We start from the raw sequence: 80,782 nt of genomic DNA on the forward strand, positions 1-80,782 counted from the left end.
ACTGGCGCCCGACGGTATGCCCCTCCCCCGGCCCCTCCCAGTTCGTTCCTCACGGAGAGGGGAGAAGTCGATCCCGCTTCGACACCTTCCGAAGCGCGCCACCCTCGCCGCCCACCCACCCCCTCCCCCGAAGTTGGGGGAGGGGTCGACCGCCGTTGCGAGGAACGAGCAAAAGGCCGGTCGGGGGACAGGGCCCATCGGAGCGGGCGGTGCTTCGACGTACATCGAACTGGCGCCCGACGGTATGCCCCTCCCCCGGCCCCTCCCAGTTCGTTCCTCACGGAGAGGGGAGAAGTCGATCCCGCTTCGACACCTTCCGAAGCGCGCCACCCTCGCCGCCCACCCAACCCCTCCCCCGAAGTTGGGGGAGGGGTCGACCGCCGTTGCGAGGAACGAGCTAAAGGCCGGTCGGGGGAGAGGGCCCGCGGGTCGCGCTGCCGCCCGACGCCCGATTCATCCGCTCCGCTGCGCCGCCGCCTGCGTGATCGACGCACCCCCCGCGCTCCCCCGGCAGGCCGGACACCCAGTGGAGGAACGCCTCCAGCGTCTCGTTGCCGGGGAGCGGAAGGCGCGGACGAAAGCGCATCCCCTGCATCACCCCCACGTCCTTTTCGATGAAGCGGGTAAAGAGAAAGCGCGCCACGGCCAGCCGCATCCGGTCCACCCCCGGCACGCCGCCGCGCCGCGAAGTGAACACCGGCGTCACCTCCACCTCGTCGCCCACGGGGATCATGGCCAGCAGCAGGGCGCTGCGGGTGCGGCCCGTATCGCTCTCCACCGTCACCGTGGTGCCGCCCCAGCAGTTGATCTGCACGCGGATGTGGTCCTTCGACAGCCACTTCATGATGCGGTCGGCCAGGCCGGTGCCCGTCACGCGCGACAGGTAGCGCATGCGGAAGCGGTGCGGGTCGGGCACGTCCACCTGCGGCCGCTCACGCAAGGCCCGGCCGTGCACGGTGTTCAGGTGCTGCTCGTCAAAGCCGTTGGCGGCGGGCGCGTACCACGCGCAACGCAGCCGCACCGGGCGACCGTGCGCGTAGAGCAGGTCCGCATCCGCAAAGGTCTCGAAGCCGGGCACCGGGCCCGGCACTCCGCCGCCGATCCACACCCAGATGCCGCCCAGCCGCTCCGCCACCGGATACCCAGGCTGCCGCGCGAGCGATGGCGGACGCCCGCCGGGGATGCCGGCGCAGGCACCGTCGCGATCCCACTCCCAGTGGTGCAGCGGGCACTGCAGCCGCTCGCCCACCACGCAGCCGCCGCCCAGGTGCGCCCCCATGTGCCAGCAGTGCGCCGCAAGCGCGCCCACGGCGCCGCTTTCGGTGCGAAAGAGCACCACCTCCTCCGCCCCCGCGCGCCGCGGCAGCACGCGCCCGGGCGGAACGGCGGACGAGGGGGCCAGCAGGTACCAGGCGGCAGGGCGCGACGGCGGATCGAAGGTGAAAGACGCTTCGGCGGGCTGGCTCATCGACACGAAAGCGGATCTGTACGGGAGCGGGCGAGACGATGACGGTGCGGGGTGCGCGCCGGCCTCATCGGATGTGGCCAAACCTTCCATGCGATCAGTCATCCTGAGGCTGAGCCTCAGGGCTCAGCCTCAGAGGGGGTTGAGAAACCTCAGTTGTTCCGCCTGAAGCACACTGTCATCCTGAGGGAGCGTGCGCCCAAACTGTCACAACCACAGAAGGTTGCGCGCGACCGAAGGATCTTTGTCGGGTCGCGCGAGGCCCAGCCATCGGGAGCCGTTCAAACCGCGATCGGGCAGACACGGTCTTTCGGTCGGCACCAAGCGTTTGCGTGAAAGGCTCAGGATGACACCACTTTGCTTCGTGCTTCGAAGTTCAGCAACACCCTTTCAAGGACGCCGCAGCGTCAGCCGCACGGTGTCAACCCGGGAGCGGTTGAAGTCGACAAGGTACAGCGCGCTGTCGGCGGCGAACACCGGCAGCCGCTCGCCGATCGGCCGCGGGTCCGAATCATCGTAGATCGATGCCTGGATCCACACGGTGGCCGTGTCGCCGGTGCCGCGGTACGGTGGATCGTGTCGCGCCAGGTGCAGCCGGTTTTCCCCCGTGTTCGGGCTGGCGGCAATGTCCTGGTTCAGGCCCGTGCCCTCGCGCACAGGCGCCGCCCGCAGGTCGAAGATGGTGCGCTGGGGCCACGGCTCCGGCGGTGCATCGATCACCACGATCAGGCGCACGCAGCCGTACCTGCTGCCCATGGTTCCGGGACAGTTCCCGTTGCCCATGCCCAGCAGATCGCACCCCGCGCAGGCAAGCAGGGCCAGGCAAAGCAGGCCGGGCGAAAGCAGCTTCGTCATGAATTGCGGTGGGTGGTGGGATGGAGATGCATGGCGTGGTGCCGGCGGCAGCCGACGGCGAAGCCGGCATAGCTCAGGAAGACGTATCGACGTTCGAGCGGGCCGGAATGTGACCGGTGGCGGCCAGGTGCAGGAGGATGCGGCGGATGAGGACGGGGGCATCGGGGGTGCGAAAGTAGTGGTCCGCGCCCCACACGGGGTAGACCACGCCGCCGTCGACGATCGCGTCGATGAGGAGCGTGCTGCCGTCGTTGGGGCCCAGCGCGGCCAGCCGGCGGTGGCGTTGGGTGATGGCGCCCGCGGTGTGGATGGTGAGCGGGCACGCCACCACGTTCACCACGAACACGCCCGCGGGCACCGTGGCGCGGGGGACGGGCGCGTGCCGCAACTCGCGGATCAGCCCGAAGTCCGCACGCCAGCGCGCCAGGAACGCGCGCACGGCCAGCCGCCGCCACCACGCGCCGTCCAGCATCGCGTCCACCAGCGGCGACCCGTGGATGATGCCGCAGACGTTGATCCACGCCCGCACCTTTCGCGCGAGGGTGGGATCCTGGTCCAGCGCCGCCCGCACGTCCGCCCCGCCCTTGCTGAGCGACGCCAGGATGACGGACCCGTCCGCCTCCTTCGCCAGCGCCTCGCGGATGACACGCGCGTTCTCGCTGACGCTCCCGGTGCTAGGCGTGCGGATCATCTCCGCGTCCATCCCTAGCCCCCGCGCCACCGCCAGCACCGCCGCGCCGTCCGCCCCGAACTGCGGGTACTCACGCCAGAACGCCGCCGGCGCCAGCAGCAGCCGTGCGGAGGTGGCCGGCAACGCCGCATCCGCATCCAGCGCCTCCACCGCCTCGATAAATGCCTGGTGCGGCTCCGCGCTCCGCACGCGGTCGTACCACAGTGCGGTCGCGAAATCCACCCCGTGCTCGCGGGTCAGCTGCGTGAGCACGGCGGGGGTGAGGGTGGCGTAGTCGCAGTCCGGGGAGTTGCTCAACGTGTGATAGGAGATGCTGACGTCAGGCTGATGAGTGCTCACTATACCTCATCTCGCCAAACTTGCAGCCAGCGCTAGCTCTACGCCCTGGATGCGCGGCTCGGCGGGGGCACACTAACGTGGAATCAATCGATGATATCAAATCCCAGCACACGAATTTCAATCTTTGTGACTGGCGTTAGAGAGTATGCTGTCCCCGATTTTATCGAATTGCTGGTGAGTCTCTTGACACTCATATCGACAGCGCCTTGTACCCGCCGGGCTAATCCAGGCGGGATGACGCCATTCAGTGTGACGACATCCGTTTCAAGCGGATTGCCTTTTCGATCATAGAACACCACTAAAGCGTGAACGTTTTGCACGGGTCGATTCAGCTTGTTGCGGAAGGTTAGTGAGTATCCTCCTCCCTGGAAGTCGTACTCATGGTCCCACTGCAAGTTCTCGCCAGTCACACCCGTTGTGAGGCGATCCCCAATATTCGGGAATGGCCTACGGGCTGATCTCAGAGTAGCGCGACCAAGTTCCACGGGAGCGTGCCTGTTTGCGTTCAAATCACGAATATTCGCTGCAGGGACTGCGAAGTTTAGATTCTGACCACCCCTATACGTAGCCGTTGCAACACCAATTACCTCACCTTTGTCGTCTAGCACAGGTCCACCGCTGCTGCCGGGTGAAATTGGTGCGGTGATCTGTAGAAGGCGTGCATCGCCTACGGCCCGTATACCGCTGACTATTCCCTGTGAAAACGTACCTTCAAACCCTTGGGGATTTCCAATCGCGAAGACAGTTGCCCCAATGATAGGGTCGCCGGAAGTGCTAAGCCGAAGCGGTGTTCCCGATCCCTCGATTTCAACAAGAGCAAGGTCGTGCTGGGCATCAACCCCAATCGTCCCAGTAATCTGGAAGCTCGTCTCGGTGCCAACCGGTTTAGCGAATCCGAAAGATGCACCCTCGATGACATGCGCATTGGTTAGGATAACGTTGTCGTCAATGAAGAAGCCGCTGCCAATGGAAATCGGCTGACTGTTCTCATCGGACATACTCAACAAGACAACAGAAGGAAATGTATTCAGTGCAATCTGTTGGGGGGTGTAGCGATCTGAGAAATCGGCTTCGTTCGCTTGGGCGAGGGATTCAGAAGCTTTAGTGTGCGCAACGCCCCTGCCCCGCCCAACATCGCATGCCGCGGAAGCAAAGAGGAGTGCCACCAAACAAGCATATCGGACGTCATGCATCTTCATCGCCGCTGTGTGCTCAATGTTGCCGGAGGACGTGATAGCCGTTCCGCGCCAAGCGCTGCTCCGTCGTCGCGCCGCCGCACCAGCGGATGCGGACAGTCACTTGCTCCGGCGCGGCGGCGCCGAGGCCGAAGTGGAGGCGGGTGTCGTGCTGCGACGAGAAGCCGTTGGCGGCCTGCACCTCGCGCGTCTGCGGGCGCTGGCCGGGGAGCGTGACGGTGGCGACGGAGCCGAAGGCCTCGCGGCTGCACGTCTTTCCATCACCCTCCAGGCGCAGGCCGATCCAGTGCGCGGGGGCAGCGGCGGCTGACGGCGCGTTGCGCAGCAGCGTAGGGCCGGCGTGCTGGTTGGCGATTACCACGTCCAGGCGGCCGTCGCCGTCCAGGTCCGCCATCGCCACGCCACGCGAGTTGTCGCCCTCGGTCAGCCCCACCAGCGCGGCGGCGTCCACGAATTGCGGGCGGGCGTCGGCGCCGCGGTTCAGCAGGACGCGGCGCTGCTCGTTGGGGTAGATGCAGCGCCCGCGGATGTCGCCCCACATGTCGGCGTAGGTGTGCACCTCGCGCGGGGACTGCATCAGCTTGTGGTTCACGTACCAATAGTCGGGGCAACCGCCGTACAGGTTGTCCAGCCGGTCGTCCACCATCCCGTTCCCCTGAACGATCTCCGGCCAGCCGTCGTTGTTCAGGTCGCCCACACCGGCGCCCCAGGCAAAGCGGTCCTCATTCAGCGCGCCCCGGCCGGTGGCCTCGTCGCGCAGGCGCGGGGTGCCGCGGGCGTCGGGGCCGCGGTTCATCCACAGGATCGATCCCTCCGCCTGCAGCTCCTGGTGCACGTTGGACACGTAGATATCCGGCCAGCCGTTGCGGTCCAGGTCGGTGATGGACGAGTTCATCCCCTTGTACGTGTCCATCCCGATCTGCCCGAACAGCCGGCCGTGGACGCGGCGAAATCCCTTGCCCTGCTGGTTTAGATAAAGGTCGTCGCGGCCAAAGTCGCTGGCCAGGTACAGGTCCGTCCATCCATCGCCGTTCAGGTCGCCGGTGCCGATGGAGATGGTCCAGTGCGTCTCCGGCATCCCCATCGCCTCCACGTCCTGCGCCGCAAACCGCCCGCCTACGTTGCGCAGCAGCACGTTGCGCCCGCCGTTCCGCGCGTCGTGCCAGCCGTCGTGCATAAAGCGGAACATCCGCCGGTCCCCGTCGAACGCCGGCTGGGGGAGCTGGAAGATGTTGAGCCGCGTGGGCGTGTCGTATCCCGCCAGCCACGGATTGAGCACGTTGCCGATCAGCAGGTCTGGCCGGCCGTCGCGGTCATAATCCAGCACGTTGGCCGCCACGGAGATAGTGTACTCCGGCATCCCCACCGCCGCGCTGACGTCTTCGAACTCCACCCGCCCCGTTTGCGCCCGCAGCGAGCGCAGCAGCCGCGTCCGTCCGAAGGAGACGGGCACCAGCAGGTCCAGCGCGCCGTCCTGGTCGTAATCGAAAAACAGCCCGGAGGATGCAAAGCCGTGGCGCTGCGGGGCCAGCCGCAGCGAGTCCAGCGCGGGGATGGCCACGCGTTCGAAGCGGAAGCCGCCGCGATTCAGGTACAGCGCCGCGCGGTCTTCCGCGCGAGCCAGCGGATGGGTGAGGAACAGGTCCTGGCGCCCGTCACCGTCCACGTCCCCCGCGGCCACCGAGGCGCCCACCGACAGCAGCCACTTGGACAGATGCCGCAGCCGTGGGTCCAGCATGTCGTACGTCCCCGGATCCATCGTCACGCCCAGCCCGCTCTGCGCCGCCGGCACCTCGCGCAGCACGAACCCGGCGTCCGTCAGCGCCACGCGTGGATGGATGGCAGTGGCGTAGGCCGTCCCTCCGGCGAGCGCCATCCCGCCTAACACGCCGATGGTGCGCAGCGTCCGCCCGTCCCCCAGCGCCTCCCGCAGCCGCGGCACCGGCCCCATCCTCCACATCTCCCGCACGTGCAGAAAGATGAAGCGCCCGCTGGCGATGGCGAACGCGGCGTAGAAGAAGGTAAAGACGCTCTCCATCGTATGCAGATACAGGTCTACGATGGTGATCCCGAACGCCAGCAGCACCTGCGCTCGCGGCGTGTTGGGCGACGTCTTTGGGTCCGTCAGCATGAAGAAGGTGAAGAGGAAAAACGGGGGCGTGGTGAGCGTCCCCAGGAACAGCATCTCCGGCGGCAGATGGGCGCGCATGATGTACGCGCGCAGCCCCGTCTGCAGGGCGTAGAACAGGAGGAACGAGACGATCAGCCAGCCGCGGCCCACGCGAAAGACGAAGAGCGAGAGCGCCGCCATCACCATGAACGCCGACATGGCCACGTGGCCGCCCCACTGGTACGCCGGCGCCGTGGTGATCAGCGATCCGAAAGCCAGCAGCGAGATGGCCACCCCCGCCAGCGAGGGGTTGATGGTGTGCTGGCCCTTGAACGTGAGCAGGTACTTGCTGCCGATGGTGATGCCGACCGGCAGCAGGAGCAGAAAGTAGTCGTGCGAATAGTTGAGCAGCAGCGCCAGCGACAGGCCGCTGATGAACGCGCTGAGCGGAAAGACCCACTCGCGTTTGCGCAGCAGGCGGTGCAGCAGCACGTCCAGCGCGCCCGCGGCGCCCACGATCAGCAGGATCTGCGTGGGCGAGCGGTTGAAACCCAGCCACACCACGCCCATCACCGCGTACAGCGTCAGGATGGCGGCGAACGGCCAGCGCGGATCGCGCCGCGACGGGATGCTGTCGCGCCAGCTACGCGGCTTCGGCTGCGGCGGCGCGGGGATCTGCGTCGGTGGATGCGGCGGCGCGGCGACGGCGGAGGGAGGCGGCGGCGTCATACGCGGTGCCCCTCCCCCCGGCCCCCTCCCCGCTCGTTCCTCGCGGAGAGGGGGAGAACGGAACGCGAGGGCGAGGGCGAGGTCCCTGCGCTGCGGCCAACTCCGAGGAGCGCCCCCTCCGGGCTCGTAAACCTCGCCCACCTCCCCCCAAACTGCTGGGGGAGGTTGACGCGCCGAGACTTTGGGACGCTTGGCTGGGAGCAACAGATCCGCGGGTTTCGCATCATCATACCAGCGCCATCTCGAAGCCGGGACGGCCGGGCGCCAGGCACTCCGGCGGCGGCTCGATGCCCGGCGGCGTCACCACGAAGAGGCGCGCGTGGAGGTCCGTGCATTGAAAACCGTGGAAGGCTGACTCCGTAGGATCGCCCTCGGGGACGAAGAAGGAGAGGAGCACGTAGCCGCTCTTGCGATGATCGGCGTAGACGCGCCGCAGCAGCGCGTTCAGCACCGCCGGATCGTCAGACGGCACGGCCTGGTGCGTGGCACACAGGTAGCGCAGCTCCTCCCCCGGATCCGGCAGACGGGGAAAGCGCAGCAGCCGCGCAAATCGATCGTACCACGTCTTGATCGATCGCATCTTCCCGCGATAGGCGGATACGACGGTGCGCTTGACGGGCGCGGCGTCCCACATCGCCACGCATCCCACCAGCGCGCCCGCCCCGTCTTCCGCGAGATAGAAGGATTCGATCCGCAGCCCCGGCCACTCCGCCAGCCGGCGCCGCAGCTCGGATTCGGGCATCGGCTGGCCGAAGGGGCGACGGCGCGCATCGGCGTCCAGGAATGCGGCCACCGCGGGGAGGTCCGCCTCGGTCGCGCGGCGGACGCGGAAGGCGCTCCGCTTCGGAAAACGCGGCAGCGTGAGGTGGACGTTGCGGATGCGGAAGTCGCGAAGCGGCGTGTAGCGCGGCATCCCCTGCTGCCGCCGGTTCTGCGCGGTGAGCGCCCGCAGCGCCCGCTCGTTCGACGCGATCACCGCCGTCAGTGACGCGACGCAGCCGCGCGACGTAGCCGATTGCGTCAGCGTGGGGCCGTAGACGCGGTTCAGCAGATGGCGGCCCTGCACGGCGGGCGACAGGCGCAGGTCGCCCAGGTAGCCCACGCGGCGGACCTCGCCGCCCAGGTAGCCATCGCGAAAGACGAGCGACGCCATCGCCTCCACCCGCCCCTCTTCTTCCGCCACCCAGCACTCCCAATCGTCCGACTGCAGACAGAGGAGCGCACTGAAATCCGGGTCGCGGCGGATGGAAAGCGCTAGCTCCGCTTCCATCGGCACCCGCGCGAACAGCTCGCACATCGCCGCGCCGTCGGCGGGGGTGGCGCGGCGGAGGGTCAGGGCACCGGCGTCCACCGTCGACATCGTCACATCCAGAACTCGATGCGGGTGGCGCGCGGCTCGGGCGGCGGATCCACCTCGCCGGCGGCGGCGTGGTCGCGCAGGGCCTCGATGGCGCGATGGATCTCGTCCGCCGCCGTGCCGCTGAACCGCCGCGCGCCAAAGCGGCGCAGGTTGCCGGTCTGCACCTCCATGATCCGCACGTCCTGCTGGATCACGGTGCGCGTGTAGGGCGGAAGCAGCCACCGCGCGATCGGGTTGAACACGCCGAAGCGGAAGGTGATGGCGGTGTACACCATCGCCCGCTCCGGCGTGATCGGCGTGATCTGCGAGGTGATGACGAAGCCGCGCCGCTCGCCCCACATGTAGTCCACGCGGGTCACGTTGGGCATGAAGAAGCGGTCCGTGTGCACCATCGGCTTGCCGTCCGGGTTCAGCAGCCACTTGCTGAAGCCGATGGAATCGTCCGGCTGAAAGTACTCCACGTTCACCGCGTCCGCCGTGCGCTCCACGGTGGCCTCGGCGCGCTTTACGTTGGCCGCCTTCCGGAACCAGCCACTGTGCACGAACGCCGTGTGCGGCACGTCCATGAAGTTCTCCACCAGGTCCGTCACGTCGCCATCGAATGCCGTCAGCATCACGTACGTGCGCCAGCCCTCCTTGCCGTAATGGGGAAAGCGGAACGGCTCCTTTTCCCCCGCCCGCTCCGGCGTGCCCAGGTACACCCAGACGAATCCGTCCTGCTCGCGCACGGGAAAGCGCTCCAGCCGGCGCCCCTCGCGCGCCCGCTTCTCCGGCCCCTCCGACGGCACGATGACCAGCTCGCCCTCAGCGTTGTACGTCCAGCCGTGGTAGGGGCAGCCGATGCAGCCATCGAACAGGTCGCCCTTGCTGAGCGCGGCGTTGCGGTGCAGGCAGCGGTCGATGAGCGCCGTGGCCTTGCCGTCCCCGCCGCGAAACAGGACGATCGGCTCTTCCATGATGGTGGATGCGTACGGCTTTTTTGCCGTCACCTGCTTCGACAACGCCGCGACGTACCAGTTCTCGTTCAGCGTCCCGCAGCGAAAGCGCATGATGGGGCGCGCCTCGGCGGCGTCGGTCGGGCGCCCGGAGGGGCACCCGGCGATGGCGGGGACGGCGATGGAGGTCTGGGGCGAGGTCTGGGACTGCATGGAAGTGCCTGCGGAATGTGAACTTGCAGCGGACCGCTTGAACGGGCGGTCCGAGGCGGCTACCTTACCTGTACATGTACCTGTACAGGTGAGCTGATGGTCAAGAAACAGGACGGAGACGTACTTCCGGTTACGGCTGCGCGCGGTCGACTCTTCGATCTGATCGAGGAGATTCTCACCGGCCAGCGGTCATGCGTAGAGCTTTCGCATCGCAGCTTCGACGAGCACGTGGTGATGGTCCCCAAAGGTCACCTCGAAGCGCTGTATGCCGACATCGCCGCGTTGCGCGCGCAGGTTGGCATCGCGCCACGTCCGCTCCGCGGCCTGGGCATCCTGCACGAGGACCTGGACCAGGTTCTCGTCGACTCGCGCGCACGGCAGGCGGAGCTGGCCCGGCTGAAGCGCGCCTCGTTCAGCAGCGATGAGGACGCCGAGGCATGACGCGCCCACCCGAGATTGCGGTGACCGACACCCACGCGCTGATCTGGTGGATCACCAACCAGTCCCGCCGCCTGGGACGTGAGGCGAACGCCTTTTTCGACCGGGTGGACGATGGCCAGGCGGTGGTCTGCATCCCCGCCATGGTCCTCGTGGAGCTGGATGAGGCGATGGCCGCGGGAACCGTTACGCTCGGCGAATCGTTTCCCGAGTTTGTGCGCCGCCTGGAAACCACTCCATCCCGCTATCTGATCGTGGACCTCACACCCCAGGTCGTTCTCCTTGCGCATGAGCTGCTCCAGATTCCCGAGCGGGGCGATCGGCTGATCGCGGCCACGGCAGCCGTGCTGGGCTACCCCCTGATCACCCGCGACCCCGAAATCACGGCAGTGATCGGCGTCGACCACATCTGGTGAAGACGCCTTCCACTAGCGCTTCACGTTTGTCTCGTCGCCTGGCCTACCCCCACCAGAACCCGCGCGAACCTGTCGCAGCACCCCGCCCCCTGCCCCACCTCAACCTCCCCCGGCAGTTTCGGGGGAGGTGGGCCGGTGGTGCCGGCGCGGAGGGGGCCTGCGCGGGGCATCCGAAGCACCCCGCACCCTGCCCCACAACGAGCTTCTACGCCGTGGCCGTCACCGCGTCCCCGCCTGCATCCAGCCGCACAAGGTCCCGCATCACCATCGCAAGCCGTGCGTAGGCGACCACGTCCACGACCGCCGTCAGGTTGTTGATCGCGCGAAAGTGCGGCTCGTCGCTGGCGAAGTAGATGCCATCCTGGCCCTGCGTCTGGCCGGCGACCGTGCTGTTGAACAGCGAGGCGAAGATCATCTCCGCCACCAGCGTCCCCCGGATGGAATCCAGGTGCCGCCGCGCCACGCCGTTCACGCCTTCCCTGCTCTCCGCGCGGCTGGGGTGCATCATCACCGAGAGCATCACAAGATCAACGGCGTCGTGGCCCACGCCGTACGCGCACCTCCATGAGTGCGTGCGGTACAGCATCCACATCTCCGCCGCCCCGCGCGCCGTAAAGCTCAGCAGGTGCGCCTGCAGCGCCGCGCGGTTCGCCGGCGACAGCCCCTGCCGCCGCAACAGCGTCGCGGGGATCACAAACCACGACAGCAGCGTGTAGTTGAGCCACAGCGACTTGGGAAGCGAGATGGGGCCCCCCACGCGCTCGCCGCGGTTCTGCTTGCGCGCGAACCGGTACACCAGCGCCGACACGCCCGCGGCGGCCAGCAGCCACACCGGAACCTTGCGCGGCGCCTTCATCCGACCTCCGCCGACAGGGGCGCACCGAACGCCTGCGCCCACTCCGTTCCCGCATCCAGCGCGGGGGGTTTGATGGATCCCGCCCGCTGCCCGCGCGCCGTGCAGACGCGCTCGTACACGCGCTCGCCGTCCGTCACCGCCACTCCCTCGATCGGGTTCAATTGCCCCAGCGCCCGGCAGAGCGCGTAATGGTGCGCGCCCAGCAGCGTGCGCTCCACGGCCGCGGCCAGGGCACGCGCGTCGTCCGGCGCGGCCTGGGCGTACAGGCGGTAGCGCGGCGGCTGGCCCCAGGTGGGGGCCAGCAGGGCGAACGGAGGATGGATGCCGGTCTCCGCCGCGGCGCTGGCAAGCACGTGCTCCACCAGCTCCGGCGTAAGCTTTTCCCCCGCCAGGTCGCTCGCCCGGTCCGCGCGGCCCACGAAGCGCAACGTGGGCGTGTGCTCCAGCCGGCCTTCCACGCGGACGCGGTCCTTCAGCCGGTAACGGTAGAGGCCGCCGCCCGTGGTCAGCACCACCTCGTACGTGGCGCCCGGCTCCAGCTCGTGCACGCCGAGGGCAGCTCCGTCGGGTCCGTCCGGCAGGAACTCCAGGTAGTGCGAAGTGACCGCCGCCACCGGCGCCTCCGCGCGAAAGAGGGGGATGGATACCACGCCCTCCGTCGCCAGCAGCCCCTTTCCCTGCACCTCCACCCGCGGAAAGCGCCGCCGCATCCCCTCTAGCGCCCGCGCCGCGTGGCCGTCGGCCCAGCAGGAGATCAGCGCCAGTCGCGGCCATACCGCACCCAGGTCCTCCGGCGGCCGCCGTCCGAAGCGGCGGCGCAGACGGCTGGCCGCGTCCGGACGCGCGGGCAGCGCTCGCTCCAGTTCCGCGCGAAGGTCGGGCGCGAGGGCGGCGGAGAGGCGGCCGCTCTCCATCTCGCCCAGCAGCGCATCCCATTCCTCGTCCAGCGCGGCGGCCAGCAGGGTCAGGAAGGAGGGACTCCAGACGGAGATCATCGCCAGCTCCGGCATGGCCAGGAGCGCGCGGAGGGTCACGCGGCGGCAGGCGGCCAGGTCGGGGATGCGGGAGACGGCGCGCGGCACGCCCAGCGAGCGGTCCAGCAGCGCGCGCACCAGCGGCGGAAAGTAGTCGCTGTCGTGCTCCATCCCAACCGGCACGCCGCCAGCCGTACGCGCCCGCCGCCGCGACGGGGGAGACACCGCCCAGTACGCCTGCCCGCCCCGCAGCGCCGGCCGGCTCCGCAGCAGGTCGGCGATCCAGGGCATGGTCGCGGCGGAAAACTCCGCCAGCAGCGCCGCCGTGTACGGCACCTCCTTGGACAGCCCCGACGTCCCGCCGCTCGGCTCCACGAAGCGCACGGGCTCAGCCGTCAGCGCGTTGGGCCGGCCGTCGCAGGCGGGGCGGATCCACCCCTCCATCTCCGCGAAGTCGCGCACCTGGACGCGCGAGCGAAAGTCCGCCGCGCCGCGGATCTCCGCGAACCCATGCGCCCGGCCGAAGTCCGTGTCGCGGTTCTGCTGGATGATGCGCCGCAGAATGGCTGCCTGCGCCGCGGCGGGATCGCGCAGCGCCCGCGCAAAACGGGCGGAGGCGGGCGCCGCGGCCGCGCGGTAGAGTGTGCTGGCGATCCAGGCGCTCGCGCTCACCGCCCGCCCGCGATGCGCTTCCAGGCGATCCCCGCCGCCGTCCGCGCCAGGTCGCGCATGCGGATCTGCGCCAGGCAGGCCAGCTCCTCGCCGTCCGCGTGGCCGGGGTTGCGCTCCACGAAGAAGCGGATGTGCGGGTTGGCCAGCAGGTCACCCTCCACCGGCGCCACGCCGTCGCGGACGCGCTCGTGCGGCGTGGCGTAGCGGACGATCCCGGCCGCCGCGTCGTACTCCGCGCCGAAGCGCTCCGTCGCGAACAGGTCCAGCGCGGCGCGCAGCTCGGGTGGCTCGGCGAGGTCCCAACGGGGGACGGCGCGGGGAAAGTGGTTGGCCATCAGCAGGTAGGTGCGCCACCCCTTGGAGATCAGGAACCAGTACAGGGGCCGGTCCGGGTGGCGCAGCTTGAGGCGGAACAGGAGGCCGGCGAACGCGCTCTGCAGCCGCTTTTGTCCCCAGCACGAGCGGTCGATCACCGTGTCGCCGCTGAACACCATCGTCGCGTTGCGCGCGCCCACGCGCACGTCGCGGTACAGCACGGTGCTGAATCCGCGCAGCGCGCCGCCATGGTCGCGCAGCAGGATCACGCGCTGCTTTTCGCCCAGATCGCGCTCGAACCGCGCCTGGTCGGCGCCCTCGTAATGCGCGCGGAACAGCGCGAACGCCGCGTTGCGCGTCCTAGCGTCGATCATCGGCGGCGCGACGACGAACGCGCGGAGCCGTGGGGGCGGTGCGGGGCGCAGAGGTGCGGCGGAGCGCTCCGCGACGGGAGGGGCGAGCGGCATGCGATTACTGCGCGGTAGGAGGCCGGCGGCAGGGCTGAGACGTGTACCGTCGGCGGGAGCCGTCCGTTCCGGGAATATGCGTGCGGAACGACGGCGGGGCCAGAGTGGACGAGGCGTGAAAGCAGGTAACGGACTGCGCCCGCGGGGTGCCCCTCCCCCGGCCCCTCCCCGTTCGTTCCTCACGGAGAGGGGAGAACGTAGCCGATCGATCAGGGCTCGACGACGTATCTTGAACTGGCGCCCGAGAGGCCCCCTCTCCCCCGGCCCCTCTCCCCCACTGTCGCGGGAGAAAGGGGAGAATTCGATCCCGCTTCAACACACCCCGAAATGTTATCCGAGGGAGCGCCACCCGAACCTTCTTCTCCTCTGCACCGGGCGCGCGACAAGGAACCTACCGTATGCTGCTCGTGGCGCGCCCGGCGCGCTGAACTTGCGGCCACTATCCGCGCAGGCGGATCTCGTGACGTTCCGCCGCGATTTCAATCGCTGAGGCGGAGCCGGCCGCAGCGCCGGAATCCATCACCAACGTCCGGCTGCCCTACTCTTCGTCCCCCGCCTCCGTCACTCCCAGCCCCGGCGCGGTGTTGAACCGCAGCGTCCCGTCCGCCTCCACACCGGGACCCTGGAAGGGGTCGCGGGCGAGGAGGGCGGCGCCATCGAGATCGACGTAATCCACCAGCGGCGCCACCTGCACGGCCGCGGCGATGCCGAGGGACGACTCGATCATGCATCCCAGCATCACGCTCATGCCGTGGGCGCGGGCGGCGTGGGCGATGCGCATCGCCTCGCGCAGGCTGCCGCACTTGCTGAGCTTGATGTTCACGCCATCCACCACCCCCGCCAGCTTTGCCACGTCCGATGCCCGCTCGCACGACTCGTCGGCGATGATGGGGAGGGGCGAGTTTTCGCGCACCAGCTTGAGGCCGGCCAGGTCGTGCGTGGGCAGCGGCTGCTCCACGAACTCCACGCCAAAGTCCGCCAGGATGGGCATCGCCGCGATCGCCTGCTTGGCCGTCCAGCCGGTGTTGGCGTCCACGCGGATCGTCTTGCCGGGCGCCTCTTCGCGGATCATGGTGAGGATCTCGAAGTCGTTGGGCGTCCCCACCTTGATCTTGAGGATGGGATACGCCGCCGCCTCGCGCACCTTCTCCCGCATCACGTCGATGCTGTCGATGCCGATGGTGAACGACGACGTGGCGGCGACGGGATCCAGCCCCCACATCTTCCACACCGGCAGGCCCAGCTTTTTGCCCACCAGGTCGTGCAGCGCGGCGCTGACCGCCACCCGCGCCGAGCCGTTGTGCGCCAGCGCGTGGTGCAGCGCGGTGTCGATGCGCTCCAGCGCGAACGGATCGCCCTCCGCCGCGGCCTCCAGCGCGCCCGCCAGCCGCGGCAGCACGGCGACGACGGTATCCGCCGTCTCCCCGTAGAACGGCTGCGGCGACGCCTCGCCCCACCCCTCCACGCCGTCCTCGTCGCGGATGCGCACCCACACCAGCCGGCGCGCCGGCGGCCCCGCCTCGCGCGCGCTGTTGAAAGCGTGCTTCGGGTTCAGCTCAAAGATATCGAAGGTCAGCTTCATCGCGTCCTATCCGGTGCGCCTCGAAATCGGCGTTGTTGTTCGACGAGGCCCCGTCCTCGGTCGTCTCTCGCGGAGGCGGAGAAGATCACGGATCGTCGAAAAGCATCGAACTGCGTCCGCCGGTATGCCCCTCCCCCGACCCCTCCCCGTTCGTTCCTCACGGAGAGGGGAGAACCCCGTCCCGCTTCGACACCTTCCGAAGCGCGCCACCCTCGCCGCCCACCCCACCCCTCCCCCGAAGTTGGGGGAGGGGTCGACCGCCGTTGCGAGGAACGAGCAAAAGGCCGGTCGGGGGAGAGGGCCCCGCGGGTCGCACCCATCCCACCCGTTCACCCGTTCACCTCATCCCGCCATCGTCACGAAGTCATACGGCGGCCACGGGCCGGTCAAATCCAGACCCAGTGCGCTGTTCAGCCGGGCCAGCACCTCAAGCCGGTCCTGGAACGCGGCCGTGGCGCCGCGGTCCACCAGAAAGGCGGCGCTCAGCACGCGCTGGTGCGTCACCGGCAGCGTCACCGCCGCGGCGGAGATGCGGCGCAGCTCGGCGTAGATGTGCGTCGACAGGTCCAGCGCCAGGCCGCGGCTGAACGTGCTGTCTACCACGTCCACGTGCAAGCGGAACTCCCACCGCCGCGCCACACGCTCCAGCGCCCCGGTGAGCCCCGCGTGCGACTCCGTGAGGAAGGCGCGCACCCCTTCCGGGTCGGAAAACACCACGCCAACGGGCGCGGGGACCACGTCGTCGCGCAGCAGGGCGCGGTGCACCTCCCAGTGGCGCGCGGCCAGGTGATCGGCGTCCGCGTCCGTCCCCGGCGGCGGCGCGGGGGCCACGAGCGCCGCCAGGTCCCCCTCGCGCACCAGCACCACGCCCATCGCCGGGTCCGCCGGGTCCCACGCCAGGTCCGGGTCCGGCGCGCGCACTACGCCGAGCAGCGCCCAGCCGTGCGCGGGCCCCGAGCGCGGCAGGGGGATCGGCTCGGCCGACATCAGGCGAAACGCGGGTCGGAAAGGAGGGCGTACACCGCCGTCTGCGGCTCCGGCGTGGTCACCTCCGGGCCGTCCGGGCCCATGTACACGTCCACTTCAGAGCGGAATCCCACGTCGCCGGACAGGTAGATGCCGGGCTCGATGGAGAAGCCGACGCCCTGGATCAGCCGCCGCGTGTCCTTCGACTCCACGTTGTCGATGTTGGGTCCGGACCCGTGCAGCTCGCGGTCGATGGAGTGCCCGGTGCGGTGGAAGATCTGCTCGCCCCACCCGGCATCCACGAGCACGCCGCGCGAAACGTCGTCCGCCTCCCATCCGGCCACGTCCTGCCCCGCGTCCCAGCGGCGGCGGATGAGGTCGATGGCGGCCAGCCGCGCGTCCCGCACCGCGGCGAAGATGTCCTCCAGCCGCTGGGGCACGGACTCGCCCACGTAGCCCATCCACGTCTGGTCGGCGTAGATCGCGCCCTCGTCCTCCTTGCCCCACAGGTCGATCAGCACCAGGTCGTCCCGGCGGATCGGCGAGTGGTGGTCGGCGGAGGGCGCGTAGTGCGGATTGGCGGCGTTCGCGTTTACCGCCACGATGGCGTCACCGCCCACGGTGATGCCGCGGCGCGCGAACTCGCCCATGATCCACTGCCGCACCTCCCACTCGCCCGTCTCGCGCCCCTCGCGAATGGCGGCGGCGATGCGGCGAAAGGCCTCGTGCGCCACCTCGTACACGTGCTTTGCGGCACGGCGGTGGCCGGCGAGCCCCTCATCCGACCAGCGCGCGTAAAAGGCGCTCACCAGGTCGCCGGAGGTCACGGGCTCGGCGCCGGTGGCGCGGACCATCTCGACCACGCCGGCGGGGACCTTGTCCACGTACGGCACCGCGTCGGCCGGCGCGTACTCCATCGCCACGCGCGGATTGCCGGAGAGCAGCTGCGCCAGCCGCGAGTCCAGCTCCTGCCACGACGAGTACGGCCAGTTGTCGCCGATCCACCCCGTCCACGGCTGCTGCTCGATGCGGTGGGTGATGGCGACGGGCCTGCCCTGCGCGGGGATCCACGCGAAGTAGCGCCGCGTAAGCGCCGGCAGGCCAAGCAGATCGCCGGCGATGGGATTGTTGCCCCTGAAGTTGTACATCAGCCACCCGTCTACCCCCTGGGTGCGCAGCTCTTCCTGGATGCGCGCGACGGTTTCGGGCGAAAGCTGAACGGTCTGCTCGGTGACGGCCATCCGGTACGTTCCGTGGTTCAGGGCCGCGTCACGGCTGCGTGACGGGCCACTTGGTTCCCTTGATCATCGAAAGCCCCAGCACCCGCTCGCGGGTAAGGAGGCGGTGAATTTCCCGCTCGCGCAGCACGGCGCCCTTGACCCCGCCCCACCCCCAGCGCCGCCACGCGCGAAACAGGATGGCGATTCGCTCGCGCAGCGAAAAGATCTCGGAAAAGTCCGGGAACGGCGCCCCGCCGCCCGCCGTGGGGCGAAACGGCGACGGCGCGTCGGACCAGTCCTCGACGGTAAGGTCCACCACCCCCGCGTCGCGCAGCAGCTGCTTCCACTCCACCAGAATCATGGGCCGCGCGCCCAGGTGCTGCACCAGGATCTCGCGGCGGCTGGGGTCCACGTGCCCGGTCCAGATGAGCTGGATGAGGACGACGCATCCGTGCGGCCGCGTGACCCGCGCCAGCTCCGCCACCGCGCGAGCGGGATCGGCGGACGCGGCCAGGCCGATCTCGCCGATGGCCACGTCGAAGGTGCCGTCCTTGAACGGCAGGTCGTCCAGCGCCGCGGTCTCGAAGCTGATGCGCCCTTCCATCTCGACGTCGCGGGCGCGCGAATACGCCTCCTGCACCAGCACGCGGTCGGAATCGATCCCCACGCCCGACACGCCAAAGGTGCGCGCCAAGTACAGGGTGCTCACGCCGCGCCCGCACGCCGCGTCCAGCACCTCGTTTTCCGGCGCCAGGTCGGTAAGCTGGGCGATGCGGCGGTACAGGTCCTCGCCGCCGGGGGGAAACACGGTTTCCGTGCTGAGGCGGACCAGGTCCAGCATCGACGGCCCGCCTTCCCGCGGCGGCGGAGGGATCGGCAGGGTTTCGTCGCGGCGCTGAGGCATGGGGAAAGTATAGAGGCGGGCTGGTGGGGCCGCCAGAAGTGCGGAGTGCGGAGACTGGCTACACGCATCGAACTGCGTCCGCGGTGTGCCCTCCCCCGGCCCCTCCCCGTTCGTTCCTCACGGAGAGGGGAGAAGTCGATCCCGCTTCGACCAGCTTCGAAGCACTCCGAACTCGCGGCACACGCCACCCCTCCCCCGAAGTTGGGGGAGGGGTCGACGGCCGTTGCGAGGAACGAGCAAAAGGTCCGTCGGGGGAGAGGGCCCGTCGGCCGCAGTTCTATGCCCGTAGACCCGCCCCTTCCCTGCTCCTACGCCGGCGGCAGCCCCGCCAGCGCGCGCAGGTGCTGGATCACGGCACGGGCCGTCTCGCTCGCCGCGTAGCCGCCCTCGAGGACGGAGACCAGTCGTCCGCCTGCGCGCGCATCCACCCAGTCGCGCAGCAGGAGGGTGATGGCGTGCACCTCGTCGGGCTCCACGGCGAGGGAGCCGTGGGCGTCGGCGGCCAGGATGCAGAACCCGGCGGAGAGGAGCACGAAGTCGATGGATTCATCCGCCGGGACCGCGTCCAGCACCTGGCGGAGCGCCGCGGCGAACGCCTCGCCGTCGCTGCCGGGCGGGAGGGCGACGCCGTCGATGGGGGGATGCTCCGCCGTTTCCTCGGGCTCGGGAAACGACTGCGGATGCTGGTGGATGGAGATCAGCCGGACTCCGTCGTCCTCCTGCAGCACCTGCGCGAGCGCGGCGGGCTGGCGCGCGCCCCACGCCACCACCAGCACCCGCTCCACGCCCCGCCGCACGCGCAGGTGCCGCGCGGCGATGGCGACATTGTTGAACAGCGAGCACTCGCCCGCCGCGTCCGCCGCAGCGCCGCGTCCCGGCGGACGGACCAGCGCGAAGCCGTTGCGCACCTCGCCGGCCAGCACCGCCTCCACCGCCGTAAGCGCGGACCCGGCGCCCGCCAGCGCCGCATCCCACGACGCGCCCGAGACGGGGACGCCGTCCAGCTGCAGCGTCCGCTCCGCGCGCGCCGCATCCGTCGCCATCTCCCGCACACGGTCCACGTACGCGGGCGTATGGACCAGCAGCAAATCGTCTTCGGTGGCGGGAACGCCCTCGGTCTGCCGCAGCGGCTCCCACAGCGCCACCATATCGCGCTGCACCGCGCGCACGATGGCCGGCAGCCGCCCCTGGTGGTCCGGGTGATCCCACCCCGTGTCGTGGCGGGATGAATCCTCGTGGCTTACAAAGGCGGTTATGTCGTGCATTCCGGGCGTGGGTGCAATGAGGCGCCTGCTGCCGATTCCATCCGCGTGTGACGTACGCCCGGCAACCTAGCTGCCTGAACCGTTCCCGGCGAACGACTTGCATACCCACGGCCGCCTTACGACCACCAGCGAGGGGAGGAACACGATGGGACAGGACGGAAATCCGATCGGCGGCGAGCCGGGTGGGGGGATGGGGAGCAGCGCGGCGCGCCACGGTGGCGGCGACCTGGGCGGAAGCGCCAGCGGGGCCGGCGGAGGTGACCTGGGCGGATCCGGCGGCGGGTCAGGCGTCCCGCCCGCGAACGACGGCTCGGACGGCTCGCGCGGCGACCAGACGGCCAGCGAGGGCGGCGAAGGCACCGGCGGGATGGACGCCCCCGCGGACGACGGTGCTCCGGACACCATGGGCGCACCGGGGCCGGACACGGAGCGCAGCGGCGGCACAGCTCCACGGTGATCGGCTGCGCCGCGGGTGAAGCGGAGAGCGAGGATCGTATACCATTTCTCGCAGTTCGTTGTGCAATCAGAGGAACGACGGAAAGCATCACGCGGAGGCGCGGAGGAACTGATGAGGTGCGGAGGCGTTTTTGGCGTTCCCTCCGCGCCTCTTCTCTTTTCTCCGCGCCTCCGCGTGAAAATCGTTCCCCTCACTGCACATCGAAATCCGGGAGAGGGTAGTAGATGTGGAGCGAGGCCGCACGCGAACCCGTGCAGCCCCGCCCTGCGTACCGCCGGCGATACGCGATCAGAAGCGGTAGCCCAGCCCCACGTCGAACTGCCTGAAATCCTCACCGTAGGCGCCGCGCGCGAACACGACGTACGTGCTGGCGGGGCCAACCGCTGCGTCGAGCTGAGCGACCCCATAGGGAGCCATGTCGCGCCTGAAGCGCACACCCGGGCCGAACGAGAGCCCCAGCGGAGCTCTGACCAGCAGTTCGCCGCGCCCGGCGAACACCATGTCCCCGATGCAGTTGGACGCGTCCGCGATTTCTCCGTTGTCCAGGTCGTGGCACAGGCCCGTGCCCGCGGCGTCCAGGTAGTGCTCCCCGGCCGCGTCACCCGGGGTGATGGCATCCACCGCGACCACGCCGCGAAGGAACGCGATGTCACGCCCATACAGGCCCGTGACGGCGAAGCCCCCCACCGGGGCGGGGTTGTACCCCATGCTTACCGCGAACACATTCTTTCCGTCACCGGCTAGTTCCTGCGTTACGGCGGAATGGGGGCGGGCGACGAGTGCCAGCCCGAGCGCGGCTGCTGCGAGTATGGTTCGCATGGTCGTCAGATGATCGAGGTGAATGAGAGCGGCCCGTTCAAGAATATGTGCGCAAGGGAGTGGTTACTCAAGAATCTTCTGCGCCGGTTGCTCACGCGCTGGCCGTACACACGTCCGCGGCTTCAGCCGCCGGAGCGGGCGGCGAGACGGCGGAGTCGGGCTCGGCGGCAGCAGGCGGCGGCACGGGAGAGCCGAGCAGCCGCGGGCCGGACGTGCGGCCGGTGGACGGCGGACGCGGCCTCGCGCGGCGTGCGGTGGAGGTGCGGCGCGACATTTCGTCCGCGTAGCCGGGACCCATGTAGCGGATCTCCGCCCCAGGCGCGCCGTCGCCGACGGAACGGCGCAGGCGAACTTCGATGCGCATGCTGTCCAGCGTCCACACGGCCAGGCCCGATCTGCGGCAGAACGGCGGCCCGTGCGTCTGCTCCGTGCGCGCCGACGCCTGCGTGAACAGGTCGGCGGCGTTCAGCGACGCGTTCTCGGGATGGAAGTAGACCAGGCCCACCAGGCTGTCGCTCTTGAGGATGGCGATGGCCTGCAGGTGCCGGTTGGCCGACGCCGCGTGCACGTCGCGCCCGGCCCGGATGGTGATGACGCGTATCTCCTTCGCCTCCAGCGCCGCCGCCACCTGCGCGCCGTTGATGCCCCATGGCAGCGGCGCGGGCAGCGGATCCTGGGCACGCGCAGGCGCATGCAGCGCGAACAAAGCCGCGCCGGCCACGGCGAAGCGCAGCAGGTGTTTCGTCATCCGGACGTGTGGATCAGGGGTGGGTTGATGATGATGCGGACGAATGTCAGCCGGCGCCGCGAAATCCGCAACGGCCCTCACCCGCTCGCTCAGGCTCGCACCCTTTCCCGCAGCGGGAGAGGGTATAAACGTCGCACCGGCTTGCGCAGCGTTTCCGTTGTTGTGGGGCGAGATGGTGGGCCGCCCCCCTCCCCGGCCCTCCCCCACAAACTGCGTGGGGGAGGGAGGTGCGACGCACCTCGTCGATGCGGTCCATCACGCCAGGCGCGCAGGCCCTTGCCGACACGAGCAGGTGAAGCCCCGCCGGGCGAGTTCCGCGAGCCCGGGGCGGGGCTTGTCGCTTTCCCAGCAGCGGGTTTACTCGCTCATCCCACGCCGGCGGATCCGTCACGCCTGTCCCTACGCCTGCGATCCCCCACCCCGGGTGAGCCGAATCCCACTCTACGCCTGCCCACGCAACCTGCGGATCGCCCATTCCGCGCCGGCCGCGAGCAGCAGCGCCCAGAACAGCATCCAACCGAGCGGGAGCGGCGCGCCACCGCCGGCACCTTCCGGCGTAAGGCGGCGCATAGCCGGACGCAGGGAATCGGCGGGGAGCATGCGGCCGCCGGAGCTGCTCGCTAGCATCGCCAGCCGCGCCCACGCGTCGTCCGCCGGGCCGGCGGCCGCAGTGGCGCGGTAGGCCGCGGAGGGCGCGCGGCCGGCGAACGCAAAGGTGTACATGCCGCTGTCCGCGGGGAGAAACGCGCCGCGAAGCACGCCCGGCCGCGCCGGATCCGCCACCAGCGACACCGTGTCCGCGCGCCTGTCCGGCCGTGTGACCACCAGCGGCGGCGCGGAGGCGGCGGTGCCGCCGGCGTCGTAGACCACGATCTCGCGCCGCGTGCCGGCGGGGCCGACGGGCTCCGGGACCTGCACCGTCAGCGGGTCACGCGGGGCGGAGGCGAGCCAGTCCACCAGTGCGCGCCAGAACTCGCGGTGCTCGCGCACGCGGCCGGCCTCCATCCGCCACCGCCACGTCTCCGTCAGCCCCAGCGACGCCGCGCGCCCGCGCCCCAGCGGCCGCATCGCCAGCACGCCGGCATCGCCGCTCATCACCGCCATCGCCGCGCCCGCGCGCGCCGCTCCAAAGACGACCGCGCCGGAACGCACCCGGTCCGCCGGGAGCGGCGCCAGCTCGGGCGGCAGCATCCACGTCAGGGAGGGGCCATCCACCGACCGCGCCCGCAGCCCGTCCGTCAATCCAAAGGCGCCGCCGCGCGCCTGTCCGCCGACCAGCAGCACGCCCCCGCCCCGCGCCGCGGCCCAGTCCTGCAGCATCCGCCGCTCGCCGTCGCCCACTGGCGCGCCGTTCAGCAGGATGACGGCGTCCGCGCGCGCCAGCCGGTCCGCCGAAACCCCGGAGCCGCCCTGGACCACGAACTGGCCGCGCCCCAGGTCGTACGCCGTCTCCACCGTGGCGCCAGACTCTTCCAGCGCGCGGACCAGGAACTTGGATTCCCAGTGCGGAAAGCCCGCGCGCACCAGCACCCGCGGTGCGCCGGCGCTATCCACCCACGCGCCCGTCCGTGCGCTGGCATCCCCCGCCTGCACGTTCCACTCGCGCCACCCCGGGCGCGGCGGACGCACGCGAAAGGCGCCCGCGTAGCGCCCGTCGGCGCCGGTGCGTACACGCAGGCTGTCCAGCACCCCCGTCTCGTCCGAGAGGCGCACCAGCACGCTGTCGTTCGCCCCGGCGGACACGCGGAAGCCGACAGCGGCGGCACGGCCGGAGAGGGCCCGCGCGGGCGCGTCAACCTGCACCGAGACCGTCCGCGCGGGGAGCGAGGCGTACAGCGGCGCACGGCGCGCCGCCGCCGCCAGCAACTCCAGCTCCGCCGCGGTCGGCGGTTCCGTGGAGGCGCGGGCGATGGCCGGCGGTGCGCGGCCCACCAGGAGCGAGTCCGCCTGGCGGTCCAGCGCACGTGCGTCCGCGATCCAGGCAGGCGCCGCGGGACCGCCCTTTCTGCGCCAGACGGAGGGGAGCGCGAGCGCCAGACCCAGCAGCAGCAGGACCAGCGCGCGTAGAATGAGGGGCGTCCTCATCGCGTCAGCGCGTAGACGGCCACGTTCACCCCGAAGCGCGTGTTGTCGACCGAGTTGAAGCGCTTGTTGCGGGCGTGGTAGTTCCACTCCGACGCGTAGTCCTTGTTGCTGTACAGCACCCCGATACGCCCGTTCACCTCCACGCCGAACAGGTTCTCGTGGATCAGGTTGTCGCCCCAGCCGTTCAGCTCGTGGCTGGTGGTGGGCGGTCCGTCCTCGAACACGAAGAACGCGCGGTAGATCTCGTGGTTGTTGGGGATGGGCTTGAGCGACGCCGCGCCAAAGATGCGGCGGATCTCCGCCTGTGCCGTCTTGTGAAAGCCGCCGTCGATGTCGTGGTTGTGGTCGTCGATGAAGATGAAACCGCCGCGGTCCACGTACGCCTTGAGGTTGGCGCTCTCCTGCTGGTTGAAGCGCAGCGGAAGGTGGCCGGTCAGAAAGACGAAGGGAAAGCGGAACAGCTCCGGACTGGCCAGGTCCACCACGGCCCCCGTAGACGCCACCGGCAGCGCCGTGTACTGGGCGATGGAGTGCAGGATGTTGGTAGGCACCAGTGGCGCGCTGTTCCAGTCGCCGCTCTCGTAGCGCGCCGTCGCGAACACGAACGCCTCCGGCGCCGCGGGCGATGCGTCCACCTGCGCAGCGGGCTCCTGTTGGGGTGCCCGGGAGGAGGAGAGCACGGCGGCGGAGGAAAGCAGGGCGACCATCACGGCGATGCCCCAGGCAGCGGCGCGCGTCCCCGGCGCCCCCTCCGCTCGCTTAGGCTCGCACCTCCCCCAAAAAACCCTGGGGGAGGTTGATGTTTCCGCCGGCATCCGCGCGTTGTTTTGTCCGCGAAGGCGGACAGCGTGAAGTTGTTGCCGCGATTTCAATCGCTCTTCCACGGACCCGGCGATCCACCCTATCACGCCGCGCTTCATGGCGTCCTCCCCAGACGGCGGAAGTACTCCGCGGCGGCGGGGTCCATCGTCGACGGCAGCGGGCGGGCGGCGGCGCCGGCGGCGGGCGCAAGGCGCTCGCGGGCGCGGCGCAGCAGGTCCCTGGCGCGATCGGGGCGCCCGTTCCCCGCCTCGCTCGCGGCGCGGGAGATGAAGCCGGCCGCCTCGCGGTCCGCCGATGGCTCGCCCAGCACGCGCGCGGCCAGGTTGCTGATCTCCAGCGACGAAGCGCGCCCCGGCTTTCGTCCCACGCCCGCGGAGACGCGGTCCAGCTCCGCCAGCAGCGGAAGGAGCGACGCCAGCGCCGGTCCCGTGGTGCGGGCCGCGGGTCCCACGTCCTCCATCTTCCCCTGCCCCCGCGCTTCGGCCGCGTTGATGGGATCCACCCGCACGTCGCCCCGCGGATAGGTGCGCTCCGCCTGGTTCATCTGCTGGATGATCTTCAGCGCGTCGTACTGGTACGGCAGCGCGGTGTCGGGTTTGGCAAGGTTCAGCTCCTGCTGGCTGTTCCACATCAGGTTGTGCAGCCGCATCAGGTCGCGGTTCACGTCCAGAATGGCGCTCTCGTCGTGCCGGTGCGCAAACTCGTCGATCGATCCAGTTCCCGTCGCCTCGTCGGCCTCACGCAGCACGTCTTCCGGCGTGCGCGCCTCGTGCTGCTCGCCGCCGGCCTCCTGGTGGCCGCCGCCGGTGCCGCCCTGCTCCAGGTAGCTGAAGTCCTGCTCCCCGCTCTGGATGGCCTGGTCGGCCTCGCGGATGTACACCTGCTCGCCCACGATCTCGCGCAGACGGGCCTGGTGCTGGGCGATGTCGCTGCTGCGCGACTGCAGCTCCTGGCGCGACAGCCGCGGGCGCTCGCGGATCAGGCGCTCCGTCATCAGGATGATCATCCGCTGGCTCATCACCGGGTCCTTCGGCAGCTCCGGCGGCATGCCGATGTCGGTGGTGATCTGGTCCATCTCTTCCGGCCGCGCCACGCGGATGATGCGCGTCCGCGACACGCTTTCGCCCGGGCCCGTGACGTTGTTGCGGTCGCGGGCCACGGCGCGGATGTGCATGATGTCGCCGGGCTGCAGCTTGAGCGTCGCCAGGTCCACGACCAGCTCTCCGGTGGACGCCTTTCCGTTTCGCGACACGCGCGAGAAGGCCCAGTCGCCCTCCACGAACTCGTACGATTCGCCGCTGCCGCGCGAGTGCGTCCAGTGCAGGTCAAAGGCGCCGACGCCGTAGTCGTCCGCCGCGGTGGCGCGAAGGGTGATGCGGCCGGCGCCGGAGGCCAGCACCATGTCCTCCCGCGGCTCCAGCAGCTGCACGTCGGGCGGCTGGTCTGGCAGCGGCGCCAGGGGGATGATGCGGCGATCCACCACGCCGCCGTCCGCCATGGCCTCCAGCGACAGCCCGCGCGCGTCCGCCGGCATCAGGTACTCCACGATCCACTCCTCACCCGCGCGGCGCACGGGGAGCGCGGCGCCGCCGATGGCACCCGCGCGAACGCCGTCCCAGCGGTCCGGAAAGCGGCTGCGGATGCGGATGCGGCTCCCCGGGAGCGCGCTGATCGGGTCGTCTCCGCGCCCGTCCTGGGCGGCGATCCCGGCGTACGCGGGAGGCTGCACCGTCCAGCGCAACTCGTCGAACAACGGGATCGGCGGTGCCTCCACGTTGGGGAGGGTTTCCGCGCGGACTTCCTGCCATTTGCTGGCGTAGGCGTCCGCCGGGTCCATCCACCGCGTCCACGCCTCCGCCGCGGCGGAGGGAAACGCCAGCGCGAACAACGCCATCAGCGCGACAGATCCGCCCAGGATCATCCCCGGACGCCGCATGTGCGCCGGCGCCACGTCCCGCACGGGCACCTCGCGCATCCGCCGCTCCGCTTCGGCCACGAACGCCCGGCCCACCACGCCATCCGGCACCCCGTCCGCCAGGTCGAACGCGGTCAGCAGGCGGTTCTGCAGCGCGGGGATGCGCTCCTCCGCCAGCAACGCGAACCGGCGCGGCGCGGGCGGGCGGACGATCCGGTGGATCGAAAGCGCCAGGAATCCGCCCCCCAGCAGCACCGGAACCCACCGCAGCGTCTCGCGGAGAACGGCGCGCAGGGGGATGACGAGGTCGATGAGGACGAGGAGGATGGCGCTCGCGGCGAAGAGCGCGGGCGCCCAGACCAGCGCGCGCAGCAGCACGGAGCGGCGCCACGCGGCGCGCACGTCAGAAATCAGCCGCTCCGTTGGCGCCTGCAGCGGCCGTCCAGCGAGCGGCGGCGAATGTGCGATGGTGTTCATCCGGCGGTCCTGCGTCTGTATGCCAGCAACGTTTCGATCAAAGCGGCCAGGAGTGCGGCGGCGAGCATCCAGCGGCCCAGCGGCACGCCCGCCCCCGCCGCGCCCACGGCGCTCGCCGGTACGGCGGAGGGTCCCCGGCCGCGCAGGACGGCCAGCGCGCCGGGGTCCAGCGGACGTGGGGCCGCCGTGCCGCCGGTGGCGTCACATCCGCGCGCCAATCGCGCCAGCGCCGCGGGGTACGCCGCCTGAAACGGCAGCTCCCCGCCCTCCAGCTCCGTCCCCACGAAGACGACGCATCCGCGCTCGAGGCGCTTCGCCGTGGCGGCGGGGCGGCCGTCCTCCCACGCGGCGACGGTGCGCGCGCCCTCCGCCGGTCCGCCCGCCAGCACCCGCCCGGCCGCGCCCGCCAGTTCCGTCTCCGCGCCGAACCATAGGGCGCCGCCGCCGCGCACCAGGCCGTAGCCGCCGGTCCACGGCAGCGCCCCGCGAAGCGGTTCCGCCACGGCGCCCGGTGTGACGATCAGCGTCGCGCCGGCGCGGGCGCGCTCCAGCAGCTGGTTCGCCGTCGATGCGGAGGGCGCACCCATCACTACGTACACCGAAGCCGCCGCCGCGGGGAGCGCGCCCGACGGGCTGACGCGCGGCCCATCCATCCCCACCGCCGCCAGCGCCGTGGCCACGAACCCGCCACCCGGCGCGGCGAGGGTAACGGAGGTCAGCTCCGCCGTGGCGGGCGCGGCGGAATCCGTCGCCGGCCGCGCCATCGGCACGCGGGCCAGGTCCAGCCCGCCGGGCCAGGCCGCGCGGCGCAGGGGAGCCAGTCCCGCGGACCATCCCTCATCCGCCAGCGCGGAGATCATCCGCACCCGCACGGAATCCGCCCCGCGCAGCTCCCTCGCGGCGGGCGAGATGGCGCGCAGCGCGGCCGCGTAGTCCGCCGCCGCGCCGCCCGCATCCGCCGCCAGCAGCGAATCGAAGAGCGCGGGGGTGATGCGGGCACGGGGGACGCGGACGGCGGCCGTATCGAACATCACCAGCTCGCCGCGCGATTCGCCGTCCGCGTCCAGCAGCGAGCGCCGCGCCTCGCCCACGGCCGCGCGCCAGCCGTCGCCGCGCATGGCGGAGCCGCGGTCCAGCAGGACGACGGTGCTGGTCCCCTCCGGCGCCGGCAGCCACGCCGGTCGCGCCAGCCCCAAGCCGAGCAGGAGCAGGAGCAGCATGCGCAGGACGAGCAGCGGCAGGTCCGTGGGCCGGCTGACGCGGACGGCCTTGCGCGGGTCTTCCACCAGAAAGCGCGCGGTGGGAAGGGGCGCGCGGCCGGGCGGGCGGCGGCGGATAAGGTGCAGCCCCAGGGGCACCAGCATCGCCAGCGCGCCGGCGACCAGAAAGGCGGGGAACGCCAGGGTCAGCACGTCACGCCCCCCGGCGCAGGTTGGCCCAGGCCACCAGCGCCTCTTCCACCGGCTGCGCGGTGGAGAGCGGCACGTACTCCACGCCGCGCTCTCGCAGCCGGTCCGCGATGCTGTCGTAGTACGCGGTCACGCGGCGCACGTAGCCGGCATCCGTCTCCGGGGTGGCGGGAAGCTCCTCCTTCGGCTTCTCCGGATCGAAGAACAACCCCGCGCCGGGCGCCCGCTCCCCCGATTCGGCCGGTGTCAGCACGCGGAGGATGATCACCTCGTCGCCGCGGGCGCGCAGGCGGCCGGCGGAGGCGATCAGCGCGTCGCCGTTGTCGTCCGCCAGCAGGTCGCTGATGAGCACGACGCGCCCGCGCCGCTTCATCGCCCCGCCCACGCGGTCCAGCGCGTCCGCCGCGTTGCCGATGCCGCTCGGCTTGGTCCGTTCCAGGTGCAGCAGAAGGTCGTGCAGGTGGCCGCGGCGAGAGCGGGGCGGCAGCAGCAGCCGCGCCTCCGCCCCGGCGAGCGCCAGCCCGACGGCATCACCCGAGCGCAGCATGAGGTGCGCGAGCGCGGCGGCCAGAAAGGCGGCGTAGCGCGACTTGGTGACGCCGTCCGGCTCGGCGTAGTCCATGGACGCGGAGGTGTCGACGACAAGGTACGCCTGCAGGTTGCTGCGCTCCTCGAACTCGCGGACGTGCAGGCGGTCGGTGCGGGCGTAGAGCTTCCAGTCCAGGTAGCGGACGTCGTCGCCCTGCTGGTAGTCGCGGTGCTTGGCAAAGTCTTCGCCCGCGCCGCGGTGCGGGGACTTGTGGATGCCGGTTTGAAAGCCGCTGACCACCGTCCGCGCGATCAGGTCCAGCCCGCCCAGCCGCTCCAGCAGCCTGGGGGGGAGGAAGTCGGAGGCGGCGCTCATTGGGCCGCTCCGCGGCAGTGCGAGAGTGCGAAAGTGCGAAAGTGCGAAAGTGGGGCGCTGCGGCCGGTGTCGGCGCGATCCGTCACCGACGGATCGGCGCAGTCCACCTCCAGGAGCGAATGAATTCGCCGCTGGACAGGCGCAAAGTCCACCTGCGTGGACTGTTGCCGCGAGATCGCGCCGCCGCGACCGGCCACGAGCAGCGGAGAGCAGATTCCCCGGTCGCGCCCGGAAGGTTGTGTACGGGAAACGGCGGTCCGGCGCTCCCTGACAAGTCGAGGCGTGCGGCACACGAAGCCCCGTGTAGTTTGCCGGGCTTCTCGCTGTTCCAGCCGCGGGTTTACCCGCCCGAGACCACGGTTGGTCGCGGCGCGAGCGGTGCGGCGCTTCCTCGGAATGACACTCCGCGGCGTGCGGAAACGGGATCGGAGTTCAACCTCCCCCAGGGTTTGTTGGGGGAGGTGCGAGCCTGAGCGAGCGGAGGGGGCGCGCCGCGCCGTCCAAGCGCGACCGCATCCCCTACTCCCGCACTCGCGCACTTCCGCACTCACGCACTTCGCAGTCACAGCCCGGACCGCGGCGGCGCGACGGCGTTCATCAGCGCGCCGATCACGCGGTCGGGAGAAACGCCCTCGGCCTCGGCGTGAAAGTTCACCAGCACGCGGTGGCGCAGCACGGGGGCAGCCACGCGGCGTATGTCATCCACCGAAACGTGAAAGCGGCCGGAGAGCAGCGCGTTGGCCTTGGCGCCCAGGATGAGCGCCTGCCCCGCGCGCGGCCCGGCGCCCCAGCGCACCCAGCGCTTCACGTCCTCAGGCGCCGTGGGGTCGCCGGGGCGGGTGGCGCGGACCAGGGCGGCGGCGTAGGCGAACAGGTTGTCGGCCACGGGCACCTCGCGCACCCAGCGCTGCAGCATCATCACCCGCTCGGCGTCCAGCACCGGCTCGATGGCCGCGTCCTGCACGCCCGTCGTGGAGCGCAGGATGGTCACCTCCTCCTCCGCGGACGGATAATCCAGGCGGATGTCGAACATGAAGCGGTCCAGCTGCGCCTCGGGGAGCGGGTAGGTGCCCTCCTGCTCCACCGGGTTCTGCGTGGCAAGGACGAAGAACGGGCGCGGCAGCATCAGGTCCTCGCCGCCGGCGGTCACGCGGCCCTCCTGCATGGCCTCCAGCAGCGCGGCCTGCGTCTTGGGCGGGGTGCGGTTGATCTCGTCGGCCAGCAGGATCTGCGTAAAGATGGGGCCGCGAATGAAGCGCGCCGCCCGCCGCCCCGTGGTGCGGTCCTCCTCGATCACCTCGGTGCCGGTGATGTCGCCGGGCATGAGGTCGGGGGTAAACTGCACGCGGCGAAAGTCCAGCTCCAGCGCCTCGCTCAGCGTGCGCACCAGCAGCGTCTTCGCCAGGCCGGGAACGCCCACCAGCAACGCGTGCCCGCCGGCCAGCAGGCACATCATCACCTCTTCGAGCACCTGCTGCTGGCCCACGATGCGGCGCTGCACCTGCGCCCGAAGGCGGCCGGCATCGGCCAGCAGGGTCTCGACTTCGTTTTCGGCGGTGACCAACGGTTGATCCTCGGAGACTCGGGAGGGGACGGGATGGACCGGCTGCGAATACGCCGCACCGGGATGCTAAGTTCCTAGCACCTCCCGCGCAACGCGCCGCGGGACGAACGGATCGTACGAAGGTGCGAGGGTACGAACGTACGGGACCAGCGTGCTCCGCGTTTCGGGATAAGACGCATTGGTGTCCCGGAACGTTGTCGCGGGGTGGATGCGGACGATCGAACGGGATGAGTCAGATGATCAATCGGGATGGATCCGGATGATGGAGACGGCATTCCGGCTGTCCGAAGTGGGTCGAACCGCGCCGCGGGGTGCCCCTCCCCCGGCCCCGCCCCCGGCCCCTCCCCGCTCGTTTCTCGCGGCGAGGGGAGACGTCGATCCCGCTGCGACGGGGATCGGAGCGGCTCCCGGGATGCACTCGCGCACCGCCCCATCCACGTACCTTCGTGCCCGTCCCCGCACCTTCGTACCTCCCTCTCCCACGCCGCCGACATTGACGGAATCGCTCCGCGAGCGCAGGTTGTCGGCCTGCCGGAGAAACATGCCAGGCGTACGACCTCTCCGCCGCGCCGCCGGCCGTGGAACGTCCACCCCCAATCACACCCCCGGATGCACCAACTTTTCCGTAGAAAAGCCATCGGCCCCACGAGCGGTGAGCACGTGGACCCGCAGGTGGAGGTTGAGCACGGCCTTCGCCGCTCGCTGGGCGTGTGGCAGCTCACCTCGCTGGGCATCGGCGCCATCATCGGCGCGGGGATCTTCTCGGGCGCGGGATCGGCGGTGGCCGGCGGGCCCAACCACGTGGGCGCGGGGCCCGCGCTGGTGCTCTCGTACGTACTGGTGGCCATTGCCTGCGGCTTCGCGGCGCTGTGCTACGCCGAGTTCGCCTCGCTCATCCCCCAGGCCGGCAGCGCGTACACCTACGCGTACGCCACGCTTGGCGAGCTGGTGGCCTGGATCATCGGCTGGGACCTGATCATCGAGTACGCGGTGGGCAACATCGCGGTGGCGGTCAGCTGGGGCGCGTACTTCCAGACGCTGCTGCAGGGCTTTGGCCTGGGGCTGCCCGCATGGCTGGCCACGGACCCGCGCACCGCCAAACACGCCGCCCAGGCACTGGCCGCCGACCCGACCATCACCGGCAGCACGCTGGAGGCGGCGCACGCGTGGCAGACGGCGCCGCACGTGCTGGGAATGCCCATCATCTTCAACCTGCCGGCGGTGGCGATCGTCGCGCTGATCACGTGGATTCTGGTCAAGGGGATTCGCGAGAGCGCGTGGGCCAACACGCTGATGGTGATCCTCAAGCTGGTGATCCTGCTGTTCTTCATCGCCATCGGCGCCTTCTGGGTGCGGCCGGAGAACTGGGAGCCGTTCATGCCCAACGGGTGGAACGGCGTGTTCGTGGGCGCGTCGCTCATCTTCTTTGCCTACATCGGCTTCGACGCGGTGAGCACGGCGGCGGAAGAAGCCAAGAACCCGCAGCGCGACATGCCGCGGGCCATGATGTGGTCGCTGGCCGTAACCTCGCTCATCTACATCGTGGTGACGCTGGTGATGACGGGCCTGGTGCCGTGGGACCAGCACGGCACGGCCGACCCGCTGGCGAGCGCCTTTTCGGAGCGCGGCTTTGACTGGGCGGCGGGGATCATCTCGTTCGGCGCGGTGGTGGCCATGGCGTCGGTGCTGCTGGTGTTCCAGCTGGGCCAGCCGCGTATCTTCTTTTCCATGGCGCGCGACGGGCTGCTGCCGGCGTTCGCGGCCAAGCTGCACCCCAGGTACCGTACCCCGCACGTAACGACCATCCTGACGGGCGCGTTCGTGGCGTTTTTCGCGGCGTTCGCCAACATCAACGAGGTCATCGAGCTCACCAACATCGGCACGCTGTTCGCCTTTGTGCTGGTGGCCGCGGGCGTGATGGTGCTGCGCATCCGCGAGCCCGAACGGCACCGGCCCTTCCGCACGCCGTTCATCTGGTTCGTGGCGCCGGCGGCCATTCTGTCGTGCGGGTTCCTGATGTTCCAGCTGCCGCGCGTAACGTGGGAGCGGTTCGGGATCTGGCTGGCGGTGGGCCTGGTGTTCTACTTCATGTACGGCTACCGCCACAGCCGCCTGCGCAACGGCGGCGCGGCACCCGTGGGGAACGGCCCGTCGAACAGCTGACGGACCGGCGGATCGGACGATGACGAATGAGGCGGCGGCTCCCGGACGGGGGCCGCCGCTTCATCATTATTGTGTCCGATTTCGGGCAACGCTAGCTTGTGTACTGGACGTCCGCCTGTTTGACGGGCATCCGCCATCACCCCGTTTCTTTTCCCTCGCCAGGGCAGGTGGGCCATGAATCGATGGAGTATTCGCGCAGCATGGATCAGCCTCTTTTGCGTCCTGACGTTTGGTGCTACCGCGGCCATGGAACAGCCGACCGAGGCTCAGATCAGCGTGAGATGCTGGAAGGAATACTGCGCGTATGATCCCACCGCCAAGAAGTTGATGTGCGTACGTGAGGAGATTCCCTGCCCCTGAGGGCTGATGCGGACGGGACTGTGCATACGCCGGACACCCGGCGAATCCCTAAATACGAGAAGGATTACGAATGCGCGCGACAACCACTACGTGGACCCTGCCCGGCGCGGCGCGGGTTGCGGCCCTGATGGCGCTTGTGGCCGCCGGCGCCGGTGCATGTGAGCACACGGGCAGCCTTGAACCGCCTTCGCCGCGCCCCGTTCCGGCCGCCAGCATCGAGAGCGGCGAGATGGAGTCGCTGCTCTTGGCCTTCCAGCGCGAGACACGGGCTCAGGGTCCCGCCGATCCGGCGCGTGAGCAGCTGTTCGCGCGACTTCTGGCCGCGGCTCGCGCACCCGCTCCCGCCGGATCCGAAGTGGGCCGGCCAGCCGCCGCCGTCCCCACGTACGTGGAGCATGCGCTGTCGAGACTGCTCGCCGCAGACGGAGATTCAGCGGTGATGGTCAGCGTGCTCCAGGAACTCGCGGACCGGAGCAGAAGTACGCCGTGATCTCACCCGGGCTCGCACTTCTCCTCGCCGGCATGCTCGCGCTGCTGGCCGGGTGCGGTGGCGACGGTCCAGAGGCTGGATCCGCACCGGACCGCGACTCGCTGGAGACGGTGGAACACGGCGGCCTGGACACGTCTCGCACCTGGGTGTTCGGCGCGAACCCAGTGGCCGACGTGGGGGGTGACGAGGCGCTCGTGCAGGTGGCGGGCGCGGTGCGGCTCGGCGACCGGATAGTCGTCGCGGACGCAGGGGCGTATCAGCTTCGGTTCTACGACCTCACGGGGAAGCTCCTGCGCGCGACCGGTCGCGAGGGAAACGGTCCCGGCGAGTTTCGGCACCTTGCCTGGGCAGGGCCGCTCCCGGGCGATTCCGTGGGCGCATGGGACGCCCGCCTGCGGCGATTGTCCGTCTATTCGCGGGACGGCCAGCTGGGACGGACAGCCGAGTTCGGCATCAAGGGGTTCTTTCCAGCCGTTCAGGGTGTGTTCGCGGACGGCTCGCTCCTGATCGCAGCGCAGGTCGGCGCGGCGCGGGCGCCCGGCGCCGGTGCATGGCGCGACACGGCCGTGTTCGTGCGCATGTTGTCCACGGGCGAGGCGCACGACACGGTGGGGCGGTTCCGCGGACCCGAGCAGTATGCGGCGCCCGGCGGCGTGCGAACGGCGGGGCGTACATACGGGCTTCCGTTTGGCCGCGAGACGTTTGCCGCGGTTCACCACGACCGGGCGTTCGTCGCCACGGGCGATGGGTACGAGATTACGGCGTACGACACGAGCGGCCGGGGCCTGAGCAGGCTGCGAGTTCGCTTTGAGCCTCGCCCGGTTACCCCGTCGGAGATCAGCGCCTACCGGGCGGAACTGTTGGAGAACGTGGGAACGTCGGACGCGGCGGAGTGGACGCAAGCGCTGGAAGCGGCTCCCTATCCGCGCCAGATGCCCGCGCTGGCGGGGCTCGTGGCCAGTTCAGAGGGTCACGTGTGGGTTCGTGACTATCATCCGCCGGGCGCGCCGGAGCGAGAGTCCCGCTGGGCGGTGTTCGACGCGGAGTGGAAGCCGGCGGCGGTGGTGCGGGGTCCCACCCGTTTTCAGATCTTCCAGATCGGCGTGGACTGGGTGCTCGGCCGGGAGGTGGACGCGGACGGAGCGGAGCACGTGCGGATCTACCCCCTGGTCCGGCCGTAGCGGACGCACTTGAGTTGCAATTCTTCGCCCATCGACGTGTCGGTGGGCATTCGTCCTTTCGGCGGCGGTATGCGCCTTGCTCCCCACCGGCCCGGCGCGCGGCGGGGGGTGCCGCAGGGGGACTCGCGTAATTCTTGGGAGGGTGGGATGAAGGACTTGCACAGCACGCAGGACGTGGACGAGGCGCTGGGCCAGGACACGGCGATCCTGTTCAAGCACAGCACGCGCTGCCCCATCAGCGCGGCGGCGCGCGGCGAGATGGAGCGGTTCATGGAGATGAACCCCGACACCACCGTCTACACGGTGGACGTGAACGACGACGTGAGCGTCTCCCGATACCTGGCGGAGAAGACGGGCGTCGAGCACCACTCGCCGCAGGTGATCGTCGCGCGCGGCGGCCAGCCCGAATGGCACGCCAACCACTTCGACATCCGCGCGGACGAGGTGGGACGGCGCGTGGGGGGCGCGTAACGACCGACAAAGGCTTGATTTTCACGAAGGTAGACGGCGGTACCTGCTCCCCGTTCCGGGGGGGCACTTACGGTCCTGTAGTGCCGTGCATCGTATCCACGGTCGCGTTAAACCTTATGGAAATGGGCGTCCAGACGGCGACGCCGGTCACAGAGACGTCGCCGAAATCGTTTTCATGCTCAATCCCGCCCGATTTAAAATATAATTGTCGGCTTACCGCTACAGCGGAATCGGCAATCTCAGGGTCTACCTGCGAAAATACGATCACCGAGCGTGGATCTACCTCGCCGTTTTCCCGGACCCGTACGATCAGTTCTACGGTTACCGCAACTCCCGAATCGCGCAGCATGGGTGGAAGGTGCTGCTCCGCCAACTGCGCGATTAGCTCAGGGTTCAACAACTTTGGCTTCACGGATACCTCGTCGTACCGGTACGTGGTATCGCTAGCCACTGGAGCGGTCCCGAAAGCTGCCTGTGTATCTGGCAACACTGTGTGTCGGGTGTACTGCCCATCACGCCAGCGTTCCGCCTGCACCCAGAGTAACAACGCGGCAACCATCGTCCCGGAGAAGACCAGCAGTCGTCGGCGATCCCGAGATGTTGACGTTTCCCCTGATGGCGGTGGGGCAGTCACTACAGGGTCGCGAGAAATCGGGGGTGGCGTCGCCTGAACGAGAGCGGGGCTCGAGACGTCCCGGATGATTTGCGAATCACTCGCGTCAGGCAAGATCTCGGTCCGCGGTTGCTGCTCCTGTGCAGGCTGGGCTTGGGGCCGCGCACGCCGCGCGTCGAGCACACGCTGCACCACACTTGTAATGCGGTCCAAGTGCTGCTCGGGTGGAACTGGGAGCGCATCAAGCCACTGGTGCGTGCTGATGAAGAATTCCAATTCTTCCGAGGGTTTCGCGTCGCCGATGCGCACGGGGAGCACGGGCACCTCACGCGCTACCGCCCGCTCCACCTCGCGCAAGATTTGCGGCGACGTGTTGGCGCGCTCCGAAAACACGAGTAGCATGATCGCCGCTTCGGAGATCGCGCGAATGATGGCACCGCTATAGGTGTCGCCCGGCAGAATGTCGCGCGGCGCGATCCAGCACCGTACCCCCGCAGCCTCCAGCCGCTCGCAGATGGCGTCCGCGACCGGTCGATCGTGGGATGAATAGCTGATGAAGATGTCGTGGGGCATGCGATCCGTTGTTTTTCGGTCCGGGGTGGGAGCCCGCCCCACACGGTACACGCCCGCGCCGGAGAGTACAAGAACGTGCGCGTAAGGACGCACCTCCACCCCACGGCTGGATGCTAAGGCGTAACGCAACGCCCCTCTCCCACGCAGTTTGTGGGAGAGGGGCAGGCGAGGAACGAGCCGGGGTGAGGGAACGAGCCGGGGTGAGGCCTACCCGCCGCTTACCGCCGGGACGATCGTCACCGTGCTCCCCTGCCCCACCGGCGTCCCCAATCCGTCCAGATAGCGGATGTTGTCGCCGTCGACAAACACGTTGACGTGCTGGCGCACGCGGCCCTGCTCGTCCATCACGCGGTCCACCACGCCGGCGTAGCGGCCGGCCAGCGCGCCCAGCACGTCGCGCACGGTGCCGCCCGCGGCATCCACCGTCACCTCGGGTCTGCCGCCGGCGTACGGCCGCAACGCGCCCGGCAGCGCGACCGTGATCGTCATCGCCCCACCTCCTCCATCGCTCACGAGGTCGCCCCGTCGGCGCCGATGACGGCGGCCTTTACGCAGACGATGGGCGGCAGGGCGCCGCTGATCTCGCGCCACGTCTCGCCCTCGTCCGCCGAGCCGAACAGCTTGCCGCTGCGCGTTCCGAAGTATAGGCCGGCGGTGGTGTGTCCGTCCGTGGCCAGGCCGTCGCGCAGCACGCACTCGTACGCATCCCGCTGCGGCAGCCCACCTTCCAGCGCCTGCCACGAGGCGCCGGCGTCGCGGGTGCGGTACACGCGCAGCCGGGCGTCCGGCACGATGCGGAACTGGTCGGAATCCAGCGGCACGATGTACACCGTGTCGGGATCGTGCGGGTGCATCTCCATCGCGAAGCCAAAGTCCGAGGGAACGCCGTTGGCGATGTCGACCCAATCGTCGCCCCAGTCGTCGCTGCGGTACAGGCCCCAGTGGTTCTGCAGAAAGAGCCGCTCCGGGCGCGACGGGTGGTTCACCACCTTGTGCACGCACTGGCCAAACTCCGGGTGCTTGTCCGGAAGGAACTCCGCGCGCACACCCGCGTTGCGCGCCCGCCAGCTGCGGCCGCCATCCTCCGTGCGATAGAAGCCGCCGGTTGAGATGGCGATCCCCATCCGCTGACGGTCCGCCGGATCCAGCACGATGGTGTGCAGGCACAGTCCGCCGCCGCCGGGCTGCCACTGGGGCCGGTGCTCGTGGTTCAGCAGGCCCTCTACGGGGCTCCACGATTCGCCGGCGTCGCGCGATGCAAAGAGCGCGGCGGGCTCCACGCCGCAGTACACGGTGTCGGGCTCGTCCGCACGGCCGGGGCGCAGCTGCCAGATGTTGGCGAGCGCCAGGCCGCTATCCTCCGGAAAGCGCACGTTCTGCCGGTCCGGCGCGCTCCACGTGGCGCCAAAGTCGTCGCTGGCGCGGATCACGCTTCCCCAGTGCATGCTCTGCGTCCCCGCCATCACCCGCCGCCGTCCGCCCCGCTGGTCGAACGCCATGGCGTAGACGGCCTCGCCGCGAAAGTGCGGCCCATCCATCCGCCATTCCCCGCGCGCCCCGTCGGACGAAAAGAGGAACGCGCCCTTCATGGTTCCCACGAGCAGCACGACGTCACCTTCGGAGGGGGATGCGGAGCGTTCGGCGGGCATGGCGGTTCTCCGTGGATGCGGATCGGGGCCTGGGCTGCGGCGGTCGGTGCGAATGGCAGTGTAACCGGAAACGTAAACAGAATCAACAGGCACGATCCGCCGTGTCCGCCGCACCCGTTGTAGGAGGGATGCACGCCATCTGACGGAAGGCAGCCGGAGGTGTGGTGGACGGTGGGAAGGAGGGCGTGTAGTCCCACTCACGAGTTTGATACGCGAGCGGGTAAGGGTCGTCCCGTTCCTCGCGGTTCTTTGTGCACTCGTGGCGAATCTGGATGAACACCCGTTGCACCTCCAGAACCGACATCTCACACGGGGTCAACGGGGTTAACGGTAAAGATCAAAACCGTTGACTCCGTTGACCCCGTGTGAGACAAGTCTTTTCCATGATCAGCGATCGGGTACACCATGAACAGCGGATTCAGGTATCACCAGCGACAACATGGGAGGAGGGGGTGTACATCGCGCCCATTGTACCATAAATTTGTAGCAGTTCCCGCCCGTAGAGCATTCCCTCCGAAATTCCAGCGACTCCCGATGAACCGCAAATTCCGGCTTGCGTTTGTTTGCCTTTCTGTTTCCCTGGCTTCCTGCGGTGACGCCCCCACCAACGGCGGGGGCGGAGGAGGTGGTGGCGGCGGAGGCGGCAACACGCCCGGGCCGGCCGCCAACGTCGCCGCGGTAAGCGGCAGCGGCCAGCAGGTGCCGGCCGGGCAGGCGGCGCCGGCCCCGCTGGTCGTAAAGGTCACGGACGCGCAGGGCCGCGCCGTTCCCAACGCGACGGTCACGTTCAGCGCGGCGGCGGGCAGCGGCACCGTCTCGGCCGGCAGCGCGGCAACGGGCGCGGACGGACAGGCGCAGGTTAGCTGGACGGTGGGCGCCTCCGCCGGCACCCACTCGGTGGGCGCCGCGGTGGGCACGCTGCCCCCGGCGACCTTTACCGCGACGGTAACCCCCAATGCTACGCTGAACGCCACCGTGTCGTACACCGACGGACTGGTGGCCAGCCCGGCGCGGCTTCCCGGCGCGGTGCCGGCGCGTGTCCGCGCCACCCGCAAGGCGTCCAGCTTTCTGGGCCGGTCGATCGCGACCCGCACCGCCGGCCGCGTGGGCGCGCGGGCCAGCGTGGTGCCGGGCGCGCTGATCGTTACGCTGCGCCCGGGCGCCATCGGTGCCCCGGCCAACGCGGCGCGCGCGCGGATGACCCGCGGCCAGGCCGGCACCGTCGCGCAGAACATGGCGCGCGTGCTGGAAGGCAACGTGCGCGCCGGCCGTCGCCTGCGCGACGTGTCGCCGCAGCTGGCGGCCGCGCGCATGCAGGTGCAGCCGGGAACGGAGGAGCAGGTGGCCGCCGAACTGCGCGCCAACCCCGCCGTGCTGCGGGTGGAGCGCGACGCGTACGCGTACGCCACCGGCGGCATTCAGAGCGACGACCCGTTCCTGGCCACGCAGGCGTGGCACTACCAGATGGTGGACCTGCCGCGCGCCTGGAAGCGCACCACCGGGAACAACGGTGTGCTGGTGGCCGTGGTGGACGACGGCATCCGCTTTGACCACCCCGACGTGGCCCCCAACCTGACCAGCGACGGGTACGACTTCGTATCCAGCGTCAACGGCGACAACGGCTGCGCCGTGGTCAACAACGCGGGCGACGGCAACGGGTACGATCCCGATCCCACCATCCCGGTCGCCTACGAGGGCTGCGACCTTGCCGAGGCGGGCGGCCACGGGCTGCACGTGGCGGGCACCATCGGCGCGGTGGGCAACAACGGGATGGGGATGAGCGGCGTGGCGTGGACGGTGCGCATCCGCCCCGTGCGGGTGCTGGGCACCACCGGCTCGGGAAGCTTCTACGACATCGCGCAGGGGATCCTGTACGCGGCGGGGCTGCCGGCCAGCAACGGCGCGGGCGGCGTGGTGCAGGCGCCCACGGCGGCCCGCATCATCAACCTCAGCCTGGGCGGCCCCAGCAACCAGCAGGTGCTGCACGACGCGGTGAAGGCCGCCACCGCCGCCGGCTCGCTGCTGGTAGTGGCCGCGGGGAACGAGAACACCTCGGCCCCGTCGTATCCCGCCGCCTACCCCGAGGTGCTGACGGTTTCGGCCGTAGGCCCCACCTGGGCGCGGGCCAGCTACAGCAACTGGGGCCCCAACGTCGACATCGCGGCGCCGGGCGGCGACCAGGTTTCGGACTTCTGGTCCGGCATCGCCAGCACCCAGTGGGACTTCGCGGCCGGGCAGCCCACCTACAACCTGATCAGCGGCACCTCCATGGCCACGCCGCACGTGGCGGGCGCGGCGGCGCTGCTGCTGGCGCAGGAGCCGGGGCTCACGGCGGCGCAGCTGCGCGCGCGGCTGCTGGACTTTGCGGTGGACCAGGGCGCCGTGGGAGTGGACCCCGTCTACGGCGCCGGGGTGCTGAACGTGCGCAACAGCCTGGCGCAGTCCATGTTCATCCAGGGACGTCTCTTTGGCCGGGTGTACGACGCGGCCACGGGCGGCATCGTGCGCGAGGTGCTGGGGACGGGAAGCACCTTCTCCATCGGCCAGCTGGGCGACGGCGCCTTTCACGTGTTCGCGGGGATCGACGACGAGGGCGACGGCATCTTTGGCACCAACGGCTTTCGCTGGGGCGGCCTTACGGCGGGCGACGGCTCGCTGGGGGCCGTCACCATCCAGGGCGCGGCCACGTATCCAGCGGCGTTCACCATCGGCTTTGGCGCCGAGCGCGAGCCCGCCAACAACTCGGCGGCCACGCCCACGCGCATCATGCTGGGCGGCTCGCTGTACGCCCAGGTGAACAACGAGAACGACGTGGACGTGTACTCGGTCATGCTTCCCGCGGGGAACTACGTGTTCGAGACGGTGGGAACGCAGGGCACCTGCGGCCTGGCCACCAACGCCGACACGGAGCTCACCCTGCACTCGGCGGCCGGCGTTATGCTCGCGCTGAACGACGACGTGGACGCGGACCGCTTCAACTACTGCTCGCGCATCACCCAGTCGGTGCCCGCGGGCACGTACAGGCTCTCCGTGACGGGCTACACCGTGGGCGGCTACCGTATCATCGTGCGCCCCGCCGCGTAATACCAATCCGGCAAAACACCTCACCTCACGTCAGACGAGAGGAAACAGAGGTCAGGGTACAGAGGAACAGAGAACAGCCAGAGGAACAGAGGGAGGAATGCGGATCGCCTCTCTTCCTCTGGCTGTTCTCGGTCGCCTCTGTACCTTCCGATGTTGTTTTTCCGGATTCCGTATCGATCATACCGGATATCAGGACTTGATGTGCGCTGAAACAATGAAATCTCGCGCGGGGACGCGGAGAAAAACCAGAGCCGCGGAGGATGCACCGAAGCTCCTTCCGCGGCTCATCTGTTCCTCCGCGCCTCCGCGTGAACTCTCTTCCGGAGTGCACACACAAATGCCGCATCCGGTATCACACGGAGCCGACCGAGTGAAGCCCGGCGACCGATCGATCTTCCTTCGCCCTCATCTTCCTCAAGAAGGATGAACGGCGTACTCCGGCGCGCGGCACGAGAAAACTCCGTTGACTCCGTTAACTCCGTGTGAGACCCAATTCTTTACGGATCAAAGGCGCGGCAGGGTGACCGTGAACGTCGTTCCCTGCCCCAGCCCGCTTTCGGCGGACACTTCTCCGTCCAGCAGCTGGGCCAGCTGGCGGGTGACGCTCAGGCCCAGGCCGGTGCCGCCCGCCTGCCGCGTGCGGGAGTGGTCCGCCTGCCAGAAGGGCTCAAAGACGCGCTCCAGATGCTCCGGCGCCAGGCCGTAGCCCGTGTCGCGCACGGCGATGCGCACGCCGGCGCCGTCCACCTCCGCGCGCAGCCCCACGACGCCGGCATCCGTGAACTTGATGGCGTTGGAAAGCAGGTTCAGCAGGATCTGCCGCAGCTTGCCCGGATCGGTGCGCAGGGGGACAGGGCCGTCCGGCACCTGCAGGTCAAAATCCAGCCCCTTCTGCCCCGCCAGCGGCTGGATGAGCGCGGCCGTCTCGCGCACCAGCTCGCCCAGCTCCACGTCTTCCGGGTGCGCCTCTTCGCGCCCCGCCTCCAGCCGCGAAAAGGCCAGGATCTGCTCGATGATCTGCAGCAGGTGCCGCGCGCTGGTGCCAATGCGCTGTACCTGTTTCGTGGATCCGTCCTGCAGCGGGTGCGGCACGCCCATCAGCAGCAGGTCGGTGTAGCCCAGGATGGCGTTCAGCGGCGTGCGCAGCTCGTGCGACATCACCGCCAGAAACTCGCTCTTGGCCTGGTTGGCGTGGTTGGCGGCGTGGTACAGCCGCGCGTTGTCGACCGCCAGCGCGGCGCGCCGGGCCAGCTCCTCGGCCAGGTGCACGTCCGCCGTGTCGTACGCGCGGCCGGAGCCCGCCATGGAGAGCGTGATCACCCCCACGATGCGGCCGCGCGCCAGCATGGGCACCGCCAGCGCGCTGCACGGCCCCAGCCGCCGCAGGACGTCCAGGTGCGCCGGCCCGTTGGCCATCTGCGCGATGTACGCGTCGTCGATGTGCGCCACGTGCTGCGCCTGCCCGCTGGCCAGGGCGCGGACGGCGGGGTGGTCGGCCGCCAGGGGAGAGAACGCCCGCAGCTCGTCCGCCAGCGGCTGGCTCTCGGCGTCGGCGTGCACGGCGGCCACGCGGCGCAGCGCACCGCCTTCGTCCATCAGGTCCACCACGCAGTAGTCGGCAAGGCAGGTGGTGCACAGGCCGGCCACTTCCCCCAGCGTGGCGTCCACGTCCAGCGACGACGCCAGCACGCTGCCCGCCTCGGCCAGAAAGCGCTGCACCTGCTCCTCGCGGCGCCGCTCCTCCAGCTGCTGGCGCAGCGCCTGCTCGTCGGCCTTGCGGGCGATGGCCAGCGCCACCTGCCCGGCAAGGGTCTGCGCCAGCTGCACGTCCTCGGGGGTGAACGGGTGCGGCTGGTCGTAGTACAGCATGAACTTGCCCAGCAGCCGCCCCTGGCTTACCAGCGGAAAAAAGCCCAGCGCGCGGATCCCCTCGCCCAGCACGGTGTCGCGCAGGGCGCCGGCAAGGGCGGGGTCGTTCGCGGCGTCGGGGATCACGATGGGACGGGGGTCGGTGGTGTCGCGGCGCCACGGCGAGTGGCCGTCGACGGCGGCGCGGTACCCGTCGCTAATGCCACGCCACGCCTTGAAGCGCATCACCCCGTCCGCGTCAAACAGCAGCACCGACGCCCGCCGCGCCCCCAGCGCCCGCTCCAGCCCGCCCAGCGCCTCGTCGTAGATCTCGTCCATCCCCCCCGCGCGCCCCACGGCGTCGGTCACGCGATAGAGGATGCCCAGCTGCTCGTACCGCCGCTGCAGCTCGCCCTCGGCGCGGCGCTGCTCGGTAAGGTCGCGCTTGATGCCCACGTGGCACATGGGCTCGCCGTCCGTGCCGCGCACGGTAAAGGCGGAAAGATCCAGCGTGAGGACACGGCCGTCGCGGGTGGTGCTCTGCACCTCGCCCCGGTAGCGGTCGTGCCACCCCAGCTCGCGCACCACCTCGGCGAACGTTTCTTCGCCCAGGTGCAGCGCCGGCGTGCGGCCGTCCAGCTCCGGGTCGGTGTAACCGATCAGGGCGTGGTGGGCGGCGTTCTGCTCCACGTAGCGCCCCTGGGCGTCGATGATGGCGATGGCGTCGCTGGAGTTGCGCAGGATTTCCCGGTACACCTCGCCCGGATCGGGAGCGATCCGCGGAACGGAGATGGCGGCGGCGGGAGCGGACTCGGGCATGAGGGGCACGGGACGGGGAACCGGCGGCGAGAATGATCGCAATCTTCCTCCACGCCGCAAGTCGCGGACCGGCGAGGGATCAGGAATGGAAAGGCCGGCTGAGCCAGCAGGGCGTGAACTAGTTGGCCTCGGCGGCGACCCGTTCCGGTGCGTCCGGCGACTGGGCGATTCGCCTCGCCAGTTCGGCCGCGCGCGTGCTCTGGACGGCTGATGGAGGCGCCGGACGCCGCCTGGGAAGGCCGAGTTCCCGAAGCGCGGATTCCGCCCGCGATAGCGTGTCGCCTTCGCGCAATCGCCGGGCGCTGTCGCGTGCGATCGTCAGCGCGGTTTCCGCCTGGCCGCGGATGCCCAGGCTGAGCGCGCCCAGTCCAAGCTCCAGGGCCGCCGCGGGGCGAAGGTGATTCGCGGACCCGCTCTCGATGATGCTCCACGCCTGGATCCACGCGTCCTGGAACGAATCGGCCTTCCCCGCCGATGCGGCGGCGCGCGCGATGCTCGCGAGCACCCGGAGTTGCCGGTCCGGATCGGAAAATCGGTCACGGAGCGGCTCCAGCACCTGCAGGGCGCGCGTGAACTGCCCCTGCTGGGTGCACAGGTGGGAAACGTCGAAAGCGAGGTTGACGGCGTTCGGGTGATCGGGTCCGTAGGCGGCGAATGCCTGCTGCGCATGCGTGTCCGCCTCATCGAACCGCCCGGCATACACGGCTACGACGAACAGGTCGTGCAGAGCCATCGCGTACCGCTCGTGCAGCCGCTTGCGTTTCGCCAGCCGGGCGGCAGTCAGAAGCAGGTTCCGCGCGCCGGCCAGGTCACCGAGATGGACCTTGAGGTTGCCCAGGCCGTTGATGGCCTGCGCCTGCAGTTCCCAGTCTCCGCCCCGGACCGCTACGCGGCTGGCGTGCCGCAGCCAGCTCTCGGCGCGGGCGAAGTTGTCCCGATCACGATGGATCCGCCCGGCGATCCATGCGATGCGAGGATTGTTGGGCCACACCGCCGCGGCAGCTTCCACGAACAGGATGGCCGCCCCGTTCGCCTCCGCCCCGAGCGCCCAGTCCGTAACGGCGAGGCAGGCATGGGCAAGGTTCTCCGGATCGACCTCCGCGGGCCGGGACAGCTCGCTCGCGATGACCGAAATGGGCGCCCACAGCGCTTCGTCAATTCCCTCAGCGCGTAGGACGTCGGCCTCCCACTCTTCCAGCTCTTCCACATCGAACACGGCTGCCGAGGCCGCGGGACCGGCCGCCCACGCATGCGCAAGCCGCAGCGCTTGGGCGACGTGCAGCGCGAAATCCTCCGGGACCTCGTGCAGGATGATGGCACCGGCGACTGTCGCGTCGTACTCCGTCGGCGGGAACACGTCTCCACCGGACACCGGCGGCAGCCCGGCTGGGCGTGGATCCGTCACGATCGGCACGGTAAGGGGGAAAGGTCGAACTGGGAATCGCCGCCGCCACTACGACTCCGGCCGCACCCGCAAACGGGAGCGGCCGGACCCGCGAGCTTACGTCGCGCGGATGACGCGGTAGCGCGCTTTGACCAGCTGCGTGATGCCGTAGGCGATCAGACCCAGCGCCACCAAGCCCAGCAGGTACCGCCCGTACGCGGCGTCGCGCAGCGTGACCAGCGCGCCCTGCAGCCCCTGCGCCTCGGCCGGGTCGTACTGCATGGCCGCCTTGATCACCAGCCAGCCGATGATGCAGAACACCACCCCGCGCGCCGCCGTCCCCGCGCGCGCCACCGCCACCACGCGCCGGCGGGTGGCCACGGCGCTTCCCTCCAGGTTCAGCCGCTTGTCCAGGTCGTCGCCCTTGAAGGCCTTGATGAGCTGGTAGATGCCGTACGCCACGATCCCCAGCCCCGCCAGCCCCACCGCGACGCGTCCAAACGGCTTGTCCATCACCATCGCCGTCCAGTGCGCCGTGCCGCCGCCCTGCCCGCCACCGGAGCCGCGCAGCATCCGCACCGCCTCCAGCGTGAGCCCCGCGTACAGCACGCCACTCATCGCGTAGCCGATGCGGGCGAACGCCCGCTTGGCCCCGCCCTCCTTATGTTCCGGGTCCGTGGCCGCCTGCACCATGCGCCAGACCACGAAGCCGGCCAGTCCCAGCGCCATGATCCCCAGCAGTACCTTGCCGAATGGCTGCTGCAGCACGGTCTTCAGCGCGCCCTCGGACCCTTGCACCTGCTCCGCCCGGCTGAACGCCGCCTGCGCCGCGACGCCGCCGATGATCAGGTAAACGACGCCCTTGGCCGCGTACCCCAGCCGCGCCAGCTGCTGGATGGCGGGCGAGGCCTGGTTGGCGGCGCGGCGGGCGTGGTGCTGCACTTCTCGGACGGGTGTGTCGAACAGCGCCATCGTGTCTCCGGCGTCGCGGGATCAGGGGGGACTGCGCTCGGCACGATGCAGTTGCAAGGACCGGGCGCAACGCTGCGACGCCCCCCGTTCGATCCGGTCAGAGCCCGCGGAACAGGAGAAAGAGAAAGGAAGCCAGGCCGATGCCGACGATGGCGCGGCGCACCCGCTGCTGCCCCACGCGCTGGGCCATCCGCGACCCGCCGTAGCCGCCCAGCAGTCCGCCGGCGCCGATGGCCAGCGCCACCGGCCAGTTCACGATGCCGCTCAAGGCAAAGATGGCGGCCGCCACCACGTTCATGCACACGGCCCCCCAGTTTTTCAGGCCGTTCATCCGGTGGATGTTGGTAAAGCCCATCATCCCCAGCCCCGCCAGCATCAGGATGCCGATCCCCGCGCCAAAGTACCCGCCGTATACGCCGATGACGAACTGCCCCGCCACGAACACCCATGGCGCCACGTGCGGATCGTCCCCCGGCGATTCGGCGACGGGACCCGCGGGGGCGCCGCGGCGGCGGGCCAGGCGGCCCATGATGTGGCTCTGCGCCTGGAACAGCACGGTGGCGCCCAGCACCAGAAAGGGGACGATGCGCTCAAAGCGGTCGGGCGGGGTGCGCAGCAGCAGCCAGGCACCCAGCGCGCCGCCCAGCACGCTGGGCAGCGTAAGGCGCACCACCCAGGCGCGCGCGCCGCGCAGCTCGCCGCGGTACCCCCACATGCTGCTCAGCGCGCCGGGCCACAGCGCCACGGTGCTGGTGGCGTTGGCGGTAAGCGGGGGCACGCCCAGCCCCACCAGCGCGGGAAAGGTCAGCAGCGTTCCCCCGCCGGCGATGGCGTTCACCCCGCCCCCCAGCACCGAGGCAAGGAACACCGCCGCCAGCGCGAGCGCGGAAATCGGTTCGTTCGGCATGCGCGAAAACCTGCCGTCCCCCGCCGCCCGGGGCAAGCGGTGAGATCCGACGGTCACGCGTTCAAGTGGGCCAGCCGAACCGCGCCACCGTCGGCGCCGTGGACCCCGGCACGAACCCAAGGTGTTCATCACCGGTACTGGACAACGCCGGGGGACGTCACGCATTGTGGCGTACGCAGGCGTTTCTCTCCTCGCCCTACCGTCCAAGGCTCAACGATGACCATCCCCCGTCCATTGCACCGTTTTTCACTCCTCTGCCTCGCCGTCATCGCCGCGGCGACACCGTCGGTGGCGCAGGCGCAGCAGGCGGAGCGGCCGCTGGCGCAGCTGGCCTTCATGGCCGGGTGCTGGCGGGCCGACGCGGGGGTGAACCAGAGCATCGAGGAGCAGTGGACCGCGGCCGACTCGGACGTCATGCTGGCCGCCACGCGCTACCTGGACAAGAACACCGGCCGCACCCGCGCGTGGGAGTTCAGCCGCATCGTGGCGGACTCGGCCGGGATCGCGCTGATGCCGGCACCCGAAGGCACGCCGCAGGGCCGCTTTCGCCTGGCGCCCTCGCCCGCAGGCGAGGCGCGGTTCGAGGATCCCACGCACGATTTTCCCAAGCGCATCATCTACCGGCGCATCGACGCGGGCACCCTGGCCGTGCGCGTGGACGGCGGCGAGGGAAGCGCCCAGGGCGCGGAGTTCCGGATGCAGAGCGTGGCTTGCCCGGCATCCGCCGGACCGCAGGACTGACAGGGAACGTGTGGGGTGCGGCAACGGTAGCAGTGCGCGCACTCACTCGGGCGTGCTTCGAGTGCCAGTGCTTCGGCGTCGCCGGCGCCGGCCCTCACCTACGTCCCATCCCGAAAGACATGATCCGCACCAGCCTTCTGCTCGGCGTGCTGCTGGCAGGCACGGCCCTCCCGGCCGCCGCGCAGGGCACCATTCGCCCCGGACAGACCGTGCGCGGCGAGCTTTCGTCCAGCGATCCCGTGCTGGAGGACGGCACCCACTACGACCTGTGGCGCTTTCGCGGCCAGGCGGGCCACGTCTACGCCGTCACCCTGCGCTCGCAGGATTTCGACGCCTACCTGGCCGTGGGCTCGAGTGCAGGGGACCACTGCGAAGACTGCGAGTCGGACGATGACGAGGGCGGCGGCACCGATGCGCGGGTGGAGCTTCGCGCCGGCGAGAACGGCACGTACGAAATCCGCGCCAACTCGCTGATGGAGGGTGAAACCGGTGCGTACACGGTGGAGCTGGAGGATCTGGGTGAGCGCGAGCAGCGCCCGGAATCCGGTGCCGGCGCCACGCCGATCCGCCCGGGCATGGCGGTGCAAGGCGAGCTGACCGAGAACGATGCGCAGGCCGAGGATGAGTCGTACTTCGACCTGTACGTGTACGAGGGGCGCGCCGACGAGGCCGTCACCATCAGCCTGAGCTCCGAAGCGTTCGATACGTTCCTGGCGGTGGGCCGGCTGGTGGACGGCGAGTTCGAGCTGCTGGATAGCAACGACGACGGTCCGTCCGGCACCGACAGCGTTCTCCGCTTCACCTTTCCCGAAGACGGCGAGTACGTGATCCGCGCCAACTCGCTCATGGGCGGCGATACGGGCGCGTACACCCTGCAGCTGACGCGCGGCTGAACGCCAGGTGTCTCCCCCCGACGAGCCCCGGATTCCCGCAGCGGAAGCCGGGGACTGGTTATGCGAGAACGTGCATCGACAACCCCTGCGACGGGGACTGCAGCGTTCCGGATGCAGAGCGTGGCCTGCCCTGCGTCCGGCGCGCCGTAGCGGGAAACGGCTCGAACGAAATCGATCGATAATGCCCCCCCGGCCTGCCGCAAGGCCGGGGCTTCGTTCGTGCTGATCGATGACCCCAAACGCACTCCGCCGCCCCGGGAATGGGGCGGCGGAGCGGGGACCGCGGCGAGAGGTCAGGAACTCAGGGATCGCAGATGATCTGGCCGGGGGCCGAACAGTACTCGCAGCTGTAGCCCGCGCAGGTGTTGCAGGTAAAGCCGCAGGTGCCCTCGCACGTCCAGCCGGCGCAGGTGCCGTTGGCGGACGGCTCGGGACACCCGTTGCAGGTTCCGTTGCACGAGGCGTCGCACGTGCCGTTGCACGAGGCGCCACACGTCTGGCAGGTCTGCTCGAATCCTTGCGTGGTGCAGTCGCAGATGATCTGCTGGCACGTGGTGGCGCTCATCTGGTTCGCGGCCACGGTGCCCAGCCGCAACCGCGGCGACAGGGTGGAAAACGATTCGACGGTGATGTCGTCCAGGGACAGCCGGAGCTTCTTCATGGGGTCTCCTCGTGGATTGCCGGGGAAAGAATCGGTCCTGCCGCAGTCCATCACGATGATTGTCGCATAGTAATAGCCTTGCGCGAGCGCCACAATGGGGACTCCGCATTCCATTTCAACAGTTTGATGTTCACGCCGCAAAGGCCGCGGGACGTATGTCGCGCGGTGGTTGTACAATCGCTCCCGCGCGGGTAATGTTCCAGCACCTCCAGACGCTTCTGATCCCCGGCCGCCGCCATCCGGCCTCCGCGCCCGATCGTACGCCATCGTCGCCTCGCCATCCCAGACCCGGCGTGCCGCTCGTACACGGCGGCCCGTTCATCCCGCTCTCGCACATCACCATGGATACCCACCTCCTCCCCACACGCGTGCACGTACCCGCGCTGCACACCGCGCCCGAAGCCTGCGCAAACTGCGAGGCACCGCGGATGGGCGAATATTGCCACGCGTGCGGACAGCACTTTCTGGACGGCCGGCTGACCATCCGGCGGCTGGTGCGCGACTTTGTCGTCCGCAAGCTGGGGCTTGAAGGGGGGCTGCTCCGCACCATCGTGGACCTGACGATCCGCCCCGGGCGGATGATCCAGGATTACGTGAGCGGGCGCAGGCAGCGATACACCAATCCCGTGGCGTACCTGCTCCTCGCCGCCGGCGCGTACGTGGTCCTCTCAAAGGCGTGGCAGGACGCCATGGTGGCGGGGCTGCGGGCCGAGAACGTGGGATGGGAAGGCGATCAGGGCGAAGCGTTCGTACAGGTTCAGCTGTTCACGGACGCGCATCCGGCGCTCATGACGCTGGTTCTCTGCCTGTTCCTGGCACCCCCGCTACGCCTGTTGTTCAGGCGCTCGACGGTCGCCGAAGCAGCCGTGTTCTCGCTGTACGTGTCGGGACACCTGTTGCTGCTGCAGCTTGCGATCAGCGTAGGCGCGCTGCTGCTGGGGAAAGACGTGTATCAGGCAATCACCGGCCGGCTGATGGGCGTTTTGACGATCGGGATGCTGTTCGCGGCCGGACGTTTCTACGGCACTCGGTTCTCCAGCTTCCTCAAGTTCGGTTTGGCCCTTTCCTGTGCCATGATCGGGCTGTTCGTGCTGATGTTGTTCGCCGTGCTCGTGGTGAGCGCGGCCAACGCCCCGGCCGTTCCCGGAACGTAAAGCCGCGAAAGTCAATCCGTTCGGGGAAGCCCAGGATCCATGGTGCACGCACGTCATTCCCGAAAGCGGCGCAGGGCGCCTTTGCACGCTAAACATGCGTATCCTGTGGGTTGACATGGGGTTAGCTGTGCGCTAGATTGGTAGCACAACAACGACACGGCCGGGGCTCACGTTTGAGCCGACACCCTTGAAGCAGGGGGCTGATCCCGTAGCAGATGCGGAGCGCGCGAAAGCGTGCATCGCAGACAGCTATGGGGATGTCACCCACGGATACCTTGCGTATCGTGCTTCAAACCCGCTCCGGCCGTGTCACTCGAATGCGACAGAAAGCGCGCTCCCGTGCCGTTCATCGATGCGGGAGCGCGGTATTCCCCCTGATAAATCAGCCGTTCGTGCGTGGTCCCGTGGCCGCGCCGACGACGACAACGAGGTCAGCGATGCGTAACAACCACCTGCTGATGCTCGCCGCCGCCGCCGCGTTCGTGGGCGCCAGTGGCGCGCAGGCGAACGGAACGGACCGCGCCGAGAGCAAGACCGCCACGCCGCCGGCTGCCGTTGCCGTGCAGCCCGCCCCGGTGGCGGCCGCGCCGGCGCCCGCAGCCCCCGCGCTGCAGGCCGCGCGCGCCGTGCTGAGCGGTGTGGGCGTGGAGAGCGCCGTCGAAAAGACGCAGGTGCAGACCGCGCTGGAGACGCTGGGCAAGAGCGTGCGCCGCCAGAGCGACCCGTCGGCGCTGCGGATGGCCTTTCAGGCGTACTACAACTACAAGACGGCCAACCCCGGCAAGGTGAAGAAGCCGTACCTGTACTACGTGGACTACGGCCTGTCGAACACCACGCCGCGCGGCTACGTGTTCGACATGGACAAGCTGACGGTGGTGGACGGGCCCTTTACCGTGGCGCACGGCCGCGGCTCTGCGTCGCCCAGCGACAACAAGCCGGTGCGGTTCAGCAACCGCCAGGGGAGCAACGCCACCTCGCTGGGTCTGTACCTGGCGCAGGAGACGTACGGCTTCAGCGGCACGGCCAGCGGCCGGCGCTACACCTCGGTGGGTCTGCGCCTGCAGGGGCTGTCCGGCCGCTACAACAGCGCGGCCCGCGCCCGCGGCGTGGTGGCGCACGGTGCGCCGTACGTAACGGCCAGCCGCGCCGGCCGCAGCGAGGGGTGCCCGGCCATGGAGCAGGGCCGCGCCCGCCAGCTGCTGCCCAAGATCAGCCGCGGCGGCCTGGTGTTCCTGTTCTCGCCGCTGGACAAAACGTGGATGCGCTCGGACCCCTGGGCCAGCCGCTCCACCGGCGTGACCGGCCGCTCCAACGGCTGATCCACCCCAGTCGGCCATCGAATGAAGACCCGGCGAGGAGATCGATCCTCGCCGGGTCTTCGCGTTCACCTCGATCATGGTGCACACGGACGGTTCTCCGGATCGCGCATCAGGTGGTGCGATCAGCGCGGTCCCGTGCGCTTCGGAACCTCATCCGCCGATCTGCATCCCTCTCAAAAAACGCGGATGGCCCCCTGCCGCATTCCATCTACCTCCCGTTCCCGACACCTCTACAAAAGAGTGTGCCTCGTCGACATCCCCCACCTGCACCCGACACCCGGGAATCCAGCTTCACACCGTAAGCAGAGGAAACGGCACGAGAAAACTCTGCTAACTCTGGTAACTCTGCGTGAGGCCATTCTTTTGTTCGACTCGCCCGTGCGCCAGAGGAACCGGCACGAGAAAACTCCGTTAACTCCGTTGACTCCGTGTGAGACATGGTCTTTTGTCGATTCGGCGGACCATCGGAGAAACGGAGTACAGAAGTCGTTCTGTCTGAAAAGGGGCGTGCGGATCGCTGCGGGGCACGATAGGTTTGGCGGATTCAATGAAGCCTGGCCCGCCCGCCGGTTCCGGACCGAGGAAATGACGCCCGACCCAACGCCCCGTCCCACCCGACGCGGTCTCTCGCTGGAGCACCGCCTGCCGCTGATGATCACCGCGCTGCTGGTGGCAACCATGGCGGCGTGCGTCTTCTTCGCGTGGGCGGAGGTGCGGCAGGCCGCCACCAGTACCGCGCTGGAGCGCCTGCGCCGCGTCACGGAACAGCTGGCGCTCCTCTCCGGCCCAAGCGTCCCCGCGCGCCTGCAGGAGGTGCGCACGCGGGCTGCCCACCCGGCGCTCGCCGCGTACCTGCGGAACCCGGATGCAGCGGCGCGGCCGGCGGCCACGCAGGCGCTCCAGGGGCTGCGCACCGCCCAGGAGCCGGAGCTGCCCATCGTGCTGTGGGACCGCGCGCGGCGGCCTCTGCTGCACGTCGGCGCGTTTCCCGGCGGCCGGTCCCCCGCCGCGCCGACCGCGGAATCTCTTCCGGACAGCGCCGGCGTGGGGCGCTTCTTCGCCGCGGGGCCCATGACCTGCTTCTGGCTGGCCGTGCCCGTGGTGCGGGGCGCGGACACGCTGGGATGGGTCGCGGAGGCCCGGCGCGTGGGGGGCCAGGCCTCGGCGCCCATCCAGCAGCTCATCGGCGACGGGGTGGACGTGTACTTTGCCGACAACGCCGGGGGGCAGTGGGTCGCGATCGACGGCACCGCCGTCCCCGCGCCCGCGGAGTGGCCGTTCCGCGGCGCCGCGCGCTACACCCGCGCCGGCGGGCCGCACTTTGCACACGCCACACCCATCGCGGGCCGGCCCTGGAGCTTTGTCGGCGAGCAGAGCCGCCCGGAGGTGATGGCGCGGCCCGACACCTTTCTGCGCCACGCGGGGCTGGCGGCGCTGGGGCTGGTCCTGGCCGCCGCGGCGGGCGCATGGGTGCTCAGCCGCAGCATCACCCGCCCCGTGCTGCGCCTGCAGGCCGCCGCGCAGGCCGTGGCGCAGGGGGACTACGGCCCGCGCGTGGAGCTGCGCCGCACGGACGAACTGGGGATGCTGGCGCGCGGCTTCAACTGGATGGCGGCGCAGGTGCAGGCCAGCCACGACGAGCTTCGCGAGCAGATGGAGATGGCGCAGTCGCTGGCCGAAGAGCTGGAGCACAGCAACGAGCAGCTGGAGACCGCGCTGGCCGAGGCCGACGCCGCGCGCGACGAGGCCGAGGCGGCCAACCGCAGCAAGTCGGAGTTCCTGGCCACCATGTCGCACGAGATCCGCACCCCCATCAACGCCATCCTGGGATACACGGACCTGCTGCTGATGGGGCTGGAGGGGCCGGTCACGCCCGGGCAGGAAAACCAGCTTTCCCGCGTCCGCTTCAGCACCCAGCACCTTACGGGGCTGGTGGACCAGCTGCTGGATTTCGCGCGGATCGAGGCGGGGACGCTGCGGGTGGAACGGCGGGTGGCGGTGGCGGGCGACGCGGTGACCACCGCGCTCGCCGTGCTGGCGCCGCAGGCCGAGGCGCGCGGCATCACCCTCTCCGCCGAGTGTGACGCCCAGGCGCGCTACGCGGGCGATCCGCAGCGCGTCGACCAGATCGTGCTTAACCTGGTGTCCAACGCCATCAAGTTCACCGAGCCGGGCGGCCACGCGCGCCTCACCTGCTCGCTGAGCCACGACGGGCACGCGGGGGGCGCAAGCGCGGGGCCGTGGGTGTGCCTGCGGGTGCAGGATTCGGGGATCGGCATTGCGCCCGAGCAGCTGGAGCGCATCTTCGAGCCGTTTGTGCAGGTGGAAAGCGGATACACGCGGCGGCACGAAGGCGCGGGGCTGGGGCTGGCCATCAGCCGGCGGTTCGCGCGGTGGATGGGCGGCGACCTGACGGTGGAAAGCACCCCCGGCACCGGCTCCGTCTTTACCCTCTGGCTCCCCGCCGCCCCCGCCGCACATCTGGCCGAGGCTGCGCAACCGGCCTGAAAGGGTGTGCCGAACCCCGCTTGCGCTTGACGGATACGTGGTGTCATCCTGAGGGAGCGCACGCCCATAACTTTCCTAGCCACATAAGCTTGCGCGCGACCGAAGGATCTTTGTCGGGTTGCGCGAAGCCCAGCCCTCGGGAGCCGGCAAACACCTCACCGCAAGTCGGACTACAGCAAACAGAGATCAGGGTACGGAGGAACGGAGAACAGCCAGAGGAACAGAGGAGGGAATGCGATCACCCCTGTTCCTGGCGGGCAAAACGAAGAGGACGCGGAGACCCATGAGTTCTCCGCGTCCCTTTTTTGTTCTCCGCGGCTCCGCGTGAGACTTTTTTCTTCTGCTTCGCTCAGGACGCGATGGTCACGTAGCGCTCCAGGCGCGCGACCTCGGGCGGATCCACGTACTTGCCGATCTCGCGGCGAAACTGCTCGATGCCGCGGTAGGGGCGGTACTCCTCGAACTCGTGGCGCATCTTTCCGGCGACGCCGGGGATGAGTTCGATCTCCTCGGCCGTGGCGGTGTTCAGGTCCAGCGGCTTCCACAGGCGCGTGTAGACGGAATCGCGCTGCTGCTCGCTAAGGCCCGTGAGCTTGGCGTTTACGCCGCGCATGTCGGCGTACGGCCGGCCCGCGACCACCGCGTCCGCCATCTCGGGGGTAAAGCCCGGTACCGTCAGCAGCTCCTCGCGCGAAGCGGTGTTGGGGTCCAGGAACGCGCCGGCGGCCGTCGCGGGCGCGGCGGGCGTCGTGGCCGGAGCGGCCTCGGGGGCCACGGCGGAATCCGTCGCGGCGGGGCCCACGGTGGTGGCGGTGCTCTGGCTGGCCTCGTCGGCGTCGTTGCCGGCGTCGCCGCCTCCGCAGGCGGCGGTGGCGGCCAGGGCGCAGAGCGCAACGGCAAGGATCGGTCGGTTCATCAGATCTCCGTGTGGATAGGTGCGGCGCCCGTTGCGCCGCGTGGTGACGGCTCGCGGCGCAGCGCCGGATGCCGATACGTGCACGCCAGCCCCAGCAGGCCAAAGTGGGCCAGCGTCCCGGGTGCCAGCGAGGGGGTCGCGCCGCGCAGTACCTCCCACACCAGCGCCAGGCCGCGCATCCCCGGGTCCATCTCCAGTTCGAACTGGGCGTTCCCGCGAATGTGAAGATACATGCCTAACACGCCCGCCGCGACGAAGAGCGCCATCATCACCTGGAACGCGCGCACCGTCGCCGCCGACGGGCGCAGAAGCAGGGCCGCGCCCGCGACGGATCCCAGCGCCAGCGCGACCAGCGGCACCCACTGCCAGCCGGGCTCCACGTGGTCCAGCAGCACCAGCTCCGCCGCCAGCCCCACCATCCCAAACAGCAGCACCGCCAGGAGCAGCCTGCGCAGCCCTCCCCCGCCCTCTCCAATATCCGGCATTCGCATCACGCGTAAGATGTGGATTGGTTCGATTCCGTCGGGCCCCGTCCTCGGCGGTTGAAACCGCGGCTGGAACATCACGAAATCCGCCCTCGCGGATTGCGACCCGCCCGGTTCATCGCATTCGACGAGGGGACACGCGACGTCCGCCGTACGTTGTGTTCGAGACGAGACGATCGATGGGCCGGATGTGTTAAAGCGGCCCACCATCGATCACACCATCACACCATCACACCATCACACCATCACACCATCACACCATCACACCATCACACCTCCGCCGCCCCGATCTCGCGCAGCTTGTGCGCGCGGTGCTCGGCGGCGACGGTGCGCACGGTGCCGGAGCGGCCGCGCATCACCAGCGACTCGGTGGTGGCGCCGGCGGCGGTGTAGCGCACGCCGCGCAGAAGCGCGCCGTCGGTAATCCCCGTCGCGGCAAAGAACACGTCGTCGCTGGCCACCAGGTCGTCAGCGGTGAGCACGCGCGACACGTCGAGCCCGGCGGCGCGGATGGCCTCCGCCTCTTCCGGCGTTTGAGGAGCCAGGCGGCCCAGCATCGCCCCGCCCAGCGCCTGCACCGCGCACGCGGCGATGACGCCCTCCGGCGTGCCGCCGATCCCCATCAGCAGGTCGACCCCGCTCCCCTCGCGCGCGGCCATCAGCGCGCCCGCCACGTCACCGTCGGTGCGCAGCATCACCCGCGCGCCGGCCTCGCGGATGGCGGCGATGCGGCCCTGGTGACGCGGCTTGTCCAGCACGAACACCGTCAGCTCGCGCAGCGGCTTGCGCAGCGCGTCGGCGACGGCATCCAGCACCACGGCCACGCGCGCGTCCAGCAGCTCCGGGTGCAGCGCGTCGCGAGCGCCGGGGCCCACCACCAGCTTGTCCATGTAGAACGCGGGCCCGGGCGACCACATGCTGCCGCGCGGCGCCACGCCCAGCACCGCGATGGCGTCGGGCGCGCCGCGGGCCAGCAGGCTGGTGCCCTCCACCGGGTCCACCGCCACGTCCACGCGCCGCCCGCGCCCGCTGCCCACGGCCTCGCCGTCGTACAGCATGGGCGCCTGGTCCTTGGCCCCCTCGCCGATCACCACCACGCCGTCGAAGTCGGCCGTGGCCAGCATGCGGCGCATGGCGTGCACGGCGGCACCGTCGCCGGCCTCCTTGTCGCCGCGCCCGGCCCACCGCGCCGCCGCCAGCGCCGCGGCCTCCGTCACGCGCACCAGCTCCAGCGCCAGTGTGCGCCCCGACGGCTCCGCCCCGCCACCCTCCACGTCCCCGCTCGTATCCGTCATCTCACGCAATGCCGGTTGTCTCCCAGGTGCCGCCAGCCCACGGGCGGAATCTGCGCGGGCGACGAGAGCGGCGCCACCCGGCGCGCCGCGTCCGGCGATTGAAATCGCTGCTGGAAGGTCACGAAATCCGCCTTCGCGGATTGTAGCCGCGAATGCGGCGCGGTGCGAACGGTCACGAGAATGCCGATGCAGCGCGCTGCGAACGGTCACGAGAATGCCGACGCTAAATTTCTCGGTCGCGAGCCGGGTGCGAGGCATCCGCAGGTGTAGCGCGGCGCTCCTTCGAAATGACAGGGTTGGTTGTTGGAGGCAGGATACCCGGACACGCCTCCCCACCCCGCCGGGCCGCGGAGTCCGCACCAGGAGCGAATGAATCCGCCGCTGGGAAAGCGCGAAGTCCACCTTCGTGGACTGTAGCCGCGGCTGCGGCGCGCGTCGACATGCACAGGATCGGCCGAGCGCGCCTGGGTGCGGACGCGCAGGTGTTTGGGACGCCGCACACACCTGGGCCGCCGAGTCCGCTCCAGGAGCGAATGAATTCGCCGCTGGGAAAGCGCGAAGTCCACCTTCGTGGACTGTAGCCGCGGCTGCGGCGCGCTTCGACATACACAGGATCAGCCGAACGCGCCTGGGTGCGGACGCGCAGGTGTTTGGGACGCCGCACACACCTGGGCCGCCGAGTCCACGCAGGTGGACTTCGTGTAGTTGTTGCCGCGAATTTATTCACCCAGGCAAGGCGGACTTCGCGATCGTTCCAGCCGCGCATCGATCTGTCTGCCGATGCCGACTGCATCCAATTACCGAATCTCCACGAACACAAACCGTATCCAGCATCACCCGATCCGCACACATTTGTTTACACGCTGGATCAAAGGGGGGAGGCAGGGTTACATTCCTCCCGCAAACCGCATCCACATTCCAGTCGCAGCGCCGTCCGTGAATCGTCCGAGCAAGATCGTCTGCGTGGGCCGCAACTACCTGGAGCACGCCCGCGAGCTGGGCAACGAGGTGCCCGAGCGCCCGCTCCTGTTCTTCAAGCCCCCCTCCGCCCTCGTCGCCGACGGCCAGCCGATCGAGCTGCCGCCGGAGAGCAAGCGCGTGGAGCACGAGGGCGAGATCGCCGTCATCATCGGCCGCACGGCGCGCAGGGTAAAGGCGGCGGACGCGTGGCAGCACGTAGCCGGCATCGCCCCGCTGAACGACGTGACCGCGCGTGACCTGCAGAAGACCGACGGCCAGTGGACGCGCGCCAAGGGCTTCGACACCTTTTGCCCCATGGGCGCCATGGTCCCGATCGATCGGATCGGCAACCGCGACGCGCTGGAGGTGATCTGCCGCGTGAACGGCGAGGTGCGGCAGCACGGGCGGGTGTCGGAGATGGCCTTCGACATCCCCACGCTGATCGAATACATTTCCGGGGTGATGACGCTGGAGCCGGGCGACGTGATCGCCACCGGCACCCCGGCGGGCGTCGCCCCGCTCAAGCCCGGCGACGTCGTGGAGGTGGAGATCCCCGGCGTCGGCATTCTCAGCAACCCTGTGCAGGCCGCATGAAGCTTTCGAAGAACCGCTGGATGGCCCTGGTGATCGCCGCGATCGTCGCCGCGGACTGGGCCACCAAGGCGCTCGTACAGCAGCGTTTTCCCTCGCGGGGCGACCAGGTGACCCTGATCGACGGGCTGCTGACGTTTCAGCACAGCATCAACCACGGCATTTCGTGGGGGATGTTCAACGACAGCGCGCCCAACCCGTGGCGGCTGCCGCTGCTGATCCTGCTCACGCTCATCGGGATCGGCGCCACCATCAGCATCGTCCGGCAATCGCGCGACCGGTGGATTCACGTGGCGGGCGCGCTGGTGCTGGGCGGCGCGCTGGGCAACCTGGGCGACCGCGTGCTGAACGGCGGGGTGACGGACTTCATCCACGTCCACTTTTTTCCGTACATCTTCAACGTGGCCGACATTTTCATTTCCATCGGCGGGGTGCTGCTGGTCGCGCGGATGCTGCTGGACGCGCGCCGCGGCGACGGATCCGCCCCCACTCACGCCTGACCGGACAGGAACACCATCATGCCGCAGCTGGCCCGCCGCTTTACCACCCTGCCGCCGTACCCGCTCACCGACGTTCCCGCCATCAAGCGCGACCTCAAGGCGCGCGGCGTGGACGTGATCGACCTGGGCACCGGCGACGCCGACCTGCCGCCGCCCCCGGCCGCGGTGGAGGCGCTGCGCGCGGCGGCGCTGGACCCCGGCAACTCGCGCTACTCGTTCCAGATGGGCCTGGTCGAGTTTCGCGAAGAGATTGCCCGGTGGATGGGGACGCGCTTTGGCGTGACCGTCGATCCCATGACGGAGATCGCGCCGCTGATCGGGTCCAAGGAAGGGATCTTTCACCTGCCGTTCGCCTTTGTGGAGCCAGGGGACATGACCATCGTCCCCGATCCCGGCTACCAGGCGTACCTGGGCGGCACGGTGCTGGCCGGGGGCGAACCGTACATCGTCCCCCTGCGGCCGGAGAACGACTTTCTGATCCCGCTGGACTCCATTCCGGCGGAGGTGGTGAAGCGGGCGAAGATTCTCTACCTCAACTATCCCAACAACCCCACGGCCGCCATCGCCCCGCGCGAGTACCTGCAGGCGTGCGTGGAGTGGTGCCGCAGGCACGAGGTGATCCTGGCGTACGACAACGCGTACTCCGAGATCGCGTTCGACGGGTACAGCCCGCCCAGCATTCTGGAGATCCCCGGCGCGCGCGAGGTGGCCATCGAGTTCCACTCGCTCAGCAAGACGTACAACATGACGGGGTGGCGCATCGGCTGGGCGGTGGGCAACCCGGAGCTGGTGGCGGCGGTCACGCGGGTCAAGACGTTCGCGGACACGGGGCTGCCGTTCACCATTCAGCACGCGGGCGTGGCGGCGCTGCGGTCGCACGCCAGCTGGGTGCCGGGGAACGTGGCCGTGTTCCAGGCCCGCCGCGACGCCGCGGTGCAGGCGTTGCGCGAGGCCGGCTTTGATGTGCCCAGCCCCTGCGGCGCCATGTACCTGTGGGTGCCGCTCCCCGAAGGCACGGAAAGCGAGCCGTGGGCGCGGCGGCTGCTGCTGGAGCAGGGGGTGGCGCTGCTCCCCGGCAAGTCGCTGGGCGAGGGCGGTGAGGGCTTTGTCCGCATCGCCCTCACCTGCTCCGAAGACCGCCTGCGGCAGGCGGCGGCGCGCATGGCCCGGCTGCTGGAGACGAGCGCCACGGCGGTGTGAGGCGGGGCCCTCACCCCCAACCCCTCTCCCGCAAACTGCGCGGGGGAGGGGAGTTTGTTTCTACGTTCGCGGAGGTCTGGATGAGCCAATTCAGGTTACGTGGGGCAAGCGTAGAGCTGGTTGAGCAGGCGCGCAGGTTCCGCCACGACCAGACGGACGCGGAGGAAGTGCTCTGGCAGATGCTGCGCGACCGGCAACTGCGCGGCATCAAGTTCCGCCGGCAGACCCCGATGGGCCGCTTTATCCTCGATTTCTACTGCCCGGCAGCCAGGCTGGTGGTCGAGTTGGACGGCGCCGTCCACGATCAGCAGCAGGAACGCGACGCGGCGCGTACGGACGAGCTTGAAGCGCGCGGGTTCCGGGTGATCCGGTTCCGCAACGAGGAAGTGTTCCAGGCGCTGCCGTCGGTATTGGACCGTATCGCAGCCGCCGTCGAGCAGGTCCCCTGACGGCGCGGGGCCTCACCCCCGCCAGGCCTTTCGCTCGTTCCTCGCGACGGCTGGCGACCCCTCTCCCGCAAACTGCGCGGGAGAGGGGTGGTGGGGCCACAAGGATGGCGCGCTTCGGACGGGTTTGCCGACGACGCGCCCGCGCTTGTCGAGGCGCAGTTGAGGTCTCCCCCTCTCCCGCGCAGTTTGCGGGAGAGGGGGTCGGGGGGTGAGGGCCCCGGGGGCACGCGCCGATCGGTCCACGCAGCCGGAATCCATGTGGCCATCCCCCTCCCACCCCAAGTCCTTCCCCGAAGGTCATTAAGCGCGCGTGAACGTCTGGCGCGGTCCGGAACAGGGGCGGATGGGGGGAGTAGAAAGCTGCACATGACGCCCCCGGCCGCCACCGCCCCGCCGCCCGACGCGGCCACGCACGCCCCCGCTCCCGCGGCGGCCATCGTGCCGCGCGCCCGGGCGCCGTTCAGCCGCCCGCGCCACCAGCGCCCGCCGCTCGTCACGGGGCGGACTCTCGCCATCTCCGTCATCCTTCACCTTCTGCTGCTTCTGGCGGTGCTGTTTGCGCCCGCGCCGGAACGCCGGTTCGCCTCTGCCGGTCCGCAGGCGCCGCAGGGTCAGTCACAGGAGATGGTGGACTATATGGATGTGGGCGAGTGGGGCGGGATGGCGACGGATCCGTCCGCCAGCCTTCCCGAGCCCGCGGCCGCGGCGCCGACCGGGATCAGCGCGGCGTCGGTGGATTCCGTGCTGCGCGCCATTCCGGAGCCCGGCCCCTTTCCCAACCGTGCGCCGACCGGGATCCCCGCCGCACCCGCGGGCCAGGCTGGCCAGGCGGCGGCAGGACAGCCGGGCGCGGCGGCTCCGGGCGCGGCCGGCGGCGTTCCCAGCGGGCAGCCCGGCGCGACGGGTGCGCGCAGGACCGGGCCCGGCGGGCTGGGGCCGGAATTGGGCGACCCGCGGCTGGTGGTGCGGCCCACGGCCGTTCCCGAGGCGCCGGTGGAAGACACGGAGCGCTACCGCCGGCACTTCGAGGGGCGCATCCAGGCGCTCAACGACAGCCTGGCTGGCGAGGCGGAGCGGCGGCGGCGGGCGACGGACTGGACCATCACCGACCGCAACGGGCGCAAGTGGGGGATCAACGAGCGCGGACCGGTGGTCGCCGGGCGCAACGTGCCCATCCCCATTCCGTCCCCCCCGCGCGGCTCGCGCGAGCAGGAAGAGGCGGCCCGGCGCGAGCGTACGCAGCGCGGCGAGATCGATCGGCAGGAGGAGACGATCGAGCGCGAGCGCTACCTGCGGGAGCGCGGACGAGCCATCCGCGAACGAGAAGACCGCGAGCGCGAGGAGCGGGAGAAGCAGGGCAGCACACCGCCCTGAGGAGAGTCAAGGTTCAAGTGCCCGGGCTCATGTAGCCCCGCGCCACTGCACACGTGAACCTGGGCACCTGGCACGGGAGAACATCGGAGCCGTACGGAACGCAACTTGCGCTTCCCTACGGCTCCATTCTTTTGCCACGACGCGCTTTAGCGGAGCATGACGGAGAAGAGCCAGGACGGGCCCAAGCGACAGAACCGGCAGGCTGGAAGCGGGCCGGGGAAGAGCCAGGAGAAGCCGAAGCGGCAGAACCGGCAGGCCGCGGACGAGCAGCAGAAACCGAAGCGGCAGAACCGGCAGTTTGTGGTGGAACTGGAGGAAACCGGCGGCGGCCGCGGGCTGATGTACACGCTGGGCGCCATCGGCGGCCTGGCCATCGGTGCGCTGGTGATGCGTGGGCTGGGGCTGAAGGAGGCGGTGCAGGCGGAGGGCTACGACGAGGCGGAGCCCGCGCCGGAGCCGCGCCGGCAGCCGGCGCAGTTCCGCCCCGTGGGCGTGCGCCGCGCCCCGCGCGACCAGGAAGCGCTGCTGGCGCTGGAAGACGCGGTGCTGGATGCGTTCTTGGAAGACGACCGGCTGCGCGAGTGCGGCATCGACGTAGGCGCCATCAGCCACGGCATCGTGGAGCTGTCGGGCTCGGTGTGGACGCGTGAGGAGGCACAGCGCGCGATGTCGGTGGCGCACGCGGTGCAGGGGGTGGACACGGTGGTGAACCGGATGGAGATCGAGGACGAGCGGGGGCGCCTGCACCCGCGGGACGACTCTGACGATGAGGGATTCGAGATGAGCGGAGAGTGGACGGGGCATCAGTCGGGGATGGGAAGCCGCCGCCAGGGCGACCAGACGGATCCCAACCGGCGTGACGACTCGCACGTGATGCGCGAGGACTCGTTGGAGCAGGCGGACCGGTCGCAGTTCGCCGACGAGGGGCTGCACAGCCAGCCGCGCGTGGGCGATCCGCACGACGGCGCCGCGCCCAACCCCACGAACTTTCGTGAAGACGAGCTCGACAACCAGAGCCCGTTCGGCAAGCACGCCATCCCGCAGGGCAGCCCCGACGACGGCCCCCCGCAGGCGATGAACGCGCAGTCGCGGGTGGGTGAGGGCCTGAAGCCCGGCACCGAGCTGGCGCTGGAAGCCGCCGACGTGCCGGTGAAGCCCCACCAGCAGCCCGGCACCGAACGCCCTGAGTAACGGCGCCGGACGGGGTGGTGGGACGATGCACGACGCCGGGGCGGTCCGCCGCCCCGGCGTCGTCGTGTGTTGCCGGCGATCGGGGATGGACGATACGGGAATGAGCGGGTAAACCCGCTGCTGAGAAAGCGATAAGCCCCGTCTCGGCTCGTTACACTCGCCGAACGGGGCTTCACCTGCTCGGCTGCTCGAAGGCCGGCGCGCCGCGACGGATCAGGCTATGTCGGCGGTGTAGCCTTCTTCCGCGACGGCGGCGGTGAGTTGCGCGGGTGAAACGGCGGCGGGGTCGTATTCCACGCGCGCGGTGCCGCGCTCCAGATCCACGGTGGCGGCGGTCACGCCGTGCTGGCGGCTGAGTGCGTTCTGCACGGCCGACTTGCAGTGGCCGCACGACATTCCCGTAACGTTGAGCTGGATCGTTTCCATCTGCGTCAGCCTTTCTGTGTATCCGGAACCAGGTACCGACCCCAGGAGCAACGATGGTGCCCATCCCGCAGTCACCATCACACCATCACACCATCACACCATTACACCCGTTCACCCGTTCACCCCTTCCCCGCCCGCCGGGTTGCCGCGCTCGAACCCCGCGCATACCTTCCGCCCGCCAACGTCCATCCCCGGAGGAGCCCGTGCCTCACCAGTTTCCCAACCTCACCGTCATCGGCCACCCGCTGGTGCGCCACAAGCTGGCGGTACTGCGCGACAGCGAGACATCCAAGAAGAAGTTCAAGGAGCTGGTGGACGAGATCGCCATGCTGATGGCGTACGAAGTCACCAAGGACCTGCCGCTGCAGGCGGTGGAGATCGACACGCCGCTGGAGCGCACCACGGAGATGAAGCTGGCGGGAAAGAAGCTCACCGTGGTGCCCATCCTGCGCGCGGGGCTGGGGATGGTGGACGGGGTGGTGCGGCTGATCCCGTCTGCCCGGGTGGGGCACATCGGCCTGTTTCGCGACCACGACACGCTGCAGCCGGTGGACTACTACTTCAAGATCCCGCCGGAGCCCGAAGCACGCGACTTCATCCTCCTGGATCCCATGCTCGCCACCGGCGGCTCGGCGTCGGCGGCCACGGCGTCGCTCAAGCGCAGCGGCGCCACACGGGTGCGCTTCGTCTGCCTGGTCGCCGCGCCCGAAGGCGTGCAGCGCATGCTTGACGACCACCCCGACGTGCACGTGTACACCGCCGCGCTGGACCGCGAGCTCAACGATTTGGGCTACATCCTCCCCGGCCTGGGCGACGCCGGCGACCGGCTGTTCGGAACGAAGTAGGGACGGAAGGCAGCGTCGGCGCCGGCCTCAGTATCGGCGGTTGAAACCGCGGCTGGAAAATCACGAAATCCGCCTTCGCGGATTGTGGCGGACGCGCAGGTCAGCGCATGCGGATCAGCCGTTCGCCAAAACCGTAGAACTCGTATGGATGCAGGGGAGATCGCCGGCGTGCTGGAGTTCCTGCGCGCCGCGGAGAAGCTCAAGAGCACGCACCGCAGCGCCTGGACGTCCGCCGGCCAGCCGGAGAGCGTGGCCGAACACACGTGGCGGCTGTGCCTGATGGCGCTGGTGCTGAAAGACGGCTTTCCCGGCGTGGACTTCGCGCGGCTGGTGAAGATGTGCATCATCCACGACCTGGGCGAGGCCATCGGCGGCGACATCCCCGCCACCCACCAAATTCCGGGTCAGAGCAAAGCCGACCAGGAGCGCGCGGACCTGCTGGAGCTTCTGCAGCCGCTTCCCGCGCGTCTGCAGGACGAGATCACGGGCCTGTGGGATGAGTACGAGACGGCTGCATCGCCCGAGGCGAAGCTGGCGAAGGCGCTGGACAAGCTGGAGACCATCATGCAGCACAACCAGGGGATGAACCCGCCCGACTTCGACTACGAGTTCAACCTGGGCTACGGCAAGCGCTACACGAGCGGCGACCCGCTGATCGAGGAGATCCGCGCCCTTCTGGACCGCGACACCGCCGCCCGCGCCGCGGATTCCCGGGCAGAACCTTGAATCGCGCGAATCAGTCATCCTGAGGGAGCGCCGCGCGGATCCCGAAGCTACACAACCGCCTGCACGCGACCGAAGGACCTTCTCACGGCTTCCGCAGGGCTGGAGCCCGTGGCACGGGGAGGAGCCTTACAGTTTGGCCAGCAAGGTCCTTCGGCCGACGCGCCCGGTATCGCGGACAGGGAAGGACAGGAGCAGCGCCGCCCTCAGGATGACTGGCGCTGTGGCAATCAACTTCAAGGCAGGCCGAGTGATGGAGCCCACCTTCTTCCCCACCCCCGAAGATTTTCGCGCGTGGCTGCAGGCGCACCACGACCGGGAATCCGAGCTGCTGGTGGGGTTCTACAAGAAGGGCTCAGGCAAGCCCAGCATCACCTGGCCGGAGTCGGTGGACGAGGCGCTGTGCTACGGGTGGATCGACGGTATCCGGCGTAGCGCGGGCGAGGACGCGTACACCATCCGCTTTACGCCGCGCAAGAAGAAGAGCACCTGGAGCGCCGTCAACATCAACCGCGTGGCGGAGCTGACGGAGCTGGGGCGCATGCAGCCCGCCGGCCTCAAGGCGTTCGAGGCGCGCGAGGAAAGCAACTCCCGCATCTACGCCTACGAACGCGCGGATCAGGCGGCGCTGGATCCGGCGATGGAAGAGCGGCTGAGGGCAAATGGGACGGCCTGGACCTTCTTCCAGGCCCAGCCCCTGAGCTATCGCAAGACGATCGTGCACTGGGTGACGAGCGCCAAGCAGGAAGCCACCCGCCTGCGCCGCCTGGACCAGCTCATCGCCGACTCCGCCGCCGGCAACCGCGTGGGCCAGTTCGTCAGTCCCACGGGCAAGAAGGCGAAGGAGACGAAGGTGTAGGCGCGCTCCGGACGGGCCCTCTCCCCCGACCGGCCTTTTGCTCGTTCCTCGCAACGGCGGTCGACCCCTCCCCCAACTTCGGGGGAGGGGTTGGCGTGAGGGAAGGTGCGGTGCGCTCCGGAGGCAATCGAAGCGGGATCGACCTCTCCCCTCTCCGTGAGGACCGCACGGGGAGGGGCCGGGGGAGGGGCACACCGTCGGGCGCCAGTTCGATGCATGTCGAAGCGCCACCCGCTCCGACGGGCCCTCTCTCCCGACCGGCCTTTTGCTCGTTCCTCGCAACGGCGGTCGACCCCTCCCCCAACTTCGGGGGAGGGGTTCGTTGTGCGGGAAGGTCCCGCGCGCTTTGGCTGGTTGTACACGCCCGAGACTCCACGCGCGACGGGCGTCGACGATACGAGCAGGTGAAGCCCCGCCGGGCGAGTTCCGCGAGCCCGGCGGGGCTTATCGCTTTCCCAGCAGCGGGTTTACCCGCTCATCCGAAAGCCCGCGGCCACTCTCGCTCTACCGTACGAACGCCTCGCGCACACCTCCATCCACCGGGAGCATGGTTCCCGTGGTGCGCGAGGAGCGGTCGCTGGCGAGGAAGAGCACGGCTTCCGCCACGTCCTCTCCTCGGACTTCAACCCCGAGCAGGGTGCGGCCGCGGTAGACGGTCTCCAGCTTGTCGGGATCGACGCCGTAGGCGGCGGCGCGCTGGTCGCGGATGGCGTCCCACAGATGGCTGCCGCCAAAGATGGCGTCGGGGTTCACCATGTTCACGCGGACGCCCAGCGGCCCGCCCTCGATGGCCGCCACGCGCGCCAGCTGCGCCTCCGCCGCCTTGGACGCGCTGTACGCGGCGAAATCCTTGCCCGGCGCCGTCACGTTCTTGGTCGCCACGAAGACGATGGCGCCTCCCCTGCCCTGCCGCCGGAAGTGGCGCAGCGCCGCGCGCGTCACCAGAAAGTGCCCCGTGGCGTTCACCGCCATCGAACGCTCCCAGTCCGCCAGCTCCAGCTGCTCGATGGGCGCGCAGTGGGCGATGCCGGCGTTGCTGACGATCACGTCCACGCCGCCGTACTCCAGGGCCGCGCGCTCCAGCGCCGCGTCTACGTCGTCCGCGCGCGTCACGTTCAGCGGCACCGCCAGCGCGGAGCCCGCGCCCTCGGACTTCACGATGGCGGCGGCGACCTCCTCGATCCCATCCGCATCCACGTCCGTCGCGATCACCTGCGCGCCCGCGGCAGCCAGCCGCAGCGCGATGGCGCGGCCCAGCCCGTTCGCCGCGCCGGTGACCAGGGCTACGCGGCCGGCCAAGTCGCGGGCGGGCGGCGCGAGGGTCAGCTTGTACAGCTCCAGCGGCCAGTACTCCGCCCGGAATCCGTCACCCTCCGGCAGCGAGCGGTAGCCGCCCATCGCCTCCGCGCCGGCCATGATGCCGAGGGTGTGCAGGTAGATGTCGCGGGCCAGCACGGCCATCTTCGGCGTCCCGCCGATCGTCCACATCCCGATCCCGGGAACGAGGACGATGCGCGGCGCCGCCTCCGGCGTGGCCTCGTCCGTGCGCCAGCGCTGCACGTAGGCGTGGTAGTCCGCCCGCCAGCGGTCCAGCGCATCCGCGAAGCTCCGGGCAATGCCGTCCGCATCCGCCGGATCGTCCACGTCCACCCACAGCGGCAGGCGCTTGGTGGTGAGGATGTGGTCCGGTGTCGCCGCGCCCGCCGCGGAGGCCGCGCGCGCCCGTTCGGATCCCACGAACTCCAGCACCTCCGGCGTGTCCGTGTAGCGCGCCACCACGTGCTTCTCGCGGCTCAGCGCCCCGCGGATGACCGGCGCGATCGCCGCCGCCACGCGCCGCCGCACGTCGTCATCCAGCCGGTAACGAGGCTCGGCGGCGAAGACGGGCGCCGAAGTCCGCGCGTCCACGTGCGCCTTCGCCATCGCGACCAGCTCCAGGTGGCGCTGATACGCCTCTTCCGGCGTGGCGCCCCAGGTGACGGCGCCGTGGTTGAGGAGGATGAGGCCCAGCGCGTCCGGGTTGGCCCGCACCGCCTGGCCAACCTCCTTCGACAGCAGAAAGCCGGGGCGGCGGTAGGGGATGCGCAGCACGCGATCGCCAAACGCGTCCAGGCAGGCGCGCTCCGGATTGGGAGTGTTGACCAGCGCCAGCACCGCGTCCGCGTGCGAATGGAAGACACTGGCCGCGGGGATAAAGGCGTGCAGCAGCGTCTCGATGGACGGACGCGGCGACGTGGGCTCCGTCAGACAGCGGGCCAGGTACGCCACCATCTCCTCGTCCGTCATGTCGCCGCGGTCGATCAGCGGCAGCACGTCGTCCAGCCGCACGCCGGCGAAGTCCGCGCGGCGGATGGTGGCCAGGTCAGACCCGCTCCCCTTGACCCGCAGCACGCGCAGCGGCCGGTCCAGCACGTCTTCCTCATCCACCTTTACGGAGGTGTTGCCGCCGCCGCGCAGCACGAGCGACGTGTCCGCGCCCACCGCCCGCGACCAGCGCACGCAGGCGTCCAGCGCGTCCTCAGGCGCGACCGGGGCGTTCTGGGGGAGGGAGGCCGCGGGGGTGGCGGAAGTCATCAGGGCGTTTCGGTGGATGGATCAGGCGGCCGCGGGACGGGGCTCCGCGGTGGGAAACACCTCCACCGGCAGCGCGCCGGCGGGGTAGACGCCGGCCTCGGTGACGTACGCCGTCACCAGCCGCGCGGGCGTCACGTCGAAGGCTGGATTGCGCGCCGTACAGCCGGGCGAGGTCACGCGGATGCGGCGCATCGTTCCCTCGTCGTCCGGCCCGGTCTGGTAATGCACCTCGTCCGGCGAGCGCTCCTCGATGGTGACGGCGCGCCCTTCCGGCACCGACGCATCGAACGTCGACGGCGGCGCGGCGACGTAGAAGGGGACGCCGAACTCTCTCGCGCACACGGCTTTGGCCAGCGTACCCACCTTGTTGACCACGTCGCCGTTGGCGGCGATGCGGTCGGCGCCCACGATCACCAGGTCCACCTCGCCGCGGCTCATGAGGTACGCGGCGGCGTTGTCGGCGATCACGGCGTGCGCGATCCCCTCGCTTCCCAACTCCCACGCGGTCAGGCGGGCGCCCTGTGCGCGGGGGCGCGTCTCGTCCACCCACACCTGCACGCCGCGGCCGGCCGCCGCGGCCGCGTACACGGGCGCCAGCGCGGTGCCGTAGTCCACCGTGGCCAGCCAGCCCGCGTTGCAGTGCGTGAGCACGCGCGCACCCTCCGGCACCAGCGAGGCCCCATGCCCACCAATGCGCCGGCATCCTTCCACGCTCTCGTCCGCCAGCGCCCGCGCGGCTTCGAACGCCGCCTGGACAGCGTCAGCCGGATGCGCGGCCGCCTCCGCGGCGCGCCATACGTGCTCGGTGCCGTGGAACAGATCGCGCGCGGTGGGGCGCGTGCCCTCGATGAAGGCGCGTGCCGCCCGCGCGTACGGCCACGGATCGCGCGCGTCCGCCTCGCCGAACGCCTGCGCCAGCGCATACGCCGCCGTCGCACCGATCGCCGGGGCGCCTCGCACCGTCATGTCGCGGATGGCCTCCGCCGTGGCGCGGTGGTCCGCGCACGCGACGAGATTGAAGGCGAACGGCAGTCGGTTCTGGTCGATCAGGTGCACCGTGCCGCCCTCCATCCAGACGGTGCGGTACGGCGTGCCGTTGACGCGCATGGCGAGCGGTGTGGAAAGGGCCGAGCGGCGACGATCATCCCGTCGCGGATACGGCCAACGCTACCCGCGCGACGGGGGCAGGCGCAAGTGTCTGGCGGTACGCCGAGCACGCGCAATCGAAGTGGCGGAGCGAAGGAAAGGAGCGGACCGGCTCGGGTGCGTTCCCGCAGGGACCCTCTCCCCCGACCGGCCTTTTGCTCGTTCCTCGCAACGGCGGTCGACCCCTCCCCCAACTTCGGGGGAGGGGTGGTGTGAACGGACGGTTCCGGTGCGCTTCGGCCAGTTGTCGTGCGCCTGACACGCCGCGCGGTGGGCCTCGACGACATAAGCAGGTGAAGCCCCGCGGGCGAGCTCCGCGAGCCCAGAGCGGGGCTTATCGCTTTCCCAGCAGCGGGTTCACGCGCTCATCCCGCGCCGCTCATCCTGTCGTGCTCGTCCTTTATGTGCCCCGCGCAAAGGTCCGCACCGGCGCGCTGCCGGTGCGGACCGCGTCACGTACTTTCGTACTTCGTACCCCGTACCTTCGTACCCCGTACCGCCCTACCCCCGGGCGTGGACGGTATCCTTCCCCTGCTCCTTCAGCACGTCCGCCAGCGCCATGATGGCGCCGGTGGCGATGGCCCATCCCAGCATCATGCCCACGCCGCTCTGGCGCTTGGCCTTGCGCGGCAGCCGCGGCGCGCCGCCACGCGTGTGCAGCGCGCTGCGCGTGTAGTTGCGCGCCATCTTGCTCGCGGCCGTCCCCGCGATCATCCACAGAAGCTTCCCCGCCAGCTTGCCCATGCATCCTCCCGGGTGACGCGTTGATCCCTGTCGCGAGTGGCGCGGCGTTGCAGGAGGCGCGCCACAAAGGTTTTACGGCGTCCCCGTCGCCCGCGCGGCGCCAGGCGTATAGAATAGAGGGAGATCACCAGATGACGAGGAGCGGTGGATGAGCAAGCCCGAAGTGTGGCTGCGCGGGGAGCGGGTGGAGGGGATCGGCGCGGGGCTGCAGCCGGTGGCGCACGCACTGCTGCAGGCGATGGAAGACGTGGAGCACGCCGCGTCGTCGCTGTCGGTCGAGGAGCTGTGGACGAAGCCGGGCGGCGCGGCGTCGGCCGGCTTTCACCTGCGGCACCTGGCCGGCAGCCTGGACCGGCTGACGACGTACGCGCGCGGCGAGCAGCTGTCCGACGATCAGCTGGCCGCACTGCGGGCGGAGGGGGAGCCCGGCGCGTCGGCGACGGACGTCATCGCCCACGTCCGCGCGACCATCGAGCGCGCGCTGGACCAGCTGCGCGCGACGCCCGACGCATCGCTGGACGAGCCGCGCGAGGTGGGACGCGGGCGGCTGCCCAGCAGCGTGCGCGGCCTGCTGTACCACGCGGGCGAGCACACCTCCCGCCATGCGGGCCAGGTGATCACGACGGCAAAGATCGTCCGCGGCCTGGCCGGCGGCTGAGAAGGTGTCGCCCCTCCCCCCGGCGATCAGTCATCCTGAGGGAGGCGCCGCTCCGCAAACTGCTTGCACGCAAAGGGTTGGCGCCGAACGAAGGACCTTGTCTGCTTGACCGAGGGATCTGAACGGCTACCGAGGGCTGGGCCTGGCGCGACCCGACAAAGATCCTTCGGTCGCGCGCAAGCTTCTGTGGTTAGTAGATTTATGGGTTGTGCGCTCCCTCAGGATGACAGTGTGCTACTGTTGGGGGTCGCTAAACGCAGCAAACGTTGACTTCCTGAGAGGCGCCGCTCCGCAACTGCTTGCACGCAAAGGGTTGGCGCCGACCGAAGGAGCTTGTCTGCTTGACCGAGGGATCTGAACGGCTCCCGAGGGCTGGGCCTGGCGCGACCCGACAAAGATCCTTCGGTCGCGCGCAAGCTTCTGTGGTCAGGACAGTTACGGACGTGCGCCCCCCCAGGATAACATCGTGCCTCCATGGGGAGCAGGTGAGGTTTGGCAACACACCGCCAAGGCGCAGATTCGAACATCCGCGGCGTGCTCAGCCTCCGGTTCAGGAGCGGGCGAGGGTCCGCCACGAAGAAGCGTCGCGGCGGCGGAAACGTAATCGAGCACGGCGACACCGACGTGCGTTGCCCGTCGATACACACAAGGAAGGAATTTCCATGAGGATGATCCATGTTGCCCTAGCGCTCGGCGCGCTGGGCGCGGCACAGCCCGCTGCGGCGCAGCAGAGCCCACTTGTTGGCGGGTGGGGCGGCGCGCTGGAGGCGGGGGCGATCCGGCTGCGGCTCACGCTGACGGTGGCGGACAGCGCCGGTACGCTGTACGCCCGCTTCGTCAGCGTGGACCAGGACGGCTCCGCGTTCCCGGCCACCGTGGAGGTGCACGGCGACTCCGCGTTCTTCGAGGCGGCGATGATCGGCGCCCGCTACCGCGCCGAGCGGGTGGGCCGCGACACGCTGCGCGGCCAGTGGCTGCAGGGCGCCGGCGCGCTGCCCCTTACCATGGTACGCGGCGCGGACGTGGGGATGGTGGTGCGTCGCCCGCAGCTGCCGCGGCCGCCGTTTCCGTATCGCGAGGAGCCGGTGACCGTGCAGTCCGTGCCTGGCGTAACGCTGGCGGGGACGCTCACCCTGCCGCCGGGCGCAGGGCCGCACCCGGCCGTGCTGCTGGTGAGCGGATCGGGCCCGCAGGACCGCGACGAGACGCTGCTGGGCCACAAGCCGTTCCTGGTGCTGGCGGACTACCTTGCCCGCCGTGGCATCGCCGTGCTGCGCCTGGACGACCGCGGCGTGGGCGCCTCTACCGGCGCGTTCGCCGCGGCCACCTCCGACGACTTTGCCCGCGACGCCCAGGCCGCCGTGCGCTGGCTGCGGGCGCGGGCGGACGTGGCGGACGACCGCGTGGGGATCGTAGGGCACAGCGAGGGCGGGCTGATCGCGCCGCTGGTGGCGTCGCGCACGCCGGAGGTGGGGTTCATCGTGATGCTGGCGGGCCCCGGGACGCCGTCCGCGGAGCTGCTGATGGCGCAGGGCGCGCTCATCAGCCGCGCCGGCGGCGAATCGGGGCAGGAGATCGAGCGGACCGTCGCGCTGCAGCGGGAGCTGTTCACCGCCATCGCCACCGAAGCCGACAGCGCCGCGCTGCACGCCCGGCTTACGGACCGGGTACGGCGGTATCAGGCATCGCTCACGCCGGAGGAGCGCGCCCGGCCGGACGCATCGGACGCAACACTGGAGGCGGCCGTCAACCAGCTGATCTCGCCGTGGTACCGCTGGTTTTTGCGCTACGACCCGGCGCCGGCGCTGCGGGCCACGCGTGTTCCCGTGCTGGCGCTCAACGGCTCGCTGGACCTGCAGGTGCCCGCGGACGAGAACCTGGCGGCCATCCGGCGCGCCCTGCAGGCCGGCGGCAACCGCGACGTCACGGTGGAGAAGCTGCCGGGCCTGAACCACCTCTTTCAGACCGCCCGTACCGGTGCCCCGTCGGAGTACGCGGAGATCGAGGAAACCTTCTCGCCCGCGGCCCTGCAGCGCATCGGCGACTGGATCGTGCAGCGCTTCGGGCCGCGGCCGTAGGCGTTTCGGTTGATACAGATGGCCCTGGCCCCGCGGCAGCTGTTTCGCGGATGGCGTTCGATGTGATGCGGTGGCAACGATTTATCCGTATGTGGTACGGCTCTTGCCTTTCTCCCTGACGAGGCGGATGGGGACCGAAACACCTTCCCGAGGAGGGGATGATGGCAGACGAACGCAACCTTACCGAGCGTGGTATCGACAACTCGATCGAGGGCAAGCTCAAGCATGCCGGCGGCCACATCAAGGACGCCATCGGCGGCCTGACGGGCGACAAGAGCCTGCAGACCGAGGGCAAGGTGGACCAGCTCAAGGGCAAGCTGCAGGACGGCCTGGGCAGCGTGCAGCGCGACCTCGACAAGCCGCTGTAAGTCCGGCAGCCGCGCAGTAAACTGAAGCCCCGTCCGGCACCGCCGGACGGGGCTTCGGCGATTTACAGGTTGATCCCAACCGCGTCCGCGGAGTGCCCCTCCCCCGACCCCTCCCCGCTCGTTCCTCGCGGAGAGGGGAGAACACCACGTAAAACCCTCACTTTCCACGCGCACGACACCCGCCCACAACCCCGCGCCTTCCAATCCACGAAGGTGGATTTCGTGTAGTTGTTGCCGCGAATTCATTCGCCTTTGCCGCGGCTGCACGGCATCCGTCCAGGCGGACGGCACGTCATCGGATCAGGGTGTGATAGGGGGCTGGCGGGATTCGCGAAGAGGCGCCACTTTGTGCACTTCGCGCCTCAGCCAGCCCATCGATCCGCCGCCCATGTCCAGCGAAACCCTGCCCGCCGTGCTCACGGCCGACCTCCTGTTCCGCCTGGCGGGAGACACGACCTATCTCCGCGGCCTGGCGTACGCAAATGAGGACCGCGTAGAGGATCTGGTGATCCAGGATGGCGTGCTGGTGGCGCACGTGCGCGGCACCGAGACGTACACGGTGCGCCTGGATACCGAGAAGCCCGGCCTTTCCTTTGATTGCACCTGCCCGGTGGGAGACGAGGTACGGTTCTGCAAGCACTGCGTCGCCGTGGGATTGACGTGGCTGCTGGCGCAGGGCGAGACGCTGGTGATCACCACCCCGAGTGCGCGGCCCGCCGAACCGTCGATGGACCGGGTGCGCGCCTTTCTGGAACGGCAGGATGCCGACAGCCTGCGGGCCATCCTCCTGGCGGAGGTGGACGTCAACGAGAACCTGCGCGAACGCCTGCTCCTTCGCGACGCGGCCGGCGGGTCGGACGAGGGCTCGCTCAAGCGGCTGCGCGCCGCCATCGACCGGGCCACGACCATCCCCGACTTTGTCGACTACGCCGAAGCGACCGCGTACGCGGCGGTGCTGGACGAGATGGTGGACGGCATCGCGTCGGTAGCGGGTGCGAATCCGGCCGCCGCCATCGAGCTGCTGGAGCACGCCATCTGGCAGGTTGAAGACGCCATGCAGTCCGTCGACGATTCCGACGGCAGGGTGGGCGACGTGCTGCGCAGGCTGCAGGAGATTCACCTCGACGTCTGCACGGAGGCCCGGCCCGATCCCACCGCGCTTGCCCAGCGGCTGTTCGAGGGCGAGATGCGGTCGGACTTCGACAGCTTTTACGGCGCGGCGGAAACCTACGCGGAACTGTTGGGCGACGCGGGGCTCGCGGAGTATCGCCGCCTGGCCACCGCCCGGTGGGACCAGCTTCCCGCCCTTCGACCCGGCGAGCGCGACGCGGACCCGGGGATGGATCGCTGGCGAATCACGCACATGATGGAGGGGCTGGCAAAAGCCACCTGCGACGTGGAGGAACTCGTCGCCATCCGCAGCCGCGACCTGTCACAGCCGCACGCCTTTCTGCAGATCGCCGAGATCTATCGCGAGGCGGGAAAGTACGACCGGGCGATGGAGTGGGCCCGACGAGGTCTGCAGGCGTTCCCGGCTCACCAGGACAGCCGTCTGCTCACCTTTCTGGCGGATGAGCATCATCGGCGCGGCGAGCATGAGCAGGCGATGGAGCTTGCCTGGCAGCTGTTCGCCGCGCGTCCCTTTCTGGCGGATTACCAGCTTCTCAAGCAGCACGCGGACAGATTCGGTGCGTGGAAATCGTGGCGGGAGCGCGCCCTCGCCCGTATGCGCGAACGCGCAAGGAAGCGGACGGCGGGGATGATCCACCTGCCCGGCAGGGCGCCGGACGAACGGTCGGAGCTGGTGAGCGTATTCCTGTGGGAGGGCGACGGCGAAGCCGCCTGGCGCGAGGCGCAGGAAGGCGGATGCTCGGCGAATCTCTGGCTGCGGCTGGCCCGCATCCGCGAGGCGGAGCACCCGGATGAGGCGCTTGCGGTGTATCGGAAACAGATAGATCACATCCTGATTGCCACCGGCGACCGCGCGTACAGCGAAGCCGTCAAGCTCCTGCCCCGGATTCGCGAGACGATGAACCGGGTCGGTGAGGACTTCGCGACCTACCTTACCGGCCTGCGGACCACCCACAAGCGCCGCCGCAAGCTGATGGAGATGATCGACCGCTTCGAACACCAGCTCGCACACCGCTGAGTGCCTGCTGATCAACCGCTTGCGGATCGGTTGATAACGACGGGGCGGCGCCGGACCACCGGTGCCGCCCCATCATCATCTCGATAGAGGATCGCGCACCACTTGGGTGGTGTCCCGTTTGCGGACGCGCCGGTGCATGGGAGCCGCACACGGTCGGGCCGCCGAGTCCACGAAGGTGGACTTTGTGTAGTTGTTGCAGCGAATTTATTCGCCCTTGCAGGCGGAACGACACCTTGCCCGTGTAGATCTCAGGGCTTCATCCGCCCGACCGAGATCACTCGCCCGCCGCGTCACCTGATCTCCGCCATCACGCTGGATTGCCCGCCCGCCCCCGTTTATCTTGCGGCGTTCCCCTGCCCCGCCTCTCCTCGCTCGCCGGACTCCGCATGATCTCCCGCCGCCGCTTTCTCGCCACCGCCGGCGCCACACCGGCCGCCGCCCTGTTCGCGCCGTCCGGGCGGGATGCGCTGCGAGAGATCACGGAGGCGCTGGCGCGGCGGCCCGGTACGCCCCAGCAGATCGCGGAGGACGAGGATTTCTGGTTCACCGTGCAGCAGGCGTTCACGGTGGACCGGTCCATCATCAACCTGAACAACGGCGGCGTAAGCCCCAGCCCCGCCATCGTGCAGGACGCGATGAAGCGGCACCTGGACTTCAGCAACCAGGCGCCGGTCTACACCATGTGGCGCGTGCTGGAGCCGCAGCGCGAAGGCGTGCGCGCCGGGTTGGCGCGGATGTTCGGCTGCGACGCGGAGGAGGTGGCGGTGACGCGCGGCGCGTCGGAAAGCCTGCAGATCTGCCAGCAGGGCTTTGACCTGCGGCGTGGCGACGAGGTGGTGACCAGCGATCAGGACTATCCGCGGATGATCACCACCTGGCAGCAGCGCGAGCGCCGCGAGGGCATCGTACTGCGCCAGGTATCGCTCCCCGTCCCCGCGGAGGACCCGGACGAGGTGGTGCGCCGCTTCGAGGCCGCCATCACGCCGCGCACCCGGCTCATCCACATGAGCCACATGATCAACCTGACGGGGCAGATCCTTCCCGTCCGCGCCGTGGTGGAGATGGCGCGCCGGCGCGGGCTGCCGGTAATCGTGGACGGCGCCCACGCGTTCGCGCAATTTCCGTTCACCCGCGACGAGCTGGGCGCGGACTACTACGCAAGCAGCCTGCACAAGTGGCTGTACGCGCCGCACGGCACCGGCCTGCTGTACGTGCGCCGCGACCGCATTCCCGGCGTATGGCCGCTACAGGCGGCGGATGCAAAGCTGGACGCCAACATCCGCAAGTTCGAGGAGATCGGCACGCATCCGGCCGCCAACTTCCTTGCCGTGGCGGAGGCGCTGATGTTTTCGGAGGGGATCGGGCTGGAGCGAAAGGCGGCGCGGATGGTGTACCTGCGCGACCGCTGGGCCCGCGCGCTGATGCGCCACGACCGCGTGCGCATGAACACCAGCCTGCGCCCCGGCTTTGCCGTGGGCCTGGCCAACTTCAGCATCGACGGCATCGAGCCCGGCGCGCTGGTGCAGCACCTGTTCGACAAGCACCGTATCCTGGCCACGCCCATCGTCCACATCGCCGTCAAAGGCGTCCGCATTACCCCCAACGTCTACACCACCCCCGCCGAGATCGACGTCTTCATCGCCGCGGTGGAAAAAGTCATCCGCGACGGGCTGCCGGCGGCGTAGGTCCAGATCGCCACCCGCGCGAAAACCACGGCGATTCAGGCGGATTTCCAAAAAGCTGGCGCGACGGATATCCGCATTCGTACAATAGGAGATCCCTCGACGCGACCCTCCCCGGGATGCACGCACGATGCGCCGGATCTCGCTGCTCATCTGCCTTCTTTCCGTCTGCGCCGTCCCGCCGCTGGCCTCGCAGGTCCGCATCGACGGCATCGTCATCGACGACGCCACGGGCCAACCCATCCCCGACGCGCAGGTGCGGGTGCACGACGGGTGGGCGGGATGGCGCAGGCGACACGCGGATTCCGTCGGCAACTTTAGCGTGACGGTGGGCCGGCTGGGCGTGTTTCGCCTGCAGGTGCGCAGCCCCGGCTACCCGGACGTGGCGGGCCAGGTGGTCACCGGGGCGTTTCCGTACCAGAACATCGAGGTGCGGATGCGGAAAGGGGAACAGGTGAGGATTCCCGTCACCGTGCTGACGCGGACGCAGCAGATTCCATCGCCACGGCAGCTGGGCTTTCACCACCGGCTGCGCAACGGCGGCGGCGCGTACGTGACCCGGGAGCAGGTATCGGCGGTGCGGCCGGGGTACATCAGCGACATGATCGCGCTGACGCCGGGCGTGCTGGTGCGCCGCACCGGCCGGCTGGGCGAGAACCGCTTTCTGTTCGCGCGCCGCGAGGCCGAGGGCAGCGGCGTGCAGGGGGTGGAGTGCCCGCTGCGGGTGCTGCTGGACGCCCAGCTCGTGAACTCGCGCTCGGCGTCCGGCGAGTTGGAGCCGGCGATGGTGGATTACACCGTGGACCAGACGCTGGTGGACGGAATCGAGATCTACCTGGACCCGGCCGCGGTCCCGGCCGAGTTCCACAGCCCGGAGGCACGATGCGGCGCCGTGCTGATCTGGACGCGCCGCCAGGTGCACCCCACCTCCACCACTGCCGACGCCGGCGCGGATCCCTGATCCTGAGCCTGAGAAGTTGTCCAAAACTCTACCAAGGGCTTGATTTCCTGAGGGAGGCGCCGCTCCGAGCCCGTTGATGGAGAGGCACTTTGGCGCCGACCGAAGGACCTTGCCCGCACTTGAACGGCTCCCGAGGAGCTGGCCCGTCGCGACCCGACAAAGATCCTTCGGTCGCGCGCATGCTTCTGTGGTTATGAAAGGTACGGAGGTGCGCTCACTCAGGATGACACCGTGCCCCCTTTGTGAGCAGGTGAGGTTTGGCAACACCCTCTGAGCCCTGTCGCCCGGTTCACGGATGCACGAAAGCCCCGCCAGCAGAGCGGGGCTTTCGAATTTTGCGCAGCACCAATCGTGGCGACGTGGGGATGGATTCACTCCGCCTTCCACGGCTCCGGGTTCCACGGCGGCAGGTCGCCGTCGGCACCCTCGGCCTTCCACGGCGGCAGTTCGTCGTCATCGTCATCGGTTGGGAGCGCGTCCTCGGGCGGGGTCTCCCACTCGTCCAGGTACGGCGTGCGGTCGTGCGGCCAGTCGGGCGCGCGGGCCAGATCGCCGATGAAGTCGACCATCTCCCAGAAGTTGTCGATCGCCTCCTCGCGCGTTTCCCCCTCGCCGTAGACGCCGGGGAACGCCTCGGACGACGCGAGAAACTCATCCCCCTGGGGCGCCACGTCGGGCTCAAGGTTCCAGCGATTGAACGTGCTCATGCTGTCGCGGAGATCGGGTTCGAGCGGCCGCGCGGGCCCGGCCGCCGGGCCGCGCTACTCCCGCAGAAACTGCGTCCACTCATCCGACTCCGCAACGCTCTTGATCACGGCGTTGCGGCGCTCCAGAAAGCGCGTCATGTAGCGCCGCAGCACCACCGTCTCCGCGATGCGCCCCAGCACGCCCAGCGGCGCGGCGAAGCGGAACTCGTCGCGCAGCACCGTGCCGCCGTCGGGCGTGGCGTCGAACCAGTGGTCGTGCTCCATCCAGGCGAACGCGCCGCGCACCATCACGTCCTGAAAGTACGCCGGCCGATCGTACGCGCTGATGCGGCTGGTGAGGCGCTGGCGCACGCCCAGGTGCCACGCGCGCCACGTCACCGTCTCGCCCAACCCGATCAACCCGCTCGTCCGCCCGGCCACCGGTACCTCGCGCGTCCAGCTGAGCGAACGCGTGTGCAGGTCGATGCTGCGCGTAAGGTCAAACACGCGCTCGCGCGGCGCGGCTATGCGGGTGGACAGGCGGATGGTGATCATGGTGCCAGGGCTCCAACGGGTACACTAAGCGACGGTTTGCGCAGTAGATGGCGTGGGCACATCTTTCCTGCTCACCAGGAGGAACCCACGCGATCAGGAGGATGCAGATGTCCCGACGGATCCAGGTCAGCCGCCTTGCCTTTGCCGCCGCCGTGGCGGTATCGATCGGCGCCGGTGCGCAGAGCGCGTTCGCCGTCCCCGCCTCTGCCGAAGGTCGCGACGCCGTGTGCTACTCCGGCGCCTGCCACCGCGAGTGCCGCGACAACGGCTGGGTGAGCGGCACCTGCATCGGCGGCCAGACCGGCTGGTGCGAGTGCTGGGAGTAGATGGAGAAGCAAACGTGGGGCCCGGGGTGGCCCACCCCCCCGCCCCCACCGACAACACCAACCGAAACACCCTCCCCCCCCCC

At 69.8% G+C, this 80,782-nt stretch carries 69 protein-coding genes; 29 read left to right on the forward strand and 40 right to left on the reverse strand.

The window, feature by feature from the left end; translation table 11 throughout:
• Window positions 1–397: 397 nt before the first annotated feature.
• The 7 genes from ACOJUJ_RS13715 to ACOJUJ_RS13745 all read right to left on the reverse strand — a co-directional run bounded on the left by ACOJUJ_RS13715 (window position 398) and on the right by ACOJUJ_RS13745 (window position 9,893).
• The gene (locus tag ACOJUJ_RS13715; RefSeq protein ID WP_420127452.1) at window positions 398–1,468 is read right to left on the reverse strand and encodes a Rieske 2Fe-2S domain-containing protein; all 1,071 of its coding nucleotides are present in this window, start codon (window positions 1,466–1,468) and stop codon (window positions 398–400) included.
• Window positions 1,469–1,855: 387 nt separating this feature from the next.
• The gene (locus ACOJUJ_RS13720; RefSeq protein WP_420127453.1) at window positions 1,856–2,320 is read right to left on the reverse strand and encodes a hypothetical protein; all 465 of its coding nucleotides are present in this window, start codon (window positions 2,318–2,320) and stop codon (window positions 1,856–1,858) included.
• Between the two features lie 73 nt (window positions 2,321–2,393).
• A complete protein-coding gene (locus tag ACOJUJ_RS13725; protein ID WP_420127454.1) occupies window positions 2,394–3,308 on the reverse strand; it encodes a hypothetical protein in 915 nt (304 codons plus the stop codon).
• 125 nt (window positions 3,309–3,433) lie between these two features.
• Complete coding sequence (locus tag ACOJUJ_RS13730) at window positions 3,434–4,549, reverse strand: S1C family serine protease (RefSeq protein ID WP_420127455.1); 1,116 nt, start codon at window positions 4,547–4,549, stop codon at window positions 3,434–3,436.
• 13 nt (window positions 4,550–4,562) lie between these two features.
• Window positions 4,563–7,385, reverse strand: coding sequence for a CRTAC1 family protein (locus ACOJUJ_RS13735; RefSeq protein ID WP_420127456.1), 2,823 nt, complete (start codon window positions 7,383–7,385; stop codon window positions 4,563–4,565).
• Between the two features lie 226 nt (window positions 7,386–7,611).
• Window positions 7,612–8,745 (reverse strand): GNAT family N-acetyltransferase, encoded by a 1,134-nt coding sequence (locus tag ACOJUJ_RS13740; protein ID WP_420127457.1) that lies wholly within the window; start codon window positions 8,743–8,745, stop codon window positions 7,612–7,614.
• 2 nt (window positions 8,746–8,747) lie between these two features.
• On the reverse strand, window positions 8,748–9,893 hold the full coding sequence (locus ACOJUJ_RS13745; RefSeq protein ID WP_420127458.1) for a Rieske 2Fe-2S domain-containing protein: 1,146 nt from the start codon (window positions 9,891–9,893) through the stop codon (window positions 8,748–8,750).
• Between the two features lie 96 nt (window positions 9,894–9,989).
• On the opposite strand from ACOJUJ_RS13745, the gene ACOJUJ_RS13750 reads away from it, so the two are divergent.
• Window positions 9,990–10,334: a hypothetical protein gene (locus ACOJUJ_RS13750; protein WP_420127459.1), complete on the forward strand. Its 345-nt coding sequence runs from the start codon at window positions 9,990–9,992 to the stop codon at window positions 10,332–10,334.
• A 20-nt stretch (window positions 10,335–10,354) separates the two neighbouring features.
• Window positions 10,355–10,747 carry a type II toxin-antitoxin system VapC family toxin gene (locus ACOJUJ_RS13755; RefSeq protein WP_420127460.1) on the forward strand — a complete coding sequence of 131 codons (393 nt, stop codon included), beginning with the start codon at window positions 10,355–10,357 and terminating at the stop codon, window positions 10,745–10,747.
• A 205-nt stretch (window positions 10,748–10,952) separates the two neighbouring features.
• On the opposite strand, the gene ACOJUJ_RS13760 is transcribed toward ACOJUJ_RS13755, so the two are convergent.
• From ACOJUJ_RS13760 to ACOJUJ_RS13795, 8 genes are all read right to left on the reverse strand, one after another.
• Window positions 10,953–11,603, reverse strand: a complete 651-nt coding sequence (locus tag ACOJUJ_RS13760) for a hypothetical protein (RefSeq protein WP_420127461.1) — start codon at window positions 11,601–11,603, stop codon at window positions 10,953–10,955.
• Window positions 11,600–13,249 (reverse strand): GH3 family domain-containing protein, encoded by a 1,650-nt coding sequence (locus ACOJUJ_RS13765; protein ID WP_420127462.1) that lies wholly within the window; start codon window positions 13,247–13,249, stop codon window positions 11,600–11,602. The genes ACOJUJ_RS13760 and ACOJUJ_RS13765 overlap by 4 nt, the downstream gene beginning before the upstream one ends.
• A complete protein-coding gene (locus ACOJUJ_RS13770) occupies window positions 13,246–13,938 on the reverse strand; it encodes a hypothetical protein (RefSeq protein WP_420127463.1) in 693 nt (230 codons plus the stop codon). Before ACOJUJ_RS13770 ends, ACOJUJ_RS13765 begins: the two co-directional genes overlap by 4 nt.
• Before the next feature lie 631 nt (window positions 13,939–14,569).
• A complete protein-coding gene (locus tag ACOJUJ_RS13775) occupies window positions 14,570–15,613 on the reverse strand; it encodes a dipeptide epimerase (protein WP_420127464.1) in 1,044 nt (347 codons plus the stop codon).
• 342 nt (window positions 15,614–15,955) lie between these two features.
• A complete protein-coding gene (locus tag ACOJUJ_RS13780; RefSeq protein ID WP_420127465.1) occupies window positions 15,956–16,600 on the reverse strand; it encodes a GvpL/GvpF family gas vesicle protein in 645 nt (214 codons plus the stop codon).
• Window positions 16,600–17,820 (reverse strand): M24 family metallopeptidase, encoded by a 1,221-nt coding sequence (locus tag ACOJUJ_RS13785; protein WP_420127466.1) that lies wholly within the window; start codon window positions 17,818–17,820, stop codon window positions 16,600–16,602. The genes ACOJUJ_RS13780 and ACOJUJ_RS13785 overlap by 1 nt, the downstream gene beginning before the upstream one ends.
• A 28-nt stretch (window positions 17,821–17,848) precedes the next feature.
• On the reverse strand, window positions 17,849–18,703 hold the full coding sequence (locus ACOJUJ_RS13790) for a class I SAM-dependent methyltransferase (protein WP_420127467.1): 855 nt from the start codon (window positions 18,701–18,703) through the stop codon (window positions 17,849–17,851).
• Between the two features lie 308 nt (window positions 18,704–19,011).
• A complete protein-coding gene (locus ACOJUJ_RS13795) occupies window positions 19,012–19,968 on the reverse strand; it encodes a histone deacetylase family protein (protein WP_420127468.1) in 957 nt (318 codons plus the stop codon).
• Window positions 19,969–20,113: 145 nt separating this feature from the next.
• Here ACOJUJ_RS13795 and ACOJUJ_RS13800 point away from each other — a divergent pair, with 145 nt between their 5' ends.
• Complete coding sequence (locus ACOJUJ_RS13800) at window positions 20,114–20,425, forward strand: hypothetical protein (protein ID WP_420127469.1); 312 nt, start codon at window positions 20,114–20,116, stop codon at window positions 20,423–20,425.
• A 288-nt stretch (window positions 20,426–20,713) separates the two neighbouring features.
• Here ACOJUJ_RS13800 and ACOJUJ_RS13805 read toward each other — a convergent pair whose 3' ends face one another.
• The 8 genes from ACOJUJ_RS13805 to ACOJUJ_RS13840 all read right to left on the reverse strand — a co-directional run bounded on the left by ACOJUJ_RS13805 (window position 20,714) and on the right by ACOJUJ_RS13840 (window position 31,168).
• Window positions 20,714–21,244 (reverse strand): hypothetical protein, encoded by a 531-nt coding sequence (locus tag ACOJUJ_RS13805; protein WP_420127470.1) that lies wholly within the window; start codon window positions 21,242–21,244, stop codon window positions 20,714–20,716.
• Window positions 21,245–21,335: 91 nt separating this feature from the next.
• The gene (locus ACOJUJ_RS13810) at window positions 21,336–21,992 is read right to left on the reverse strand and encodes a hypothetical protein (protein ID WP_420127471.1); all 657 of its coding nucleotides are present in this window, start codon (window positions 21,990–21,992) and stop codon (window positions 21,336–21,338) included.
• Window positions 21,993–22,433: 441 nt separating this feature from the next.
• Entirely contained in the window at window positions 22,434–24,077 is a 1,644-nt protein-coding gene (locus ACOJUJ_RS13815; protein WP_420127472.1) for a hypothetical protein, read from the reverse strand.
• Entirely contained in the window at window positions 24,074–24,784 is a 711-nt protein-coding gene (locus ACOJUJ_RS13820; protein WP_420127520.1) for a DUF4159 domain-containing protein, read from the reverse strand. Before ACOJUJ_RS13820 ends, ACOJUJ_RS13815 begins: the two co-directional genes overlap by 4 nt.
• A gap of 209 nt (window positions 24,785–24,993) precedes the next feature.
• Complete coding sequence (locus ACOJUJ_RS13825; RefSeq protein WP_420127473.1) at window positions 24,994–27,291, reverse strand: hypothetical protein; 2,298 nt, start codon at window positions 27,289–27,291, stop codon at window positions 24,994–24,996.
• Complete coding sequence (locus tag ACOJUJ_RS13830) at window positions 27,288–28,703, reverse strand: BatA domain-containing protein (protein WP_420127474.1); 1,416 nt, start codon at window positions 28,701–28,703, stop codon at window positions 27,288–27,290. The genes ACOJUJ_RS13825 and ACOJUJ_RS13830 overlap by 4 nt, the downstream gene beginning before the upstream one ends.
• 1 nt (window position 28,704) lies before the next feature.
• A complete protein-coding gene (locus ACOJUJ_RS13835; protein ID WP_420127475.1) occupies window positions 28,705–29,604 on the reverse strand; it encodes a DUF58 domain-containing protein in 900 nt (299 codons plus the stop codon).
• A 562-nt stretch (window positions 29,605–30,166) separates the two neighbouring features.
• Window positions 30,167–31,168 (reverse strand): AAA family ATPase, encoded by a 1,002-nt coding sequence (locus ACOJUJ_RS13840; protein WP_420127476.1) that lies wholly within the window; start codon window positions 31,166–31,168, stop codon window positions 30,167–30,169.
• Between the two features lie 609 nt (window positions 31,169–31,777).
• Here ACOJUJ_RS13840 and ACOJUJ_RS13845 point away from each other — a divergent pair.
• The 4 genes from ACOJUJ_RS13845 to ytxJ all read left to right on the forward strand — a co-directional run bounded on the left by ACOJUJ_RS13845 (window position 31,778) and on the right by ytxJ (window position 35,833).
• Window positions 31,778–33,331: an amino acid permease gene (locus tag ACOJUJ_RS13845; RefSeq protein ID WP_420127477.1), complete on the forward strand. Its 1,554-nt coding sequence runs from the start codon at window positions 31,778–31,780 to the stop codon at window positions 33,329–33,331.
• 430 nt (window positions 33,332–33,761) lie between these two features.
• Window positions 33,762–34,181, forward strand: a complete 420-nt coding sequence (locus ACOJUJ_RS13850) for a hypothetical protein (RefSeq protein WP_420127478.1) — start codon at window positions 33,762–33,764, stop codon at window positions 34,179–34,181.
• Entirely contained in the window at window positions 34,178–35,362 is a 1,185-nt protein-coding gene (locus ACOJUJ_RS13855; protein WP_420127479.1) for a hypothetical protein, read from the forward strand. The genes ACOJUJ_RS13850 and ACOJUJ_RS13855 overlap by 4 nt, the downstream gene beginning before the upstream one ends.
• Window positions 35,363–35,509: 147 nt before the next feature.
• Complete coding sequence (ytxJ, locus tag ACOJUJ_RS13860; protein WP_420127480.1) at window positions 35,510–35,833, forward strand: bacillithiol system redox-active protein YtxJ; 324 nt, start codon at window positions 35,510–35,512, stop codon at window positions 35,831–35,833.
• 67 nt (window positions 35,834–35,900) lie between these two features.
• On the opposite strand, the gene ACOJUJ_RS13865 is transcribed toward ytxJ, so the two are convergent.
• From ACOJUJ_RS13865 to ACOJUJ_RS13875, 3 genes are all read right to left on the reverse strand, one after another.
• Window positions 35,901–37,019 carry a toll/interleukin-1 receptor domain-containing protein gene (locus tag ACOJUJ_RS13865; protein WP_420127481.1) on the reverse strand — a complete coding sequence of 373 codons (1,119 nt, stop codon included), beginning with the start codon at window positions 37,017–37,019 and terminating at the stop codon, window positions 35,901–35,903.
• A 207-nt stretch (window positions 37,020–37,226) separates the two neighbouring features.
• Complete coding sequence (locus ACOJUJ_RS13870) at window positions 37,227–37,508, reverse strand: ubiquitin-like small modifier protein 1 (RefSeq protein WP_420127482.1); 282 nt, start codon at window positions 37,506–37,508, stop codon at window positions 37,227–37,229.
• Window positions 37,509–37,528: 20 nt separating this feature from the next.
• Window positions 37,529–38,668, reverse strand: coding sequence for a WD40/YVTN/BNR-like repeat-containing protein (locus ACOJUJ_RS13875; RefSeq protein ID WP_420127483.1), 1,140 nt, complete (start codon window positions 38,666–38,668; stop codon window positions 37,529–37,531).
• 534 nt (window positions 38,669–39,202) lie between these two features.
• Here ACOJUJ_RS13875 and ACOJUJ_RS13880 point away from each other — a divergent pair.
• A complete protein-coding gene (locus ACOJUJ_RS13880; RefSeq protein ID WP_420127484.1) occupies window positions 39,203–41,752 on the forward strand; it encodes a S8 family serine peptidase in 2,550 nt (849 codons plus the stop codon).
• Between the two features lie 504 nt (window positions 41,753–42,256).
• Here the strand turns inward: ACOJUJ_RS13880 and ACOJUJ_RS13885 are convergent.
• The 4 genes from ACOJUJ_RS13885 to ACOJUJ_RS13900 form a co-directional block, all read right to left on the reverse strand.
• Window positions 42,257–44,419, reverse strand: coding sequence for a PAS domain-containing sensor histidine kinase (locus ACOJUJ_RS13885; RefSeq protein ID WP_420127485.1), 2,163 nt, complete (start codon window positions 44,417–44,419; stop codon window positions 42,257–42,259).
• A 118-nt stretch (window positions 44,420–44,537) separates the two neighbouring features.
• A complete protein-coding gene (locus ACOJUJ_RS13890; protein ID WP_420127486.1) occupies window positions 44,538–45,833 on the reverse strand; it encodes a hypothetical protein in 1,296 nt (431 codons plus the stop codon).
• Between the two features lie 87 nt (window positions 45,834–45,920).
• Complete coding sequence (locus tag ACOJUJ_RS13895) at window positions 45,921–46,775, reverse strand: DUF1206 domain-containing protein (RefSeq protein ID WP_420127487.1); 855 nt, start codon at window positions 46,773–46,775, stop codon at window positions 45,921–45,923.
• A 97-nt stretch (window positions 46,776–46,872) separates the two neighbouring features.
• Window positions 46,873–47,682, reverse strand: a complete 810-nt coding sequence (locus tag ACOJUJ_RS13900) for a sulfite exporter TauE/SafE family protein (protein ID WP_420127488.1) — start codon at window positions 47,680–47,682, stop codon at window positions 46,873–46,875.
• A 234-nt stretch (window positions 47,683–47,916) separates the two neighbouring features.
• Here ACOJUJ_RS13900 and ACOJUJ_RS13905 point away from each other — a divergent pair, with 234 nt between their 5' ends.
• Entirely contained in the window at window positions 47,917–48,423 is a 507-nt protein-coding gene (locus tag ACOJUJ_RS13905; RefSeq protein WP_420127489.1) for a DUF6265 family protein, read from the forward strand.
• Between the two features lie 119 nt (window positions 48,424–48,542).
• Window positions 48,543–49,316 (forward strand): PPC domain-containing protein, encoded by a 774-nt coding sequence (locus ACOJUJ_RS13910; protein WP_420127490.1) that lies wholly within the window; start codon window positions 48,543–48,545, stop codon window positions 49,314–49,316.
• Window positions 49,317–49,617: 301 nt separating this feature from the next.
• On the opposite strand, the gene ACOJUJ_RS13915 is transcribed toward ACOJUJ_RS13910, so the two are convergent.
• Window positions 49,618–49,977 carry a hypothetical protein gene (locus ACOJUJ_RS13915; protein ID WP_420127491.1) on the reverse strand — a complete coding sequence of 120 codons (360 nt, stop codon included), beginning with the start codon at window positions 49,975–49,977 and terminating at the stop codon, window positions 49,618–49,620.
• A gap of 293 nt (window positions 49,978–50,270) precedes the next feature.
• Here ACOJUJ_RS13915 and ACOJUJ_RS13920 point away from each other — a divergent pair, with 293 nt between their 5' ends.
• The 3 genes from ACOJUJ_RS13920 (at window position 50,271) to ACOJUJ_RS13930 (ending at window position 54,958) form a co-directional block, all read left to right on the forward strand.
• Window positions 50,271–51,131: a DUF3667 domain-containing protein gene (locus ACOJUJ_RS13920; protein WP_420127492.1), complete on the forward strand. Its 861-nt coding sequence runs from the start codon at window positions 50,271–50,273 to the stop codon at window positions 51,129–51,131.
• A gap of 437 nt (window positions 51,132–51,568) precedes the next feature.
• Window positions 51,569–52,450 carry a murein L,D-transpeptidase catalytic domain-containing protein gene (locus tag ACOJUJ_RS13925; RefSeq protein WP_420127493.1) on the forward strand — a complete coding sequence of 294 codons (882 nt, stop codon included), beginning with the start codon at window positions 51,569–51,571 and terminating at the stop codon, window positions 52,448–52,450.
• A 585-nt stretch (window positions 52,451–53,035) separates the two neighbouring features.
• Window positions 53,036–54,958: an ATP-binding protein gene (locus ACOJUJ_RS13930; protein WP_420127494.1), complete on the forward strand. Its 1,923-nt coding sequence runs from the start codon at window positions 53,036–53,038 to the stop codon at window positions 54,956–54,958.
• Window positions 54,959–55,307: 349 nt separating this feature from the next.
• Here the strand turns inward: ACOJUJ_RS13930 and ACOJUJ_RS13935 are convergent, their stop codons facing one another.
• The 3 genes from ACOJUJ_RS13935 to glpX all read right to left on the reverse strand — a co-directional run bounded on the left by ACOJUJ_RS13935 (window position 55,308) and on the right by glpX (window position 57,654).
• Window positions 55,308–55,874, reverse strand: a complete 567-nt coding sequence (locus ACOJUJ_RS13935) for a hypothetical protein (protein WP_420127495.1) — start codon at window positions 55,872–55,874, stop codon at window positions 55,308–55,310.
• Entirely contained in the window at window positions 55,874–56,359 is a 486-nt protein-coding gene (locus ACOJUJ_RS13940; RefSeq protein ID WP_420127496.1) for a hypothetical protein, read from the reverse strand. The genes ACOJUJ_RS13935 and ACOJUJ_RS13940 overlap by 1 nt, the downstream gene beginning before the upstream one ends.
• 269 nt (window positions 56,360–56,628) lie before the next feature.
• Window positions 56,629–57,654, reverse strand: coding sequence for a class II fructose-bisphosphatase (gene glpX, locus ACOJUJ_RS13945; protein ID WP_420127497.1), 1,026 nt, complete (start codon window positions 57,652–57,654; stop codon window positions 56,629–56,631).
• 936 nt (window positions 57,655–58,590) lie between these two features.
• Here glpX and ACOJUJ_RS13950 point away from each other — a divergent pair.
• The 6 genes from ACOJUJ_RS13950 to ACOJUJ_RS13975 all read left to right on the forward strand — a co-directional run bounded on the left by ACOJUJ_RS13950 (window position 58,591) and on the right by ACOJUJ_RS13975 (window position 63,919).
• Window positions 58,591–59,208, forward strand: coding sequence for a fumarylacetoacetate hydrolase family protein (locus ACOJUJ_RS13950; RefSeq protein ID WP_420127498.1), 618 nt, complete (start codon window positions 58,591–58,593; stop codon window positions 59,206–59,208).
• The gene (lspA, locus tag ACOJUJ_RS13955) at window positions 59,205–59,705 is read left to right on the forward strand and encodes a signal peptidase II (protein WP_420127499.1); all 501 of its coding nucleotides are present in this window, start codon (window positions 59,205–59,207) and stop codon (window positions 59,703–59,705) included. Before ACOJUJ_RS13950 ends, lspA begins: the two co-directional genes overlap by 4 nt.
• Before the next feature lie 18 nt (window positions 59,706–59,723).
• Window positions 59,724–60,905, forward strand: coding sequence for an aminotransferase class I/II-fold pyridoxal phosphate-dependent enzyme (locus ACOJUJ_RS13960; RefSeq protein ID WP_420127500.1), 1,182 nt, complete (start codon window positions 59,724–59,726; stop codon window positions 60,903–60,905).
• An 80-nt stretch (window positions 60,906–60,985) separates the two neighbouring features.
• Complete coding sequence (locus ACOJUJ_RS13965; protein WP_420127501.1) at window positions 60,986–61,354, forward strand: endonuclease domain-containing protein; 369 nt, start codon at window positions 60,986–60,988, stop codon at window positions 61,352–61,354.
• Between the two features lie 366 nt (window positions 61,355–61,720).
• Window positions 61,721–62,728 (forward strand): hypothetical protein, encoded by a 1,008-nt coding sequence (locus tag ACOJUJ_RS13970; RefSeq protein ID WP_420127502.1) that lies wholly within the window; start codon window positions 61,721–61,723, stop codon window positions 62,726–62,728.
• A gap of 156 nt (window positions 62,729–62,884) precedes the next feature.
• Entirely contained in the window at window positions 62,885–63,919 is a 1,035-nt protein-coding gene (locus ACOJUJ_RS13975; protein ID WP_420127503.1) for a BON domain-containing protein, read from the forward strand.
• Window positions 63,920–64,132: 213 nt separating this feature from the next.
• Here the strand turns inward: ACOJUJ_RS13975 and ACOJUJ_RS13980 are convergent, their stop codons facing one another.
• Window positions 64,133–64,345 carry a heavy-metal-associated domain-containing protein gene (locus tag ACOJUJ_RS13980; protein ID WP_420127504.1) on the reverse strand — a complete coding sequence of 71 codons (213 nt, stop codon included), beginning with the start codon at window positions 64,343–64,345 and terminating at the stop codon, window positions 64,133–64,135.
• Window positions 64,346–64,548: 203 nt separating this feature from the next.
• Here ACOJUJ_RS13980 and upp point away from each other — a divergent pair, with 203 nt between their 5' ends.
• The 3 genes from upp (at window position 64,549) to ACOJUJ_RS13995 (ending at window position 66,772) form a co-directional block, all read left to right on the forward strand.
• The gene (gene upp, locus ACOJUJ_RS13985) at window positions 64,549–65,190 is read left to right on the forward strand and encodes a uracil phosphoribosyltransferase (RefSeq protein WP_420127505.1); all 642 of its coding nucleotides are present in this window, start codon (window positions 64,549–64,551) and stop codon (window positions 65,188–65,190) included.
• A gap of 144 nt (window positions 65,191–65,334) precedes the next feature.
• Window positions 65,335–65,916, forward strand: a complete 582-nt coding sequence (locus ACOJUJ_RS13990) for an HD domain-containing protein (RefSeq protein WP_420127506.1) — start codon at window positions 65,335–65,337, stop codon at window positions 65,914–65,916.
• 250 nt (window positions 65,917–66,166) lie between these two features.
• Window positions 66,167–66,772, forward strand: a complete 606-nt coding sequence (locus ACOJUJ_RS13995) for a YdeI/OmpD-associated family protein (protein WP_420127507.1) — start codon at window positions 66,167–66,169, stop codon at window positions 66,770–66,772.
• Window positions 66,773–67,276: 504 nt separating this feature from the next.
• On the opposite strand, the gene rhaD is transcribed toward ACOJUJ_RS13995, so the two are convergent.
• From rhaD to ACOJUJ_RS14010, 3 genes are all read right to left on the reverse strand, one after another.
• Window positions 67,277–69,346 (reverse strand): bifunctional rhamnulose-1-phosphate aldolase/short-chain dehydrogenase, encoded by a 2,070-nt coding sequence (gene rhaD, locus ACOJUJ_RS14000; protein ID WP_420127508.1) that lies wholly within the window; start codon window positions 69,344–69,346, stop codon window positions 67,277–67,279.
• Window positions 69,347–69,367: 21 nt separating this feature from the next.
• Window positions 69,368–70,453, reverse strand: coding sequence for an S-methyl-5-thioribose-1-phosphate isomerase (gene mtnA, locus ACOJUJ_RS14005; protein ID WP_420127509.1), 1,086 nt, complete (start codon window positions 70,451–70,453; stop codon window positions 69,368–69,370).
• Between the two features lie 540 nt (window positions 70,454–70,993).
• A complete protein-coding gene (locus ACOJUJ_RS14010) occupies window positions 70,994–71,236 on the reverse strand; it encodes a hypothetical protein (protein WP_420127510.1) in 243 nt (80 codons plus the stop codon).
• A gap of 148 nt (window positions 71,237–71,384) precedes the next feature.
• On the opposite strand from ACOJUJ_RS14010, the gene ACOJUJ_RS14015 reads away from it, so the two are divergent.
• The 6 genes from ACOJUJ_RS14015 to ACOJUJ_RS14040 all read left to right on the forward strand — a co-directional run bounded on the left by ACOJUJ_RS14015 (window position 71,385) and on the right by ACOJUJ_RS14040 (window position 79,132).
• On the forward strand, window positions 71,385–71,894 hold the full coding sequence (locus ACOJUJ_RS14015) for a DinB family protein (protein ID WP_420127511.1): 510 nt from the start codon (window positions 71,385–71,387) through the stop codon (window positions 71,892–71,894).
• A 662-nt stretch (window positions 71,895–72,556) separates the two neighbouring features.
• Window positions 72,557–73,972 (forward strand): alpha/beta hydrolase family protein, encoded by a 1,416-nt coding sequence (locus ACOJUJ_RS14020; RefSeq protein ID WP_420127512.1) that lies wholly within the window; start codon window positions 72,557–72,559, stop codon window positions 73,970–73,972.
• 158 nt (window positions 73,973–74,130) lie between these two features.
• Window positions 74,131–74,340, forward strand: coding sequence for a CsbD family protein (locus tag ACOJUJ_RS14025; RefSeq protein WP_420127513.1), 210 nt, complete (start codon window positions 74,131–74,133; stop codon window positions 74,338–74,340).
• Between the two features lie 388 nt (window positions 74,341–74,728).
• Window positions 74,729–76,489: an SWIM zinc finger family protein gene (locus ACOJUJ_RS14030; protein WP_420127514.1), complete on the forward strand. Its 1,761-nt coding sequence runs from the start codon at window positions 74,729–74,731 to the stop codon at window positions 76,487–76,489.
• Between the two features lie 386 nt (window positions 76,490–76,875).
• The gene (locus ACOJUJ_RS14035) at window positions 76,876–78,174 is read left to right on the forward strand and encodes an aminotransferase class V-fold PLP-dependent enzyme (protein WP_420127515.1); all 1,299 of its coding nucleotides are present in this window, start codon (window positions 76,876–76,878) and stop codon (window positions 78,172–78,174) included.
• 127 nt (window positions 78,175–78,301) lie between these two features.
• Window positions 78,302–79,132: a carboxypeptidase regulatory-like domain-containing protein gene (locus ACOJUJ_RS14040; protein ID WP_420127516.1), complete on the forward strand. Its 831-nt coding sequence runs from the start codon at window positions 78,302–78,304 to the stop codon at window positions 79,130–79,132.
• 371 nt (window positions 79,133–79,503) lie between these two features.
• Here ACOJUJ_RS14040 and ACOJUJ_RS14045 read toward each other — a convergent pair whose 3' ends face one another.
• Window positions 79,504–79,839 (reverse strand): hypothetical protein, encoded by a 336-nt coding sequence (locus ACOJUJ_RS14045; RefSeq protein WP_420127517.1) that lies wholly within the window; start codon window positions 79,837–79,839, stop codon window positions 79,504–79,506.
• 54 nt (window positions 79,840–79,893) lie between these two features.
• A complete protein-coding gene (locus tag ACOJUJ_RS14050) occupies window positions 79,894–80,373 on the reverse strand; it encodes an SRPBCC family protein (protein WP_420127518.1) in 480 nt (159 codons plus the stop codon).
• A 107-nt stretch (window positions 80,374–80,480) separates the two neighbouring features.
• Here ACOJUJ_RS14050 and ACOJUJ_RS14055 point away from each other — a divergent pair, with 107 nt between their 5' ends.
• Window positions 80,481–80,699 carry a hypothetical protein gene (locus tag ACOJUJ_RS14055; protein WP_420127519.1) on the forward strand — a complete coding sequence of 73 codons (219 nt, stop codon included), beginning with the start codon at window positions 80,481–80,483 and terminating at the stop codon, window positions 80,697–80,699.
• Window positions 80,700–80,782: the final 83 nt, after the last annotated feature.

Origin of the sequence: Longimicrobium sp. (genome assembly GCF_048594345.1) — a bacterium.
GTDB lineage: Bacteria > Gemmatimonadota > Gemmatimonadetes > Longimicrobiales > Longimicrobiaceae > Longimicrobium.

Bases quoted from the DNA above. Each gene is read 5' to 3' on its own strand.
- ACOJUJ_RS13715 (WP_420127452.1), bottom strand. From the start codon at position 1,468: ATGAGCCAGCCCGCCGAAGCGTCTTTCACCTTCGATCCGCCGTCGCGC.
- ACOJUJ_RS13720 (WP_420127453.1), bottom strand. From the start codon at position 2,320: ATGACGAAGCTGCTTTCGCCCGGCCTGCTTTGCCTGGCCCTGCTTGCC.
- ACOJUJ_RS13730 (WP_420127455.1), bottom strand. From the start codon at position 4,549: ATGAAGATGCATGACGTCCGATATGCTTGTTTGGTGGCACTCCTCTTT.
- ACOJUJ_RS13735 (WP_420127456.1), bottom strand. From the start codon at position 7,385: ATGACGCCGCCGCCTCCCTCCGCCGTCGCCGCGCCGCCGCATCCACCG.
- ACOJUJ_RS13740 (WP_420127457.1), bottom strand. From the start codon at position 8,745: ATGTCGACGGTGGACGCCGGTGCCCTGACCCTCCGCCGCGCCACCCCC.
- ACOJUJ_RS13745 (WP_420127458.1), bottom strand. From the start codon at position 9,893: ATGCAGTCCCAGACCTCGCCCCAGACCTCCATCGCCGTCCCCGCCATC.
- ACOJUJ_RS13750 (WP_420127459.1), top strand. From the start codon at position 9,990: ATGGTCAAGAAACAGGACGGAGACGTACTTCCGGTTACGGCTGCGCGC.
- ACOJUJ_RS13760 (WP_420127461.1), bottom strand. From the start codon at position 11,603: ATGAAGGCGCCGCGCAAGGTTCCGGTGTGGCTGCTGGCCGCCGCGGGC.
- ACOJUJ_RS13770 (WP_420127463.1), bottom strand. From the start codon at position 13,938: ATGATCGACGCTAGGACGCGCAACGCGGCGTTCGCGCTGTTCCGCGCG.
- ACOJUJ_RS13775 (WP_420127464.1), bottom strand. From the start codon at position 15,613: ATGAAGCTGACCTTCGATATCTTTGAGCTGAACCCGAAGCACGCTTTC.
- ACOJUJ_RS13780 (WP_420127465.1), bottom strand. From the start codon at position 16,600: ATGTCGGCCGAGCCGATCCCCCTGCCGCGCTCGGGGCCCGCGCACGGC.
- ACOJUJ_RS13785 (WP_420127466.1), bottom strand. From the start codon at position 17,820: ATGGCCGTCACCGAGCAGACCGTTCAGCTTTCGCCCGAAACCGTCGCG.
- ACOJUJ_RS13790 (WP_420127467.1), bottom strand. From the start codon at position 18,703: ATGCCTCAGCGCCGCGACGAAACCCTGCCGATCCCTCCGCCGCCGCGG.
- ACOJUJ_RS13795 (WP_420127468.1), bottom strand. From the start codon at position 19,968: ATGCACGACATAACCGCCTTTGTAAGCCACGAGGATTCATCCCGCCAC.
- ACOJUJ_RS13800 (WP_420127469.1), top strand. From the start codon at position 20,114: ATGGGACAGGACGGAAATCCGATCGGCGGCGAGCCGGGTGGGGGGATG.
- ACOJUJ_RS13805 (WP_420127470.1), bottom strand. From the start codon at position 21,244: ATGCGAACCATACTCGCAGCAGCCGCGCTCGGGCTGGCACTCGTCGCC.
- ACOJUJ_RS13810 (WP_420127471.1), bottom strand. From the start codon at position 21,992: ATGACGAAACACCTGCTGCGCTTCGCCGTGGCCGGCGCGGCTTTGTTC.
- ACOJUJ_RS13815 (WP_420127472.1), bottom strand. From the start codon at position 24,077: ATGAGGACGCCCCTCATTCTACGCGCGCTGGTCCTGCTGCTGCTGGGT.
- ACOJUJ_RS13820 (WP_420127520.1), bottom strand. From the start codon at position 24,784: ATGGTCGCCCTGCTTTCCTCCGCCGCCGTGCTCTCCTCCTCCCGGGCA.
- ACOJUJ_RS13825 (WP_420127473.1), bottom strand. From the start codon at position 27,291: ATGAACACCATCGCACATTCGCCGCCGCTCGCTGGACGGCCGCTGCAG.
- ACOJUJ_RS13835 (WP_420127475.1), bottom strand. From the start codon at position 29,604: ATGAGCGCCGCCTCCGACTTCCTCCCCCCCAGGCTGCTGGAGCGGCTG.
- ACOJUJ_RS13845 (WP_420127477.1), top strand. From the start codon at position 31,778: ATGCACCAACTTTTCCGTAGAAAAGCCATCGGCCCCACGAGCGGTGAG.
- ACOJUJ_RS13850 (WP_420127478.1), top strand. From the start codon at position 33,762: ATGCGCGCGACAACCACTACGTGGACCCTGCCCGGCGCGGCGCGGGTT.
- ytxJ (WP_420127480.1), top strand. From the start codon at position 35,510: ATGAAGGACTTGCACAGCACGCAGGACGTGGACGAGGCGCTGGGCCAG.
- ACOJUJ_RS13865 (WP_420127481.1), bottom strand. From the start codon at position 37,019: ATGCCCCACGACATCTTCATCAGCTATTCATCCCACGATCGACCGGTC.
- ACOJUJ_RS13870 (WP_420127482.1), bottom strand. From the start codon at position 37,508: ATGACGATCACGGTCGCGCTGCCGGGCGCGTTGCGGCCGTACGCCGGC.
- ACOJUJ_RS13875 (WP_420127483.1), bottom strand. From the start codon at position 38,668: ATGCCCGCCGAACGCTCCGCATCCCCCTCCGAAGGTGACGTCGTGCTG.
- ACOJUJ_RS13880 (WP_420127484.1), top strand. From the start codon at position 39,203: ATGAACCGCAAATTCCGGCTTGCGTTTGTTTGCCTTTCTGTTTCCCTG.
- ACOJUJ_RS13885 (WP_420127485.1), bottom strand. From the start codon at position 44,419: ATGCCCGAGTCCGCTCCCGCCGCCGCCATCTCCGTTCCGCGGATCGCT.
- ACOJUJ_RS13895 (WP_420127487.1), bottom strand. From the start codon at position 46,775: ATGGCGCTGTTCGACACACCCGTCCGAGAAGTGCAGCACCACGCCCGC.
- ACOJUJ_RS13900 (WP_420127488.1), bottom strand. From the start codon at position 47,682: ATGCCGAACGAACCGATTTCCGCGCTCGCGCTGGCGGCGGTGTTCCTT.
- ACOJUJ_RS13910 (WP_420127490.1), top strand. From the start codon at position 48,543: ATGATCCGCACCAGCCTTCTGCTCGGCGTGCTGCTGGCAGGCACGGCC.
- ACOJUJ_RS13915 (WP_420127491.1), bottom strand. From the start codon at position 49,977: ATGAAGAAGCTCCGGCTGTCCCTGGACGACATCACCGTCGAATCGTTT.
- ACOJUJ_RS13925 (WP_420127493.1), top strand. From the start codon at position 51,569: ATGCGTAACAACCACCTGCTGATGCTCGCCGCCGCCGCCGCGTTCGTG.
- ACOJUJ_RS13930 (WP_420127494.1), top strand. From the start codon at position 53,036: ATGACGCCCGACCCAACGCCCCGTCCCACCCGACGCGGTCTCTCGCTG.
- ACOJUJ_RS13935 (WP_420127495.1), bottom strand. From the start codon at position 55,874: ATGAACCGACCGATCCTTGCCGTTGCGCTCTGCGCCCTGGCCGCCACC.
- ACOJUJ_RS13940 (WP_420127496.1), bottom strand. From the start codon at position 56,359: ATGCCGGATATTGGAGAGGGCGGGGGAGGGCTGCGCAGGCTGCTCCTG.
- glpX (WP_420127497.1), bottom strand. From the start codon at position 57,654: ATGACGGATACGAGCGGGGACGTGGAGGGTGGCGGGGCGGAGCCGTCG.
- lspA (WP_420127499.1), top strand. From the start codon at position 59,205: ATGAAGCTTTCGAAGAACCGCTGGATGGCCCTGGTGATCGCCGCGATC.
- ACOJUJ_RS13960 (WP_420127500.1), top strand. From the start codon at position 59,724: ATGCCGCAGCTGGCCCGCCGCTTTACCACCCTGCCGCCGTACCCGCTC.
- ACOJUJ_RS13965 (WP_420127501.1), top strand. From the start codon at position 60,986: ATGAGCCAATTCAGGTTACGTGGGGCAAGCGTAGAGCTGGTTGAGCAG.
- ACOJUJ_RS13970 (WP_420127502.1), top strand. From the start codon at position 61,721: ATGACGCCCCCGGCCGCCACCGCCCCGCCGCCCGACGCGGCCACGCAC.
- ACOJUJ_RS13975 (WP_420127503.1), top strand. From the start codon at position 62,885: ATGACGGAGAAGAGCCAGGACGGGCCCAAGCGACAGAACCGGCAGGCT.
- ACOJUJ_RS13980 (WP_420127504.1), bottom strand. From the start codon at position 64,345: ATGGAAACGATCCAGCTCAACGTTACGGGAATGTCGTGCGGCCACTGC.
- ACOJUJ_RS13990 (WP_420127506.1), top strand. From the start codon at position 65,335: ATGGATGCAGGGGAGATCGCCGGCGTGCTGGAGTTCCTGCGCGCCGCG.
- ACOJUJ_RS13995 (WP_420127507.1), top strand. From the start codon at position 66,167: ATGGAGCCCACCTTCTTCCCCACCCCCGAAGATTTTCGCGCGTGGCTG.
- rhaD (WP_420127508.1), bottom strand. From the start codon at position 69,346: ATGACTTCCGCCACCCCCGCGGCCTCCCTCCCCCAGAACGCCCCGGTC.
- mtnA (WP_420127509.1), bottom strand. From the start codon at position 70,453: ATGCGCGTCAACGGCACGCCGTACCGCACCGTCTGGATGGAGGGCGGC.
- ACOJUJ_RS14010 (WP_420127510.1), bottom strand. From the start codon at position 71,236: ATGGGCAAGCTGGCGGGGAAGCTTCTGTGGATGATCGCGGGGACGGCC.
- ACOJUJ_RS14015 (WP_420127511.1), top strand. From the start codon at position 71,385: ATGAGCAAGCCCGAAGTGTGGCTGCGCGGGGAGCGGGTGGAGGGGATC.
- ACOJUJ_RS14020 (WP_420127512.1), top strand. From the start codon at position 72,557: ATGAGGATGATCCATGTTGCCCTAGCGCTCGGCGCGCTGGGCGCGGCA.
- ACOJUJ_RS14025 (WP_420127513.1), top strand. From the start codon at position 74,131: ATGATGGCAGACGAACGCAACCTTACCGAGCGTGGTATCGACAACTCG.
- ACOJUJ_RS14030 (WP_420127514.1), top strand. From the start codon at position 74,729: ATGTCCAGCGAAACCCTGCCCGCCGTGCTCACGGCCGACCTCCTGTTC.
- ACOJUJ_RS14035 (WP_420127515.1), top strand. From the start codon at position 76,876: ATGATCTCCCGCCGCCGCTTTCTCGCCACCGCCGGCGCCACACCGGCC.
- ACOJUJ_RS14040 (WP_420127516.1), top strand. From the start codon at position 78,302: ATGCGCCGGATCTCGCTGCTCATCTGCCTTCTTTCCGTCTGCGCCGTC.
- ACOJUJ_RS14045 (WP_420127517.1), bottom strand. From the start codon at position 79,839: ATGAGCACGTTCAATCGCTGGAACCTTGAGCCCGACGTGGCGCCCCAG.
- ACOJUJ_RS14050 (WP_420127518.1), bottom strand. From the start codon at position 80,373: ATGATCACCATCCGCCTGTCCACCCGCATAGCCGCGCCGCGCGAGCGC.
- ACOJUJ_RS14055 (WP_420127519.1), top strand. From the start codon at position 80,481: ATGTCCCGACGGATCCAGGTCAGCCGCCTTGCCTTTGCCGCCGCCGTG.